This is a genomic window from Sphingomonas crusticola (assembly GCF_003391115.1).
Classification (GTDB): Bacteria; Pseudomonadota; Alphaproteobacteria; order Sphingomonadales; family Sphingomonadaceae; genus Sphingomonas_I; species Sphingomonas_I crusticola.
This window is the reverse complement of sequence record NZ_QTJP01000001.1, coordinates 1,188,772-1,304,114: the sequence shown is the minus strand read 5'-3', so window position 1 is coordinate 1,304,114 and position 115,343 is coordinate 1,188,772. Positions and strand designations below refer to the sequence as shown.

Sequence of the window (115,343 nt, the reverse complement as noted above, 5' to 3'; positions counted from 1 at the left end):
CTTATTATGATCGCGCCGCGATCGATGCCGGCGCGCTCGCCGGCAAGGGCCTGGAGATCGCGTGGGCCAAGGATCCGGTTGAATTCTTCTTCCTGCAGATCCAGGGCTCGGGCCGGCTGCTCCTGCCCGACGGCAGCGTCATGCGGATCGGCTATGATTCGCAAAATGGGCGCGAATATACCGGCATCGGCAAGATGATGCGCGACCAGGGGCTGATCGGCCCCGGGACCAGCTACGCCACGTCGATGCAGGGCATCATGCAATATATGGCGGACCATCCCGATCAGACCCAGTCTTTGCTCGAAGCGAATAAGAGCTTCGTCTTCTTCCGCGAACTGACCGGCGCGGGGCCACTGGGTGCGATGGGTGCACCGGTCGTCGGTCATGTCAGCGTCGCTGCCGACCCCGCTTTCATTCCCTTGGGCGCTCCGTTGTGGCTGTCCGCCGACCGCCCGGAAGTGACCGGCCTGTGGGTTGCGCAAGATACGGGCGGCGCGATCAAGGGCGCCAATCGCGTCGACACCTTCTGGGGTGCCGGCGTGGTCGCGCGCATCACTGCCGGCGGCATGTCGGCGCATGGGCAGATGCTGATCCTTGTGCCGCGCGGCACGCTCGCGCGTCTCCGGCACGAAATGCAGGAAGAGCAGCGCGATGCCGGCGGGACCGCGCCTCAGCGCTGAAGAACGCGCGCTGTGGGCGCGCGTCGCGGCGACCGTCACGCCGCTGGATGGGCGGGGGGCTGCGCCGGGCGACGCGTCGCCATCCTCTCCATTCGCCCCGAGTGAAGTCGAGGGATCCCGGGGAGCGCAGCCGAGGCCTCTCGCTCCGCTCGAGAATCCGTCTCGGCCGCGCTCGACCCGAACGGAGGTTAGGCCTCCCACCGACACGCTCGACGGCGGCTGGGACCGCCGCCTGCGCCAGGGCAGCGTCGCACCCGAGCGCACGATCGACCTCCACGGTCACACTCTCGTCAGTGCCCAATCCGCACTCGAACATGCCCTCGCCCGCGCGGTGGCCGACGATGTCCGCGTCCTGGTGGTCATCACGGGGAAGCCGCCTAAGCCGGAAGCGAAGGGCCGCGGCCTGATTCGCGCCAGTATCGGCGACTGGCTCGGCACCTCCGGCTATCGCGACCGCATCGCGGCGGTGCGCCACGCCCACCCCCGCCATGGCGGGTCGGGTGCGCTCTACCTCATCCTGCGGCGAAGACGCGGCGCATGATCGCGGCGTAGATTTCGGTCAGCGCGCGCAAATCGGGGATGGCGACGGCCTCGTCCAATTTATGCATGGTCGCGTTGATCAGCCCGAACTCGACCGTCGGCGCCAGCTTCGACAGAAAGCGCGCGTCGGACGTGCCCCCGGTGGTCGAGAGCTCCGGCACCACACCCGTAATCTCGGCTATCGCATCGCTGATCAGCGCTGAAAATTCGCCGGGTCGCGTCAGGAACGCCTCGCCCGATATACGGGCTTCGACTTTAGCCGCCGGCGCCTCGGCCGCGACGATCGCTCTGACGCGCTCGACCCGGTCCGCCCCGCGCTGGAGATCGTTGAAACGGATGTTGATACGCGCGCGCGCCGCGCCGGGGATGACGTTGGTCGCGCCATTGCCCGTATCGACGTCGGTAACCTCGAGGTTGGACGGCTGGAACCAGTCATTGCCCCGGTCCAGCTCCAGCTCCGACAATTTCGTCACGATGCGCGCGAGTGCCGGGATCGGATTGTCGGCGAGGTGAGGGTAGGCGACATGCCCCTGCGTGCCCGGCACCTCGATCCACATATTGACCGATCCACGCCGCCCGATCTTGATCGTATCGCCAAGCCGCGCCGACGATGTCGGTTCGCCGACCAGGATCATATCGGGCGTGTAGCCCTGCGCCTGCATCCAATCGATGATCGCGGCGGTGCCGTAGGTGGCCGGTCCCTCTTCGTCGCCGGTGACGATCAAGGCGAGCGTGCCGGAATGGTCGCGGAGCTGATCCGCCGCCGCGGCGAAGGCGGCGAGCGCACCCTTCATGTCGACCGCGCCGCGGCCGTAGAGCAGGTCGTTCTCGATACGGGGGGTAAAGGCGGATCCGGTCCAGCCGTCGCCGGGCGGAACCACGTCGCTATGGCCGGCGAAGGCCAGGAACGGGGCGCCGGCGCCGCGGATGGCGAACAGATTCTGGATCGGGCCGTCCGGTGCGCTGCCGCTCGTGAAGCGGTGTACGGCAAACCCGATAGATTGAAGCGCCTCCGCCAACACGCCTTGGGCGCCCGCATCGGCGGGGGTTACGCTTGGGCAAGCGATAAGGGCTTTGGTGAGTTCGAGTAGGTCGAGCGCCATGGAAGCCGGTTAGCCGCCCTGCCTCAATTCGTCATGCTGAACTTGTTTCAGCATCCATCGCGTCACAGCCACTCCGCTAGCGGAGGCACGATGGACCCTGAAACAAGTTCGGGGTGACGATGGTGGGGGAGAACACGTCTCCCCACGCAATCAGTCTTAGCGTGCAGTCGTCTTGCGCACCGCGCCACGATGGGCGCCGGGAGCACCCTTGCGCGGGCCGAAGTGGCGCTTGGGGGCACCGCCGGCCGGACGTTCACCGCCACGGCCGCCGTCGGAACGGCCGCCGCCGTCGCGACGCTGGCCTTGGCCATGACGCTGGCCGTGCGGGCGGTCGGGGCGGTCGTCGGACTTGGCCGGCTTGGGCAGCTTGGCCTGCTCGGCGAGGAAATTCTCCGGCAGCGGCACGATCGTCGGACGCACGCGGGTCAGCTTCTCGATGCCGCGCAGATAGGCCCGCTCGTCATCCGCCACATAGGAGATGGCGAGGCCGGTGGCGCCGGCGCGCGCGGTGCGGCCGATGCGGTGGACATATTGCTCGGGCACGTTGGGAATTTCGAAGTTGAAGACGTGAGACACGCCCGACACGTCGATGCCGCGCGCGGCGATATCGGTCGCGACCAGGATCGGGGCGAGGCCGGACTTGAATTCGGCCAGAGCGCGTTCGCGCTGCGGCTGGCTCTTATTGCCGTGGATCGCATTGGCCGGGATGCCCGCGGCGACGAGATGCTTCACCACGCGGTCGGCACCATGCTTGGTGCGGGTGAAGACGAGCGCACGCTCGACCGTCTCGCGCTTCAGCGTCAGCGTCAGCAATGCCTGCTTCTCGGCCTGATTGACGTAAGTGATGAACTGCTCGACCCGCTCGGCGGTGGTCGCCGGAGGGGCGACCGAGACCTTGACCGGGTTGGTCAGGAAGCTGTCGCCGAGATCGGAGATCGTCTTCGGCATGGTCGCCGAGAAGAACAGGGTCTGGCGCTTCTTGGGCACCAGCTGGTGGATGCGCTTCAACGCGTGGATGAAGCCGAGGTCGAGCATCTGATCGGCTTCATCGAGTACCAGGATCTCGACATCGCGCAGCGTCAGCGCGCGCTGGTCGATCAGGTCGAGCAGGCGGCCCGGCGTCGCCACCAGGATATCGACGCCCGCCTGCAGCTGGCGCATCTGGCGGTTGATCGGCACGCCGCCGAACACCGTCATCACCGACAGACGAAGATTCTTGCCGTAGGCGGTGAAGCTCTCGGCGATCTGGCTGGCGAGCTCGCGCGTCGGCGCCAGCACCAGCATGCGGCAGCCCTTGGGCGGACGCGGCTTGAATTCGGCGGCGAGGCGATGGAGCGACGGCAGCGCGAACGCGGCGGTCTTGCCGGTGCCGGTCTGGGCGATGCCGCACAGATCGCGGCCTTCCATGACGGCGGGAATGGCCTGCGCCTGGATCGGCGTCGGCTTGTCATAGCCCTTGGCGGCGAGCGCCTGCTGCAGCGGCGCTGCAAGGCCGAGGTCGGAAAATTTGGTCATTATGCACTTTCGGTGCGCGTGCCGATGCGTCGGGACACAGATGTCCGACGGCCGACAAGCGGGTTCATCGAGACGACCCGCGTGAAAGGGGAGCCCTTGGCTACAGCACCTCACGGCAAGCACGACCCGCATATGGCGGAAGTTCACGCTGCTCGCCCGAACACACGAATGCGTTGGTGCTGAGGGTCAGATAGTCTGTTGCACCTGCGAAATCAAGGCGGTTGGCTGAGGTGCCGCTGACTGTGGCGGTGTTGCGAAGGCGATCAATTGGCTGGTGCCAACCCGCGGCGCGAACGCTGCGGCAAATTGTCATTGCGAGCGTAGCGAAGCAATCCAGTCCCGAACCCCTCTTCTGTGTCCCGCAAGCGCGGGGCAGATCCCGCTTTGAGCCGGGACGATCCTGCGGCTACACCGCGTCATGAGCTTCTTCGAAAGCTTGCTGGCGTTGGTGCTGGCATCGATCCTGCTGCTGCAGGTGTCCCGACGCTTGTCCATTCCCTATCCGGCCATGCTCGCCACCGCGGGCGTGGTGCTGGCGCTGATCCCGGGGACGCCGTCGATCGCGCTCGATCCGCATATCGCGTTGGCGCTGTTCATCGCCCCGGCGCTGGTCGACGCCGCCTATGATTTTCCGGTGGGCGCGGTGTGGCGGCTATGGCGGCCGCTCTTCGCCTTGGCGGTGGTGGCGGTGCTGCTGACCGCGGGCGCCGTGACCTGGCTCGGCATGGCGTTTGCCGGATTGCCTTTCTACGCGGCGCTGGCATTGGGCGCGATCGTCGCACCACCTGATGCCGCGGCGGCGACCGCGGTGCTGGGAACCGTCAGCATGCCGCGCCGGTCGGTGGCCGTGCTCAAGGGCGAAAGCCTGTTGAACGATGCGCTCGCGCTGCTCCTTTTCAGCGCCGCTATCTCGATCCAGAGCCATGGCGGCATCGATGGCGGCATCGCACTGCGGCTCGGCCTGGCCGCACCGGGCGGGATCCTGCTCGGCATCGCGCTGGCATGGTGCTCCAAGCGCATCCAGCGCTACGTGAGCGGCACGCTCGGCGGCAATCTGCTGGAATTCCTGACCGCCTTCGGGGTGTGGATCATCGCAGAGCGGCTCGGCCTGTCGCCCGTCCTGTGCCTGGTGGCCTTCGCGATGACGGTCGCGCGTTCGGCCGGGCTGCAGACCTTGGCCCGGGTGCGGGTCCACAGTTTTGCGGTGTGGGAGACGGTCGTCTTCCTGCTCAACGTACTCGCTTTCCTGCTGATGGGAATGCAGGCTCGTAGGATCGTCGGGGGCATGCCGCTCGACCGGCTCTACGAGGCCGCCGGATTCGCCGGATTGGTGATCCTGTGCGTGATCCTGGTGCGGCTGATATGGGTGCTGATCTACAACCGCTTGTCCAATCGCTTCGTCTCCCTGCGCGGCGAGTTCAAGCCGGCAACCATCAGGCATGGCGTGCTCGTCGGCTGGTGCGGTATGCGCGGCCTGATCACGATGGCCACTGCCTTCGCCTTGCCGGCCGATTTTCCGCAGCGCGACCTGATCGTGCTGACCGCCTTCGCCGTCGTGCTCGCGACCCTGGTCCTGCAAGGGCTGACGCTCGCGCCCCTGGTGCGGCTGCTGCGGCTGGATGGCGAGGAAGGCGCGCAGCGCGAACTCGACAAGGCCCGGACCGAATTGGCCGAAGCGGGGCTGGCGACGCTGGCGGATCGTACCGGGCCTGCCGCCGATTACTGGCGCTATACGTTTGAGACGATGCGCGCGGCGGTCGCCAAGCCGCGCGACTCCGTGCCGTTCAAGGAACGGCGCAAGCTCGGGCTTCTCGCCGTGCGGCGCCAGCGCAAACGGCTGGAGGAGCTGCGCGGCGCGCATGAGGTGGATGCCGATGCGTTCATCGTGCTGCAGGAGGAACTGGATTTCCACGAATTGGCGCTAAGCACGGAGGACGAGCGCCATATCGAGGAAAGTTAGCGCGCGCCCGACGCGCACGCGGTGAATGTTTCCGAGGGTTGCACATGGTAGGACAGGCCGTTTAGCCTGTGATCATGTGGACGTTGCTCTTGCTCGCCGGACTTTCGTCCGCTTCGTCTGCGCCCGCCACGAAAGTCATCGCCCGAGCGCCCGCGCAGCTGGCAGCCGTTGAGCAGGCGGAGCGGATCGGGCGCGATCTTTACGATTTCGATCAGGCCGCCTGGGGGGCGACCGACGCCCTGGTGGCGGCAATGCCCGATCCCGCCAAGGCCGGCGTGCGCGGCTGGATTGTCGAGCGGGAAAATGCCGGTACCGTTGCCATCTTCTATGGTCTGAACGGCAACCAGCCTTACAAGGTGTTTGTGGCGCACATGCAGGGGCGCAAGGTGCTTTCGCAGCACATCGTCTCCGCCAACGACGATCGCGGGATGACCGCGATTGAACGTCGCATGGCTGACGCGCGCGCGGCGGTGATGACGCCCGAGACGTTGAATAAGGTCGGCGTCCGGCAGTGTGGCAAGGGGGCGCTCAACACGGTCGTGCTGCCTCCGGCGACAATCGACGGGATCGTGCCGGTCTATGTGCTGGCCCCGCAAGCGACCATCAGCAGCTTTCCGCTCGGCGGTCACTACCGCATCGATGTCGCCGCCAACGGATCGATCGCAGGGTCGCGCCCCTTTACAAATTCCTGCATCGCCATGGATCTGAAGAAAGCCGTTCCGAACCCGCTCATGTTCTTCGTTACCCATGTGCTCGATCCGCAGCCGACCGAAATCCATGTGTGGATTTCGCTCGCCAGCCGCGTGCCGCTGGGCGTCGCGATCGCTTCATCCGGCGATGTCTGGGCCGTGGCGGACGGCAAAATGAAATATCAATATACTTTACAGGTGGATGACCCCGCCAAGAAGTGACCTTTTGTCCCGTCGGTCGCGGCAAAGCCAGGAGACCCCATGAAGCTGATCGCCGCTGCGCTCCTCGCTATCATCGTTCCCGATGCGGCCAGTGCCGCGCTTGCTCCGCCCGAGGTGCGTATCGCCGCTGCTGTCGACGCTTCGCAGGAGCGCGACTTCGCGTTGCTGCAGCGGATGGTCGACCAGAATAGCGGCACCCGCAATTTCGAAGGGGTGTGCGCGGTGGCGGGAATGATGCAGGCAGAACTGGAGCCGCTCGGCTTCGCCGTACGCTGGGTGCCGATGGAAGAAACCGGCCGTGCCGGCCATCTTGTCGCCGAGCATAAGGGCAAGGGCAAGCACATCCTGCTGATCGGCCATATGGACACCGTGTTCGAGAAGGACAGTCCGTTCCAGAAGATGGAGCGGCGCGGCGACACGGTGGTGGGGCCTGGCGTGTCCGACATGAAGGGCGGGCTGGTGATCATGGTCTCGGCGCTACGCGCGATGAAGGCCGCCGGGACGCTCGCCCGGGCCGACATCCGGATCATATTGTCGGGTGACGAGGAAAGCGCGGGCCATCCGGTCGCGCTGGCGCGGCACGACATGATCGAGGCGGGCAAATGGGCCGATGCTGCGCTGGAGTTTGAAGGGCTGACGCGCGACGGCGGCCAGGACATGGGCTCGATCGCGCGGCGCGGCTCGATCACCTGGACGCTGACCACCACCGGACGCACCGGTCATTCGGCCGGAATTTTCAGCGACAATGACGGCTTCGGCGCCAATTATGAACTGGCGCGGATCATCGACAGCTTCCGCCGCGAGCTGCGCGAGCCCAATTTGACCTATAGCGTCGGCATCGTGCTCGGCGGGGTTACCGCCACCCCCTCCGCGACCACCGAGGAGGCAGTCGGTGGCACGGCGCAGGGCAAGGCCAATATCATCGCGGGCAAGGGATATGCCACCGGCGATATCCGGGCTTTGTCGAACGATCAGGCGATGCGGATCGAGGAAAAGATGCGCGCGATCGTCGCCGATCATCTGCCCGGCACCGGTGCCGAGATCAGCTTCAGCGAGGGCTATCCGGCCATGGCGCCGACCGCGGGCAGCCGGGCGCTGCTGGCGCAGCTCAACGGCGTCAACCGCGACTTGGGCCTTCCCGAAATGGCGGAGCTCGATCCGATGAAGCGTGGCGCCGGCGATATCGCCTTCGTCGCACCTTATACGGATGGCCTGGTCGGCACCGGCGCCGCCGGCAATGGCGCGCATGCCGCCGGCGAAACCGCCGATCTCACGAGCTTCCCGCGGCAGGCCAAACGCGCCGCCATCCTGATGACGCGGCTGAGCGGCATGAAGTCCGCCAAGCAGTAAGCAATTCGTTTCTGCATTCCTCGCAATGACCTGTCTTGAAGCTGCACGGCGCCGCTTGATCTGCCACGTCGCGCGGCCCACATGGCATCCATGCTGATCGAGACCGAAACCACGCCCAATCCGGCGACGCTCAAGTTCCTCCCCGGCCGTCCGGTGATCGAGGCCGGCCCGCCGCGTGATTTTGCCGACGCGGATGAGGCCGAGGCCTCGCCGTTGGCCGAAGCTTTGTTTTCGCTGGGCGACGTGGCGGGCGTGTTCTTCGGCCGCGATTTCGTGGCGGTGACGGCGGGCGAGGGCGCCGATTGGCGCGACCTCAAGCCGGAAGTGCTGACCGTGCTGCTGGATCACTTCTCCAGCCAGGCCCCCTTGTTCAGGGCGGGTAGTGCCGGCGACATTCATATCGCGGACGATTCAGCCTTTGCCGAGCATCCGGAGGATGCGGACATCGTCGCCCAGATCAAGGAGCTGATCGAGCTGCGCGTCCGCCCCGCAGTGGCCAATGACGGTGGCGATATCGTCTATCGCGGCTTCGACAAGGGTGTCGTCTATCTGGCGATGCACGGTGCCTGCGCCGGTTGCCCGTCGTCGACCGCGACGCTCAAGCAGGGCATCGAGCAACTGCTCAAACATTACGTGCCCGAGGTTACCGAAGTCCGCGCTGCGTAAAGGGAAATCATGGCTGCTCCGCTTTCCGACGAGGTTCTCGACCGCGTCTTCCGTACCGCCCGCACCTATAATGGCTTCACCGACGAGCCGGTCACCGAGGCCGAGCTGCGCGCCCTCTGGGACCTGTTGAAATGGGGTCCGACCTCGGCGAACCAGGAGCCGCTGCGGATCATATGGTGCGTCAGCCAGGAGGCCAAGGACAAGCTTGCCGGCTTCTGCTCGGCCCAGAATGCACCCAAGGTGCGCAAAGCGCCGGTGACCGCGATCCTGGCGATGGACATGGAATTTTATGAGCGGCTGCCCAAGCTGTTTCCCCATACCGATGCGCGTGCCTGGTTCCTCGGCAATGATGGCCTGATCAAGGAATCGGCCTTCCGCAATTCGACGCTGCAGGGCGCCTATTTCATCATCGCCGCACGCCTGCTCGGGCTCGATACGGGGCCGATGTCGGGTTTCGACACCCATAAGGTCAACGAGGCCTTCTTCGGCGGCACGGCCTACAAGACCAACTTCATCTCGACGCTCGGCCATGGCGATCCAGCGAGCATCTTCGAGCGCCTGCCGCGCCTCGACTTCGAGGAAGCGAACCAGCTACTCTAAGCACATGACGACGTTGGTGATCGAGACGGCGACCGCCGCATGCTCGGTGGCGCTGCTCGACGGTGCCGTCGTGCGCGCCTCCGCCCATGAAATCGTCGGGCGCGGTCACGCCGAGCGGCTGGTGCCGATGATCGGCGAGGTGCTGGCGGCGGCGGATACCTCGCGCGCCGACCTGATCCTGGTTGATTGCGGACCGGGCAGCTTCACCGGTATTCGTGTCGGCTTGGCCGCGGCGCGCGCGTTGGCGCTGGCGTGGCAGGTCGAGGTGGCCGGCTTCAGTGCGCTCGCGTTGATTGCCGCCACCGCACCGGGGGACGAGATCGGCGTGGCGATTACCGGGGGGCATGGCGAAGTGTTCGTGCAGCGCTTCGCGCTGGCGCCGCTGACGGCGATCACTGCGATGCGCTCGCTGCCGCCAGCCGAGGCGGGCGTGGAAATTTCCGACGATCTTGTCCTTGGATCGGGCGCGCTAGCCCTGGTGGAAGCGCGGGGCCATGGCCATGCCGAGGAGCGCTTCCCCAACGCCGCCGATGCGATCCTGCTGCCGGCCGGGCTGGCGGGATTGCCGCCGACGCCGCTCTACGGACGGCCTCCCGATGCGGCTCTCCCGCGATGAGCGCTATCCTGCGCGAGGGCAATGAAGGCGATATCGGCGCCATCATGGAAGTGATGGTGCGCGCGTTCGACCCCGCTTACGGCGAGGCCTGGAGCGCCGGCCAATGCCTCGGCATGCTGTCGCTGCCGGGCGTCTGGCTCAGCTTTGCCGAGGAAAGCGGGCATACCGCCGGATTCGCCCTCAGCCGGCTGCTGATCGACGAGGCGGAATTGCTGCTGCTGGCGGTCGATCCGGATGCGCGCGGGCATGGTGTCGGGCGCGCGCTGATCGAACGGACGGTCGCGATCGCGGCCGGCAAGGGCGCGCACCGGCTGTTGCTCGAAGTGCGTGACGATAATCCCGCGCTGGAATTGTATCGGGGCGCGGGCTTCGGAGAGATCGGAAGGCGCCGCGATTATTATCATGGAGCGGACGGCACGACCCGGGATGCGCTGACGCTGGCGCGGCCGATCGACATGGATCGGCCCGTCGCTCTTTCAACGGCGCGGTAAAGCCGTTAGCATGCACGTATGACGCGCAAGATCGATGTGGAAACTCTGTGCGCCGACAAGGGTCTGCGCATCACCGAACAGCGTAAGGTGATCGCGCGCGTCTTGTCCGAGGCGGAGGATCATCCCGATGTGGAGGCGCTGCATGCGCGTGCCGCGGCGATCGATCCGGGTATCTCGATCGCGACCGTCTATCGAACGGTACGGCTGTTCGAGGATGCGGGCATCCTTGAACGGCACGATTTCGGCGACGGCCGCGCGCGCTATGAAGCAGCGGCCGAGGAGCATCATGATCATTTGATCGACGTCGAAACCGGCAAGGTGATCGAATTCGTCGACGCTGAGCTTGAAGCGATGCAGAAGCGCATTGCCGAGAAGCTGGGCTTCCGGCTCGTCGATCACCGCATGGAGCTGTACGGCGTCTCCCTCGACCGACAGGACTGAGACAGCATAATGTCCGCGAGGGCGGTGGGGCGTGTGCTGAGTATGGCCGGGCTGTTGCTGGTATGCCTGCCGGCCTGGGCAATCCTGCAACTGTTCGGGCGGGGCGCTGTCATGGTGCGCTTCTTCCTGGGCTGTGTCGGGTGGCTGCTTGGCCTTAGGATTAAGGTCGTTGGTCGGCCGGTGACCGGTAATGTACTCTATGCCGGCAATCACATTTCCTGGCTCGATATTCCCGCGATCGGCGGAACGACGCCCGCCCGCTTCATCGCCAAGTCGGAAATCGCGGGCTGGTCGCTGATCGGATGGCTCGCCAAGGTTGGCGGCAGTGTGTTCGTAGCGCGTCAGAAGCGCAGCGAAGCGCGCAAGCAAGCCAATGCGGTAACGGTGGCCTTGACCGAGGGTCGTCCGGTCGTGCTGTTCGCGGAGGCCGGTACTGGCGACGGGCTTAGCTTGACCCCGTTTCGGGCATCGTTGTTCGCCGCGGCCAACGAGGCCGGGGTCACGGTGCAGCCGCTCGCGGTCGATTATGGTGCGCGGGCAGGCGAGATCGCCTGGCCGCACGGTGCGGGCTTCACCAGCGAGCTGAAGCGTATGCTCAACCGCCCGGCGCCGGTGCGGGTGACATTGCATTTTCTGGCGCCGCTGGACGGCGCGCGGATCGACCGGAAACGATTGGCCAGCGAAACCTATGCGGCGGTCGCCAAGGCCTTGGGCTTTCACCCGCTAACGGGCGAAGTAAGCGCGTGAATGCCCGGCCGAATATGGCCGGGCACCCACATTTCTGGTCTTAACGACAGCGAACGTCGTTATTCTGCTCGATCGACTTACCAAGCAGGGCGCCGAGTGCACCGCCGATCAGGGTGCCGGCGGTACGGTTATGTCCACCGTCGATCACGTTGCCGAGGATGCCGCCACCTGCCGCGCCGACGATCAGACCGGTCGTGCCGTCATTGCGTTTGCAATAATAACGACCGTCCGAGCCGCGATAGATTTCGTCCTGCGACGACAGGCGGCGCTCGGAATAATTGGGCCCGTCACGATAGTAACGCGAAGCGTCGTAATTGGTGCGGAAACGCGGATCGTTGCCGGCATAGTAACCGGCACCGCCACTCGCATAACCTGCCCCATTGCGGCCATAGGCGGAATCGCCATTGTGACGCTGCCAGCGTAGGCGCTGACTCAGCGTATCCAGCCGCTGCTGGATCGCCACGCTACGGCTTGAATTCCAGCCACGGCGCAAGGCATCGCGGCGGATGTTGTTCAGCTCCAGCTGGGCATTGCGTGCCTCGCGCCGGCTAAGGCTGCCATCGGCCACGCCGCGATCGATCCGCTGCTGCAGGAACTGAATACGCTGGCGAGGGTCTGCCGGGGCGCCGCGCCAGAAGGCGTCGCGATCCCAATTCCCTGACGAGGCGCTGTTCCACCCGCCCGATGGCTGCGCGGTGAGCGGCATCGCGCCCAGCATCGCCAACACGGCCGCGCTGGCAAGAATGTTCATTTTCATCGTGTCTCTCCTAAGCTCGGACATGGGTCCGACCCGGACACAACACTTGGCAACCGAAACGGTGCCGTGACGAACGGGGCGCCCGCTAGGCGCCGAACCTGATCCCCAGCCACAAGGTACGCGGCGTCGCGCGTTCGATGGTGCCGTCGGAGGCCACGGTGGCCTCGATCCGGGCGTTGGTGACGTTTTCGGCGCGCGCCTCGATCGACAGATTATGTCCGATGGGAATGCCCGCCGTCAGATCGAGCGTGGTTGCGCTCTTGTCGGTGCGGCTATTCTGATCATCCTCATATTGCCCAGCCACGTAGCGCAACGTGGCGGAAGCCGAGAGGCCCCACAATTCCTCGCGGCCCAGCGTCGCCGAAAGCTGATGGCGCGGCGTCTGGGCGGGGCGCAGGCCGTCGAGCGCTGCCGAAAGACCCTCGCCGCGCACCCTGGCATCGACATAAGCGTAGGAGGCGGACAACCGCCATTGGCCATCCGTCACATGCGCTTCGAATTCGGCACCGTTCGAGCGGATCGCGTCGAGGTTACCGCGCTGGCGATAGACGCCGCCCGCTGCGACGAAGCCGACGCCTGGGAAGGTACCAGGCCCCGCGCCCAGCGTGATATTGCCGATCGCCTGATCGAGAACGTTGTGGAAAATCGTGCCGCTTACTTTGGTGTTGGCGAAGGGCGTCCAGTCGATACCCGCATCGACCCCCTTGAGCCGCTCCGGTCGAAGCGCGGGATTGGCGGCGGTGGCATCAGCGCCGGCGCGGAATGGACGATAGAGTTCGTTGAGCGTCGGCAGGCGCCAGCCGAGGTACGCGGCCGCGCGTGCGTGCCAATGGCGCGCCGGCCTCCACGCGATGCCGCCGCGGGCCGTCGTTTCGGTGCCGCTGCGATCGGCGTAATCCGTGTTGGTCACGAAGCCGCCGGTGGCCAGCGTGCGTTCGCGCAGGCGCCCGTCGGTGATCCACCAGCGGTCGATGCGGCCGCCGCCGGTGAGGATCAGGCGGTCGTCGAGCGGCCAGCTCAGATCGGCGAAGGCGCCGGCGGTGGTGGTACGCCCACCCGCCTCACGCTGGCGCGTCGGGGCACCGGCGACATAGGTGAAATATTCCTCGGTTTCGCCCTCGGTATAGCGCGCATCCGCGCCGAGGCGCAGCTCGAGATTGCCGCCGAGCGGCGGACGCAGTTCGATCCGCCCGCCGGCGCCGGTCGCCGGCACGTTGAACTGGTCGAGGGTCTGGGTGGCGGCGGTCCGGCCCGCATTGGCGCTGGCGAAGCCGGAATTGAACTTGCGCAGCTGGAGATAGGTCAGCGCCTCAAAACCCCAGCGGCCGCGGCCGACCAGCCGCAAGCTGGCATCCGCGCCCGTGGTGGCGTTTTCGGTGCCGGGTACGCCGCGGTTACGCTCGTCCCGCATCAGCAGCATGTTAGCTTGGAGCTCGGTTTCGCCTGACACGGGAAAGATGGCGCGCGCGTTGACCGAGCCCTGGCGGTAGGCGGCCGGCTGGTCGATCGGGCCGCGCTGGCTGGCGACGATCGGGATGAAGCCATCGCCGCGCTGATAGTTTGCGGACACGGTGGCAAAGCCCGCCCCAGCGGTGCTCGACAGGGAGGCGTCGGCATCGATCGCGTTGCGGCTGCCATAAGCGAAGGAGGCGGTTGCCGGCCGCAATTGCTCCGGCCCGGCGCTGTCGATCTCGATCGTGCCGGCGAGAGCGCCCGGCCCGTAAATCCCGCTGCCGCCGCCGCGCGTAACGCGGATCTCGCCGAGGCGGGAGGGATCGAAAGCGGTAAAGGTCGCCCAACCGCCGAACGGATCGATCTGCGGCACGCCGTCGAGCACGATGAGTGCGCGCGACGACGCATTGCCGCCAAGTCCGCGCAGCGTCGCGCCTTGGCTGGTGGGATGCGCCGAACGGGCATCGGACCGCCGATATTGCTGGAAGCCGGCGACGTCGCGCAGCACATCCTCGAGCCTGCCGCTGGCGGTCGAGTTCAGCCGTGCCCGATCGATCGTGACAACGTCATAGGCGGCATCGCCTGCCACCTGCGCCAGGCCCCGCCCCGTGACGACAATTTCGGTATAAGATTCGGTGGCGGGAGCCACGATCTCGGTCGGGGCGGCGGGGGGCGGGACGGCTGCGGGCATCGGCGCCTCTTAGCGGCGAGCGCGCGCTTGTGCAGATTATTTCGGCGGCCCGTGCCGCGTGATGGAACGCCCCTAAGGCGCGGTCCGTTTCGCAGCTTCCTCAACGAGTTGCGTCGGGGGCGCCGGTGGCCGCCAGGGCGCGTCACAGCGAACGCGACAGTGCAAAGCAGGTAGCCCGCAACCCGGAGAATAGTCTCAATGCGTTATCATCTTCGTCCGCTGCACGAACAGGTCATGGTGATCACCGGCGCCAGTTCGGGGATTGGCCTCGACACCGCGAAAATGGCCGCGGCCGCGGGTGCCAAGGTGGTGTTGGTCGCGCGCGACGAGGCCGCGCTCGCCAATGCCGTCGCGGAGATCGAGCAGGCCGGGGGCGTTGCTGCCTTCGCGGTCGCCGACGTCGGCGTGCCGGAAGAGGTGGAGGCTGCCGCGGCCCTGGCGATCGCACGGTTCGGCCGGATCGACACCTGGGTCAACGATGCCGGCGTGGCGATCTACGCAATGCTGCGCGACACGCCGATCGCGGAACATGAGCAGCTTTTCCGCACCAATTATTTCGGCGTGGTCAACGGTGCGACCGCGGCGCTTCGACACATGCGCGCATCCGGTGGGGCGCTGATAACGGTGGGCTCGATCGCATCCGATCTGCCATCGCCCGTGATGGCTGCCTATGCGGCGTCGAAACATGCCGTGAAGGGCTATATCAATTCGCTGCGGATCGAGCTGGTGACGGAGCAGGTCCCGGTTTCGGTCACGCTGGTGAAGCCGGGCGGAATCGATACCCCGATCGGCCAGCATGCCGCCAATCATATGGGACATGAGGCGCTGATCCCGCCGCCGGTCTACGATCCCGATCTGGTCGCGCAGGCGATCCTGGAGGGGGCCGAGCATCCGCGGCGGGAGATCACGATCGGCGGGGTGCCGCGCTTGCAGGTCCTGATCGGGACCCATTTCCCCGGATTGCTCGACCATCTGGCGCGCTTCCTGATTCCGGCGCTGACCGATCCGAGCCGGCCGCCGACGCCCAGCGACAATATGTCGGCGCCTGCCAATGAAGGCCGCGTGCGATCGGGCATCAAATCCGGGCGCAGCTTCAGCCTCTACACGTGGGCGGCGCGACACCGGGTGGTGACAGGGCTTGGCCTGGCCGCCCTGGCCGGGACGGCAATGACGCTCGCGGCGAGGCGGTCTTCGCAATAACGCGCGGCTAGCGCCGCACGTCGAGCCCGCCCTCGAGGAAAGCGGCAATATCGCGCCGGGTGAACAGGCTCGCATCGCCGGGCAGGCTATGTTTGAGCGCGGTCAGCGCCAGCCCGGCGCGGGCCACGTCTTCCAGGCTCAGGCCTTCGATCAGCCCGTGCAGCACGCCCGCCGCGAAGCTGTCGCCGCCACCGATCCGATCGACAATGCCGGAAATGGCGAGCTCGTCGGTCTGGAAGCCACGTTCGGGCGTATCGATCCGCGCGGCAAGGCGATGGCGGTCGCTATCCTCGACATGGCGCGCCGTCGACGCAATCAGCCTGAGGCCGGGGAAAGCCATGAAAGCGGCTTCGGCGGCCTCGCGCCGGCGCTGTTCGCCGTCGCCGGAAAAATGGCGATCGAGCAGCAACGCGACATCCTGATGGTTGCCGAACATGATGTCCGCCTGCGCCACCAGTTGGGACAGTGTCTCGCGCGGGCGGCCATCCCAGGCCTCCCACAATTTGCCACGCCAATTGCCGTCGAACGAGATCGGTACGCCCAGGCGCGTCGCGGCAGCCGCCGCGGCCAGCGCCGCTTGGGTGCCGTTGGGCCCGAGCGCCGGCGTGATGCCGGACAGATGCAGCCGGGCGGCATCGCCCAGGACGGCATCCCAGTCCCAAATTTCGGGCGGGGCGTCGGCAAAAGCGGAATGCGCGCGATCGTAAATCACTTCCGTGGCGCGCAACCCGGCACCGGGCGTCACGAAATAGAGGCCCATGCGCCCGTCGCGGCGCTGGATGCCCGAAACGTCGATACCATGCGAGCGCAGCGCCTGCACGGCCGCGTCGCCCAACGGCGTCGCCGGCACCGCCGTCACCATCCGGGTGGGATGATCGAGCCGCGCGAGGCCGGTCGCGACATTGGCCTCGGCACCGGCGACCCACACGTCCAGCTTCGCCGATTGCAGCAGTAACTCGCGGTTGGGCGGCGAGAGGCGCAGCATGATCTCGCCAAAGAAGACGATCGGCTTGGCGGGAGACATAAAACGGGCGGCCCTTTCGATTCTGCCCGGCTTCTTAAGCACCGCCGGGGCGGCACGGCAAATCAGTGGCGCGGATCGAAATCGGGCCGTTGCGCACGGACATAGCGGGTCCAGGAATTACGATCATGAAAGTCGGGTCCGCCATCCCAGGCCGCGCCCGAATAATAGACGAACGGCACGCCGGGCCGTTGGCGCAGGAGGATCAGATAATTGTCGGCATCCTCGGTGATGCGGACCAGGCTTTTCGGATCGAACAGGATCGCCACCGCCATCGATCCCTTGCCTTCGGCGGGTAGGCTCCACACGCTCAAGAAGCCGTGGGCCGGGTCCCTGAGCACATCTTCCCTGCCCGGGCCGGTAGTGTGCTTGCCGATGCCGATGCCAACCACCAGCGGACCCGCCGTGCTCGACTGCAGCGTCGAGACGAGCCGGGTGAAGCTGGTGCCGAGCGGGAGCGTGAATCTGCGCGTCTCGCGGACGTTGCGCACGATATCGACCGGCCAGGGCGCATAACTTACCTCGAAGCTGGCGACTTTGGGCCCGGGATTGAGGATGCGGACGACGCGATAATTGCGCGAGGTCCATAATTTATTGTCGTACCAGATGCCCAGCCCTCCGGCACCGCGGCCGGTGCGCACGTCGTAAAAGTCCAGCCCTTCGCCATGTTCGGCATGCTGGTCGCCCGAACGCAGCTGACGGTCCATGAAGGGCCAGCGGACCGATTTGCCCCAGGCGTCGATCCCGGAGCCCGACGGCGGCTCCGCGGCCTCCAGCGCGTGGCCGTAAATGCGATGCGCGGTCCGGTCATTTTCCCACAGCACGTCGTCGTAGCGATAGGGTGCGATCTGGACCCGTGCCTGGGCTTCGCGGGTAGGCGGGGGTGAAAGGCGGTCGGCATGCGCCGATGACGCCAGCAGTACCGCAAGCAAGGCAAGACGACGGACCATATAGCCTCCCGCTCAGCTCTTTTTCGGGCATGACCCTGCCGCCCGGGGCTGATAGCCACAGGCCATAACGGAGAGGTGCGATGACAACCAGAGCAGCGATATACGGGCTCATGGCGGCGCTGACGCTGCTGCCGGTGCGCGTTGCGGCGCAAGCGGTGGATCCACGCATTGCGGCCGAGCGGCTTGCCGACTGGCAATTGGCCCGCCTGCATCAGACAGACGGCATGTCGCGCAACGTCGAGGAGACGGCCGATGCGCGATCCTGGATGCGCGCCGCCTTCTGGATCGGTCTGACCGCGCTGGCTGATCGCGATCCGCAGCCGCGCTTCCGCGACGCATTGCTGGCCATGGGCAAGTCCAACGGCTGGGCGAGCGACGCGCGGCCTTATCACGCGGATGCGCAGGCGATCCTCCAGCCTTACCTGTGGGCGGTCAAGAACGGGGCCGGGCCGGCGGCACGAGGGCCGGCGCGCGCCAAATTCGATTATATCCTGGCGCATCCGCCACGCACGACGCTGGCCTTCTATTCGCCACCCGGCAGTTACGACGCGACCGAATGCCTGACCCGCTGGTGCTGGTGCGACGCTTTGTTCATGGCGCCGGCCGGCTGGATCGAGATGAGCCGGCAGACCGGCGACCGGCGCTACGCGGCGTTCGCGCTGAAGGAATTCTGGGCGACCACCGACTTTCTTTACGATCCCAAAGAGCGGCTCTTCTATCGCGACAGCCGCTTCTTCGAACGGCGCGATGCCCAGGGCCGCAAATTGTTCTGGGCGCGTGGCAATGGCTGGGTGATTGCCGGCATGGCGCGCACCATCCCGCTGCTGCCCAAAAACAGTCCCGACCGCATCAGGATGGAAGGTCTGTTTCGTGAGATGGCGGCACGGCTGGTCCCGCTCCAGAAGCCCGACGGGACTTGGCCGCCATCTTTGCTCGCGCCGGAAAACTCGCCGCCCGAAAGCAGCGGCACCGGCTTCTTCACCTACGGTCTGGCGTGGGGGATCGAGGCGGGATTGCTCGATCGCGCAGGCTATGAGCCGGCGGTGCGCAAGGGCTGGGCGGCGCTCGTCCGCGCGATCCAGCCGGATGGCCGTCTCGGCTGGGTCCAGCAGGTGAGCGATCAGCCGGACAGGGTGGCGGCGTCGGACACGCAATTTTACGGCGTAGGCGCCTTCCTGCTCGCGGCGAGCGCGATCGATGCGCTCGATGGCAATAAGCGCGGACCCGCTTTACGTTAGGCGCGTTCCCACCCGAGCGGGAGCTGCCTTGATCGATTCCAACAACGTGATCCGGCGGAATTGTGACGGGAAGCGCGGCTGTCGCTGCCGCGCCGCTCTCGCCAGGCAACCCGCTATCTGAAAGACGCACGCCCGCATGACACCGACGATGCAGCTCAGCCTGACCGTGAACGGCAACCCCCGAACGCTCACGCTCGATCCGCGCGTGACCTTGCTCGACGCGTTGCGCGAGCATCTTCACCTGACCGGAAGCAAGAAGGGTTGCGATCACGGCCAGTGCGGGGCCTGCACGGTCATCGTCGAAGGGCGGCGGATCAATTCCTGCCTATCACTGGCGGTGATGCATGACGGCGAAGAGGTGACGACGATCGAAGGCCTGGGATCGCCCGACCAGCTCCACCCGATGCAGGCGGCGTTCGTGAAGCATGACGGCTTCCAGTGCGGCTATTGCACTCCCGGCCAGATCTGCTCGTCGGTGGCGATGCTGGGCGAGATCGCCGACGGCATTCCGAGCCACGTGACCGAAGACCTGATGCAGGTCGACTTTTCGGATGCGGAGGTGCGCGAGCGGATGAGCGGCAATATCTGCCGCTGCGCCGCTTATCCCAACATCATCGACGCCATTCGCGAGGTGCAGGAGGCATGAGGCCTTTCACCTATGAACGCGCCACCAGCCCGCAGGCCGCGGCTGCAGCCGCGGCGCAGCAGCCGGGCGCCAAGTTCATCGCCGGCGGCACCAACCTGCTCGACCTGATGAAGCTGCAGATCGAGACGCCGACCCATCTGATCGACGTCAATCATCTCGGCCTCGACCGGATCGAGGAAAGTGGCGACGGCGGGCTGCGCATCGGGGCGCATGTCCGCAACACCGATCTCGCCGCCGACCAAAGGGTGCGAAAGGATTATGCGGTGCTCAGCCGCGCCTTGCTCTCCGGCGCGAGCGGCCAGTTACGCAACAAGGCCACCACCGCCGGTAATTTGCTGCAGCGGACGCGTTGCCCCTATTTTTACGACACGTCCAAACCCTGCAACAAGCGCACGCCCGGATCGGGCTGCTCTGCGATCGGCGGCTTCAGCCGCAACCATGCGATCATGGGCGTGAGCGAGACCTGCATCGCCACCCAGCCGTCCGACATGGCGGTCGCGATGCGGGTGCTGGACGCGACGGTGGAGACGATCAGCCCGAGCGGTGCCGCGCGCACCATTCCGCTGGCCGAATTCCACCGCCTTCCCGGCGACACCCCGCATATCGAAACGGTGCTGCAGCCGGGCGAACTGATCACCGGCGTGGTGCTGCCCAGGCCCCTTGGCGGCAAGCATATCTACCGCAAGGTGCGCGACCGAGCCTCCTACGCTTTCGCTAACGTCTCGGTGGCGGCGGTGATCGGCGACGGCTTCCAGCGCTTCGCTTTCGGCGGTCTCGCACACAAGCCGTGGCGGGTCGAGGCAGCGGAACGCGAGCAGGGGGCGGAGCGGATCGCCGAGGTTGCGCTCGATGGTGCCCGGACTACCCCGCTCAACGCTTACAAGACCATTCTGACGCGACGGACGCTGAATGCGGTGCTGCGGGAGGAACGGGCATGAGCCAGCTTCGCTTCGACCAGCCCGCCGGACCCAATCCGATCGACCATGGCCGCGTGGTGGGCGTCGCCCACGATCGCGTTGACGGGCCGCGCAAGGTGACCGGTCATGCGCCTTACGCCTATGAATATCATGCCGAGGTGCCGAACGCGGCTTATGGCTACATCGTCACCTCGGGCATCGCCAAGGGGCGCATTTCCGCGATCGACACGAGCGAGGCTGAGGCGGCGCCGGGCGTGCTGTTGGTGATGACGCATCTCAACGCGCCAAAACAGGGCCCGAAGAAGGGGGATTTCGCCCCGCAACTGGTGAGCCCGGAAATCAGCTACTACCACCAGCCGGTCGCTCTGGTCGTGGCGGAGACGTTCGAGCAGGCGCGCGACGCCGCGCATCTGGTGCGCATCTCTTATGCGGTCGAAGATGGCCGGTTCGATCTGGAGCAGGAAAAACCGAACGCCTACCGGCCGAGCGACGAACAGGCGCAGGGTCCGCCGGACAGCCATGCAGGCGATTTCGACGCTGGCTATGCGGCCGCGCCGATCAAGCTCGACGTCACCTACACGACGCCCGACCAGAGCCACATGATGATGGAGCCGCACGCCACCATCGCGCGCTGGGACGATGACCGGCTGACGGTGTGGACGTCCAACCAGATGGTCAATTGGGCGGTGCGCGATCTGGCGGGCACGCTGCTGATTCCCAAGGACAGGGTTCGCGTCGTCTCCGCTTTCGTGGGCGGCGGGTTCGGTGCCAAATTGTGGATTCAGGCCGACGCGACGCTTGCCGCAATCGGTGCACGCAAGCTCGGCCGTCCCGTCAAGCTGGCGATCGCGCGTCCACAGATCATGAACAATACGACGCACCGCCCGGCGACGATCCAGCGGTTGCGTTTCGGAGCGGAGGCCAACGGGCGGCTACTGGCGATCGGGCATGAGAGCTTGAACGGCAACCAGCATGACGGCGCGGTCGAGACCGCGACCGGGCAGACCAAGCAGCTTTATGGCGGCAAGGATCGGATGACCGCGCTGCGTTTCGTCGATCTGGATTTGCCGGTCGGCAACGCCATGCGCGCGCCCGGCGAAGCCGTCGGCCTGCTCGCGCTGGAATGTGCGATGGACGAGCTGGCGGAAAAGGTTGGCGTCGATCCGGTCGAACTGCGCATCATGAACGACGTGCAATATGATCCGGAGAAGGGACCCGAGACGCCATTCTCGACCCGCAAGCTGGTCGAATGCCTGCGCACCGGCGCGGACAAGTTCGGCTGGTCGCGGCGCCAGGCCGAGCCGGGCCGGACGCGCGACGGGAAATGGCTGATCGGCTACGGCGTCGCCTCCGCCTTCCGCTCCAACCTGACGATGGATTCCAATGCGCGGGTGACCTTGCAATCCGACGGCACGGTGCTGGTGGAAACCGATATGACCGACATCGGCACCGGCAGCTACACAATCATCGCCCAGACTGCGGCCGAGATGATGGGCGTCCAGATCGGTCAGGTCGAAGTGAGGCTGGCGGATTCCACCTTCCCGACTTCCTCGGGCTCGGGCGGCTCGTGGGGCGGCAACAGCTCGACCGCCGGCGTCTATGCCGCGTGCGAGGCGCTGCGCCAGCAGGTCGCGCAGAAAGCAGGATTCAACGTTTCAGACGTGACCTTTGCTGATGGGACGGTGCGCTCGGGCGGCCGCTCCGTACCGCTGGCGCAGGTGGCCGGAACCGAAGGGATCGCGGTCGAAGGCGGGATAAAGTTCGGCGACCTCACCGACAAATATGCCCAGGCGAGTTTCGGCGCGCATTTCTGCGAGGTCGGCGTCGACAGCGATACCGGTGAGGTGCGCGTACGGCGCATGCTGACGGTGGCCGCCGCCGGCCGCATCCTCAACCCCAAGACTGCGCGCAGCCAATGCCTCGGCGGGATGACCATGGGTATAGGCGCGGCGCTGATGGAGGAATGCGTCGTCGACACACGCTTCGGCTATTTCGTGAACCACGATCTCGCCGAATATCATGTGCCGGTGCATGCCGACATTCCGGCACTCGAGGTGATCTTCCTGGAGGAGGTGGACGATAAATCGTCGCCGATGAAGGCCAAGGGTATCGGCGAACTCGGTATTTGCGGGGTAGGTGCGGCGGTCGCCAATGCAGTGTACAATGCAACTGGTGCTCGCATCCGCGATTATCCCCTGACGATGGACAAAATATTGCCCCACCTGACGTGATGCGCGGCTTTCCTCCTGCCCGATTGCCCGACCGTGGCCGAACATAGCGCGGGAATCCTGCTCTACCGGCGGGGAAGCAATGGCTTGGAGGTGCTGCTCGTCCATCCCGGCGGCCCGTTCTGGCGGCGCAAGGATGCCGGTGCCTGGCAGATCCCGAAGGGTAAGATCGACGAGGGCGAGGAATTGCTGGAAGCAGCATTGCGCGAGTTCGAGGAAGAGCTGGGCGTCTCCCCCACCGGCACGGCGCGTCCGCTTGGCCGCGTGCGGCAGGCGGCGGGCAAATTGGTCGACGCTTTTGCGCTGGAGGGCGATCTCGATGCGGATGCGATTGCCAGCACGAATTTCGAAATGGAATGGCCGCCCAAGTCGGGCGCGATGCGGAGCTTTCCCGAGGTGGATCGCGCCGCATGGTTTACGATGGCGGAAGCGCGCGAAAAAATGCTCGTCAGCCAGCGCCCCTTGCTCGACCAGCTCGAAGAGCAGCTGAACGGTTAAGGCAGCAAAGCGAAGGCGCGAACCGGGAAGGTCCCGAAGCCCGCCACCTTGGGCGGCACGGCACAGAAGCGCGCGCCGGTCGGCGGGAGCGCAGCGAGGTTCGTCATATGCTCGCAAATCGGGATGTTGCGGCCGAGCAGGATTGAATGGGCCGGTCGTGTCCGGCCGCGTGTGTCGTCGATATTGTGCGAATCGATGCCGACCAGGGCCGCGCCGGCGTCCGCCAATACCCCGGCGGCGGCTTCGGTGAGATAGGGGTGGTTCTCGAAATAAAGGTCGGTGCGCCAGTGGCGGTCCCAGCCGGTGTGGAGCAATACGGCTTTGCCCGCGAAATCGAGGCCGGTCAGCATCGCGGGTTCGATCGCGATCCCCTCGCTCAGGTCCGGCGACACGACCAAAGTATCGAGATGGGCAAGCTGGTCGAGGTGCAGACCCGCCAGATCCGCGCCGTCTGCGTAGCGATGGAACGGGCTGTCGAGATAGGTGCCGGTATTGCCGACCATCTCGATCCGCTGGATCGCGAATTCCGTGCCGGGCTCATAATGCGCGCGCGACGCCTCCCGCGACAGATAGTCGCACACCAGCGGCGCGGGCAGACCCTTGTAGGTCACCATGCCTGCTTCGATGCTGTGCGAAAGATCCACCAGGACGGGCTTGTCCAACGTTCGACCCTCCGTGCTCAGGATAATTCCACGACCATCACACCGAGCGGTGCGATATGGATCGTGGTGCCATCGATGCTGGCGCGGTTCTGGACGATGATTCGGCCTGTTTTGCCGCCGCCCGCGCGGGCGAGCGGCACGTCCGCCGCATTGGCCGAGAAATTAAGCAGGGTCAGCACGCGCTTGCCGCCGCCGCTGCGGACATAGGACAGGACGTCCGGATTGGCGCGGTCGACCATCGCCATGTCCCCCGCCAAAGCGGGATTGATGCGGCGCTCCGCGATCAGCGTTCGATAAAGCGACAGCACGGATGCGGGATCGTCCTTTTCGACAGCGACATTGCGGGTGGTAAAGTCAGGAGCCACCGGCAGCCACGGCCGGGCCCCCTTGTTGAAGCCGGCATTGGTGCTGGCATCCCATTGCATCGGGGTGCGCTCGCCGTCGCGGCCTTTCTCCTTCGGCCAGCCTTTCTTACCGATGATGTCCTGCACGTCTTCAACACGCTGGGGATCATTGTTCACCATCCCCAGCTCCTCGCCATAATAAAGGATCGGGGTTCCGCGCAGCGTCAGCAGCATCGCACCGGTGATCTTGGCCATGTCATCGCTGCTCGTGCCGGGGGGCAATGTGTAGCGGCTCGGCGCGCGGCGCTGATCGTGATTGTTGAGCGCAAAGGTCGGCCAGCCGCCGACGGGGTTGTTCTCGACCGCCTCGATCCGCGGCCTGAGTGCACCGGCCGTGATCGGCTGCACCCCGATCAGGCTCAGGAACATCGGCATCTGCAGCTCGTCATTATGGGCGCCGTAGAAGCGCGTGAGCTCGGGTGCGGTCGCGACATAGGTCTCGCCGATCAGCACGCGTCCGGGATAGCGATCGATCACCTGCTGGCGCAGGCGCTGCAGCGCGATGTGCATTTCCGGCTGCTCGGTATTGTTGATGCGGTTCTGTTCGGGCAGGCCGAAGGCGTCGGTGCCGGGTGCGGGCGGGTTATCCTTGAGATCCGCGCGCTCGAACATGGTGCCCACCGCATCGAGGCGATAGCCATAGACGCCCCGCTTCAGCCACCACTCGGCGGCGTCGAACATCGCCTTTTCGACCTTGGGGTTGCGCCAGTTAAGATCGGGCTGCTGCGGATAGAAGAAATGGTAATAATATTGACCGGTCTTGGGGTCCTTGTCCCAGGCCGAACCGCCGAACAGCGATGTCCAGTTATTGGGTGGGCTGCCGTCCGGCTTCGGATCGCGCCAGACGTAGAAATCGCGATAGGGATTGTCGCGGCTGGCGCGCGATTGCCGGAACCAGCTGTGCTGGTCCGAGGAATGATTGATCACGAAATCGAGGATGAGCTTGACGCCGCGGTCCTTGCCCTTGGCGATCAGCGCGTCGACGTCGGCGACCGTGCCGAATTGCGGGTCGACCCCATTATAATCCGCCACATCATAGCCGAAATCGGCCTGCGGGCTGGGGAACATCGGCGTCATCCAGATCGCGTCGATGCCGAGATCGGCGAGATAATCGAGCCGGCCCGTAATACCCTTTATGTCGCCGATGCCGTCATTGTTGCTGTCGGCAAAGCTGCGCGGATAGAGCTCGTAAATGACGGCTTTCTTCCACCAGTCGTTCGCGCCGGCCGCGGCATTGGCCGGCATCGCCACCGGCGCCGCGGCGAGGGGGACGGCACTGGCCGCCGAAAGCATCGCTGTGGCCATGAGCCGCGCCGCATTCACCATCCGCATCCACATTTCTCCTGCTCGGCCGCAACCTGCCACAGCTAGCTGCTGGCTCGTGCGCCTAGCATAGAATATCGCACGCAGATGGGAATGCGGGTTCAGGCAAAGTGAGCGGCGGCGGCACTTTCAGGCAGGTGGATTTTTGCCGGATCGCTGCAGAGGGCGACCGCTCCCTGATCGGGCGCTCGGTGGCGGTCGAACGGCCGATCGCGATCGAGTTCAACGGCATCGGCTATGCCGTGATGATGGCAAGTCCCGCCGACCTCGACGATTTCGCCGTTGGCTTCGCATTCAGCGAACGCCTCATCGGCGGGCTGGCGGACATTGTCGACATCCAGCACCACTCTACCCTCAACGGTGATGTCCTGCGCGTCACGCTGCAACCATCGTGCAGCGAAAGGCTGCTGGGGCGCGTGCGCCATCGGATTTCGGAATCCGCTTGCGGATTGTGCGGCATCGAGAATCTGGAACAAGCCTTGCGCCCATTGCCGGAAGTGACGGCAACCGCAAACGCAACAGACAGCGCCATCTTCCGCGCACTGGCAGACCTGCGCGAAAGGCAGCCGCTCAATCGCGAAACCGGCGCGGTTCATGCCGCGGCCCAGTGTGCGGACGACGGACGCATCCTGCGCGTGCGCGAAGATGTCGGCCGGCACAACGCGTTCGACAAGCTGATCGGCGCGATGCGGCGCGCCGACGCTGCTTGGGATGGCGGCTTCGCATTGCTTTCGTCGCGCTGCTCCTATGAACTGGTCGAGAAGGCCGCACTCGCCGATTGCCCGATGCTGGTGACGATTTCGGCGGCGACCGATCTGGCGATCCAGCGTGCCCAATCCTGTGGGCTTAGTCTGATCGTGCTGGCACGGTCCGATGCCGTATTGGCGCTTGCCCCGCTGGATCGCGGATGAGGCTGCTCGGCGCGATCCTCGCGGGCGGCAGGTCGTCGCGGTTCGGCAGCGACAAGGCGCTGGCCATGCTGGGCAGCCAGGCGCTGATCGCGCATGCTGGTGCCTCGCTTCAGGATTTCGTCGCGGAAACGATCGTCTGCGGACGCGCGCAGCCGATCGCGGGCAGGACTGCGATTGCCGATTGGCCGGCCACCGATCTCGGCCCGCTCGGCGGATTATGCGGCGCGCTGCGTCACGCCGCACTGCACGATTATCCTGCCGTCATTTCGATCGGATGCGACATGCCGATACTTCCGGCCGGCCTGATCGAACGGTTGGCCGGCGCGGGGGGCGCCGCCTACGTCGTCGAGGCGCCGATCCTTGGATATTGGCCAACGCGTTTAGCGATGTCGCTGGAGCGGCATCTGTCCCAGGGTGGAGACCGGTCGATCCGACGGTGGGCCGCCATGATCGGCGCTACGCCGCTCGAGGCCGGGGCCCCTATCCCGAACGTCAACCGGCCTGAGGACCTTGCGAACCTGCAAGCCTGATAGCCCGCACGAAATCCTGCGCCTGTGCGCTGACCTGCTCCGCCGTCTGCCCAGGCTTGTACAAGGCCGATCCGAGGCCGAAGCCGTTGGCGCCTGCTTCCAACCATCTGCTCACCGCTTCCGGTTTCACCCCGCCGACAATGATCAACGGGACGTCCTTCGGCAACACGGCGCGCTGCGCACGCACGACTGCGGGCGTCGCCGCTTCGGCCGGAAACAGCTTGAGGATGTGCGCGCCGGCTTTGAGCGCCGCGAAGGCCTCGCTTGGGGTAAAGTAGCCGGGCGCGGATACCATACCCGCGGCGGCGCTGGCGGCGATGACTTCGAGATCGCTGGATGGCGAGACGATGATGCGCCCGCCGGCCGCCGCAACCTGCCCGACTTGGGCGACGGTCAGCACCGTTCCCGCGCCGACGATGGCGCGCTCGCCAAGATGCTGGGCAAGCGTTTCGATGCTGCGCAACGGATCGGGCGAATTGAGCGGCACTTCGATGATGCCGATTCCGGCGTTTACCAGCGCATCGCCGATCGCGATGATCTCGTCGGGCCTGACCCCGCGCAGGATGGCGATGAGCGGGCATTCCGCCAGCTTGTCTCGGAAGAGTTCGAGCGCCGTCATGCAAGCTTCTCCGCTATAGCCCTAATACCGGCGAGGAACGCCTGTTCCCCGTCAATCTCGCGATAGTCCCGGCCGATATGGTCGAGCGCCGCACCGTAGAGGCGGGTCAAGGCCGGATCGCCGATCAGCGCGACCGGCCCGGCGGGCACAATTTCAAGTCCGATTGCCACATCCGCCCCGATCAGCAGGCCGCTGACATAGGAGGCCGCGTCTTGCGGCTGGAGCCGGCCTAACAGGATCTGCGCGCGCGTTCCGAACAGATCTGCCGTCAAGGCGCGCTCGAAAAAGCCATGCTGGACGCCGTCGCGAAAGGCCTCACCGTCGACCACCGGCCGGTCCATCTGCGCGGCCAGGATGGAATGCGTGCGCAGCAGCGCGAACAATTCGCCGGTCATGACGGTACGGAAGTCGACGAGCGCGCCGCCCTTGAGCTGTGCCCATTTGGCATGGGTACCGGGATGGCACAGGCCGGCATCCGGAGGCACAAGGCCCGCGGCCGCGGCGCCCAGCATCTGCACCTCTTCGCCCCGCATGACGTCGACCCTGCCGGTTCCCGACACGCATGCTCCGGGGACGATTGCCGTGCGGCCAGGTTCGACCCAGGCGAGCTGCTCGGCGAGATCGGCCAATGTCACCGGGCAGGGCAGATAAGGCACCTCTATCCAGCCTCGGTTCGAGCCGATCATGCCCGCTAGCAGAAACAGCCGATCGCCATGGGTCGCGCGCAATGCGTGCATCATTCCGGGAAAGCCGCCCGGCCGAACCGCCGTCACGCCCAGCGCGTCCGCCTCACGGCTAATGACCTCGCCAGCCCCGTCCAGGGCAAAGATGCGGCGATTGGTTGTGCCCCAATCGATCGTGACCAGTCCCGCGCCGCCCATTCCAGCCCCGCAACAATTATATTAGAATTGTCAGGGTAATTAGGGGGCGATGCGCAACAGCGCAATCGACCTGCTCGGACGCTTATGGGGATCGCGGTCGGGCAATGGCGGCGTGTATCACCTGCCGGTTGGTTTGCCCTATGAGCGTATCATTCCTCCGACCTCAACCTCGGCACGACGCCCAGGCAGCTGCGGGCATGGGTCATTTGATCCTGTGATATCGACAGAGCATGTTAAACAGTTGAGACGCTATTGTTTGGGCAGACTTATTATCATACAAATTTGCCGTCAAATTGAGCCGGATCGCCGGCCGAAAGGAAGAGAGATGTCGCGTTGGAGGTTGATTATGTCCCTACTGGCCACGGCCGGTGCCGCTTCCGCCGCATCGGCAGCGGACGTTTCCCGCGCGTCGTTCGGCAAGGCCAACGGGCGTGACGTCGAAGCGATCACGCTTTCCAACGCCGCCGGCATGAAAACGCGCATCATAACATATGGCGCTGCGGTGCAGTCGTTGATCATTCCCGACCGTGACGGCCATATGGACGATGTCGCGCTCGGCCATTCCACGATCGAACCTTATCTGGCGAAGCCGCAATTCTTCGGCGCCACCGTCGGGCGCGTCGCCAATCGCATCGCCAGGGGTCGGTTCGTACTCGACGGCAAGACGTACCAGACTCCCGTCAACGACGGCGTCAATTCGCTCCACGGCGGCAGCAAGGGTTTTGACAAGGTCATCTGGGAGGTTGTCTCGGTCAAAAGCGGCCCCTCGGCCAGCGTAACACTGCGCTACGTCAGCCCCGACGGCGATCAGGGCTATCCCGGCACTCTCACCACGATCGCGACCTATTCGCTCGACGAGAAGAACCAGCTGACGATCGATTATACCGCCACGACCGACAAGCCGACCGTCGTCAACTTGTCCAACCACACCTATTGGAATCTTGCGGGCGAAGGCTCGCCGCTTGGTGCCATGGGCCATTTGCTGACCATCCCGGCAGATTATTACACACCGACCGATGCGGGCGCGATTCCGACCGGCGAACTCCGCCCGGTGGCGGGCACCGTATTCGATTTCCGCAAGCCGACGCCGATCGGGGCGCGCGTGCGCGACGCATCCGAGGAGCAGATTCGGTTCGGTAAGGGCTATGACCATAATTGGGTCGTGGATCGTAAGATCGCCGCCCAGCCGCGCCTGATGTTGCGCGTCGAGGAGCCGGTCCATGGCCGCGTGATGGAAGTGCTGTCCAACCAGCCGGGCGTCCAATTCTATTCGGGCAATTTCCTCGACGCGACCTCGTCCGGCAAGGCCGGTCATTTGTACCGCCAGGGCGATGCGATCGTGATCGAGCCGCAGATGTTCCCGGACACGCCCAATCAGCCTGCGTTCGGCTCCGTGCGGCTCGACCCGGGCCAAACCTATCATAACATCATCGTGCTGCGCTTTTCGACCGCGCCGGCGCGCTGAGGGAGAGAGACATGAAGGCGACTTTCTGGATCGCGGTCAGCGCGGTAGCTCTCGCCGCATCGTCGGCGCAGGCAGCCGACACGCGCTGGTCCGCGGCGCAGGCGAACGTTTGGTACGCCAAACAATCCTGGCTGACCGGCGCCAATTACATTCCGGCCAGCGCGATCAACCAGCTTGAGATGTGGCAAGCCGCGACCTGGGATCCGGCGCAGATCGACAAGGAATTGGGCTGGGCCCAGACGCAGTTTGGCATGAACACGATGCGCGTCTTCCTCCACGATCTGGCGTGGCAGGAGGATCCCGCCGGCTTCAAGCAGCGCATGGATCAATTCCTCGCCATCGCCGCCAGGCATGGCATCAAGCCGGTCTTCGTGTTTTTCGACAGCTGCTGGGATCCCGATCCCAAGATCGGGCCCCAGCATCCGCCCATTCCCGGCGTCCACAATTCCGGCTGGGTGCAGGGGCCGAGCCGCACCGATCTGGTCGACCCCAAGCAGGACGGCCGCTTCAAGGCCTATGTCGAAGATGTCATCGGCACCTTCGCGCAGGACAATCGCGTGCTGGCCTGGGACATGTGGAACGAGCCCGACAATGGCGGTGGCGGCAGCTATAACGGCTTGCAGCTGGCGCAGGAGAGAGCGCGCATCACGGCATTGCTGCCGCGGATCTTCGGCTGGGCGCGGAGCAAGAACCCGATCCAACCGCTGACCAGCGGCGTCTGGGCAGGAGGCGACTGGTCTCCAGCCAATGCCGGCAAGCTCGATCCGATCCAGCGCATCCAGCTCGAGCAGTCGGACGTGATCACCTTCCACAATTACGATTGGCCCGAGCAGTTCGAGCAGCGTGTGAGCCAGCTCCGAGGCTATGGCCGGCCGATCATCTGCACCGAGTGGATGGCACGCAGCGCAGGATCGACGGTGGATGCGGTGCTGCCGATCGCACGGCGCCAGAATGTCGGCATGATCAACTGGGGCTTCGCAAAGGGCAGGATCCAGACGAACCTGCCGTGGGACAGCTGGGAGCGGCCCTATACGCTGCAACAGCCCGTCGTGTGGTTCCACGATCTGGTGCAGCCGGACGGCCAACCCTATCGAGCACGCGAAGCGGAGATATTCCGTAGCCTGCGAGCGCAGCCCGCGCGCTGAAACTGGCGTCGGGGCGCAGCCTAGGGCTTCGTTCCGGCGGTCGTTATGAAGTCCATCACTTCGCCGATGATCGCCGTCATCGCGGCCCGCGCGGCGACGGGATCGCTCGCCTGGATCGCGGTGAAGACGGCGCGGTGCGCCGGGACGTCCGCCGCGCGGCCCTTGAACCGGTTGGTGAAGCGGATGGATGTCCGCAGCGCGGTCGCCACCATGTCGCGGAATTGCAGGAAGAAGGGGTTGGCCGAGGCTTCGAGCACCGCGATGTGGAAGGCGATGTCGGCTTCCAGCGTATCGTCTTCGCCGCGCTCGGCGGCCTCCATCCGCTGCAAGCCGGCTTCGATCGCGTCGTAAGCCGGGCTCGGGCCCGCAACGGCCGCCAGCGCTGCCGCCTGCGGCTCGATCGCGCTGCGCAGCTCGTTGAAGTGGCGCAGCAGATCGAGCGAGAATTTGCGCTCCAGCAGCCAGCGCAGCACGTCGGGATCGAACACGCTCCACGCCGATGGTGGCTGCACCGTGGTGCCGGCCCGCGGCCGCGCTTTCAGCAGACCCTTGGCGGTCAGCATTTTCACCGCCTCGCGCGTGACGGTGCGACTGACGGCATAGCGCGCGGTCAGCTCGTCTTCGGTCGGGAAGCGTTCGCCCTCATAATGGCCGGTGACGATTGCGCGCCCCAAATCCTCGAGCATGCCAAACGTCAGGTTACGGCTGCCGTCCCTCGGACTTTTCAGCGCCTCGGCGTTTTTCCCTGCCACGCCGCGTCCTACCACCAGGTGGCGTAGAGCGCGATCAGGATCAGCACCACGGCGATGGCGCCGACATTGAAGCCGGTGCGCGTCGCATAGACCACGTCCCCGGTCTCGATCGTGTCGGTGTCCTCGCGCTGCCGCGTAACCAGCGAGATGACGATCGCCAATGCCGCCGCGATCAGGAATACGACCCCCATACGGTTCATGAAGGGCAGCGACGCCCATATCAGCTTGAACAGCCAGGACAGGGCTACCGACGACACTGCCGCGGCAATCGCGCCGGCTTCGTTGGCGCGCTTCCAGAACAGGCCCAGCAGGAAGATCACCGTGATGCCCGGCGTGAAGAAGCCGGTGAATTCCTGAATGAACTGGAAGGCCTGATCCGATTTGCCGAGCAACGGCCGCGCCATGAGGATGGCGATCACGATCGCGACCGAGGCGGCGATGCGGCCGACCAGCACGAGATGGCGTTCGCGCAATCCATGCGCCGCGCTGCCATCCTCCGCGTCGCTCCGCTGGCCCTTCATCTTGGCGTAAACGTCCAGGGTGAAAATGGTCGCGATCGAATTGATCTTGGACGCGGTCGACGCGATGATCGCCGCGATCAACGCCGCGAACACCAGCCCCAGCAGCCCGGTCGGCAGCAGGCGCATCATCGTCGGATAGGCTTCATCCGGCTTGGCGAGATTGGGCGCGATCAGCACCGCGGCGATGCCGGGCACGACGATGATCAGCGGCATCAGCAGCTTCAGGAAAGCGGCGAACAGCACGCCCTTCTGCGCCTCCGCGATATTCTTGGCCGCGAGCGCGCGCTGGATGATATATTGGTTGAACCCCCAATAGCTGAGGTTGGCGATCCACATGCCGCCGATCAGCACCGAGAGGCCGGGCAGATCCATATAATGCGGATCGCCCTTCTTCAGGATCATGTGGAAGTGATCGGGAATGGCCGCGGTGACCTTGTGCCAGCCGGCGAGGATACCCGCGCCGTCACCCAATTTGCCGAGCGTGAGCACGACGATGATCAGACCGCCGAGCACCAGCAGCGTCACCTGGACGATGTCGGTCAGCGCTACCGCCTTCAGCCCGCCGCGGATCTGGTAGAGCAAGGCGAAGGCGCCAAGCGCGATCAACGCGATATTCTGGTCGACGCCCGCCACCTTGTTGACCGCGATCGAACCCAGCCAGATGATCGAGGTCAGGTTGACGAAGACGTAGAGGGCGAGCCAGAAGATCGCCATCAGCGTCCGGATATTCTTCCCATATCGCCGCTCGAGGAACTGCGGCATCGTGTAAATCTCGTTGCGCAGGAAGATCGGCAGGAAGAATTTGCCGACGATCAGCAGCGTGGCCGCCGCCATCCATTCATAGGAGGCGATGGCGAGCCCGATCGCATAGCCCGAGCCGGCCATGCCGACGATCTGCTCGGCCGAGATATTGGCGGCGATCAGCGATGCGCCGATCGCCCACCACGGCAGGTTCTTCGATGCCAGGAAATAGTCGGTGGTGTTCTTGGGCCCTGCGCCCGGCTTATCCCGCGACACCCATTGCGCGAGGCCGAAAATGGCGATCGCGTAGAGAATTACCACGGAGATATCGATAGCGCTCATCTGCATCGGCCGGCCCCTCCCGAGAGCGCCGTCATCGTCCGCGGCGCGATTATCCCAGCAATTTATATGATAAATCAATCTTGTCGAGCGGTTTACGTGGCCGCGCTGCCGGCCCCATAGGGGAGGCGACGGCTCCGCCAAAGACAGCAGATTTCGCGGCCTTAGCCAAGGGATGTGGCGTGCGGGCGGCGCTGGCTCGCCTTCGCCATGCCCCGTCCGCTGCCGGGCAGATCGGCGAGCGGCATGGTCCGACCCGGGCCGCGAGGCGCACGCCGCCGGGTTCGTCGATCGGAAATTTCGAGAAAAGGATGGCTCCCCGGGCCGGATTCGAACCAGCGACCATTCGATTAACAGTCGAACGCTCTACCACTGAGCTACCGGGGAACAGGCCCAAGGGGCCGTTGAAGGCGCGGCCTATAGCAGCGGGGTTTCGCGGGTGGCAAGCGCTTCGCACGCCATAGTTCAGATGGCGAACTGTTCCATCGCGATCCGGTCGTCGAGCGCATGTTCCGGATCGAACAGCAAGGTCAGCGGGCTGGCCCGGTCGACGATGATCTCGACGCTCGCGACATCGCGGATTTCGCGCTGGTCGGCGACCGCGCTGACCGGGCGCTTGATCGGGTCGAGCACGCGGAACTTGATACGGTTGCTGTCGCGCAGGATCGCGCCCCGCCAGCGCCGCGGCCGGAACGGGCTGATCGGGGTCAGCGCCACCAGCGCGCTCTCCAGCGGCAGGATCGGTCCATGGGCGGAGAAATTATAGGCGGTCGAGCCCGCCGGCGTGGCGACCAGCACGCCATCCGCGACCAGTTCCGCCAGCACCACGCGATTGTCGACGCTCACCTCGATCCACGCGGTCTGGCGCGTCTCGCGCAGCAGGGAAACCTCGTTGATCGCCGATAGCGTCTCCCGCTTCCCGTCGATCGTGACGGCCTCCATCTTGAGCGGGGCGACCTTGATCTGCTTGGCCGCGATCAGCCGGTTTTCGAGCAGGTCCGGGCTCCACTCGTTCATCAGGAAGCCGACCGTGCCCAGGTTCATGCCGAACACCGGCAAAGCGCGATGGCGGTCCAGCATCGCGTGCAGCGTCTGCAGCAGGAAGCCATCGCCGCCGAGTGCGACCATAATCTCCGCCTCTGCAGCCGGCACCCACTCATAGCGGCGCTTCAATTCCTTCGCCGCCGCCTGGGCCGCTTCCCCGGTTGAGGCTGCAAGCGCGAGCTTACGTTCGCCGCTCATCCGCCGGTCACGCTCATATGGCGGGCTACGGCGGGGGTCGGCGCGTCGATGGTGAAACCATGCCTCTCCGGCTTGGCCGCCATTGCGCGGTCGAGCGCCGCGTTCAGCGCCGCTCGGCCGCCTTCCTGCAAGGCCGCGCGCAGATCGATCCGGTCCTCGCGACCGAGGCACAGATACAACTGGCCTTCGGCGGTCAGGCGGACGCGATTGCAACCGGCGCAGAAATTGCCGGTCAAGGGCGTGATGAAGCCGATCTTTGCGTCGAGCTCGGCAATGCGGAAATAGCGCGCCGGTCCGCCGGTCCGCTCGGGCGAGGCGACCAAGGTATAACGATTTTCGAGCGCCCGCTTGACGCCGTCGAGCGGCAGATAGCGATCCGTGCGGTCGCCCTCGACATCGCCCAGTGGCATGGTTTCGATCAGCGTCAGGTCGTGACCGCGCGCCGCGCACCAGCGCAGCATCGGCTCGATCTCGCCTTCGTTCAGCCCCTTGAGGGCGACCATGTTGATCTTGATGCGCAGGCCTGCCGCGGCGGCAGCCTCGATGCCGTGCAGGACCTTGGCCAGATCCCCGGTGCGCGTGATGTGACGGAAGCGGTCCGGGTCGAGGCTGTCCAGGCTGACGTTGATGCGTTTGACACCGGCTTCGGCCAGCGCCCGGGCTTCGCTAGCGAGCCGCGTACCGTTGGTCGTGAGCGTGAGCTCATCCAGGCCGTCGCCCAGGTGACGACCGATCGCGCGGGCCAGATCGGTCACGCCCCGTCGCACGAGCGGCTCACCCCCGGTCAGGCGAATGCGCCGAACGCCTCGCGCGATGAAGGCCTCGGCGATCGCCGTCATCTCGTCGATCGTCATCAGCCGCGCAGCGGGCAGGAATTGCATCGTCTCCGCCATGCAATAACGGCAGCGCAGGTCGCAGCGGTCGGTGACAGAAATACGCAGATAGCTGATTCGGCGGCCGAAACCGTCGATCAGCGGGATCGGGGAGGGGAAGGGGAGCGCCTCGGCCATGCCCTTAGCTAGGACCGCGCCGGCGCGGCGGCAAGGCCGCTCGGGCCGATTGCAAAGTCTCGCGGCGGGAACATGGGCCGGGCCTGCGCCAGACGAGCGGGTTTTTGGAGGATTGCACTCATACCGCGCAGAGGTCCAGGCGGACGGGCGGTATCCATGTCTGCTCGGTAAAGCGACGCCGCTTTGGGGTGACATCGCCGGGGGGGACCGAACACCGCCTGCTACTCCCGGGCGGCCGTCCTGTCTTTGCGCCAGGACAAGTAGGCGACACAAAATCGGATTGGCATTATGGCTGGTTGCGGAGTGGCTCGAGAAGCCACGGGCCAGCTGGACGTTATAATGAGCAGGAGCCCGCTCTTCGCCGGATTGGCGCCCGACGAAGCCGACGCCGTGCAGCGCCGCGCCTCCGTGCGCAAATTCGCGGCCGGGCAGTCGCTGTTCGAACAGGGTGCAGCCGCGCGCGAGCTGTTCGTGATCACCAAGGGCCGCATCAAGGTCTGGCGCGCATCCGAGGAAGGCATGTCGCTGACATTGACCTTGCTCGGCCGCGGCGCGCCGCTCGGAACCTTGGGTGCGGCATCGGACGCGCGCAATCACGCCACGGCCACGGCACTGACCCCGGTCGAGGCCTTGGCCTGGCCGATCGAAATCCTGCGCGAGCTCATGGACGCAAATCCCGTGCTGGCGGCGAACGTGCTGCGCACCGTCGCCAATTATGCCGAACAGCTGATCGAGCGGTTGGAGGAAGTGGCGAGCGTTCCGGTGGAACAGCGCCTCGCGCGCACCCTGTTGCGCATGGCGCAGCGCGCCTACGGGACGGAAGCCGACGGGTGTGAATTGCCTCTGTCGCGCCAGGATCTCGCCGAACTCACTTCAGCTACCCTGCCGACCGTGAGTCGCATCATGAGCCGATGGAGAGCCGAGGGGCTGATCGCTGGCGGGCGCGGAAGGGTGGTTTTGCGCGATTGCGGCCGGCTTGCCCGGCTATCCGAACGCGGAACTATGTGATCGCTTGGAGCGGCAACCGGAAGCGGGGGCTCACTCTTCGCCGAATTTGCTCTCGACCAGCTCGCACAGCGCGCCCACCGCGGCGTCGGCGCCTTCACCTTCGGCGCTGATGGTGACGCTGTCGCCCATGGCCGCGCCGAGCATCATCAGGCCCATGATTGAGGTGCCCGCGACCTTCGAGCCATCCTTCTCCACCTCCACGACGGTCGGCTGGGTAGAGGCAAGCGTGACGAACTTGGCGCTGGCGCGCGCATGCAGCCCCCGCCGATTGGTGATGGTGACGGTTCGCTCGACCGTCATGCGGCAGCAGCGCCCAGGACTTCCGACGCCACCGAGATATATTTGCGTCCCGCCTCGCGGGCGGCAGCAACCGCCGCCTGAACCTTCATCATCTTGCGCGCGCCCTCCAGCCGAATCAGCATCGGCAGATTGACGCCGGCAATGACCTCGATCCGGCCCGGTTCCATCAACGAGATGGCGAGGTTGGAGGGCGTGCCGCCGAACAGGTCGGTCAGCAATATGACGCCGCGGCCCTGATCGACCGCGGCCACCGCGCGCGAGATGTCGGCGCGACGCGCCTCCATATCGTCCTCGGGACCGATACAGATCGCCTCGATCCCCTGTTGGGGGCCGACCACATGCTCCATCGCACGCACGAATTCCGCCGCAAGCTGGCCATGCGTTACCAGCACCAATCCGATCATCTGTTCACCGCCACGACTGCCCCACTGCCATCGTCCGGCTTCCCCTCCCGCGCGCCCAATTGCTTCTGAATAAGGTCACGATGCGCGATGGTGGGCGAAAAACCGGCCGCGCGCAACCTCCCGGCGACGGCTTCGGCGACATGAACCGAGCGGTGGCGCCCGCCGGTACAGCCGAACGCGATCGTCACATAGCTTTTGCCTTCGCGCTGGTAGCGCGGCAGCAGCGTCAGCAGCAGCTGCTCGATCTGGTCGAGCGCGGGCGCATAGGCGGGATCCTGCGCGATATAGGCAGCGACGGCGGCATCGAGGCCGGTGCCGGGGCGTAGAGCCTCGTCCCAATGCGGGTTACGCAGAAACCGCATGTCGAGCACCAGATCGGCATCGCGCGGCAGACCTCGGGCATAGCTGAACGAGGTGACGGCGAGTGTCGGCGCGTTCTGGTCAGCCTCTCCGAAGCGGCGGCGGATGTCCTGCTGCAGCGTGTTTGTGTTGGTCTCGCTCGTATCGATCAGATGGTCGGCGGCGCCGCGGAGAGCTTCGAGCAGTTCGCGCTCGCTGGCGATCCCGTCCTCGGCTGGGCGATCGAGAGCCAGCGGGTGGCGGCGGCGGGTAGCGGAGAAGCGTTGGGCGAGCACGGCGTCGGCGGCATCGACGAAGACGATCTCGATATCCTGGCTTTGAGCCGCGCGCAGTGCCGCCACCCGCCGCAGGATGCCCTGCGCGTCGAAACCGCGCGTGCGGCTGTCGATGCCGAGCGCCAGCGGCCGTTCGATGTCGGGCGCTCCCTGCGCGGGCGGGCTCGACAGCAAGCGGTCGAGCAGGCTCAGCGGCAGATTATCGACCGTTTCCCAGCCGATATCCTCAAGCGTCTTGAGGATTGTGGTTCGTCCCGCGCCCGACAGGCCCGTCACCAATAATATGCGGCTCGGCCGACTCATGCGGGTAAGCCATAGAGAAACAAAGCTTTCTCAACCTTGACTGGCGCCGAACTTTCGAAAGGGGCAAGCGCGATCACGGGCAGGGTGAGGCCTTCTAAGACGCGCACGGGCAGGAACTCATCAGCCATGCGCGGCACCGGCTGGTCGAGCGCGACTGCCAAAGCGAGCGGGGCCTCGGGGGCTGAGGGCAGCGCCACTATGCCCAGCCCCCGTATTTCGAGCTGGCCGTCGATATGCGGCCCAGCGCGCGCATGAAGCCGGCCGTCACGCGCTTCGACCACGATGCCGTCGTCGCCGATCAATGTCGCTCCGCGGTCGATCAGGCGCAGTGCCAGGTCCGACTTGCCCGATCCGGATAGGCCGGTCAGCAATATGCCGCGTCCGTCGATCGCGACGCAGCTGGCATGCAGCGTCGTGGTCATTTTTCGGCCGCGGGCAGGCGGATCGAGAAGCGGGCGCCGCGATTGTCATCCTCGCGATCGGTCACGGAGATCGTTCCGGTGTGGCCCTCGACGATCGCCTTGGCGATAGCGAGGCCCAGGCCCGAATGGCGCCCGAACACTTCGCCCTCGGGCCTGATCGAATGGAAACGGTTGAAGATCGCCTGGCGCTCTCCGGGCGGCACGCCCGGCCCGTCATCCTCGACGCGGATCACCACCTGCTGACCGTCGCGCATGGCGGTGATCTGGACCAGGCCGCCGGGCGGCGAAAAGGAAATGGCGTTATCGATCAGATTCTCGATCGCGCGTGCCAGCCGCTGGCCGTCGCCGAACACGACGGCGCTGCCGCGATGCGGCCGCCCAAAGGCGAGCCGAATGCCGTTGGAAAGGCCGCGCGCCTCGCGCGCCTCGACCAATTGCTCGATCATATGGCCGATATCGACCGACTCGAACCGTGCCCGGGACAGCTCCGCATCCATGCGCGAGGCTTCGGAGACGTCGGTGATCAGCCGATCGAGCCGCCGCACATCGTCCCTGATCACGACCAGCAGGCGCTCGCGCAATTCGGGATCCTTGACCAGTTCCAGACTGTCGATTGCCGATCGAAGCGATGCGAGCGGGTTCTTCATCTCATGCGCGACATCGGCCGCGAAGGCCTCGGTCGCGTCGATCCGCTGGCGGAGTGCCTGGCTCATGTCCGATAGCGCCCGGGCGAGCGTCCCGATTTCGTCGCGGCGCGACGGCAACCGCGGCACCTGGACCTCGCGCGAACGGCCGAGACGCACGCGATGCGCAGCCAGCGCAAGCCGGCGCAGGGGACGGGCGATGGTGCGCGCCAGGAACAAGGACAGCGCCACCGACAGAGCGGTCGTGAGCAATAAAACGATGCCCAGCCAGAACCGCTCGGCCCGCACCGTGCGGATCACATCGCGCTGGTCGCTGGTAAGCAGCAGCACCCCCGCATTATCCCCGCGAACCGGCATAGCCGCGGATATGATCGGCGTCCGCGCCGGCGCGCGGCGGATTGCCGTCGCGACCGCACCCGTTTTCTGCGCCTGGACGGCTTCGGGCCAGGCGCCGAGCCGATCGACCGGAGGCTCGATGAAGCGCTCGGGGACTTCCGCACCGACGATATTGTCGATCACCCGGTCCATGAAGCGTGCCACGTGCCGCCGCCAGGGTTCTTCGGCCGGGTCGCGCAGCGTGTAGGTCGGGCCGCCCTGCGCCCAGCTGTCGGTCGGCGGACCGTCGCCGCGGTACAGGCGCAGCCGCGTCTGATTGGCGGCCCCCATCCGGGTCAACAATCCCTGCACGGCGGCCGGCGGCGTCACTGCCACCGCGGCGGCGGTAAGCTTGGCCTCGGTCCCGATCCGGTCGCTGCGTTCCTGGATCAGCTGGGTGCGATAGGAATCCAGATAGAAGAAGCCGCCGGCCAGCACGACGAGCGCGAAAATGTTGACTGCAAGGATACGTCCGGTGAGCGACAGCCGCCACCGCGCCTCGCCGTCGTCACTCCTCAGAAAAACGGTAGCCAACGCCATAGAGCGTCTCGATTGCCTTGAAATCGTTGTCCACCTGTCGAAATTTGCGCCGCAATCGCTTGATGTGGCTGTCGATCGTGCGGTCGTCGACATAGACATCGTCCTGATAGGCCGTGTCCATCAATTGGTCGCGCGATTTTACGAAGCCCGGGCGCTGCGCCAGCGCCTCGAGGATCAGGAACTCCGTGACGGTCAGCGTCACGTCCTTGCCATCCCATGTGACGCGATGACGCGCCGGGTCCATCTCCAGCCGTCCGCGCACGATTTTCTCGGCGATCGGCGCGCCGTCTTCGCCATCCTGCTTACCCCGCATCTCGACCCGGCGGAGGATCGCGCGGATGCGGGCGATCAGCAGGCGCTGGCTGAACGGCTTGGTGATATAATCGTCGGCGCCAAGCGCGAGCCCGAGCGCCTCGTCCAGCTCATCGTCCTTCGACGTCAGGAAAATCGCCGGCAGCGGGCTCTTCTCGCGCAGCCGCCGCAACAGCTCCATGCCGTCCATCCGCGGCATCTTGATATCCAGCACGGCCAGATCGGGCGGATTGTCGGTCAGCGCCTTCAGCGCGGTTTCGCCATCGGTATAGATGCGCACGGCGAAGCCCTCCGACTGGAGCGCAATCGACACCGAGGTCAGGATGTTGCGATCGTCGTCGACGAGCGCGATCGATGCCGTCATTCTCGCCTTTCGCACGGTTCAGCTGCGTGTACGGCGGGGCGATAGCCGCTTAGCCGACGCCGCTCAACCGCGGTCACGTTTGCGGCGGGATCGGTTCCACTACCAGTCGTCCGCCATCGGCGCCGATCACTTCGACCAGCGTACCGGCGGGCGCATCGGTCCCGATGGCAGACCACACGCCATCGCCCACGCGGACCCGGCCTTCGCCCCCGATCAGGGGCTCGACGACCATCACCCGCTTGCCGATCAGCCGCGCGGTCCGCTCGTTGAGCAAGGGATCGTCGGAAATGATCGGCGAGCGCCGCATGACGCTTCGTCCGCCAAGCACGGCGAGGCATGCCGAGATCGCGAACACGGCGAACTGGACCGGCGCGGCAAGCGGCAAAGCGAGCGTGACGGTGCCGGTAACGAGCGCCGCCGCGCCCAGCCAGATCAGGAAGACGCCCGGGACGATCAACTCCGCTATCGCCAGCGCGACGCCCGCGATCAGCCACAGCCATGCGTCGCCCATCGCTCAGCCTTTGGTGATCGGGATCTGCCCCGGGGCGCGCGTCGGAGCAGGCGTCGAAGGCGCATCCTGCTTGCCGAGCGCTTCCTTGGCGATCTCGCCGATGCCGCCGAGCGTCCCCATGAGCTGCGTCGCCTCGACCGGGAAAAGTATGGTCTTGGCGTTGGGCGAGGTCGCGAACTGGCTGATCGCCTCGACATATTTCTGCGCGATGAAATAATTGATCGCCTGCGCGTTGCCGCCCGCGATCGCCTCGCTCACCATCTGCGTCGCCTTGGCTTCGGCCTGCGCAGACCGCTCGCGGCCTTCGGCGTCGCGGAAGGCCGCCTCGCGGCGCCCTTCGGCCTCCAGGATCTGGCTTTGCTTCTGGCCCTCGGCGCGCAGGATTTCCGACGCGCGGCTGCCTTCGGCCTCGAGGATGACCGCGCGCTTTTCGCGCTCGGCCTTCATCTGGCGGCCCATCGCGTTGACGATGTCGGCGGGCGGGCGGATGTCCTTGACCTCGACCCGGGTGATCTTGACGCCCCACGCCTCGGTCGCGTGATCGACCACCGACAACAGCCGTGCATTGATCTCGTCGCGTTTGGACAGGGTCTCGTCGAGGTCCATCGAGCCCATCACGGTGCGCAGGTTGGTGGTAGTGAGCTGCATGATCGCGACGTAGATTTCGGACACTTCATAGGCGGCCTTGGCGGCATCCAGCACCTGGAAGAAGACGACCCCGTCGACCGCCACCATGGCATTGTCCTTGGTGATGATCTCCTGTCCCGGGATGTCGAGCACCTGCTCCATCATGTTCACGCGCCGGCCGACGCGATCGAAGAAGGGCACGAGGAAGTTGAAGCCCGGCCGGGCGACGAACGTGAAGCGGCCGAACCGCTCGATCGTATATTGATAGCCCTGACGGACGACTTTGATGCCGGAAAAGACGATCAGGATCGCCAACAATGCGATCGCAGCGAAGAAGTAGAGGATCACGTCGGCAGACTCCGCATTTATGCTTTGCTTATGCGCTCCTGACCGGCCTGTTCCAATCGCAATCGGCGGAGCGCAGATCGGCCATCGCTCCTTCTTTTTGATCGGCCGCTCCTCTAAGGGCCGCGCATGAGCGAAGGGCACGGCCACCACGATCACGACCATAGCCATGGGTCGGGCCACCATGATCACACGACCGGGGCGAGCGGTCGCGCGCTGACGGCGGCGCTGTTGCTTACAAGCTCGGTACTCGTGATCGAGCTCGTCGGCGCCTTCCTGTACAACAGTTTGGCGCTGCTCTCGGACGCGGCGCACATGCTGACCGACGTGGCGGCGCTGGCAATCGCGCTGATGGCAGTTCGGATCGGGGGAAGAGCGCCCGACGACAAGCGAACGTTCGGGTACAAAAGGCTCGAAATATTGGCGGCGACCTTCAACGCCTTCTTGCTGTTCGCGGCCGCGGCCTATGTGCTGGCCGAAGCTGTCGGTCGCTTCCGCGATCCAGAGCCTGTTGCCGCGAACGGTATGCTGGCAGTCGCGGTGCTCGGCCTGATCATCAACGTCATCTCGATGCGGGTGCTCGTCGCCGGCCGGGGCGAGAGTATGGCGGTCAAGGGCGCCTATCTCGAGGTTTGGTCCGACGCGATCGGCTCCGTCGGGGTGATCCTTGGCGCGATCCTGATCCGGTTCACAGGGAAGCTATGGATCGATCCGATCGTCGCGATCGGCATCGCCTTATGGGTATTGCCGCGCACATGGGCACTGCTGCGCGATACGACCAACGTGCTGCTGGAGGGCGTTCCCAAGGGCATCGATCTTGGTGATATCCGGACGGAAATTTCGGCCCTTGCCGGCGTGTGCGACGTCCACGACCTCCACGTCTGGTCGATGGCGATCAGCGACGTCAACGGAACCGTGCACATCGCCATTACCGACGATGCGGATGGTGAGGATGTAAGGCTCAGAGTGGCGGCGCTTCTCGAACAACGCTTCGGCATCGGCCACGCCACGATCCAGATCGAGCGCGATCCCTGCGGGGAAGGCGCGCGGCCTCACCGGTAGTAAACGGGACTGGCCATGCCGTAGCTCTGCACTGGGGCGGCGAACCTCGTGCATGCGCGCGGGGGCTAACCTTGACAGACGTACGCATTTAACGTACGAAGTTCGCTTCGTTCGGGCGCGTGCGCTTTCGGCTCTTTCTCATGTCTGCCAATTTCTCGGCGAGCGGATTGTGCGGGAGGTTAGAGCGGCCCGTACGTGCGTTCGCGACTGGCTATCGGGACGCCGTACATCGCGGTTCATCAAGTTCGTTTCTGGTGTTTTTTATTTTTTCGGTCCCGGCTAACCTTGCGTTGCGGTCACCCGGCCTGATCGTTCGAGCTTGCCCCAGCCGACCCACGGCCCGCGCACGGCGGCCGTGACCGCACGCACCACCACCGAATACATGATCTGGCGGTAGACGAAGCGCTGGGCCAGCAGCAGGAAAAGCGGGAAGCGTTTCTCGCGCGGCTCGAGCCGGTAGGCGATCCAGCCGCAGATCGCGTCGATGCCGGTGAAGGCGATCCAATAGACTGCCATGCGCAGCACGTCAGACTGGGTCTGGGCCCACCCATGCTGTTCGACCCGCAGGATGGTGGCGACGATGCTCACGCCGAGGGCGAGATCGATCAGCGGCGAGATCAGCGCGAAACCGATCTGGAACAGCCACGCCTGCGGAATGCCGACCAGAGCCAGCCCGGGGGGGTGCCGTTCGCGCAAGATGCGGCGATGCTTCCACAGGCATTGCAGCGTGCCGAACGCCCAGCGGAAACGCTGGCGCGCAAGCGCTCCGAACGTCTCGGGCGCCTCGGTCCACGCGACCGCATCGATGTCATATTCGACCAGCCAGCCCATGCGCTGGATCGCGATCGTGAGGTCCTGATCTTCGGCCAGCGTGTCGTGCGGATAGCCATCCACCATGTCGAGCGCGGTCCGCCGCCACGCACCGACCGCGCCCGGCACGACCGTGATCGCGTCGAACCGGTCAAGCGCACGGCGCTCCAGATTTTGCGCGGTGACATATTCGACCGCCTGCCAGCGCGTGACGAGATTGATGCGATTGCCCACCTTGGCGTTGCCGGCGACCGCGCCGATGTTGGGATGCGCGAACCAGCGCGCCAGCCGCGCGATCGTCAGCGGCTCGAATTGCGTGTCGGCATCCAGCGCGATGATCACCTCGCCGGTGGCGAGCTTCAATCCTTCGTTAAGCGCGCGCGCCTTGCCGCCATTTTCCAGGGTGAGGAGCCGGACCCGGGCATCGCCGCCGAAGGCCCGCTCCACGATCGCGCTGGTCTCGTCGCTCGATCCATCGTCGATCACGATCACCTCGATCCTGACCTGCTCGCTGGCCAGGACGCCGCGCACCGATTGCTCGATCACCCGCGCCTCGTTGTAGGCCGGGATCAGCACAGACACGAACCTATCCGGATCGATCGCTGGCGGTACCGGCCGATTGCGCGCGAGATTGGAGCGCACGGCCAGGGTGGCGAGCAGCACGGCCCGCGCGGTACCGATGAAGATCGCGGTGAAGAACAGATATTTGAGAAGATTATCGAGTCCTGCCAGCAGCAGGAAGATCGACACGTCGAACCGCACGGCCAAGAGGTCCGATCCGCTGATCCGCGGATTGACCTGCGCAGGGGTAAGGCCCGCCAATGCCGAGACCGGCACCAGCGAATAGCCCCGCGCGCGTAGCGTATCGATCAACAGCGGCAGCGCCGCCACCGTCTGGTCGCGGTCACCGCCGGAATCGTGGAGCAGGACGATGTTGCGCGACTTGTTATCGGCCAACGGGTCCATGTCCTCGCCGGCCTGGATCGATGCCAGCGCATTATCGATGATCGCCTGAACTCCGGGGCGCTGCCAATCCTCCGTATCCACGTGCAGGCCGATATTGAGATAGCCTGCATTCTGGGCCTCGAGCACGGGACGCAGCTCGTTGTCGGTGGTGGGCTCGGCATCGCCGAAATAAGGGATGCGCGCCAACCGCATCGCGCGGCCGGTATAGGCTTCGACCAGCCGTTGGGTCGTGTTGAGCTCGATCCGTGCTCCGCGCGGGGAGATGAGCGACATATCCGGATGGGTGTAACTGTGATTGCCGAGTTCCGACCCCTCGTTGAGGATCCGGTTGAGCAGGAACGGATGGGCGAGCGCATTCTCGCCGATGACGAAGAAAGTGGCGGGCGCGCGCTTCGCTTTGAGAACATCCAGGATCTGCGGGGTCCAGCGCGGATCGGGGCCATCATCGAAAGTCAGCGCGATCTGCTTGGGCTTGTAGCCGGTCCGCGCGACCACATAGGGGGTCGGATAGGCGGCGAAATGCTCGTCGCGTATCAACCCGCGCCGGTCCGCCGTGACGGTACGCATACCGATGCCGGGCACGTCGGTGACGCGGACGATCTCACCCTGGCCGACAACCTCCGGCGTGTTGCCGCGCGGCTCCAGCGCGCCAAAGGTGGGCGGCGCGATGCCTGCGCGGATCGCGCGGAAATCGTCCCAGACACCTGGATCCTCGCCGCCCATCTTCCATAAGGCAACGCCCCAGGCACCGGATACCTTGATCGCGCGCAGCTGGTTCCAGGCACTCGCCGCGTCGAGCGACCATACGTGGCGCAGCGTGCCGTCATCGTCCTTATAGTCGAACGTGGCATTGCCGCTCGCCGGATCGAAGCGGGTCTGCGATCCATTGTCATGCGCGATCAGCCACGCTTCCTGTACGGACATGCTGTCGGCGTCGGTTCTTCCATCCGGCCAATCCTGGGCATAATTGCCGATCGCGACGATCAATTTGCCGGGAGGCACCGCCTTGATCGCAGCGCGCAATTGCTGGACGAACCAGGGCTGGGCTGCGATCGGCCCGGCTTCGCTGCCGGGATAATGCTGGTCGTAATCCATCAGGAAAATCTTGTCCGCGACGCGGGCATAGGCCTTCAGGTCCCACTCCGCATCGTCGACCGGCACCTGCAGTGTCACCAGCATCTTCTTTGGCGCCAAGCGGGCACGGGCCTCGGCAATGAAACGTAGATAGAAGGGGTGTGCAGACGGCGGCAGCTGTTCGAAATCGAACGACACGCCGGCGGCATGTTGCTGCACCAGGATCGGTTCGATGCGGTCGAGCAAAGCCTTGCGTGCCGCAGGCGAGCGCAACAACAGCGCGGCATTGGGTCCGTCCCACACGCCACCACGCACATTCTGGATCATCGGCAGCAATGCCGGCCGGCGTTGCTGGCTCGCCAGAATGGACCGTAGCGCCCGGTCCTGGACATAAGCGAAATCGTGATTGGCGCCGGTGACGGTCCCCACGACAGGTACAAGCCAGTCCAGCTCGCTAATATGGGCGGCAAGGCTGGCGTGGCTGGCATCGTCCCATGGCGTGTAGAAGCCGACGATCGCCTGGCGTTGCGCCGGCTTCGCGCGCGAGCCCGGAAGCCAGGCCGTGACCGAGCCCGCCTTGCGGCGGAGATGCCCGACCTGCGCCTTGAGCGAACGCGGCTGTTCTCGCTCGAGCCCTACCTTGAGCGGATCGGGCGCGGGAACGTCGAGGATGGTGGCGCCGAACCCGAACGCGGCGGCGACCAGCACCAGGATAAGCCCGAGCAAGATGCGCATCGACCAGCGCCGCCGGCGGCCGCTGGGATCATAAAAGACCGGCGCTTCCATCGTCTCTGACCGCCAACCTTCCCGCCGCTGCCCTGCCGGGCTCGGCGAGGCGAATTGCCGGAGAAGGCTGTCGCGCGCAAGCGCTAGACCGGTGTTTGCTCCTCCAGCGAGAAGATACGCGCGGCTTCGGTCCACTTGGCGCCGGCAGCAGCCCACGGCAGTGGCCGTTGCACCTCGTCCATCCAGCGTTCCCACGCGACCACGGCGGGGTCGGCCGCATCAGTCGCTGCCTTGCGCGCAGCATCGAAGCCGGCCTCGGTCTCCATCACCATCACCAGCCGGTTGCCGCTACGGTAAATGTCCATCGCGACGATGCCGGCGGCGCGGATCGAGCCGGTAATCTTGGGCGGCACTACGCCTGCGGCGTGCCAGGCTTCGTAGCGCGCTATTGCAGCTGCGTCGTCGGCCAAATCGATCAGCAGAACGTGGCGCTGCGTGACCACGTTAATTGATCCAGCCGCCGTCGATCACGTGGACGGCACCGGTGGTGAAGGCGGATTCGTCGCCGGCAAGATACAGAGCGAGCGCCGCAATCTCCTCGGCGCGGCCCAGCCGCCCCATCGGCTGGCGTGCAATGAAGGCGGCGCGCGCAGCATCATAGTCGCCCGTGTCGCGCAGCCTTTGCTGAAGCGAGGGCGTATCGACCGTGCCGGGGCAGATCGCGTTGCAGCGCACCCCCTTGTCGACGAAATCGGCGGCAACCGCCTTGGTTAGGCCGATCACGCCGGCCTTGCTCGCGCCGTAGGCGAAGCGGTTGGGAATGCCCTTCACCGAACTGGCGATCGAGGACATGTTGACGATCGCGCCGCGCCCCTGCGCCACCATCCCGGGCAGGAAGGCACGGATCGTGCGGTACATGGCGGTCATGTTGAGCGCGAGCGCGCTGTGCCACGTCGCCTCGTCGCACTCGAGGATCGAGCCGGCATGAACCACGCCGGCGCAGTTGAACAGGATATCGATCTGGCCGAGATCGGCAGCCAGCGCTGTGATCGCGTCGCCGTTCGTGACGTCGAGACCCCGGCAGTCGCAGTTGGATAGGCCATCGAGCGCGCCCGGCTCGCGATCGGTGGCGATCACCCGCGCGCCTTCGGCCGCGAACAAGGCGGCGGAGGCGCGGCCGATGCCCTGGCCTGCAGCCGTGATGAGGGCGGTCTTTCCCGCCAGCCGTCCCCTCATAATATCGTCTCCATCGGTAGCTCGGCGAGTGCATCCCACAGCTCGGCCGGAACCGGGGTCTGCGCGCGCTCGATAAGATCCCGCACCTGATCGATCCCCGCCACGCCCGCAATCACTGTCGCAACACCGGGATGCTGCATCGGAAATTGCAGCGCCGCGGCGGACAGGTTCACTCCGAAGCTGGCGCAGGTTGCCGACAGGGTACGCGCCTGCGCGACTAGGCGATCGGGAGCCCAGGCATAATCAAAGCGGAGCGGGCTCGCGCCGCTCAAATCGTCCTGCGCCAAAATACCGCTATTATAAGGCCCGCCGATGATCAGGCGGATCCCGCGCTGCACGCATTCGGGGATCAGCACGTCTGCCGCGCTGCGGTCGAGTAGGCTGTAGCGGCCGGCAAGCAGGATGACGTCTAGATCGACTTCGGTCATCAGCTCGAGGCAGACCGCCACCTCGTTAACTCCGATGCCGACCGCGTCGATCGCGCCAGTGTCCTTGAGATCGCGCATCGCGCGATAACCGCTGTCGAGGAAGTCACGCAGCTGGCGTGCATGATCGGCACCATGCGTCAGCCGCCCGAGATCGTGCGCCAGCAGGATATTGACGCGGTCGCGGCGCAGCCGGGCAAGGCTGGTCTCGTAGGATCGTCGAATGCCATCGCCACTGTAATCGAAGCGCGGCTCGTAGGGGTCGGCATCGACGTAGCCATGGCGCGAACCCCTCGCCCTGGTCGGTTCGAGCAGGCGACCGACCTTGGTCGAAATCACCACCTGCGCATCGCCCAAGGCCGCACCCAGCCGTCGCTCGGCCAGCCCGAAGCCATAATAAGGCGCGGTATCGAAGTAGGTGATACCGACATCGAGAGCGGCCCGGATCGTGGCGTGCGCCACCTCGTCGGAGACGGCCGCATAGAGATTGCCGATCGCGGCGGTACCAACGCCCAGCCGCGGCAGGACCAGTCCGCTCATCGATCGAGCCGATAACAGAGGCTGGCAGTGCCCCCGAACACCTTTGCCCGGTCCGCCTCGGGAATGGCGCTGCGGGCGAAATCGAGCCAGGCGCGATAATCGCTCGCCAGGTTGAGCACAGGCCAGTCGCTCCCCCAGATCAGCCGCTCCGGCCCGAATAGGTCGAGCAGTGTCGCGACATAAGGTGCCAGCTCCGCCAACGGCCGGCCGGGCGGCGCCTCGGTGGCCAGCCCGGAAAGCTTGCAGAACAGGTTGGGACGATCCGCGGCCGGTGCCATCGCTTGGCGCCATGCCGCCAGGCCCTGCTCGGCGATGCGCGGCTTGGCGCCGTGGTCGATCACGATCCGCAGCGTCGGGAAGCGCGCGGCTAGTGCGATGCTGGCGGCAAGATGCTGCGGTCGGATCAGCAGATCGAGCGCGAGATTTCGGTCGGACAGGCAGGCGCACGGACCATGGAGCTGCGGCGCCGCGAGCCAATCAGGCACGCGATCCTGCGCCATCACCCGCAGCCCAACCAGCGGTCCCAACTCCGCCAGCTCTGCGACCCGCCTTGCCACGTCCTCCTCCGCCGGATCGATCCACCCAACCACGCCTGCCACGATCGGCGCGTCGGCGGCCTCAGCCAGCAGCCATTCCGTGTCGAGCCCGCTTTCCTGGCTTTGCACCAGCACGATTCCTTCGACGCCAGTGCCCGCGATCAGACGCTCCACCTCGCGCAGATCATGATCGCGATGAATCGCAGCCAGATCACGCGGTGGCCATGTGCAGCCGTTTCCGCCCAGCCGCCAGATATGGACGTGCGCGTCGATCAAGCGTGGCGGCCATCGCGCAGATGCAGCGCTGCGAACAAGGCGACCACGACGAAGCAACCGGCTGGCACCAGCATTGCGAATGCGATCGAATGGGTCCGGTCGGATACCAGGCCCATCAATGCCGTGAACACCGCCCCGCCGATGATCGCCATCACCACCATCGCCGCACCGCTCTTGGTCAGCGGGCCTAGGTCGCGCAGCGTCAGCACGAAGATGGTGGGATACATGATCGACATGAACAGGCTGGTCGCGACCAGCGCCGCCACGCCAACCGCACCGCCGGCGGATGCGGCTACCACGCAGAGAAGGACATCGGCGGCCGCGAACGCCAGCATCAGCGGTGCGCCGCGCACGCGCGTCAACAAGGCGGCACCCACGAAGCGGCCGAGCATGAACAGGGCGAGCGACAGCGTCAGCAGCCAGGCCGCCTGGCGTTGCCCGGTCCCCGGCACTGCCGCCTCGACATAACGGATGAGATAGCTCCACACGCCGACTTGCGCGCCGACATAGGCAAACTGGCCGAACACCCCCGCGAGATAACGGGGGCGCCGAAGCAATGCCGCATATTCGGATAAGGGATGCGGTCGCCGCTCCTCGGTTGCGACGGCGGGGAAGGGGGTGAAGGCCAGCAAGACCGCCCATAGCAGCACGACCACCACGATCAGGCTGTAGGGAAGCAGCACGTTGCGCAGGGGATCTCCTCCCCCGTCCGCGACAGCGGCCCCGGGCAGGATCAGCCATGCGCCCAAGGCGACGCCGGTGATCGACCCGAGCGGATTGAACGCCTGCGCGAAATTGAGCCTGCGTTCCGCGCTCGCGGGCGGGCCGAGGCTTGCCACCATCGGATTGGCCGCCGTTTCGAGGAAGGCGAGGCCGCTCGCGATCACGAACAATGCGAACAGGAAGAACGGGTAACTGGAGGCGAGCGCTGCTGGCCAGAACAAAGCTGCGCCGGCCGCGAACAGGCCAAGGCCGGCGATCACCGCCGTCTTATAGCCGAAGCGCGCCATCGTCAGCGCGGCGGGCACCGCGAAGCAAAAATAACCGAGATAGAAGGCCGACTGGACCAGGCCGGACTGAAAGTCGCTAAGGATGAAGACATGCCGGAAATGCGCGATCAGCACGTCGTTCAGATTGTTGGCGACCCCCCAGAGTAAGAATAAGCCGGTGACCAGCACGAGCGCACGTCGGCTCACGACACTGCCCGGTTCAGCCATCTTTATGGACGCCGGATCGTGTCACCCAACCCTCCTTACCCGCTCTTGATTGTTGGCGGTCCGCGGAAACGATAACCGTACCAACACCATTGTGAAATATAAAAGCTGTTTTCATGTGTGCATATCGCTTCATAATCGGCGGTGGAGAAGGGCAGAAGTGTGCCTAGTCTTAGTGAGGATGGACGATGGAGCTTTCGAGAAGAACATTGCTGGGGGCGGGCTCGGCGCTGATGCTCGGAGGGGTGCAAGCACACCGCGCGAACGCGACGATGGCTGAGGAAAGGATCGCACTTTGGCCGGGCAAGCCGCCGGGCGACATCGGCACGGCGATCACCCGCCGGATCGAAGATCAATCGCACGATCCCGCGCATCCAGATCGCTGGATCTACGGCATTTCGCGGCCCGAGCTAGCGGTCTATCGTCCTGCGCAACCGAACGGTTCGGCGGCCCTCGTCATTCCCGGCGGGAGCTACCAATTCCTCGCTTACGACAACGAAGGCACGGCCCAGGCGCGCTGGCTCAACGCGCTCGGCGTGACCGCCTTCATCCTGTCCTATCGGCTTCCGGCGGAAGGCTGGGCGGGCCGGGCGGACGTGCCTTTGCAGGATGCGCAACGCGCGATGCGCGTCATCCGGCGCGATGCGGCCCGGTTCGCAATCGATCCGGCTCGCGTGGCTGTGCTCGGCTTCTCGGCCGGCGGCCATCTCGCGGGATCGCTGGCTACGCGTCATACCGAGCAGGTTTATTCCGCCGTCGACGATGCGGATCACCTGCCGGCGCGGCCCGATGTGGCGGGGCTGATCTATCCGGTGGTCAGCCTGTCCGCGCCGTTCACCCATGGCGGGTCGCGCGACAATCTGCTGGGGGCGAATGCGGCCGAACAGGCCCGGCTCCATCGCTCCGTCGAGCGGAGGGTCGATGCCACGACCCCGCCCGTCTTCCTGGTGCACGCCTCGGATGACGGGTTGGTGCCGGTAGCGAACAGCATTGCACTCTACCAGGCCCTGCTCGAACAACATCGCTCCGCCGAAATGCACCTGTTTGACGAAGCCGGCCACGGCTTCGGCGCGCACCTGCCCGCCGCCGCGACGCCGGCCATATGGCCGCAATTGTTCACCCGCTTCGCCGCGCGCAAAAAGGTGTTTGCCGAGGCGGCTATATGATTGCCCTGCTGCTCGCCGCCGCGGCGGTTCCGGCTTATTATCAAAGCTCGCCCGAGCGGCAGAGCTTCGCCGAGGATCGCCCCACCAACCATTGGGAAGCCGATTATCTCACCAAGCTTTGGTCAGCCATGCACCGCGATTTCGGCGAGACCTATCTCTATGCCGCCGCCGATCGGGCGCTGCCGCCGCCCCGCATGGGCGAGAAGCGAGTCGTCTTCCTCGGCGACTCGATCACCGATCTGTGGGACCTGTCCCGCTATTTTCCGGGCAAGCCTTATATCAACCGCGGCATCGGCGGCCAGGTAACCGCTCAATTGGTACTGCGCTTTCACCAGGACGTGATCGCGCTCCAGCCGAATGCTGTCGTCATCCTTGCGGGAATCAACGATATTTACGGTGCGCTCCAGCGCGAGAGCGATGCCGGCATCGAAGCCAATTGGGAAGCCATGGCCGACATGGCCGATGCCCATGGCATCAAGGTCGTGTTCGGGGCGATCCTGCCCGTCAATAATTATAGCGGTAACGCCAGCGATATGCTGGCTAAGCGCGACCCGAAGCGCATCCGCGAACTCAATGCCTGGCTCTCTGCCTTCTGTCGCCGCCGCGGTTATGTTCTGGCGGATTATTATCGCGTCACGGTCGACCGTGATGGGCTGTTGCAGCGCGATCTTACCCGGGATGGGCTGCACCCGCTGGCCAATGGCTATGCGCGCATGGCTTCGGTTGTGGAGGCGGCGCTACAGCGCGCGATCGACTGACCCGGGGGCGGCGACCGCCACGCGATAATCCGAAATCAACAAGCGTCGTTTGCCGGCGGCTCTACCCCCCTACTTCACGCTTGCTGTTTGCACAGTTGAATACCATTTTCATCAGTGCTAAACGCTCCATTCTGGAATGATCGTCTGGAAGACGGCGTACGGGAGGGTGAATGATGGGTGATACCGACTGCTGGATTAGCGCTCGTCGGCGCGCGAGAGCCAAGGCGCGTCTGTTCGGCGTGTCCACCGCGACGCTCGCGATGATGCTGGCGGCACCGGCCGCAGCGCAAACCGCGGCCGACAGCACACCCACCAGCGCAACCACCGGGGGAGCAGGGCTGGTCGCGACCGCGCCTACCGAAGGCAAGTCGCTATCCACGGACACCGCAGGCGAGGTCGTCGTCACCGGCATCCGCGCCTCGGTACAGAGCGCGACCGCGCGCAAACGCAACGCCGAGCAGGTGATCGACTCGATCACCGCGCAGGACATCGGCGCCTTGCCCGACCGTTCCGTCGCCGAAGCCTTGCAGCGCATTGCGGGCGTCACGCTCCAGCGCACCAACGACAATCGCGATCCCGCGCGCTTGTCGTCCGAAGGCGGCGGCGTATTCATCCGCGGCCTGTCGTTCGTGCGGTCGGAATTGAACGGCCGCGACGTATTCTCAGCCAATAACGGCCGCGCGCTCAGTTTCAGCGATGTGTCGTCGGACCTGCTCGCGGGCGTCGACGTCTACAAGAACCCTTCGGCCGAACTGATCGAGGGCGGGATTGGCGGCATCGTCAATCTGCGCACCCGCAAGCCGTTCGATGCGCCCGGCCATGTTCTCGCTTTCTCAGGCGACTATAACTACGCCGATCTCCGTAAGAAGGGATTCTGGTCGGGAAGCGTGCTCGGCAGCAACCGCTGGTCGACCGGCCTTGGCGAGATCGGCATTCTGCTATCCTACAGCATCAGCAATACCGGCAACCGCACCGATCAGATTTCGGACGGGCGTTTCGATCGTGCGACGCTCGGGCGGCCGCAGGATGGCCTCGCCACTGGCACCAACGTCTATATTCCCAACAGCCTGGGCTTCCGCCAGATCGACTGGCAGCAGCGCCGCACGGCCTTCGACGGCTCGATCCAGTGGAAGCCGGCCGACAATCTGGTGATCACCGGCGAAGCGTTGCTCAGCAAGGCGACGCCGCACGACCTCGAACATGCGATGGGCGATTATGCATCGCCCGAGCCGGACAATTCCACTTACGTCTTTGGCGACAATAACGAGCTCGTCTCGGGCGTGATCAACAATCGCCAGCTCAATCCCGACACGCGCTCGGGTCAGCAGACCAACAAGACCCGCGATTTCTCCGGCAATGTACGTTGGACGCCGACCGATCACTGGGCATTCGGCGCCGACGTGCAGTATATCAAGTCGAGCGCGCAGGTCGTCAGCATGACCGCCTACGATCAGACCCCGACGACGGCCACGATTGACTTCGATCTGTCCGGCAACAAGCCCAAACTGGTAATCACGCCCACCGGCGGCTCGACCGCCTGGTCGCAGCAGAGCAATTATTATTGGTCCTCAGCGATGGACCATATCGAAGACAACGATGCGCACGAATGGGCCTATCGCGGCGATGCCGAATATTCGTTTGACGACGACAGCTTCCTGAAGTCGTTCCGCCTGGGTGTGCGGGGTACCGATCGCAACGCGACCACGCGCCAGACCGGCTACAATTGGGCGTTGCTGTCGGAACAATATTGGGGTGCGACCGGAGCGCCGGTCTATCTCAACCAGACCGGCTTCGACGCCGCGCATCAGAATGCCGGCCTGCCGGCGCAGTCCGATCTATTCAAGTATAAGAATTTCTTCCGCGGCAAGGTGCAATCCGGCGGATCCTGGTGGTTCCCGAGCGCCTCACTCGTCAGCCATGGCACCGCGAACGCCTATAATTATCTCAAGAATACCGAGTCCGGCGGCTGGGGTTGGGTCCCGCTCAGCGACGATTATTCGCTGGCCGCGCCTGCCGCCGATAATGTCAGCGGCGGCATCAACAACCAGACCGAAAAGACCAAGGCAGCCTATGCCTTGCTGCGCTTCGGCGAAGAAGATGGCCCGATCGGCCACTTCGACGGCAATATCGGTGTTCGGGTCGTCGGCACCAAGACGACCGCCGATGGCTCCGCCATCCGTCTGGGCACGCTCACTGCACCGAACTGCGCCGTCGGCACCGTAATCGGCAGCGGACCTCGCACCGGGCAGTTGGTGACGGCGCAGGACTGCGCCTTGTTGGCTTCGGCCATTGCCTTCTCGGGAGGCAATATCGGCGGCCTTACGCAGACTGCGAAGGGCTCCTACACGGACGTCCTGCCCAGCCTGAACGTGCGCTTCTTCCTGCAGGACAATCTTTACCTGCGCCTGGCGGCGGCCAAGGCGATCGTGCGGCCGACCTTCTCGCAGCTCAATGCCTTTACCAACTTGTCCTTCTCGTTCGATGCGACGACCGGCATCGCCAACGGGACGGGGGTCAACGGCGCGACGACGGCCTTTACCGGCACCGCGGGCAATCCCTATTTGAAGCCGACCCGATCGAATCAGTTCGATGCTAGCCTCGAATGGTATTTCGGCGCGACCCGATCGAACAGCCTGACACTGGCCGTCTTCTATAAGGCGATCAGCGATTACATTTTCGCCGGGACATCGCAGCAGACCTACACCAGCAACGGCCAAACGCTGACGTTCGACGTGACCCAGCAGACCAATGGCTCGCACGGCAAGATCAAGGGCTTCGAACTGGCCTATACCCAGTTCTTCGACATGCTGCCGGGGCCGCTCTCAGGCCTCGGCTTCCAAGGCAATTTCACGTTCGTCGACAGCAGCGGCGGCAAGAATACCGCCGTCAACGTGTTTGACGCCAATCAGGTTACGAATGCCGGCGTAAGCCTGCCGCTAGAGGGGCTGTCCAGGACATCCTATAACGTCGCCGCGATTTACGAGAAATACGGCATCTCGGCGCGGCTTGCCTATAATTGGCGTTCGCACTTCCTGCTGACGACCTCGGCGGCGAACATCAACTTCCCGGTCTGGTCGGAAAAATACGGCCAGCTCGATGCCTCAATTCTTTACTCGCTCAACCAGCATCTCAAGGTGGGCGTGCAGGCAACCAACCTGTTGAATGCGCGCACCTTCCTTGATGTCGGCGATCCCAAGTTGAAGCCGCGTTACAGCTGGACCGACACCGATCGGAAGGTGGCGTTCCTTATCCGTGGCGTCTTCTAGGTTCTTTCCTCCCCTGGGCGTCCCGAAGCATCCGGCGACGCCTGTTTTTTGAAGGGGTTGGCCGCTATGAAGGAAGGCAGGGCGGAGGCCCTGGGGGGATGAATGGCCGCAGCGCCGATCCGTAAGGTGGTCATTGCCGGCGGCGGCACTGCGGGGTGGATGGCGGCCGCTTTGCTGGCACGCTTCCTGCCCCCTCCCGTCGCCCAAATCGTGCTGGTGGAATCCGACGAGATCGGGACCATCGGCGTCGGCGAGGCAACGGTACCGCTGATGGCCCAGTTCAATGGCGTGCTCGGTATCGACGAGAAGGATTTCGTCACGGCGACGCAGGGGACGTTCAAGCTCGGCATCCAGTTTTGCGACTGGGGCGAGATCGGCAACGTTCATTTCAACGGCTTCGGTGACTATGGCGAGGCCATTCAGGGCGTGTCGCCCCACCATCATTGGCTCAAGCTCCATCAGCTGGGCGATCCCGCGCCGATCGAGGATTGGTCGATGCCCTATGCGGCCGCGCGCCGCGACCGTTTCGCGCCCCCCGAGGCGGTCCAGCAGCAGAGCGGCGAGGCCGCCTTCTTCAAATATGCCTATCATTTTGATGCGGGCCTCTATGCGCGCTACCTGCGTACTTATGCCGAAGCCAGGGGCGTCACCCGCCAGGAAGGCCGCATCGCGGATGTCGAGCTCGATCCCGAAACCGGCCGCGTTGCCGCGCTCCGGCTGGAGGGCGAAAGGCGGATTGCGGGTGACTTGTTCATCGACTGCACCGGCTTTGTCGCCCTGTTGATCGGCCAGGCGCTGGGCGTTGGCTATGCGGATTGGTCTGCCTTGCTGCCGTGCGACCGTGCCATCGCTGTGCCGAGCGCACGCCGCGATCCGCTCACGCCCTACACGCGCTCGATCGCGCGCCCCGCGGGCTGGCAATGGCGCATCCCGCTCCAGCACCGCACGGGCAATGGCCATGTTTACGCCAGCGCCTTCACCTCGGATGAGGAGGCGACGGCGCTGCTGCTCGCCAACCTTGATGGGGCACAGCTCGGCGAACCGCGCCTGCTGCGCTTCACCACCGGCCACCGTGAGAAATTCTGGTACAAGAATGTGGTGGCGCTCGGCCTCGCGGCCGGCTTCATGGAGCCGCTGGAATCGACCAGTATCCAGCTGATCCAGACCGGCCTTGCGCGGCTCGTGGAATATCTGCCGGACATGGATTTCGATCCGGTGATCGCGAGCGAATATAACCGTGTTACCGCGAACGAATATGCGCGCATCCGCGACTTCCTGATCCTCCATTATTGCCGCAGCCGTCGGCCCGAACCGATGTGGCAGCACTGCCGGACGATGGCGATCCCCGACACACTCTCCCACAAGATTTCGATCTGGCAGGCCTGCGGCCGCGTGCCGCTCTATTCGGAGGAATCCTATCAGGAGCCGAGTTGGGTCTCGATCTTCCTCGGCAACAAGGTTCTGCCGCGCCGCTACGATCCGATCGTCGATCAGCTCACGCTCCAACATCTGCGCGGTGGCATGGCGCAACGTCGCGAGGCGATCGCGCGCGTCGCGGAGCGGATCCCGCCCCATACCGTCTTTGTCGATCGGGCCTGCCCGGCGCCGGTGGCGGCATGAGCAACCCCAGGGCGCTGCGATCGATCGTTGTCGCCGGTGGCGGCAGCGCGGGATGGATGGCCGCGGCGGCTCTCTCGACAGCGCTGCAAGGCACGAGGTGCCGCATCACGCTCATTGAGTCGGAGGAGATCGGCACCGTCGGGGTAGGGGAGGCGACGATCCCGCCGATCCAGGCCTTCAATCAGGTGCTCGGCATCGACGAGACCGCATTCGTCAAGGCTACGCAGGGCACGTTCAAGCTCGGTATCGAATTCGTCGACTGGTATCGCCGGGGCCACCGCTATTTCCATCCGTTCGGCCGCTATGGCGACGATTTCGGCATGACGCCGTTTCATCAGCAATGGTTGCGCGCCCGCGCTCACGGCGACCCCGCACCGCTGTCGGCTTATTCGCTGACCGAGGCTGCCGCCTACAAGAACAAGTTCGATCGGCCGCCGGCCGATCCGCACTCAGTCTTCTCGACTTTTTCCTATGCCTATCATTTCGATGCGGGTCTCTATGCGGCGTTCCTGCGTGCCCATTCCGAAGCGCGCGGCGTGACGCGCGTCGAGGGCAAGATCGCCGACGTTGCGCTCAACGCCGCGACCGGCTTCGTTGAGGCACTCACGCTGGAAAGCGGGCAGCGGATCGAGGGTGAGTTGTTCCTCGATTGCACCGGCTTTCGCGCATTGCTGATCGGCGACAAACTGCGGGTGGGCTATCAGGATTGGACGCGTTGGCTCCCATGCGATCGCGCCATCGCCGTCCCCAGCGCCAGGCTGGCGGATTTGCCGCCTTATACTCGCGCCACCGCGCGCAGTGCAGGCTGGCAATGGCGCATCCCGCTCCAGCATCGCACCGGCAATGGCCACGTCTATGCCAGCGCCTTCATGGCGGATGACGAAGCGGAACGCATTCTGCTGGCGGGGCTGGAAGGCGCCCCCACCGGCGCGCCGCGCAAGCTGCGCTTCACCACCGGCATGCGCGCGCAGGGCTGGGCTCGCAACGTCATCGCGCTCGGCCTGTCGTCGGGCTTTCTCGAGCCACTGGAGTCGACCAGCCTCCATCTCGTCCAGAGCGGCATCACCAAGCTGCTTGCCTGGTTCCCCGATCGGGATTTCGATCCTGCCGTGACCGCCGAATATAATCGCCAGATAGCGCGCGAATTCGAAAGCATACGCGACTTCCTGGTGCTCCATTATCGGGCGACCGAGCGCGACGATTCGGATTTCTGGCGCCATTGCATGACGATCCAGCCGCCCCCGACGCTCGCGGCTAAGATGGAGATGTTCCGGCTCAACGGCCGCCTGATTGAGCGCGAGAAGGACCTGTTCCACGAGGCGAGCTGGCTTGCCGTGATGCTCGGGCAGGGCATCAGCCCCGACACCTATGATCCGCTCGCGGATATCGTGAATCCCCGCGAAACGCAGGCGGTCCTGTCGGGCATGCGCAACGTCATCGCGCGCACTGCCGATGGTATGCCCGGCCACGCCGCCTTCATCGAACGCCATTGCCGCGCCGCCCAGGCGCGGGCTGCCTGAGGAGGAGCGAACCATGATCCGAACCTTAGTGTTGGCCACCGCGGTCGCGCTTGCTGCGCCATCGATGCCCGCACAGGAGATTGTTAGCGGCGACGCGGCTGCCGGCCTCGTCTCGCGTACCGCAAGGAGCGAGGTCCATCTGGTGGCCGACCCCATGCTCAACGATCGGCGGCTGGTGCTGAAGATCGTAATCCTCAACCTCAGCGGGGCACCCCAGCCCTTCGGTCCCGATGCCGTGACGGTCACGGCGGGCGAGACGCCCATCGCACTGATGACGCGCGATGCCCTGGTCACGGAACGGACCGGTACCGCGATCGCCAGCGATGAAACCGCCCAGGCGCACACGACTGCCGCCCTGCCGATCACCAGCACTGGTCAAACCGACGTTTCGGGCTTCACCGGAAGCTCGGTCGGCGTGACGGGCGGCGTGCCGGCGTCCTCGATCGATCGGGCGCAGCGCCGGCCGAGCAACGCCGCGGCACTCGACGCCGTGCTGTTGAAGCCAATCACAATTCGGCCCAACGCCGCGGATGGCGGACAGGTCATCACCGAGAAACTACGACGTGCCAAGACGCCCGAAGTCCTCGTCACGATCAACTTTGCGGGCGATGTTCACCGTTTCAACGTCAAGGTGCCACGGTGATCGTCCGGTTGCCCTGAGTACCTGCGCAAGCCTATCTACGTTGCAACGACGTGCGCCGTAGGGGACGCGAATGAATGACATGGCCAGCCTCGACGACGATCGCCGCTACAAGGCACCGGCGCTTGAAAAGGGGCTCGATATTCTTGAGCTGCTCGCGACATCGTCCGCGCCGATGACGCTGACAGCGATCGTGAATCAACTCGGCCGCTCCCATGGAGAACTGTTCCGGATGGTGCAGGTGCTCGAATTCCGCGGCTATATTGAACAGGATCCCTCCGCCGATGGCTATCTGCTCACCGATCGGCTGTTTTCCCTCGGCATGCAGCGCCCGAAGACGCACAGCTTGGTCGAAGTCGCGCTGCCCGTGATGCGCCAGCTTGCGCTCGATGTTGGGCAATCCTGCCACCTCGCGCTGCATACGCTCGGCGAGATGGTGGTGGTCGCGCGGATGGAATCGAGCGAGCAGCTCGGTTTTTCGGTGCGGGTGGGATATCGTCGGCCTTTGGTGAAGGCGGCATCGGGCGCCGTGCTCTATGCTTTCCAGCCGGAGGATGTTCGCCGGCGATGGGAGCAGATGCTGTCGCCGCCGCTCAGCGATAAGGAACTCGCCGACTGGCGCGTACATGCGGACGAGATTCGCCAACGTCATGTCGAGCTGACGCCCAGCCGGTTCGTCGCGGGAGTCACCGACATCTCGGCGCCGGTTATGCGCGGCGGCGTTGCTGCGGCCGCGTTGACGGTGCCCTTTTTGGAGAAGCTTGGGCCGCAGGTCAGTCAAGAGGAAGCGGCGATCAAGGTGCAGACCTCAGCAGCCGCCATTTCCGATCAGTTGATCGACAGCGATAGCCGAATCTGATGCGGTAGCGCTTGCTATCGCTACCATTTACACATATGAAAACCGTGCTCACCCACGAACAGAGTTTTGTGGCGCGGGTCGAAAAACGGCGGATTAAGTCCGCGACCCCGGGGAGAGGACAGTGAAATATCATCCCGGCATCGCAGCGCTTCCCCATGTCGGTGACCATGGTGAGGCCGCAACGGCGCTTCGATGACCAGAATAACGGGCATTCGGATATTCGATTTGCGCTTCCCAACCGCGCTGGCGCGCGACGGATCGGACGCGATGAACGCCGATCCGGATTATTCGGCGGCTTATTGCATCCTCGACACCGATCAGCCCGATCTGACCGGCCATGGCCTTACGTTCACCATCGGGCGCGGCAACGATATCTGCTGCGCGGCTATTCGGGCGCTGGCGCCCCTGGTGGAGGGGCTCGAGCTGGAGTGGATCCGGGCTGACGGTGCGCGCTTCTGGCGGCACCTTACCGGAGATAGTCAGTTGCGTTGGATCGGTCCGGAAAAGGGCGTGATTCACCTAGCCACCGGGGCGGTCGTGAACGCCGTTTGGGACCTGCTTGCCAAGCAGGCGGGCAAGCCGCTGTGGCAATATATCGGTGAGATGAGTCCTGGCGAGATCGTCTCCCAGATCGACTTTCGGTACATGACCGATTTCATCACGCGTGACGAGGCTGTGGCGCTGCTGGAGGTGCGCGCTGCCGGCAAGGAGGCACGGATCGCGACGCTCAAGGCGCGCGGCTATCCCTGCTATACGACGTCGGCCGGTTGGCTGGGCTATTCCGATGACAAGGTGCGCGATCTCTGCGCGCAGGCAATCGCGCAGGGTTTTCGCCATGTGAAGATCAAGGTTGGCGCGGATGCCGAGGATGATCGACGCCGGCTCCAGATCGTGCGCGAGGCGGTCGGTCCCGACGTCAAGGTCATGATCGATGCCAATCAGGTGTGGGAGACGGGGGAGGCCATTGCGCGCGTCCAGGCTCTGGCGTTCGCTGACCCGTGGTTCATCGAGGAACCGACCAGTCCTGATGACGTCGAAGGCCATCGCGCGGTGCGCGAGGCGGTGGCGCCGATCCAGGTGGCAAGCGGCGAGATGTGCCAGAATCGCATCCTGTTCAAACAATTCATCAGTCGCGGCGCGATTGATATCGTCCAGCTCGATGCCTGTCGTTTGGGGGGGGTCAACGAGGTGCTGACGGTGCTGCTGATGGCCGCCAAGGCCGAGCTGGCGGTGTGCCCGCATGCCGGCGGCGTCGGCCTGTGCGAATATGTCCAGCACCTCTCGATGATCGATTATCTCTGCTTCTCCGGCACGACGGACGGTCGCGTTGCCGAATATGTGGATCATCTCCACGAACATTTTGTCGACCCGTGCGAGGTCGTTGACGCCGCTTACCGGCCGCCGACCGCGCCCGGCTTCTCGATCGAGATGAAGCAGGCGACGCTCGCCGGCTACGTCCATCGCCCCGAGCGCGCGGCCTCCGCGGCATGAAGGTCGGCCGCCGCGGCCTCATGGCAGCCGCTGCTGCCGCGATGGCGACGCGAGCCGCCGCTGCAATCGCACCCGACTGGGCGTCGCTGACACGTGCCTACACGCCGCCCGACTGGTTTCGCGACGCCAAGTTCGGCATCTGGGCGCATTGGAGCGCGCAATGCGTTCCCGAGGCCGGCGATTGGTACGGGCGGCTGATGTACGTCCAGGGCAATCCTTTTTACGACCATCACCTCAAACATTACGGCCATCCGGCCGACCGCGGCTTCCTAGAGATCGAGGGAGCGTGGAAGGCCGAGGCATGGGATCCGGAAGCGCTGATCGCGCTGTATAAAAAAGCCGGCGCCAAATATTTCATGGCCATCGCCAGCCACCACGACAATCTCGACACCTGGAACAGCAGCCACCATTCCTGGAATACGCTGCGTGTAGGGCCGAAGCGCGACATTATCGGCACCTGGGAAAAGGCGGTGCGCAGGGCTGGGCTGCGCTTCGGTGTCAGCAATCATAGCTCGCACGCCTGGCATTGGTGGCAGGTGGCCTATGGCTATGACGCCGAGGGGCCGCGCCGTGGCGAGCGCTACGACGCGTTCAAGCTGACCAAGGCGGACGGCAAGGGCACATGGTGGGAAGGCCTCGACCCGCAGGAACTCTACACCGGTCCCTGGTATGCGGCTCCCGACGGCATCACGTCGATCAAGGCGATGGATGCCTGGCATGACGCGCATGACGGCCAGTGGATCGAAACCGCGCCGCCCGCGCCGGCACGCTTCGTCGCCAACTGGCTCGCGCGCCAGCAGGAGTTGGTCGAGAAATACAGGCCCGACATGGTTTATCTCGACGATACCGGCGTGCCGTTCGGCGCTGCCGGGCTGGAGGCGCTCGCCCATTATTATGCCAAGTCGACCGAATGGCATGGCAAGGTCGACGTTGTCGTCACCGCCAAGAAGCTGACCCAGGATCAGCGTGGCGCGCTGATGGAGGATATCGAGCGCGGCTATAGCGATCATCTGCGCGCGGAGCCGTGGCAGACCTGCACCTGCATCGGCGACTGGCATTATAACCGCCAGCGCTTCGTCGACAAAAGCTACGTGCCGGCACTCCAGGTCATCCAGCGGCTGTGCGACGTCGTCTCCAAGAACGGCAATTTGCTGCTGTCGATCCCCGTCCGCGGGAACGGAACGATCGACAGCGAAGAAGAGAAGATCGTCGCCGGCATTACCGCCTGGATGGCGATCAACGGGGCGGCGATCCACGGATCGCGGCCGTGGCGCATCTACGGCGAAGGGCCGACCAGGCTCGAAGGCGGCGCGTTCGGCGAGGGCAAGGTCACCGGCTTCCAGCCCGAAGATGTCCGCTTCACAGTCAAGCACGGCGTGCTGCACATGGCACTGCTGGCCTGGCCGGAGCGGCCGGTGCGCGTGCCGTCACTCGGTCGGCGCGCACTCAACGGCGCCAGAATCGCCCGCGCCTCATTGCTCGGGGGCGATATCGTCCAGATCCGGCAAGAGCCGGATGCGACCACCCTGACTTTGCCGCCGGCCCTTCCCGGGCAGTTCGTGCCGGTTGTCCGGCTTGAAGGGGACGGCCTGGTCTAGCATCCACCGCACGCGGCCTGCTTACCGGCAGGCTGGCGTGCGTGGCGTTATCCGGCGGTGATCTTGGCCCGCTCCAGCCGTGGCGAGAGCAGATGGATGCACAGCAAGGCGACGAAATAGGAGCCGCCCGCTACCGCGAAGATGGCGGAATAGGTCCCCAGACCATCCAATATCTTGCCGATATAAAGCGAGAACAGCATCCCCCCGATCGCGCCGACCGTGCCGCCAATTCCGATCACCGATCCCACCGCATAGCGCGGGAAGGTATCGGACGGCACGGTATAGAGGTTGGCTGAGAAGGCCTGATGGCCTGCCGCCGCGATGCCGATGATCAGCACGTTGATCCACACGCTGTCGATATATTGCGTCGTCACCACCGGCAGGATGCAGAAAGCGCAAATCAGCATGGTGAGCTTGCGCGCCTTGTTGGCCGTCATCCCCGCCTTCATCAGGCGTCCGGACAGCCAGCCGCCGGCGACGCTGCCGACATCCGATAATAAGTAGATCGCGGCGATCGGCAGGCCGAAGCCGACCAGGTTGAGGTGATAGGTGTCGTGCAGATAGGGCGGCAGCCAGAACAGATAGAACCACCAGATCGGGTCGATGAAGAATTTGCCGAGCGCATAGGCCCAGGTTTCGCGCGTCGTCAGCAGCTTTGGCCACAGGCCCTTGACCCTCACGACCGGATCGGCCGGATCCTGGCGGATGTGGGCGAGCTCGGCCGCGCCGACGCGCTTGTGGCTCTGCGGATCGCGATACAGCAGCAACCAGGCGATCACCCACAGCACGCCCAATATGCCGGTGACGATGAACGCCATCCGCCAGCCGTAAGCGAGCGTGATCGCGGGCACGATCAGTGGCGTCAGGATCGCGCCGACATTGGATCCGGCGTTGAACACCCCGATGGCGAGCGCGCGCTCCTTTTGCGGGAACCAGTCGGTAACCGCCTTCACGCCCGCCGGAAAATTGCCCGACTCGCCAATGCCGAGCCCGAACCGCACCATTGCGAACTGCGTGATCGAGCCGACGCCGCCATGCAGGACGTGGAACAAGGTCCACACGCCGACCGCGACCGCATAGCCCATCCGCGCGCCAATCCAGTCGACGATCCGGCCAAAGCCGAGATAGCCGATCGCGTAGGCCAGCTGGAAGGTGAAGACGAGCTGCGCATAATCGCCCGGCGTCCAATGGAATTCGTGGCGGAGATAATCGGGCTCGAGCACGCCGATCATCTGGCGGTCGATATAATTGATGGCGGTCGCTGCGAACAGCAGCGCGCAGATCACCCAGCGGTAACGTCCAACCCGCTCCACCGCAGCCGCAACTTCGGGGTGCTCGGTGCCGTTCGTCGCCATCCTGGTTCTCTCCGCCTGATTATGCGGTCTTTGCCGCCTCGATAGTGCAGGTGATAGCCAGATTATCGCCAAAGCGCGCTACCACATTTTGCCCCGGGCGAACTTCGTGGACGCCGGTCACCGCCCCGGTCGAAACCCAGGTCCCGGCCGGAATCGCGATGCCGCGCCGCGCCAGCAGCTCGAGCAGGAAGCGCACAGCCCCGACTGCCCCGTCCAGCATCGTCTCGGTCGTCGCTCGCCCGGCCTCCGCGCCGTCGATCAGCAGGCTCACGGGCCAGCGTTCGAAGCCGCTGGTGCGCCAGTCGGGAATTTCTGCGCCGACGATCAGCCCATTGTTGTTGCCAAAGTCGGACACCGTTACCGCCGGACCATGCACATTAATGCCAGGGAAGGGCGAGCTCGCTATCTCGATGCCGACATGCACGGCGTCGACCAAAGCGGCCGCCTCATCCATCGTATAGCTCACTTTGTCCTGTGAGACATCGGCACCGATGCGGAGCAGGAATTCGGCCTCGGCCGCGCCGAAGCCGCCGGCGAAGATCGTCATCTGCAGGGGGGTGCCCTGATCCTGAAAGACATGGCGCGCGAAGATCGGCCCGGCGAGGCGGTTGACGTCGTAATGGGGCAGATCGGCCTCCCCAATGCGCCCAACCTTCCAGCCGACGATGCGATCGCCATCCTCGGCCAGCGCGAAATCCTGGATGGCATAAGCCTCGTCCAGCGCGCGCGGCATCGATCCCGGATAGTCGATCGGTGATTCCCCCGCCCGGCGCGCCGCCACGAACCTCCGGGCAATGCTGCGCAAATCGCTGCTTACAGCCGTCGTCACCCGCCCCTCACTCCCCAAATCATTTGCGATTCGATTAAGGGAAACCGGTGTCAACCGCAAGCCGGCCGATAACGATTGGCCGCAAAGATCGATGGGACACGGGCCCAGCGCATGGTTATGCTGTGCACCAAGGGAGCGGAACAAGCCATATGGCGAAACCCACGATCAACGACATTGCGCGCCTGTCGGGCGTGTCCAAAAAGACCGTGAGCCGGGTCATCAACCGCTCGCCCCTGCTCAACGACGACACGCGCGACCGGGTCGAGGCGGTGATCAAGGAGACCGGCTATGTGCCCAATCCGCAGGCGCGCGCGCTGGCGCTGCGCCGCAACTTCCTGATCGGTCTCGTCCACGACAATCCCAGCGCGCAGACCGTGCTTAACGTCCAGCAGGGTATCTTGCGCGCATTGCGCGACACGGAATTCGAGATGATCGTCCGCCCGGTTGATCGCGGTTCCGCGACGATGCTCGTCGACGTGCGCGATTTCCTCGCGCGCCAGCGGCTGTTCGGCGTCGTGCTGCTGCCGCCCATTTCCGAAAATGATCAGCTGGCCGAGGTCTGCAAGGATCTCGGCTGCCGCTATGTGCGGATGGGCTCGGCCGAGCTCGACGATCCCCAGCATATGGTCGCCTCCAACGATCGCCAGGCGGTCGCCGACGCCACCCGCTATTTGATCAAGCAGGGCCATCGCCGCATCGGCCTGATCACCGGCCCGCACGGCTTCCGCTCGGCGCGCGAGCGGCGCCAGGGGTTCGAAGACGCGCTCGTCGAGGCGGGCATCAAGCTTCCGCGCAGCCTGGTCGCCGACGGCAATTACACGTTCGAGAGCGGCATCGCCGCCACCCAGAGCCTGCTCGACGTCAGCCCGCGCCCGACCGCGATCTTCGCATCCAATGACGATATGGCGGCGGGCGTGTTGCTGGCGGCGCGCCAGCGCGGCCTGTCGGTGCCTGAACAGCTGTCGATCATCGGCTTCGACGATTCGCCGCTGGCGGCCCGCCTGTGGCCGCCGCTCACCACGGTGCACTGGCCAACGGAATCGATGGCCCGATCGGCGGCGCTGAAGCTGATCGGGGACATGATCGGCGAGGATCATGACGTCGAAGAGCCCTCGATGTTCATCTCGACGCTGGTTAAGCGCGGCTCGGTTGCGCCGCCGGAGAACTAAATCCGGCGCTTGCACTCGAATTTGACACCGGTTACCAACGGGGTTGGGAGAGATAAAGATGTTCGAAAAGACCTATTATGCCACCCACCCCGACATGATGGAGTGCGTCGCCAATGAGGAATTGCGCGATCGTTACCTGATCGGCGGCCTGTTTCGCGAGGGCGAATGCGTCCTCAATTACACCCATGCCGACCGCTTCGTGATCGGCGGCGTCGCGGTTGGCGCCGGCAGCGTCAAACTGCCCGACCAGACCGAGCCGCCGTCCGCGGCAGACCATCCCTTCCTGGAACGCCGCGAGCTTGCGATCGTCAATGTCGGTAAGGTCGACGGGATCGTGACGGTCGACGGGGAGGCGTTCACGCTTGGCAACAAGGACTGCCTCTACGTCACCATGGGTGCCCGCGACGTCCAGTTTTCGGGGGCCGGCGCGCGTTTCTATCTTGCCTCCTGCCCGGCGCATAAGGCGTTTCAGACCCGCAAATTGTCCATCGCCGACGCCAATGCGCTCGAGCGCGGCAGCCTCGCCGAATCGAACGAGCGTACCATCTTCCAGCTCGTCATTCCCGGCGTGTGCGATAGCGCCCAGCTCGTGATGGGCCTGACCGTACTCAAGGAAGGCAGCGTCTGGAACACGATGCCGCCGCACATCCATGAGCGGCGCAGCGAGATTTATTTCTACTTCGAACTCGACGGCCCCAACGACCGCGTGTTCCATTATATGGGTGAGGGCGAGGCGATGCGGCACATCGTCATGGCGAACGAAGAAGCGGTGATCTCGCCACCTTGGTCGATCCACATGGGCTCCGGAACTCGCGCTTACGCCTTCATCTGGGCGATGGCGGGCGAGAACCAGGATTATACCGACATGAACGTGCTCGATATCTGCCAGCTCGCGTGAGTGTTCTCCTTCCGCTTGCGGGAGGAAGCTAGGGGAGGGAGTGAGGTTGCTACCATAGCAGCCCCTCCCCCGACCCCTCCCGCAAGCGGGAGGGAGAAGGAGACGGAATGACCAACCCCTTCGATCTGACCGGCAAGGTAGCGGTAATCACCGGCGCCAATACCGGCATCGGCCAGGCGATCGCGCTGGCGCTGGCGCAAGCCGGTGCCGACATTGCGGCGGTCGGACGCACGCCCGCCGAAGATACCGTCGCGCAGGCCCGCGCGCTCGGCCGCACGGCGGAGGTGATCAGCGCCGACCTTTCCACGATCGAGCCGGTCCAGCGCGTGATCGACGAGACGCTGGAAAAGCTCGGCCGGCTCGATATTCTCGTCAACAATGCCGGCATCATCCGTCGCGCCGACGCGGTGGATTTCACCGAAGCCGACTGGGATGCGGTGATCGACACCAACCTCAAGTCGGTTTTCTTCCTGTGCCAGGCCGCGGGGCGGCACATGATCGCGCAGGGCGGCGGCAAGATCATCAACATCGCCTCGCTGCTGAGCTTCCAGGGCGGGATTCGCGTGCCGAGCTATACCGCGTCCAAGTCGGGCGTCGCCGGCATGACCAAGTTGCTGGCCAACGAATGGGCGGGCAAAAGCGTGCAGGTCAACGGCATCGCGCCCGGCTATATCGCCACCAACAACACCACTGCGCTGCAGTCGGATCCGGTGCGCAACCGCGCAATCCTCGATCGGATCCCGGCCGGCCGCTGGGGCGACCCCGCCGATCTTGGCGGGGCGGCGGTGTTCCTCGCCTCGTCGGCATCCGATTACGTGACCGGACATATTCTCGCCGTGGACGGCGGCTGGCTCGCGCGATGATGGGCGGGTTCGATCGCCGCGCCTTGCTCGCGGGTGCCGCCGCCCTGGCGATCCCGGTCCGCCTCCGCGCCGCCGCCGCATCGTCCGTGGTGCGGACCCGTGCCGGTCCCGTGCGCGGTACGATCGAGGACGGCCTCCATGTCTTTCGCGGCTTGCGTTACGGCCAGGATACGCGCCCGCGCCGCTTCCTCGCGCCGCTCGCGCCGACGCCATGGGCCGAGCCGGCCGACGCCACCGATTTTGCACCCTCCTGCCCGCAAAAGGGTGGCCGCATCGGTCCGACCAGCGAGGATTGCCTGTTCCTCAACGTGTGGACGCCCGGTCCCAACCCCGCCGCGCGCCGCCCGGTCATGGTCTACATCCATGGCGGAGCCTATTCGACCGGGAGCGTGGTGACGCCGCTCAACGACGGCCGCCATCTCGCGGCGCAGGGTGATGTCGTGGTGGTGACGATCAACCACCGCCTCAACGCGCTCGGCTATCTCTATCTTGCCCGGCTCGACCCGCGCTTTCCCGACAGCGGCAATGCCGGGCAGCTCGACCTGATCCTCGCGCTCCGATGGGTGCGCGACAATATCGCGGCGTTCGGCGGCGATCCCGGCAAGGTGATGGTGTTTGGCCAATCCGGTGGAGGTGCCAAGATCGCCACGCTGATGGGTACGCCCGCCGCCAAAGGTCTGTTTCACCGTGCGGTGACGATGAGCGGGCAACAGGTGACGGCCTCCGGCCCGCTCAACGCCACCGCCCGTGCGCGCGCCTATCTCAAGAAGCTCGGGCTCGAGCCCTCGACCATCGACCGGCTGCGCGAGCTTCCGACCGAGCGGCTGATCGAGGGATTGGACGCCGACGATCCGATCCTGGCGTCCGGCGGCGTCTATTTCGGCCCCGTGCTCGATCAGCGCATCCTGCTGCGCCACCCTTTCTATCCCGACGCCCACCCGCAGGGGCTGAGCATTCCAATGATGCTCGGCAACATGCATGACGAGACCCGCGCCTTCATTCCCGAGAACGGCCCGACGGTGCGGGGCCTTAGCTGGGACAATCTCGCTGAGCGGATCGCGCCCGAATTGCGGATCGACATCTTGCCCGAATATGTCGTCAGCCGGTATCGTCAGCTCTTCCCCAATTATACGCCGCTCCAGGTCTTCTACTCCGCCACCACCGCCGGGCGGAGCTGGCGCGGGCAGGTCATCGAGGCGGAAGAGCGCGCCAAGGCGGGCGCACCGGCCTTCGTCTATCAGGTCGACTTTGTCTCGCAGCAGAACCCGGCGCATGGCACGCCGCACGGCATGGATATCCCGCTGTCGTTCGGCACGATCGACGCGCCCGGATCGCCATCCGGCACCGGCCCCGCAGCGCGCGCGGCCAGCGGCCATGTCATGGGAGCCTATCTCGCTTTCACGCGGAGCGGCGATCCCAATCACCCGGGCCTGCCGCATTGGCCGAAATATGATCTCAAGACGCGATCGACGATGATCTTCGACGTGGCGGCGCGGACCGTCGATGACCCTCGCCGCGAGGAGCGGCTGCTCTTTGCCGCGGTGCCCTACATCCAGCCCGGCACCTGACATGATCGACCGCCGGACCGTGATCGCAGGGGGAGCCCTGCTCGCGATCGGGGCGGCGCCGGGGGCTGACAGGCGGGCGCGCATCCTCCTCGATGAAGCGGCCTCCTTGCTACCCGCCGAACGGCTTCGCCTGCTGCGGGCGATCGAGACGGCCGGCCTGTCGGAAGGTGTGCAACTCGATGCCGCCGCCGCGTTGCGCGGAGCGGATCTCGAACGGCGTCTCGCCACGGCCGCCCCCGGCCAACGTTACGCATTCCAGCTTCGCCTCCAGTCCGGCATCGATATCTCACCTGATCTGGCGCATCGCCGCGCGCTTGATGCCAGCACGGCATTTACCCGGCGGGCGGATCGGCTGTTGCGCCAGCAGGGGCTGGTGAACGGTACGGTCGCCGAACGACTGCGTACCTTGGCGCGCGACCCCCGCTTTCTGTATTCCGATGACGATGCCGGCCGCGCCCGGGCGGTCGCGGACATGAATGTCTGGCTGGCTGCCGCGCGCGCGCGTCTGCCCAGCCAGTTCGGGCGGGTTTTGCCCGCGTCGCTTGGGGTCTCGATCGTGCGCATGACACCTGCGGAGGAGGGCGCGGGCAAGGCCGGCTATCGCTCGCTGCCCGCGCCGGACGGGGCGGTGGCGGGCGCCTATCATGTCGATCTGCACGCCATCCGCCAGCGGCCCAGCTGGTCCTTGCCTAGCGTCGTCCACCACGAAACCTTGCCTGGTCATATGGTGCAATCGCCGCTGCAAGCGGCGGTTGATCCGCATCCGCTGCGGCTTAAGGCTGCCGCCGGGTTCGTCGAGGGCTGGGCGATCTATGCCGAACAGCTCGCCGCCGAGGCCGGCGCCTATGCCGCCGAGCCGCGTGCCGCCATCGGCTATTGCCAATGGATGCTGTTCCGGCTCGGGCGCCTACTGGTCGATACCGGTGTCAACTATCTTGGGTGGTCGACAGACAAGGCGCTGGACACACTGCGCGGCCTGCAAGGCGATCCCGTGATCTTTGCGCCGTTCGCGAAGGATGTGGCGCGCATGGCTGCCGAGCCCGCGTCCTTTGCCGGGCAGGCGCTCACCTGGCTGGAGATCGTGCAACGGCGCAACGCGAGTATAAGCAGGGGCGACGGGGCCGGCCTACGCCGCTTCCATGATCGTGTTCTCGCGCACGGCGCCATCCCACTCGCCCTGTTTTAGGCGGAGGCTGGAAGCGGTTTTCACCAATGGATTGACACCGGTTACCGGATGCGTTTAATTCGCCACAAGTCAAATGACGGATCGCGCCCAAAAAGGGTGCGGCAGAGGAGGGAGTGGGCATGTCTGAAGGGGGTTACAAATCCATCTCGCGCGCAGGCGCGTCGATTGCCGCGCTCGCGGCAGCGATTGTTGCGGGTCCCGTGCTCGCTCAGGCGCCCACAGCTCCGGCTACCGCCGATATTGCTCAGTCGGCGCCAGGCGCCTCGGCTAATCCCGAAGCGACGCAGACTCCTCCCGGCGCTCCGGGTGAGACCGGCACCGACGAGATCGTGGTTACCGGCTTCCGCGCCTCGCTCGGCGCCGCCATCAACGTTAAGCGGACTTCGGTGTCCTCCGTCGATGCAATCGTCGCCGAGGATATCGCCAAATTCCCGGATCAGAACTTGGCGGAATCGCTCCAGCGCATCCCCGGCATCTCGATCCAGCGCGATGCCGGCGAAGGTCGTGCCATCACGGTGCGCGGCCTTGGCGCGCAGTTCACGCGCGTGCGCGTCAACGGGCTCGAGACGATCGCCACGGCCACCGACGGCGCCAGTTCCAATCGCGACCGCGCGTTCGATTTCAACGTGTTCGCGTCCGAGCTGTTCAACTCGATAGTCGTCCACAAGACCGCCGAGGCCTCGCTCGACGAAGGCTCGCTCGGGGCCGTGGTCGACCTCAACACCGGCAACCCGCTCGCGGGCAAACGCGGCTTCACCGCCGTCGGCTCGGCCCAGGCCAGCTATAACGATCTCAGCAAGAATTTCGGCCCGCGCGTCGCCGGCCTGCTGTCGTGGAAGTCTGAGGATGGAACGCTCGGGGCGTCGGTCTCGGCGGCTTATTCCAAGACCAACAATCTCGAGCTCGGCAACAATTCGGTCCGCTGGGCGCAGGCGCGGTTCGACAGTGTCGACGGCACGCCCTGCTTTTACACCACCGCAACCAGCACCACGCCGGCCAACAATACCGGTGGCACCTATCGCCCCAGTGCGGCGTGCGACAAGGCGGCCCTGTCCTTCCACCCGCGTATCCCGCGTTACGGCGTCGTGCGCCACGATCGCGAGCGGCTTGGCGTTACTGGCAGCGTGCAGTGGGCGCCGACCGACGCGACCAAGGTGTCGATCGACGGCCTCTATTCCAAGTTCAAGGAAACGCGCGAGGAGAAGTGGCTTGAAGTGCTGCTCCGTTCCAACGAGCGGTCGATCAACGTCCTTACGCCGACCTATGATGCCGACAACAATATGATCTCAGCGACGCTCAACGATGCGTGGGTCCGCACCGAACATTATTTGCGCAAATCCTCGACCGAATTCTACCAGATCGGCGGTAGCTGGGATCAGGATATCACCGATCGCTTCCGGTTCACCGTGCTGGGCGGTATCTCCAAATCGAATGCCGACATCCCCGTCGAGACCACGATCGTCTATGACGACCGCGACGCCCAAGGCTACAAATATGATTACACGGACAGCCGCAGCCCGGTGCTGACCTACGGGACCAGCGTCACCGATCCTGCCGTGTTTCAGCTGGCGGAAATTCGCGACCGGCCATCGAACGTCACCAACAAATTCCGTACCGCGCAGCTGCGTGCCGAATGGGAAGCGGTCGACGGCTTCACGGTCAAGGCCGGCGGCGTCTATCGCCGCTTCGATTACGACATCACCGCCTTCACCCGTGATACCGCCGTGTGCGGCAATGGCGGGCGCGATCTCGTGCTCGGCACGATCACCTGCTCGCCCACGACGCTCTTCGGCCCGACGGCGATTTACGGCTTCCAGGCGACGTCGGCATTGTCGGAGCTGGCGAAGCTCGGCAAGGCCGGCCAGCCTTCCGGTACGACCTCGGAATTCCTGATCCCGAACATCGATGCGGCTTCCCAGTTTACTGGACTCTATAATCGGACACCTGCACTCGACGTCGGTAATAATCGCGGCGTTACCGAAGAGGTGAAGGGCGGCTATCTTCAGATCGATGCCAAGAGCAATATCTTCGGCCTCGACTACGCCCTGAACGCGGGTGTGCGCTACGTTCATACCCATCAGGCTTCGTACGGGCTGAACAGCGGTACCGTCGTCAACGTCTCGCGCAATTACGAGAATTGGCTGCCCGCAATCAACGTGGCACTGTTCCCGATCCACGATGTCGTGGTGCGCGGCTCGATCGCCAAAGTGCTGACCCGTCCGGCGCTGGGCAACGTCACGCCGGGCGGTTCGGCGGACGGCTTCAACTACCGGGTGACCTTCGGCAATCCGCGGCTGAAGCCGTTCCTCGCGACTGCCTTCGATGCGGCGGTCGAATGGTATTTCGCGCCGCAATCGGTGGCTTCCGTCGCCGTGTTCAAGAAGGACGTGTCGAGCTTCCCGGTGGCGGTGACGCAGACCGGCGCGACCTTCACCTCGACCGGCCTGCCGGTTTCGGTGCTCGTGCCGTCTTCACCCGCTGCGCTCAATCCGGCGCAGCTGTCCCAGCCGATCTGGACGATCTCGACCACCGGCAATGGCGCGGGCGCCACGCTCAAGGGCATCGAGCTTTCAGTGCAGGCACCGTTCAAATTCCTGCCCGGCTTCCTGTCCAATTTCGGCGGCATCGCCAACGCGACCTTCGTGTCGTCCCATGCTAGCTACACCCAGCAGGGCCCGGCGATCGTACCGGGTGGCGGGTTGATCAACGTGACCCGGGACGAAACGCTCTATGGTCTGTCCAAGCGCGCTTATAATGCCACCCTGTATTACGAGGATGGCAAATTCTCGGCGCGCGCGTCGATTAGCTATCGCAGCGGCTATGTCGATGCTGGCTCGGGTACCGGCAACGTGTTCGAAGGTTATAATTCGATCACCAACGTCGACGCGTCGATCCGCTACCGCCTGACCGAGCAGCTCGAACTGTCGCTGGAGGGCACCAACCTCACCGACGCCTATCGCGACCGCTACGTCGACGTCGATGCCAACCGCAATTACGAATATAATCACTTCGGCCGCACCTTCCTGATGGGTGCGCGCTTCAAGATGTAACCTCCCCCTCGGCGCTCTCCGTCCGACGGGCGGAGGGCGCATTCTTTTCCAGGGGATTACCACATCAGAGGGAAACGCCGTGAACAACCCGTTGCGGAAGATGCTCGCAATGGCTGGAGGGCTGGCCTTATCGGTCGCGGCCCATGCGCAAGCCGCCCCCGCTACAGCGGCACCTTCTGCCAACGCGCCCATCAAGGCCTCGAAGATCATCCTGGTCGGCGACAGCACCATGGCGGTGTCGAGCGGATGGGGGGCGAGCTTCTGCGCGCTTCATGTCAGTTCGTTCCTCGCCTGCATCAACCTCGCGCGCGGCGGGCGAAGTTCCGGCAGCTATCGTGCCGAAGGATCCTGGGCCCTGGCGCTCAACGAGATGCGGGTGCCCGGTTACCAGAACCGGTGGGTGCTGATCCAGTTCGGGCATAACGATCAGCCCGGCAAGCCCGGCCGATCGACCGACCTGCGCACCGAATTCCCGGTCAACATCCGCCATTATGTCGAGGAAGCCCGTGCCGCCGGCGCGAAGCCGGTGCTCGTCACCCCGCTGACCCGGCGCATGTTCAAGGACGGCAAGCTCGACAATGATCTCGCGCCGTGGGCGGACGCGATCCGCAAGGTCGCGGCCGACCTGCGCGTGCCGCTGCTGGACCTGAATGCGGAGAGCTCGACGGCGGTGCAGGGGATGGGACCGGCCAATGCTGACAGACTGGCGCAGGTGCCTGAAAGCGGCGCCGCCCCGGCGACGGCCGCGGTCAACGAGGTCGACGATCAACCGATCGCGCGCGCCAAGCGCGCGTTCGACCACACGCATTTAGGCACGGCGGGGGCCGACTACTTCTCGGCGATGGTGACGCGGGAGCTTTGGCGTGCCGTGCCCGAGATCCGCGGCTTGCTGGTGCGCTGATGGATACGACGCGCCGGGACGCCTTCCGCCTCGCTCTCGCCGGGGGCGCAATTGCCATCGCCGGGCCGGAAGCGGCGAAGGCGGAGGGCCGCGGCGCCTCTTGCGGTTCCGCAAGCGAGGGCTGGCGCCGCGGCTTCGACAATCAGCGGATCGCCGACCTCGGCGACGGACGGTTCCTCAACCCGCTGATCGGCGGGGACCACCCCGATCCAGCCATCCTGAAGGACGGCGCCGATTATTACATGACCTTCTCCAGCTTCGATTCCTATCCGGGGCTGACGATCTGGCATTCGCGCGATCTGGTGAACTGGCAGCCGCGCAAGGCGGCGCTGACGCGCAATATCGGTTCCGTCTGGGCAGTCAGCCTTGCCAAGCACGATGGCCGCTACTTCCTCTATGTCCCTACCAAGGCCGATCCCAATTCGATTTGGGTGATCTGGGCGGATCATATCGACGGGCCGTGGAGCGATCCGATCGATCTCCACATGCCGCGCCATATCGATCCCTGCCATGCGGTCGGCGAGGACGGATCGCGCTGGCTGTTCCTGTCGGGCGGCGACCGCATCCGCCTTGCCGCTGACGGCCTCTCGACCGTCGGGCCGGTCGAGCATGTCTACGATCCCTGGCGTTATCCGGCCGAATGGGACGTCGAGAGCTTCTCCCCCGAAGGGCCGAAGATCGAGCGGCACGGCGACTATTTCTATCTGATCACCGCCGTCGGCGGCACCGCCGGCCCGCCCACCGGCCATATGGTCATCGCCGCACGTTCGCGCTCGATCCACGGGCCTTGGGAGCAATGCCCCGCCAATCCGCTCGTCCGCACGGTCAGCGACGATGAGAAATGGTGGTCGCGCGGCCACGCCTCCCTGGTCGAGGCACCCGATGGCAGCTGGTGGTCGGTCTATCACGGCTTTGAGAACGGCTTCTGGACGCTCGGCCGCCAGGCCTTGCTCGATCCGATTGAATGGACGTCCGACGGCTGGTTCCGGATGAAGGGGGGCGATCTGTCGCACCCCATTGCCAAGCCGCGCGGGGGCACGTCGCTGCCGCACGGTCAGCGCTTGTCCGACGATTTTGCGACACTGGCGCTCGGCGGCAAATGGAATTTCTTCAAGCCTGGGCCTGCCGAGCGCGAGCGTGCCCGGATTGAGCGCAACAGCCTCCTCCTCAGGGCCAGCGGCACTGCGCCCAAGGATAGCTCGCCGTTGCTGCTGATCGCCGGCGATCCTGCCTACCAGTTCGAATGCGATATCGAGATCGCGCCGGGCGGTACGGCGGGTCTGCTGCTCTTCTATGACGAGGTGCTCTATTGTGGCCTCGGCTTCGACGAGACCCGCTTCGTCACCCACCAATATGGCATGGAGCGCGGCCGGCCCGCCAATCCGCATGGGCGGCGCATGAAACTACGCATTGCCAATAAGCGCCACATTGTCGCGATCCACACCAGCGGCGACGACGGCCGCACTTGGCAGCGCTTCGACCGCGGGATGGAAGTGTCCGGCTACCACCACAATGTCCGTGGCGGCTTTCTGATGCTGCGTCCGGGCCTTTATTCCGCCGGCGCGGGCGAGGCACGCTTCCGCGAGTTCCGCTACCGCGCTTTGTAACGATCTTTTCCTGTTGTCACGGCAAGCTGGTCAGGCAGTGACACCTGATTGTTGTGCTGCGTCACCTCGGGGCTGCCGTCGGCGAGGCGTATCCGCACTATTCCGCCGCCGCCTTCCGCGGGCAGCTTGAGCGCCACATTGATGGTCTGTGGCATCAGATCGCGCGGTGCCGCCATCGCGGGGATCGGCGCACTGGCCAGAACCCGGCCGCGCGCATCCTCGATTGTCGCCACGCCCGCGGGCGCGTCCGCGCCGCCCAGGCTATGTATGGTCAACCGCGCCGTCCGCCGGGATACAGCAAGGTCATCGGTGCCGATGCCAATGTCGGGCCGCTGCTCGGTCGGTGTACCGGCCTGAGTGAGGCTGAACTCGTAGATCGTGGTAGCGTGGGGCGGGAAGCTGACCCGCGCTCCGCCGCTGCGTTCGAGGTCCAAGTCACCGCTCTCGGCCGCTGCCCCATCGACACTGCGCGTCATGCGCCAGCGCCCGGCCGTGACATTCCACGTCGACATGGTCGCTGCTTGCGGCACGTCGCTCATATTATAGGCGACCACCTTGAAGCGGGCGGGGGTGGCGCCCGGCAGCAGAATCGCGACCTGCTCGGCCGCGCCGTCATTGTCGAAGCGCCAGGAAACAGTGTTGCCGGGATAGGTCTGGTTACGCTTGAGCGCGATTCCGCCGAGCCGCTCGCGCTGCAGCAGGTCGTTGGGCTGCTCCACGCGGTCCGACCACCAATGGCCTTCGGTCAGCATATATTGGTGGCGGAGTTTGTCCTGGATCGCGTCGCCATGCAGCTTCTCGAGCGGCTTGATGTCGCCGCTCGCATTCCACGCCGCATAGGCGCCGAAATCTCCCTTGGGCGGCTTCGCCGCGACCAGTCTGCCCAATTCGCCGGATGCCACCGCCGCCGGATTCTCGTTGATCTCGCTGGTGATGCTGGCGCCGCCTGACGCGACCCTGCCCTCAAGCGGGCGCAGATATTTGGCATCGCCGGTGAAGCGCCAGCTCGCCCATGCCGCCTGCAACGGCGTGGTCGCGCCGCCGCCGTCGCCGACGCGCTCGGCATCGGTCCGCCAATTGATCTCGTTGGGATAGGTCCAGCGGCCGTCGGCACCCTGCTTGCCATGCGCCATCCAGCCGTCGATCACACCCGTCACCAGATTCCGCGCGGTCGGGTTGCCGTTATAGACGCCTATCAAGATCGGCGCGTGCATGACTGTGAAGCTGTAGGGCTTCTGCCATTCCCATGGCCCCTCGCGATAGACAATGCGCCCGCCATACCAGTTGGAGGCGAAGTGCATGTGGCCGGCGGGGTTGACGGTGATGATGCCGGTCAGCGCCTTGACCGTCGCCATCAGCCGCTCGACCGCCTTGGGCTCGCCCCAGTTGAGATAGAGCCGCTGCGCATCGCTGTTGAGGCCTTCCTCATAAGCGTGAAGCTCGTCGGTGGTGATCGTGCCAAGCCCGTTGGTGCGCATGCCGTTCTTGTAGACCGCGTCGGACAAGGCACGGAGCGAAGCGTTGATCTTCTCCGGCTCGACACCCATCAGCGCGAGGCCGGGCCACTGCTGAGTCAGGTCGACGTCGTCGGAAATACCGCCGCCGAAATCGCCATAGGGTACCTGGCGATTGTCGATCCACCAGTCAACGAACTGGCGAACGAGCTTGAGATCCTCGAGTTGACGGAACGCCCATAGCGGTACGCCCGGCGTCGGCTGCGGCATCGGCATGTCGGGTGCGGATTGCGCGTTGTAGCTGATGTCTTGCCAGTAAAGCCGGCCCTGGACATGGTCGGGATCGACCCGCAGCAGATCGCTGATATCGGCGTAGAGCCGGCGGTAGAGGCCCTCACGTTTCGACGCGGTATGCTCCTCGACCAGGAAGCCCCAATTGTCTTTCACCTGGTTGAAGCGGTCGGCGACGTGCTCGGCCTTGGCGGCTTCGCGTGCCTTGAACACCAACCGGATGTTCATCCCGTCGACCGCCTTGGCGCCGAAATCGGCCGAAGCAGACGCGATGCTAAGATAGAGCGGATCATCGGTCAGAATCCGGTCGCGCAGGTCGAGCCACACGGTGCGCGCCTCGCGCGGGCGTACCGACACCTGCACGTCAATCATGTCGCGCTGCGGCCAGAGCGGGTCCTTCACGCGAATGTCGAGCGGGATCAGCCCGTCCTTGCCGGGCGTGACGTCCATCGCGGGGATGTCGATCGCGACCCCGTCGAGCCCGTCATGGACATTCTCCCAGCCATAATTCCACGCCCGCGCCGGCGCCTCCCCCGGCAGCGCGTCGCCGAAGCCGGACGGGATCAGGATGTGAACCAGCGGCGCAGCGCTCGCCTGCTCGACCCGCTTCCTGGTGCCGGCGGCATCGCCCGCACCGGCCGCAGCCCGGCTGCCGCTGGTCGGCAGCGCCAGCAAGGTCGTGCGCTCTTCGGGCGGGAAGCGGCCGTCGATAAAGCCGGTGAGCGGCGCTAGCTGCGCGCGTGCGGGGGCGGCGTCGGCACGAACCGTGTAGCTTAGCTTGAAGGTGCCATCCGGCTCCTTGCCGGGCGCGACATCATAGGCCCACACTTCCTGGATCGGGGTTTCCTGCGCGACATTGCTGAAGCGGACCATGCCGCCGATGCGTTCGGGGAAGCTGGTGACCGAGCGCATGATGCCCCGGGGGCGCTTGTCGATCACCTTGCCGTCATAGCTCAGCGTGCCGTAGGCGGCCCCGCGCAGCTCGATACGATTGACCTTCTCGCCGGGCGGGACGCTCAGGTCATAATTCTTGCCGCCTTCCACATAGGTGTTCCAGTCGGGCAGCTCGAAATAGTCGTCGCGCCCGGGCAGCCGCGAGCGATTGTAGACGCCGGGCCAGGTCGTTTCCTCAATCCCGTCTATGCCCTTCAGCATTTCCTGCTTGAGGTCGCGTGCGGTTGAGAATTCGACTCTGCGGATGCGCGTAACCGCCGCATCGAGGACAGGGGGTGACACGCGGTCCCAACCGTAACGGTGCAGCCAGGCAGCACGCTCAGCCGGCTCAGCCGGCTCAGCGGCGGGCGGGGCGGTTGCGGGTTCGGTCAGGCTCGACAGCGCGGCGATGTCCGTCCCGGACAGCATGTGATCGTAAATGCGCAGCTCGTCGAAATCGCCGCCGCGCATGAAGTTATAGCGGCTCTGAACCTGGTGCGGCGAGACAACGCGACCGGCCAGGCCTAACTGGTCGAGTCCGGAATCGAGATCTGCCGTCCGGTCGGTCCGCGCCACCTCCCTGCCGTCGACGTACAGCCGCACGCCGACCGTCTCGTCCCACGCAAAGGCGATATGGCGCCACGCATCGGGGGCAGGCGGCGTGTCCATCTTGAACGAGACGCGGACGCGGGCGAGATTGGTATCGGTGACGAAGGCGTCGAAGCCGTGGCCGTTCCAGTCGATCCGCAGGAACGTCATGTCCCAGCTCGAATGGTCAGCGAACCCAACCCGGAACAGCACGAATGGCGCGACCCCGACCGGGGTGCGCGAACGCCAGAAGAAGGAAAGCGTGCCGCGACGCCCGTAGATATTGCCTGGCGCGTTCCACGTCAGAACCCCGTCATCCTGCCAGCGGATCGCGCTGCCGCTCTTGCCGTCGGGGACGAGAGCGACGCGACTGAGGAAGTTGGGCTGGGCGTCGCCCCCCGCCTGATCGGCGGCGAGCGCGCGGTCCGCCGAGACATGGAACAGCAGGCCTGCGGGGGCCGCCATGGCGGGCGCCTGATAAAGCAGGGCCGTCGCCAGCGCGATCATCCCAGATCCCGACATGTTGTGGGCCATGTGCCGCTTCCTCTCGCATCCTCAGTGCCGTCGTTGCGGCTATGACACCGGTAGCAACGAACATTGTGGTTCGGCAACCGTGCTGGCCCGCATCGCGGCAATTTTGGTCAGCCAGCGGCCGCCAATGTCCCTTTCGCCTCGATACTCTCGACCAGCCCGTCCTTGAAATGGACGATCGTGCGCGCATAGGCCGCCATCTCGGCTTCGTGTGTCACCATCAGGATGGTAATGCCGGCCCGCCGATTGAGATCGGTCAGCAATTCCATGATCTCGACCGAGCGTTCCGAATCGAGATTGCCGGTCGGTTCGTCCGCCAGCAGCACATCGGGCTCGGTGACCAGGGCGCGCGCGATCGCGACGCGCTGCTGCTGGCCGCCCGACAATTCCGCCGGATTGTGATGCCACCAATCCGCCAGGCCCACCTTGTCCAGAGCGGCCATGCCGCGTTCACGCCGCAGGCGGCGGTCTTCCCCGCGATAGACCAAGGGCAGCTCGACATTTTCCAGCGCGGTGGTGCGTGCCAGCAGATTGAAGCCCTGGAAAACAAAGCCAAGATATCGCCGCCGCAGCAAGGAGCGCTGGTCGCGGTCGAGATTTTCGACATGCACGCCATGGAACAGATAGGCGCCGGACGTCGGTACATCGAGGCAGCCGAGGATATTCATGGTCGTCGACTTGCCGGATCCGGACGAGCCCATGATGGCGACAAAATCGCCCGCGATTACATCGAGATCGATGCCGCGCAGGGCCTGGAAGGCGGCGGGGCCTTGCCCGAACCGCTTGGTCACTCCCCTCAGCGAGATCAGCGGCTCCGCCACCTTATTTGGTCGCGCCTGCCAACTGCCCGGTGATCACCTGCAGCCCCGGGCGCAGACCGGCGCCGCGCACCTCCGTCAGGCTGCCATTGCTGTGGCCGATCGTGACGGCGATTGGCTTGGGCGCCCCGTCGGCCCCGACCGTCCAGACCTGTTGGCGCCCGCCGCGCGATACGCTGGCATTTTTCGGATCCTGGGGTGGCCCGCCGAAGATGCCTTTCTTGGTAGTGGTGGGCGGGGTGAAGCGCAGGGCGGCGTTCGGCACGAGCAGGACGTTGGTCAGCTTGTCGGTGACGATGCTCGCCGTGGCCGTCATGCCCGGTTTCAGCAGCAGGTTGGGATTGGCGACGGTCAGCTCGGCGGTATAGGCGACGACGGTCGTCGTGGCCGTAGCGGTGGTACCCGCGCTATTGATCGTCGGCGTGGCGTTGGCGCCAAGGTCCACCCGTGTCACCGTCGCGGGAAACGTCTGGTTCGGGTAGGCATCGACCGTGAACGTGGCCGGCGCGCCGGCGTGCAACTCACCGACGTCGGCCTCGTCGACCTTAACCTGCAGGCGCATCTTCGACAGGTCCTCGGCGATCGTGAACAGGGTGGCGACGTTGAACGAGGCCGCAACCGTCTGCCCAGGCTCGACCTGACGCGACAGGACGACGCCGGTTACCGGCGCATAGATCGTGCCCTTGGCGAGGCTGGTCTGGTTGGTGGAGACGTTGGCGCGCGCCTGCGCCACCTGCGCTTCGGCCTGGGCGACGTTGGCGACGGCACGGGCATAATCCGCGCGCGCAGTGTCGAGTTCGGTTTGCGACGGCACCTTACCGCCCGACAATTTATAGACCTGCTGCTGGCGCGCGAGATTGGCCCGGGTCTGGGAAACTGTGGCGCGCGCCTGGGCGACGCTCGCCTGGGCGGCCTGCAAGCTTGCCTGGCTCTGCACCAGTGCATCGCGCAGCCGCGACAGATCGAGGGAGGCCAGCGGCTGCCCCTTCACCACCCGGTCATTGTTCCGGACATAGACCTTTTCGACCAGGCCGGATTCCTCCGACCCGACATTGACCTGCACGGTCGGCGCCAGATTGCCGGTGGCGGTGACCGTGACGGTGAGATCGTGCCGCTCGATCGGCGCGGTCGCATAGTGAACCGGGGGCGTCGACCTGAAGCAGCGCGACAATAGCAGGAGCAGGAGGAGCACGCCGATGCCGATGCCGATCCACTTGCGCCAGCGGCGCCAGCGCGAGCGCGGCGGCTGGCCAAGGAATTCGTCGATATCCGGTTCGGTCATGCGGGGTTCCCCGTCTGGGCAAGGGTCATGTCGGGCTGCCAGCCGCCGCCAAGCGCGAGATAGAGCTGGACCAGCGCCAGCGCCTGATCGGCCTGCGCCGCCGCCAGCTGATCGCGAGCCGAGAGCAAGGTCTGCTCGCTCTGCAACAGGGTTACGAAATCGGTGAGTCCCGCGCGGTACTGGCTACGCGCATAGAGTGCGGCATTGTTCGATGCATCGAGCGCGATGGCGAGTTCCGCCTGCCGCGCCTTCGCTGCTTCGAGTGCCTGAATGGCGTTCTCGACATCCTCCAGGCCATTCAGCACCGTCTGGCGGTAGGTGGCGAAGGCGAGGTCCGCACCCGCGCGTGCCGACCGCACCTGGGAACTGAGGCGGCCGCCATCGAAGATGACCTGGGTCAGGCCGGCGAACAGGCCGCCAGTGAGCAGGTCACCCAGCTTGCCGACGCTAGCCGCGGCGGTGTTGATGTTGCCGCTGATCGACAGGGCCGGAAACAAGGATGCCTTGGCGACACCGATGCGCGCCGTGGCGGCGGCGAGCGCGCGTTCCGCACCACGCACGTCCGGTCGGCGGCGTAGCGTGTCGGCGGGTATCCCCGTCTCGATCGCCTCCGGCCCGCGCGGGATCGGCTGGGCAGTCGCCATCTCGGCACGCAGTGCACCCGGTGCCTGGCCGGTCAATACACCCAACCGGCTGACCGCCTGCACATAGGACGTTTCGAGCGAAGGTATCGAAGCCGCCGTCTGCGCACGTTGCGCCCTTGCCTGTTCGGAATCGAGCGATGACACGAGCCCCGCTTGCACGCGCCAACCGGCGATCTGCAGATTGTCGTCTTGCGTCCGCAGCGTGTTGAGCGCGATGTTGAGCCGCGCCTGCGCCAGCCGCGCATCAATATAATTGGTCGCGACCTCACCGGCGATCGAGGTGCGCACTGCTTCGAGATCGAAGCGCGATGCCGCCTCGTCCGCCCGCGCGGCTTCGAGCCCGCGCCGCAGTCCGCCGAAGATGTCGGCCTGCCACGATGCGTCGAGCCCGAGTGAGAGCTGCGTACTACCCGATGAGCCGCCGGTTGTGATGACAGTCCCGCCATTGCCGGAGCCGCCGCCGACAACGATGCTGGACGAGCCGCCATGCGTGAAATTCCGCGTCGCGCCCGCCGAGCCGCTGGCGGATGGCAGCAAGCTGCCGCGCGCCTGGACGAGAGACTCGCGGGCTTGCGCGAGGCGCGCCACCGATTGCGCGATCTGGAGATTGCCGGCGGTCGCGCGCGCGATCAGATCGGTCAGCAGCGGATCGTCGAATTGCCTCCACCATGTTGTGAGATCAGCGGACGACACGGCCAGCGTACCTGTAGAGCGGGCTGTGGCCGGTGGAGAAAAGGCCGACGGGATACCCAAAGCGGGTGCATCGGGAACCTGGTAGTTCGGTCCGGCTGCACAGCCGGCGAGCAGGCCGAAGCTGCCGATGACCGTCAGGCGCTTATTCATGGCGCAACGCATCGATCGGGTTAAGCGCCGCCGCGCGCTGAGCGGGGACATAGCCGAATACGATTCCCAGGAAGGAGGAGAAGAGCAGGCTGCCGAGATTGATGAGCGGATCGAATACGAAGTCGACCGCCATGATTTTGGTCAACAGCATGGAAAGCCCAAAGGAAAGCGCGATGCCGATCGCGCCGCCGAGCGAGCATAACACCACCGCCTCGGTCAGGAATTGCAACCGCACCTCGCGGGCAAGCGCGCCGATGGCGAGGCGAATACCGATCTCACGCGTGCGCTCGGTCACCGAGACCAGCATGATGTTGACGATGCCGATGCCCCCGACGATCAGCGAGATGGACGCGATCGCGGCAACCAGCCCCGTCATCACCTTGAGTGTGCCAGACACCGTGTCTGAAATCTGTTTCATGTCGATCAGGCGGAAGTCGGCATTCTGGTCCGGCGCAAGATGCCGCCGCTCACGCAGCAACTTATCGAGATCGGCGCTAACCGTCTTATTGTCGTAAGCCGGATCGACGCCGATCACGATCCAGTAGATGTCGGTATTGCCGATGATCTGCCGCTGGACGGTCCTGAGCGGCATCAGCACGACATCGTCCTGGTCATTGCCCATCCCACCCTGGCCGCGCTCCTTGAGCACGCCGATAATCGGACAGGCGAGCTTGCCGACCCGAAGCTCCTGGCCGACCGGCTCGTTGGTCGGGAACAGGTTCTTGCGGACGGTTGTGCCGATGATGCAGACGCTCTTGCCGGCGCTTTCCTCTTCGGGCGTGAACATGCGTCCCGACGTTATCGACATCGCCTGGATGCCGATCCCGGCATTGGTCGTGCCGGTGATGCTGGTCTGCCAATTGACGCCCTCGGCGGTGGCGGTGACGTTCGAGCTGGCCTGACCCGAGACGGCCTGAATGCCGGCAATCTGGGCTCCGATCGCCTGAATGTCGTCGGTCTCGAACGGACGAGGCGCCGCGCTTCCGGCCTGGCGGCCGGACTGGTTCGGCACGACCATCAGCGTATTGGCGCCGAGCGAGGCGATCTGGGTACGGACCGATGCGGTGACGCCGTTGCCGACCGTCACCATCGTGATAACGGCGGCAACGCCGATGACGATGCCGAGCACGGTCAGCACCGATCGCAGCAGGTGACGGCGAATCTCGCGGAAAGCCAGAAGAAGCGAGGCGCCGAGCATGTCTTCGGAACCTAGCGCATCTTTTCGCCAGCGAAACGGTGAAAATTGATGCGTGACCGCGGACCGGAAGGTTTAGCCGCCACAGGATTCGCGCACGATCAGATCCGTCGGCAGCAAGACGGGCAAATGATCGGCAGGATCGTCGAGGATGTGCGAGACGAGCAGGCGGCCGGCCTCATGCGTGTCCTGGCGGATCGTGCTCAATGCCGGCGTGCTCAAGCGGCTGAGCAGCATATCGTCATAACCCACCACCGACACGTCTTCCGGCACCGACAGGCCGGCGCGGCGCAAAGCGCGGATCGCGCCAAGCGCGATCAGGTCGGAGGAGGCGACGATGCCGTCGAACGCGACGTGGCGCCGCAGCAGGCGGTTGACGGCGGCTTCAGCGGACTCGAATTCGAAATCGACCGGCACGATCAGCTTGGGGTCCGCTTCGATCCCGCTCTCCGCCAGCGCTTCGTTATAGCCCTGGCGGCGCTGCATCGCCTCGGGATCGGTGCCGCCAAGAAACAGGATATGTTTGCGGCCGAGACGGGCGAGATGAAGCGTTGCGCGTCGCCCGCCGAGGAGATTGTCCGAGCCGATCGAGCTGTAGCGCTGGCCGGGCATTTGCGCGCCCCACACGACGAAGCGCGCGTTGGTCGTCGCAAGCTGGTTGAGCGCCTCATGCAGCATGCTTTGGCCGAGGAAGATGACGCCGCTCGCTCGGCTGGTCGTGGTCGCGTGGACCAGGTCATCATAGTTTGCCGGCGCAGTATGGCTGACGGTGAAGTCGCAGTCGCGCGCGCGCGCCGCCTCGCCGATGCTCGCGAGCAATTCGAGGAAGAAGGGGTGCGACAGCGGCAGCGGACGGCCGCGCATATGCGGTGTCACGATCGCGATCGATCCCTCCGCCCCGATCGGGCCGGCCGGCATGTAATGACGGAACGGATAATTGTGATCGCGCGCCAGCGCCCAGATACGCTGTTTGGTCCGCGTGCTGATCAGCGGCTGATCGTTGAGCGCGCGCGATACGGTCGACACGGACACACCCGCCAGCTTCGCCAGGTCCTCCAGCGTGGTATTGTTGTTGCTACCGCTGCCCATGCCGCCCTAGCTTGCCGTTAATAAGAGGGGTACGCATCGGAGGGGATGCTTTGCAAGCGAGCGACGCTCCCGGGGCGACGGATAAAGCGCGTTTGCGCTCGCGCGGCCGGCCGCACCTCACGCCGCTGCAGATCTGGAACATGTGCTGCGGCCTGTTCGGCGTGCAGATCGTGTGGGGCCTGCAGAACGTCAATACGAGCCGCATTTTCCAGACGCTGGGTGCGAACGTCGACGAGCTTGCGATATTGTGGATCGCGGCGCCGATCACCGGCCTGCTGGTGCAGCCGGTAATAGGACATCTGAGCGATCGCACCTGGGGCCCGCTCGGCCGCCGCCGGCCCTACCTGCTGGGCGGTTCGATGCTCACCGCACTGGCGCTGTTCCTGATGCCCAATGCCGCAACCTTGTGGGCGGCCAGCCTCGCCTTGTGGCTGCTGACTGCGGCAATCAATATCGCGATGGAGCCATTCAGAGCGCTGGTGGCGGACAGCCTGCCCGACGATCAGCGCACCGCCGGCTTTGCGATGCAGGTCTTCTTCATTGGCATCGGCGCCGTCTTCTCTTCCGCCTTGCCATGGGTGCTGACCAACTGGTTCGGTGTTAGCGGGAAGGCGACCGCGGGTATGCTCCCGGAATCCGTGCGCATGGCTTTTTACATCGGCGCCGTGAGTTTGCTCGTCGCAGTTACATGGACGGTGGTGACCACGCCTGAACGTCCGCCCGAAAGCCTCGCTGCGGACGCGCCAGAGCTGGCGGAACATGCAGTGCCGACCAGCCGGGGCGCGGCCGTGCTGGTGCGTAGCGGTTTGCTGTGGGTTCTCGGCGGGATTGCGATCGGCGGGATCGCGAGGGTGGGACATTACGAGCGAGAAATCTATGTGCTCGCCGCAATCGCCGTGATGTTCGGGCTTGCGCAACTGGGGGCGGTGTGGCTGCGGCGTGGGGGACGTACCTCGCTCGGCCTGCTCGAGATCGTCGAGGACATTCTGCACATGCCCGCCGTGCTGGGCCGATTGGCGATCGTGCAATTTTTCACATGGTTTGGCCTTTTCGCCATGTGGATCTATTCGATACCGGCGGTGGCGGCGCGAGACTTCGGGACCACCGATCCAGGCTCGGTAGCGTATAACGCCGCTGCCGACTGGGTCGGGCTGCTGTTTGCGGGGTATAATGGCGTGGCTGCGCTGGTGGCCTTGGTCCTTCCGGAAGTAGCGGCACGCATCGGCCGCCGTGCCAGTCACGCCTGTTGCCTGCTGATGGGCGCATTCGGCTTGGGCGGTTTCCTGATCGTGTCCCAACCGGCAATGTTGTGGCTGCCGACGATTGGCATCGGCTGCGCATGGGCGTCGGTCCTGTCCATGCCTTACGCCATGCTGTCTGCCGCCGTGCCCCCGCGCAAAATGGGGGTCTATATGGGGATCCATAACATGTTCCTGGTGCTGCCCCAGCTGGTCGCAGCAACCATACTCGGCCCGCTCGTGCGCCATGCATCCGGTGGTCAGGCGATCTTCGCTCTGGGGCTGGCTGCCGTGTCGCTCGCGCTCGCCGCCGGCTGCGTATTGCTTATCCCCAATCCCCATCGGGCCGGTATAGTCGACAGCTGAATAGCGGTCGGAGCCGGATCCGATCCATCGGGGCGTCTGGATTGATGCCATAGACGCACGCTAATCCCCAGCCTCGCAAATCTCAATGCAAATTTTGCATAAATGCCGCAACTCAGTCGTTCGGTATATGCGTGATTCTCTCGACGGGTGTGGCGGCTGGCTCGGCCAAGCCTTCGCATAAAGCGGAGTATCCGGACGATAGCGGTACCATTTGGCGGTTTCCGAGACATTACGCAAAACCTGCAACAAGCCTCTTGCGCCGTCTGCAAATTTACGCAAAGTTACGCAAACGGGAGATTGGGGGGGCTAATCCCGTTTGGCACCAGAATGGCACGGACGGCGCCAAGTAGCGCCGACGGCTTGGGGAAGGGGAATGCGGCTGCGCTTCGCGTGCGTCCTGGCTGAAACGGCGGCTTCAACAGGGCTGCCTTTTCGTGCGCATCGCAACGCCATCGCCCAACTGAATTGGAAAACGTCGCCCGCCTCGGCGGTGTGACGAGAGGAACTGAAACTCGATCAGCTCCACAAGGGGCGACGGAACAGGGGAGAAAATGATGAACAGCGAAATTCAGCGTCATGGCCGCGACGCACTATCCTTACGCGGTGGCGCCTCGGTGATGGCGCTTGCGCTGGCGGGCCTTGCGGGGCCAGCCCTGGCGCAGGCGGCAGACGCGCCGGCCCAAACGCAGCAATCCTCCAGCTCGGCGCCCGCAGCCGGTGTGGCCGCGACAGAGGATGCGACGCAAGACGTGGTCATCGTCGGTGTACGTGGCGCGCTCGCGACTTCGCAGAACATCAAGAAAAATGCCGAGACGTTCGTAGATTCGATCACCGCAACCGACATCGGCGCCTTCCCCGACAAATCGGCGGCCGAGGCGCTGCAGCGCGTCCCCGGAATCACCGTCAACCGCCTGCAATCGGCCGACGACAGTACTCATCCATCGGGTGAACCGACCGGCGTGCTGATCCGCGGACTCACGCAGGTGCGGACCGAATTCAACGGGCGCGACAGCTTCTCCGCGGATTCGGCGCGCGGCCTGCAGTTCAACGATGTCTCGCCCGAATTGCTGGCCGGTGTCGACGCCTACAAGAACCAGACGGCGGAAATGATCGAGGGCGGTATCGCCGGCACGGTCAATTTGCGCACGCGGCTGCCGTTCGACCAGAAGGGACTGCTGCTGACCGGCAACTTCAAGGAGAATTACGGGGATAATTCGCACCGCTGGACGCCCGAATTCTCCGGCCTGATCAGCAACACTTGGGACACGCCGATCGGCCGTTTCGGCTTGCTCGGCGATTACGCCCAGTCCCATGTCGTCACGCGCACCGAAAGCGTGATCATGGACAAGATCGACACCTATTGCAGCGCAGGCTTCGGCAGCGCGACCGCAGCCGCCGTCGGTTCGGATGGGACGATCGGCTGCACCGCCAATCCGTTCGGCGGCACGGGCTTCGTCTACATCCCGGACGGCATCCGCTATTCCCAGGTCGATTATGATCGCAAGCGGCGCGGTATCGCGCTGGCCGCGCAATATGAGAGCCCGGACGGCAGCGTGCGGGCGACCTTCCAATATCTGAACTCGCGCTATCGCAACGGCTGGTTCGAGCGCGCCAGCCACGTCGTGCTGGACGGCAATTATTTCGGCACGCCGGCATTCAATCCGCGCACCGGCACCGTCCTTGGGCCGGCAAGGGGATCCCCGGCCTTTACGTTCGGTGCCGATGGCATGCTCGAATCCGGGCTGCTGACGCAGGGTCATGGCAGCTTTAGCGGCACTTATGAGAGCGTGCAGGCGGCGATCAATGCCGGTTCGGCCGTGCCAGGCGTGCCGTTCGTCAATTATTGCGGCAACGGCGTCTGCGGCGACAATCCGCGCGACGGCCTCTATTTCCAGAACGAGGCCCGCAACTTCGCTCACCGTGAAGGCACGCGCGATTATTCGGGCAATCTGAAATGGGATGTGACCGACCGGTTGCACACCAGCTTCGACTTCCAGCACATCGATGCCTCGACCTATAATAACGACATCATCGTCACCGCCGGATCGATGGCGAACGTCCAGTACAATGTGAACAAGGACGGCACGCCGGAGGTGCAGCTGCTGCCCGGATCGAACGTCAATTATGCGGCTGGCGGTCTTGCCAACCCGCACAATTATTGGATCCCGTTCATACAGGGCCATGTCGAGGACAATGATGCCAAGGAAACCGCGCTACGCGGCGACGCCGAATATGAATTCGACAATGGCGGGTGGCTGAACTCGCTCAAGGTGGGCGTGCGTTATGCCGATCGCGAGCAGACGGTGCGCTATTCGACCTTCAACTGGACGCCGATCGCGGCGCCGTGGAACTGCAACGGGCCGGGCTTCAACGCCGACAACACGACCGGCGGTGCCTATCCCACCAACACCGGCAATTGCGGCGGCAATGCCGGCCATCCGGCCTTCTCCGGCTATGGCGCGGGCATCTGGGAATCCAAGAGCCTGGGCAATTTTTATAACGGCAACGTCTATGACAACGGCCCACTGGTCTATCTGAACCGCGATACGCTGCGTGACTTTGGCGGATTGATCAATTCGCTGAGCGGGGCGAAAACCAATTCGCCGCTGCTGCCGGGCTATACGGCGATCTGCGATCGGGCCGAGGCAACGGTGGACGATTGCTTCACCCCGGGCGAGGTGCTGCGGGTACGCGAGCGGACCAAGGCCGCCTATGCGATGCTGCGTTTCGGCGGCGACGATAAAACGCTGTTCGGCATGAGCGTGGTCGGCAATATCGGCGTGCGCGCGGTGAATACCAAGGAAAAGAGCGACGGCAGCGTTGCCTTCCCGGCGGCCACCACGTTTAGCAATTTGCCTGCTTGTACCGCACCGTTATCGGGCGGGAATGTCGTTAACGTGAGCTGCTACGTGACGTCGGCCGTACGCGCTTTCGCCAATGGCGCGACCATCGCCAACACCTACAAGTCGTCGCACACGGATTGGCTGCCCAGCTTCAACATACGCTTCGGCCTCGACGAGAAAGATTTCGTGCGCTTCGCTTATTCGCGGGCATTGTCACGGCCGGAAATCGGCCTGTTGCGCAACTCGCTCGCGATCAACGCGCCGATCATCAACACCACCGCAGACTCACCCTACGTCGTCTACAACTCGCCGACAGCGGCGCACACCGCCGCAAACGTCACCGGCTATAATTTCGTCTTCCAGGCGAATTCGGGCAATGCCGCCTTGCTGCCGGTAAGGGCAGACCAGTTCGACCTGTCGTTCGAGCGGTACATGGGTCGCAACAGCTCGTTCACGCTGACCGGCTTCTATAAAAAGCTCGACCGCAGCATCAGCTACGGCCAGTTCACCCGCGACATCCCCAACGGCAGTTCCACCCAGACGGTGCAATTGCTGGGGCCGCAAAACGACAAAGGCGGCGGCAAGCTGATGGGGCTCGAAGCGAGCTACCAGACCTTCTTCGATTTCCTGCCGGGCCTGCTAAGCGGCGTCGGCACCCAACTCAACTACACCTATGTCCACCAGTCAGGCATCAACAATTCGAACCTGTTCACCGCATCGTCCAGCGGTGACGTGGGGGCCTTCGGGGCCGGCCAGCAGTCGCTTGGCGGCACCGGTAACGTGCTCGACTCGCATCGCCTGGCGGGCATTTCGACCCACACGTTCAATGCGGTGGTGCTGTACGAGCATGGGCCATTCGGCGCCCGTGTCGCCTATAATTGGCGGTCGCGTTACCTCACGCAGAATCTCGATTGCTGCATCGGCCTGCCAGTGTTCCAGAAGGCGGCCGGCTTCCTCGACGGGTCACTGCGCTTCGCGCTCAACCGATATATCGAGCTGTCGGTCGAGGCATCGAACCTGCTCAACACCAAGACGACGTATCAGCAGCAGATCTTCGGCGACTCTCCCGCGACCCGCGGGGCCAAGGCTGTCTATCGCGATTCCGCCTGGAGCCGGGTGGATCGCCGTTACCAGTTCGGCGTCCGCGCCAAATTCTGATCCTCCCAAGGAGACTAGCGCCGCCATGGCCTAGCTATGGCGGCGCAGATTTTGGGGAAACGGCGATGGAAGCGAACGGCAGGCCCTTGCGGATCGTGATTGTCGGAGGCGGCACTGCCGGCTGGATGGCAGCCGCGGGGCTCGCACGCCTGCTCCTCCAGGCCGATTACGACATCACCCTGATCGAATCCGATGAGATTGGGACGGTCGGCGTCGGCGAAGCCACCCTGCCGCACATCAAGACCTTCAACGATATGCTCGGCATCAACGAAGCGCAGTTCATGCGCGACACCCAGGCGACCTTCAAGCTCGGCATCGAATTCGTCGGTTGGGACCGGCCGGCCGAGCGCTATATCCATCCCTTCGGCCAATTCGGCGAACCATGGGCGGGCGTCGATTTTCAGCATCATTGGGCGCGCGCGGTGCTGGCGGGCGAGGATGTCGGGCCGCTGCAGGATTATTCGTTCGCCGTCGCCGCAGCCAAGGTCAACGCGTTCGAATTTCCGAACGAGAATCTGAAGTCGATCCGTTCAACCTATGCTTATGCCTATCATTTCGATGCGGGCCTCTACGCCAATTTCCTGCGTAGCTGGGCGACCGCCCGCGGCATCAGGCGGATCGAGGGCCAGGTCACAGAGATTGGCCGCAATGCCGCCAGCGGTTTTATCGAGACGTTGACGATGAAAACGGGTGCCGTCGTTACGGGTGACGTGTTCATCGATTGCTCGGGCTTCCGCTCGCTGCTGCTGGATCGGACGATGGGCGTGCCCTGGCAGGATTGGAGCGAGTGGCTGCCGTGCGATCGCGCGCTGGCGATGCCGTGCGCGCGTACCGAACCGCTATTGCCCTACACGCGTGCGACCGCATGTAGCGGCGGCTGGACGTGGCGCATCCCGCTCCAGCACCGCACCGGTAACGGTTATGTCTTCTCCAGCAGCTTTCTAAGCGAGGACCAGGCATATGCGGCGCTGGTCGGAGCGCTCGACGGGACGCCGCAAGCTGAGCCCCGCCTGCTGCGCTTCGCGGCCGGGCGGCGCGAGCGGGCATGGGAGGCCAATGTCATCGGCATCGGCCTGGCTGGGGGCTTCCTCGAGCCGCTGGAATCGACCAGCATTTTTCTCATCCAGGCGGCTGTCCTCGATCTGGCGAACCTGATGCCGACGCGGGCAACCGGGATCGATCCGCGTCTTGCGGCGGAATTCAATCGCCTGTTCGAAGTTCACTACGATCGCACCCGCGATTTCCTCGTCCTTCATTATTACGCCAACCGGCGCGAAGGCGAGCCGTTGTGGGATCATCTTCGCGCTATGCGAGTGCCGGACAGCCTCGCGCAGAAAATCGCCTTGTTCGAGGCAAGCGCGGCAGCGCCCGACTACAAATATGGCCTGTTCTCGCGCGACAGCTGGCTTGCGGTGCTGGCGGGGCAGGGGATGATGCCGCGCGGCTATAATTGTCTGGCCGATCGGCTGCCGCTGAATGAACTGGGCAGCAAGCTGCGCGATCTGCGGCGGCGCGTCCGCATCAATGCCGATGCGATGACCGGACATTCCGATTTCATCGCGAACTATTGTGCCGGGCCAGGGCCGAGCGCAGCGCTGGAGAGCGCGGCATGACGCGCCGCATTGTCGTCGTCGGGCGGGATGCGGCCCTGTGGTTGTCAGCCAGCGTGCTGCACAATGCGCTGGCGCCAGCGGGGGTCAGCGTCACGGCGGTCGAGTTGCCGAGCCTGCTCGCTCCGGCGGACGCCTATGCGGCTCTGCCGCCGCTGGAGGCGCTGCATGGCCAGCTGCGGATCGACGAGGGCGCCTTGCTGCGCGCGATCGGCGGCGTCTTCACGCTCGGCCAGAATTTCGTCGATGGGCAGGGCGACAATCCCGCCTTCCTGCATGCCTATGGAGCCTATGGCACCGCGATCGATGGGCAGGATTTCTTCGCTTATTGGCTGAAGGCGCGCGGCCTCGGCCTCCCGGTCGCTTTCGAGGATTTCTCGATGACTGCCGCGGCCGCGCGCCAGGGCCGGCTGCTGATTCCCGACGACGAGAGCGAGCGCTACGGGCGCAGCGATTATGGTTATCACCTGCCCGCGCGCGCTTACGTCCGCAGCCTAAAAACGCTCGCGGTCAAGGATGGCGTAACCTTTTATGAGGTTGCATCCGCGGAGGTCATTCGCAGGCCTAACGGAGATATCGTCGCTGTTCGCTTCGACGGGCAGAGGGTGGAGGGCGACCTGTTTGTCGATGCGACTGGCCAGGCGGGGGAGCTGATCGGCGGTGCATGGGAAAGTTGGCGTGCTTACTTCGCGGCTGACCGTGTGCTTACGGCCAGCGGGCCGGCCTTCCCGTCGGTCCCGGCGTATGCGGAGATACGAACGTGGAGGCAGGGTTGGGCCGGCATCTATCCGTGCCTGGCGCAAACCCAAGTCGTGCAAGTTTATGCGAGTGCGGATTGCAGTGACGCGGCCGCTTTCAGCGGCGCTGCCGCAATCACATCCCTTCCTCTTGCCGACGGCATCGTGCGGGCGTCCGAGCCTGCGCGACGCGAGCAGGCGTGGGTAGGGAGTTGTGTGGCGATCGGCGGAGCGGCCTGTGTGTTCGATCCGGTCCACAATCTCGATCTACATGCGATCCACCTCGGCCTAATCCGCTTATTGTCATTCTTTCCCGCAGGCATCGATTTTGCAGCGGAGCGCACCGAATATAACCGTCTCACCCGATCGGCGTTCGAGCGCATGCGCGATTTCCAGTCGGCTTATTATACGCTCAATCGCTTCGGCGGCGCCTTCTGGCGACGCGCAAGGGCGGCAAAGCGGTCACTGGAACTCAGCCACAGTGTAGCCCTGTTCCAGGCGCGCGGCGAGATTGCGCCCTATGAGGATGAGAGCTTCACTCCCGATAGTTGGCGCGCTCTGTTCGTCGGGCTTGGCGTCATGCCAGCATCTTATCTGCCGACAATCGACCGCACCTCGCCGGAGATGGTGAAGTCGCAATTCCGCAATATGCTGGGCTTCATCAAGGAACAGGTGCTGCGCCAGCCGACGCACGACGAATATCTGCAGAAGATCGCGCGGCGCGCAAATGGGTGAGCTCGTGCACATCGATCGCACCGTCCGCGCTGGTGACATCGAAGCCTTGCCGCGCGTCATGTCGCGGGGCGCGCAGAGCCCGGCGGAATTCGCGGCGCTCGTCGAAACCGAGCAGCCAGTCGTGCTCAAAGGCCTGTTCGATCGCTGGCCTGCGCTCACCGCCGGCCGCCAATCGCCCGCTGCCCTGACGCGTTACCTCAAAGCGATGGATCGGGGTGCGCCCGCGCCGGTGATGGAGGCGCCGGTCAAAAGCGGTGGCCGGTTCGACTACGGGCCCGACATGCGCGAATTCAGCTTTACCAAGCGACGCGCCAGGATCAGCGAGACGCTCGACCGGATCCTGCGCAACCTGGCGTTACCCAATGCACCATTCGTGGCAATGCAGATGCTGCCGCTGGTGGAAAGCCTGCCCGATTTCGTCGCCCAAAATCCAATGCCGTTATTGCCGCGCGAAGTTGAGCCGCGGCTCTGGATCGGGGGCGCGGTACGCACTCAGACGCATAACGACCGTGATCATAATCTCGCCTGTGTGATCGCGGGCCGGCGGCGGTTCCTGCTGTTTCCGCCTGAGCAGGTAACCAACCTTTACGTCGGCCCGCTCGACAATCCGCCGCCGCTATCGCTGGTCGACCCCGATAGGCCCGACCTGGAGCGCTTTCCCGATTATACGAGCGCGATCGCGGCCGCGCAGGTGGCGTGGCTGGAGCCGGGCGACGCATTGTTCATCCCGAAATATTGGTGGCACCACGTCAGTTCCCTCGATCCCTTCAACGCTATGGTCAATTATTGGTGGGGCGACGACGCCACCGGGCTCGAGCGGCCAAACGATGCATTCCTAGCGGCCTTGCTTGCCTTCAAACATTTGCCGCAGGGCGAGCGCGCTTATTGGCGCGCCATGTTCGACGCGCATGTGTTCGGAGGCCATGGCGATGCCGTCGCGCACATTCCCGAAGAACTGCGTGGCGCGCTCGGGCGGATGACACCGCGTGCACGGGCGGCACTCAAGCAGCAATTGCTGATGGCCTTCCTGAAAACGCCATGAGCCGTCATTTCACCAGCGACATGCGCGCCTCCAGAAAGCGATCGACCTCGATGAGGCTTCGTATCCTTGCCCTGTTTGTCATGTTCGGGATCGCCGCCACGGCGGATGCCGCCCCCCGCGAATGCGCCCAATCGCCCGGCAAGGTGATCGAGCTCTGCGTCTGGGTCGAAAATGGTCAGGCACTCTATCAGGTCAGTCGCAATGGCATGACAGTGCTGGCGCCGTCCGCCCTGGGCTTGAGCTTCCGGGGGGAACCCGACGCTCGATACACCGCGCTTTCCAATCCGCGTCGCGCGCGTGCGGACGTGACGTGGGAACAGCCATGGGGCGAGCAACGCTTGATCCGGGATAATCACGAAGAGCTGACGGTTACATTGGCTGGCGATACGCGCTTTAATAAAGAGGTCGACGTCACCTTTCGCCTGTTCGATGATGGCATCGGCTTTCGCTACACTTATGGCGCGATCCCGGCGGGACAGGATGTCGCGGTTTCCGCCGACCGTAGCCAGTTTCGCGTGGTCGGGCCTTATCAGGCTTGGTGGTATGAAGGGCTCGGTCAGGAGCGCGACGAATATCTCTACGCGCAGACCGACGCGCGCCGGGTCACGCTTGCTGAGACCCCGTTGACGTTACGCGGCGACAAGAACGGGCTTTACCTGTCCTTCCACGAAGCAGCTCTCGTCGACTTCCCGAGCATGCTGCTGCGCGGCGACGGCGCCGGCACGCTCACCGCCTGGCTGATGCCCTGGCCGGACGGGGTACTCGCCCACAAGACCGGGCCCTTCACCACGCCGTGGCGGACGATGCTGGTCGGCGAAAGCGCAGGCGCGCTTGCCGACAGCCGGATCGAACTCAACCTCAATGAGCCCAGCAAGCTGGCGGACATCCAGAGCTGGTTCAAACCCGGTAAATATGTCGGCGTATGGTGGGAAATGCATCTCAACCGCACCACTTGGGGCAGCGGGCCGAAGCATGGTGCCAACACCGCCAACGTCAAAAGCTACATCGATTTCGCCGCGAAATATGGCTTCAGCGGCGTCCTCGTCGAAGGCTGGAACGAGGGTTGGGACGGATCCTGGATCGATAATGGCGACAAGTTCAGTTTCACCAAGCCTTACCCCGATTTCGACCTGCCTGGCATCACCGCCTATGGCAAGAAATTGAGGGTCGCACTGATCGGGCATAACGAAACGGCGGGCGCGATCCCTAATTACGAACGCCAGCTCGATGCCGCGATGACGTTGTATGAGCAGGTCGGCATCCCGATCGTGAAGACCGGTTATGTCCATCACAGCGGCGACATCGTCGACGAGCAGGGCGGCCTGCAATGGTTCGCCGGCCAATATGTCGTGCGGCACAATCTGCACGTAGCCCAGGTCGCTGCCGCGCATCGCATTGCGATCGATGCCCATGAGCCGGTCAAGGATACCGGCCTTCGCCGCACCTGGCCCAACATGGTCGCCCGAGAAGGGGCGCGAGGTCAGGAATATAATGCCTGGGGTATCCCGACCAATCCGCCGGAACATGTTGTGATCCTGCCCTTCACGCGCATGTTGAGCGGGCCAATGGATTTCACGCCGGGCATATTCGACATCGAGCATGGCCAGACGGAGCTTACGCGGCGCGTGCAGTCGACATTGGCGGTCCAGCTCGCCGAATATGTCGTGCTGTACAGCCCGATCCAGATGGCAGCCGACCTGCCCGAAAACTACCTGAAACACATGGGCGCGTTCCAGTTCATCCGCGACGTACCGACCGATTGGGAGACATCGCGAACATTGCAGGGCGAAGTCGGCGACTATGTCGTCGTGGCCCGGCTGGCGCGCGGCGGTAAGGACTGGTTTCTGGGTGCGTTGAGCGACGAGACCGCGCGCACGCTGACGCAGCCATTGTCCTTCCTGACGCCGGGCCGGCGCTATGAAGCGCAGATCTACCGCGACGGGCCGGGCGCGGATTACCGCACGAACCCGCTTGCTTTGGAAATTGCGAAGCAGGTTGTCACCAGCAAGGATAGTTTGACGCTGGCTCTGGCGCCTGGCGGGGGCCAGGCGATCCGGTTCAAATTGCTGAACTGAGAAGCGGCCGCGGCCGGCCGTTAGCGGGCTGCGGTTATTCCGCGAACACCACCGTCGTGCCGCCATTCAGGAGCACGCGATCCTCGAGGTACGCGCGCACCGCGCGTGCCAGCACGCGCCGCTCGATTTCCCGGCCTTTGCGCACCAGATCGTTCGGCGTGTCACGGTGGCTGACATGCTCCACGTCCTGCTCGATGATCGGCCCTTCGTCGAGCTCGGCCGTTACGAAATGGGCGGTGGCGCCGATCAGCTTCACCCCGCGGCGGTGCGCCTGATGATAGGGTTTGGCACCCTTGAAGCCGGGCAGGAAGCTGTGGTGGATATTGATGCAGCGGCCGGCAAACGCTTCCGCCAGATCGTCGGACAAAATTTGCATGAACCGCGCCAGCACGATCAGCTCGGCGCCGGTTTCCTCGGCGATGGCCCGTATTTGCGCCTCCTGCGTCGTTTTTCCCGGCTCGCTAAAGGCGAGATGGTGGAAGGGCACTCCGGCGAAATCGAGGTGGGCAAAAGTCTCGCGCGGGTGATTGGAGATGATGCCGACCGGCTCCATCGCCAGCTCACCGATCTTCCAGCGGTACATCAGGTCGGCGAGGCAATGGTCGAACTTGCTGACCAGCAGCAATACGCGCTTGCGATGGCTGGCGGCGCGCATGCTGAAGGTCAGATCGTGGTCGGCGGCCACCTCGTCAAACGCATCGCGTAGCGCCTGATATGGCGCGCCTTCGATCAAGACGAATTCGACACGCATGAAGAAGCGTCCCGACAGCAGGTCATCGAATTGCTGCGCCTCAAGGATGTTGGCGCCGTGGCGGGCGAGCACAGTCGAAACCGCCGCCACGATGCCGGGATGATCGAGGCAGGACAAAGTAAGGATGTAGCTGTCGTTCATGGATGCAGGTCCCGCGTCGGTTCACAGGAAGCGCGGTCGTCTTACCAATATTTCGCGCTCGCCAGCCGGGCGCCCTCGGCCAGTGCGGCGAGCTTGGCCCAGACGATGTCGCGATCGACCCCGCCCGATCCGACGTGGACCGAGAAGCCGCAATCGACCCCCGCCATCACATTGTCGCGCCCGACCAGATCGGCGTAGCGGCCGATGCGCTGGGCGATCAGTTCGGGATGTTCGATATAGTTTGACTGGCATTCGACAACGCCGGGGATCAGCACCTTGCCCTCCGGCACGCCATTGCCCTCGAACATCTCGAATTCATGCGCATGGCGTGGATTGGCCGCTTCGAACTGGATGGCGTGCGGCCGGGCGCGCCACACCAGATCGATGATGTCCTTGAATGGCACGTCGCAATGGTGCGGCCCGGGATAATTGCCCCAGCACATGTGCATGCGCAGCTGACTTTCCGGAATGTTGATCGTGGCGCGATTGAGTGCTTCGATATTGAGCATCATCCGGTCGCGGAACTGGGCGAGCGTCAGATCGCGGAACTGGGTGTGGCGCCCCATGGCGAGATCGGGGCAGTCGATCTGCAGCGTGATGCCCGCGGCGGCGATCGCCTCATATTCGTGCCGCAATCCCTCTGCGAGTGCGAACAGATAGTCTTCGTCGCTGTCATAATATTCGTTGGCGAAGAACAAGGCGGTCACGCCCGGCGAGGCCGCGCTCATGAAGGCTTGATGCCCCTCGTGCCGCGCAACCGAGGCGTTGAGCGTCTGCGTGTCGCGCTCCACCGCCGTCATGTCCTTGACCGTGATGGGTGCGTTGCAGGCGGGGGTCTTGCGATGCTTGCGGCCGGCATCGCCAGTGATCCGCGCCTTGACGCCAGGGAAGTCCTCAACGTCGGCAAACACATAGCTGTTGCCGGTTCCGCCGAAGCCGTTCAGCCGATCCTTGATATAGGTCGCGTAGCTTGGCTTCGATTGTTCACCATCATTGACGATGTCGACCCCGGCCTCGGCCTGTTTGGTAACGACATGGTCGACCGCCTCTTCGATCCGTGCTGCGACGGCAGCGGGATCGAGCGGCAACCCTTCTTCCTTGGCGAACATCAAAGCGATCAGATCGTCCTGACGCGGCAGGCTGCCGACGTGGGTGGTGAGGAAACGCCCTGCGCTCATGCGATTTCTGCCCGCACGATCGCGGCACCGTCCGCCATCGCCTTCATCTTGCCGAAGGCGACGTCGCGCGGCAGGTATTTGAGCCCGCAATCCGGCGCGATCACCAGCCGTTCGGCAGCGACGTGGGGCAACGCGCGACGGATGCGGCTTGCCACCGTCTCGGGGCTCTCGATCTCGTGCGTCGAAAGATCGAGCACGCCGAGAATGATCGTCTTGCCGGTGAGCTTGTCGAGGATGCGGCAGTCCAGGTTCGACTGGGCGGTCTCGATGGAGATGTCGTTGAGGTCGGTGTCGGCAAGTTCGGGCAGGAAATTATAGCCCTCGGGCCGCTCATGGATCAGCGCGGCATAGCCGAAGCAGATATGCAAAGCGGTGCGCCCCGTGACGCCCTCCAGCGCGGTCTTCAAGGCCGCCAGGCCGAACGCGCGCGCCTTTTCGGGACGTGCCTGCATATAGGGCTCGTCGATCTGGACGATGTCGGCGCCGGCGTCGAACAAGTCCTTGATCTCGGCATTGACGGCGACGGCATAATCGTGGGCCATTTCGGCTTCGTCGGCGTAGAAATCATTCTGCGCCTGTTGTGCCATCGTGAAGGGCCCGGGCACGGTGATCTTGATCATGCGATCGGTATTGGCACGCAGGAAAGCGACGTCGCGCGTTTCCACCGCATGCTTACGGCGGATCTTGCCGGTCACGCGAGGAACCGGGTTAGGCTCCCCGCTGCGATCGAGCGCCACTCCGGGATTGTCCAGATCAACCCCTTCCAGCGCGGTTGCGAACCGGTTCGAATAGCTTTCGCGGCGCATCTCGCCATCGGTGATAATGTCGAGGCCGGCCCGCTCCTGATCGCGGATTGCCAGGATGGTTGCATCGTCGAATGCCTGCTCGCGCCATTCCGGAGCGACGCGCCACAATTCGGTCGCGCGCACGCGCGGCGGGAAGCGGCCGGCGAGCTTGACCTTGTCGATCAGCCAATCGGGCTGGGTGTAAGAGCCGACGAGCGAAGTAGGGAGGAGCATGGCGGATCGGGCCCTTTAATGGAGGATCGAGGAAAGAAATTCGGCCAGGATCAGGTTGAACCGGCCAGGATTGTCGAGATTGCAGAGGTGCCCGGCACCGTCGATCACGGCAGCCTGTCCACGGGGCGCGGTGACGCCAATGAACTGAGCAATACGTCGCCGCCATTCGGTGTCCTTCGTGCCGGCAATCGCCAGCACGGGCATTGGCAGCGCGGCAATGTCGGCCAGGCGGATCGCAATCGGGCCGGAGCGCTCCAGGAGGTCGCGTCCGTCATAGTCGTTCAACATGGCGGCGAGCAGCGGCGCGGCGGCGGGGCTGGCGCGGACCAACGGATGGGCGGCCCAGTCGGACTTCATCGCCGCCAGCTGTCCCGTCCGCACCAGCTCGGCATAGTGATCGCGCGGTATAAGCCGCTCCGCGTCCTGATGCGCTACAGCGCCATGAAGCGGAGCCCCGACGAGGACCAGCGCCGCCAGCCGGCTCGGCCTGTGGCGGGCATAATCGAGCGCCACGCTGGCGCCTTGCGAAAGACCGACCAGGACGAACGGGTCGCTGTCGACCAGGCAATCGACATCGCGCCATTCGGCCGCCAGGCCAGCTGGTGCCGTCGAGCGCCCGAAGCCACGGCGATCGGGAAGCACGAGACGGAACTCATCGGCCAGCGGCAGCTGCGGCAACCAACTGCGGTGATCGAGCGTCCAACCATGCAGCATGACGACCTCCGGCCCCGCACCCGCGACAAGCGTGCGGAGCGCGCCGTCACCGACATCGACATCGACATGCCGCATGATCGGTACCACACGGCGGACGGGGGCCGGCTCAGCCCCCTGCATTGCGGTGGCTAAGGGTTCGGGGCGTGTCGGGCCTCACCGCGCGCCTTCAAGGATGTGCCGCACGTCATTGTTCGGACGATGATCGCCCGCCAGCCACCGCTTCAGTTCCGAATGGGCATCCTTCAGGCGTGCGGCGTTGATCTCGTCCGCGCGTACCGAATCGCATGTGAATTCCACGATCATGCCGTCGGGATCGACCACGTAGATCGACCGGCAATAGCCATGTTCGAGGACATAACGTCCCGGCGGCTCGATACCCGCTTCGATGATCCGCCGCTCCAGATCGGCCTGCAACGCCGCATCGACGTTGAGCGCGATGTGGCGAAACGGGCTGGGCGGGAGCTCGGGCCCGAATTCGGCCTGATCGTCGGCGTCGGCAAAGGTGAAGAAGGCGAGCGCGCTGCCATCGGCTAGGCCAAAGAAGCAGTGGCAATAGGTGCGCTCCTTGCCGAACAATTCCTCCTGCTCGCACCAGGTGGCGACCAGCGGGAAGCCGAGGATATCCTCGTAGAAATGCCGGGTCGCTTCCAGATCCTTGCAGACATAGGCGGTGTGGTGAAGGCGGCTGGGGAGGGAGGCGTTCATGGTCGGGCTCCTATCGGGTCGGTCAATCGGCAGGGGATGTGGCCGCAAGTTTGCGCGCTATTCTGGCGACATGATCACCCTGGAAGCGTGCGCCAGCAAGCTCGTTGCCGCTTGGCAATCGGCTGCCGTCCCCGCCCGCGATCGTGGTCGCGCCATAGGGTGTGCCACCGCTGATTTCGGTCATGATGGTGTTGCCGGCAAAGCTGTAGGGCAGCCCGACCACGACCATGCCATGGTGGAATAGCGTCGTGTGAAACGACGTAATCGTGGTTTCTTGCCCGCCATGCTGGCTGGCCGTGCTGGCAAACACGCTGCCGACCTTCCCGACCAGCGCGCCGGTCATCCACAGCGGCCCGGTCTGGTCGAGGAAGGTGCGCATCTGCGCCGCCATATTGCCGAAGCGGGTCGGCGTGCCGAAGATGATGGCATCATAATCGCCAAGTTCTTCCGGGATCGCGATCGGCGCGTCCTGTTCGACCTTCATGCCTGCCGCGCGCGCCTGCGCCTCAGCCATTGTTTCCGGAATGCGCTTCAACACCACTTCGCATCCCGGCACGCCGCGTGCCCCCTCGGCAACCGCGTGCGCCATCGTCTCGATGTGGCCGTAGGACGAATAATAGAGGATCAGGATACGGGTCACTTATCGTCCTTGGTTAGGGCGCGTTAAAACTTGATCGTGCCTTCCAGCCCGTAGACACGCGGCCGCGCCTTGAAGACGAAGCCCCCGGGCGAGAATTCCGCGTTATATTTCTTGTTGAACAGATTTTCGGCAAAGGCGGTGAGCGTCCACTTTCCCTGCTCGACCGAGGCACGGGCGTCGACCAGATCGACGGGGTCGCGCGAAGTCGAATTGGGTACGTCGAACCAGGTGCGCCCGATCCGGCGATAGTCGATCCGCAGCCGGCCCTTCATATCGCTGTCGCCCAACCGTGATTCATATTGGCCGCCAAGGTTGAACGTATAGCGCGAGATGAACGGGGCTTCGTTGCCGATCACCGTGGGATCGGGGAAGCTCTTGATCTTCGAATAGGTGAGGCCGAGCGCCGCGTTCAGGTCCAGGCCGCGCGCGGGATGAAGCGTGCTCTCCAGCTCGAAACCGCGCAGCCGGGTCTTCGCCACATTCCCCAGATTCTGGGTCGAGTTGGCCGCCAGGAAGACGAAGAAATAGCCGTTCTTGGACTGCGTGGTGTAGGCGCTGGCGTTGAAGGTCATCAGATTGTGGAGCAGCGTGCTCTTGAAGCCGAGCTCGAACGTATCGGCCGTCTCGGCCTTGTAGACGTCGCCAACGCCGACCACGCCGGTCCCCGCCGCGACCGCACCGACACCCGTCTGGTTGAAGCCGCCCGAACGGAAGCCGCGGCTATAGCCGCCGTAAACAGTCAAATTCTTCTCGGGCTTCCAGGTGACGGTGACCTTGGGCTGCCAGGCCGAGAAGGATTCGCCGCGCACTTCGCCGGAGGTGCCGGCCGGGAAACCCGTCACCACCGGGATGAAGGCGGGTGGCGTCAGCGTGGTGTTACGGCGATGGTCGTGATCGTAGCGAAGCGAGCTGTCGATCCGCAGTGCGTCGGAGAATTCATAGCCAAGCCCGCCATAGACTGCCCACGCGAAATTCTTCTGGCTGTCGGCGAGGAAGGTCGCCTGCGGGTTGAGCGGGTTGGTGCTCGGCGTGCGATAGACGGGGAAGACGCCGGCACCGGTGTCGACCAGATTGCCGGTCGAGATATAACGGTCGGTATGGATAAGGTAGGTACCGATTGACCATTGCAACTTCTGCTTGTCGGGCGAGGAGATGCGCAGATCCTCGCTCACCGCTTTGACGTTGAGATATTGGCTTTGATTGAGATCGGTCCCCAGCAGGAAGTAGAATAGCGATTCCTTGATCGGCAGGAAGTCGAACGCGTCGCCGGTGAGGATTTCGGTGACCTTGTCATAGGACGTGACGGATCGGATCGAACCCCAATCGGCCTGGTAATCGATCTTCGCCGATGCGTTGTAGATGGTGCGATTATCGATGCCGGCATTGTTGACGCGCACCGGCAGGTGCGTGTCGTTAACGTCGCTGACGATGTTGTAATAAAAAGCCTGGGTCTTTAGCTTCGAATAGAAGCCACGCAGGTCGACGCTCAGCGCATCGGTCGGCTGCCACAGCAATTTTGCGCGTAGGGACAGGTCCTTAACTGGATCGGCGTCCTCGCCGAGGTAGGTATTGCGTATATAGCCGTTAGTGTCGCGCCACGAGCCCGACACGCGGAATTTGAGCGTGTCGCTTAGCGGCCCGCTCAGCCCGGCGCGCACGGTATAGCCGAAACCATTGTCGATACCGGCCATGATCCGGCCCTCGAGCGTATCGGTCGGCGCCTTCGTGGTAATGACGATCGCGCCGCCGATCGCGTTGCGGCCGTAGAGGCCGCCCTGTGGGCCTTTAAGGATTTCGATCTGCTCGATGTCGAACAATTCCTGATTGAATTCGGCGGCATTGACCTGCTGCACCCCGTCGACGACGACCGCGACCGAGGGCTCCGAATTGCGATTCTGGGTGATGCCGCGGATGATCACGAAGGCGTTGCCGACGTTCTGCGTTTCCACCAGCTGGACGTTGGACGTCAGCGCGACGAAGTCGGCGGGCCGCTGGATGCCGGCGGATTCGATAGCCTTAGCATCGAAGGCGGTGATGGCGGCGGGTGTATCCTGAAGGCGCGTGTTGCGGCGGAGCGCAGTCACGACGATCTCGTTGCTGTCCGCCTCGCTGCTCGGCGACGTCTGAACATCCTGCGCGGCGGCCGGGGCGGAGGCTGCCAAGGCGGCCAGGGACAGCGATCCCGCTAAAATGGCTCGCGCCGAGAATACCCGTTTCATCATCAGTCGCCCCTCTCTCGACCCGGGGGCGCGCTTCTTTGGGCAAAGCATCACCGTACCGAAGACCTGCGCATAATTCCCCGCTTCGTCATGCGAAGTCAAGTTCGATATACGAAGTTTACTGCGGATAAACGAAAGGGTGATTTTGCGCCACGCGGCTTCGCGCCGAGTGCCCGTGGCCGACGCTGAGGCAAGGTTTGCTCGGAAAACTGTCAATGTCGTCTCTCCTGGTAACAGGCGACGACCAAGACAGAGCGCATGCGCGGTCGAGATCCACGCTAAGAAGGGTGGAGCCGCGCAGGCGATCCACCGAGGCACCCCGCCCGAGGAACGTTATCGCGACGAGGCAGGTCTCCTGGCTTACGGGTCAGCGCGTCGGTCCCGGCCTTCCCGACGATTGCCGCCAGTGACCCTGAATGGACCGCCGCTCGCCGCTTACAGTTGCGGGGGCAGCGCCGGACTCCACCCTCGCGGGTGCCACCGGCTTCCCGTCTTGGCTCCTCGCCGTTACTGGCGCGGAGAACCTCGACGCACCGCCTAAACACGCTCCTGACCGGCCGTGTCAATCGACATATAAAGATATCTTTATATGTTCTCCGTACTCGGGCCGGCAGTGGCCGCCTCGCCATCATAGTCGATAGCCGCCGCCGCTGCGCCCGACATGATGAACCCAATCGGCCGATCGCTTTCCTCCTTCAGATGCGCGATCAGGCTGGCGGTGCGTGCAAGTAGCGAGATGCCCTTGAGCGCGCCCACCGGGAAGCCGACATCGAGCATCACGGCGGGAATGGCGCCGTTGACGTTGATCGGCAAAGGCCGGCCGAGCGTCTCGGGCAATGCGTCGCGGATCGCATAGAGCATACGGATGTGAGCGCCCACGATCCCATGCCGTTCGGCGAGGTCCAGCAGCAACAGCGCGCGCGGGTCGCCGGCGGCGTGCTGGGGATGCCCGAAGCCGGGGATCGCACGTTTCTCGCGGCGCAAGTCCTTGATGCCGCCCCGCGCGACGGCTTCAATGGTCTCGCCTTGCTGAGCTTTCGCGACGAGTTCGGCGTAAAATCTTCCGGCGATCTCTGCACTGCCAAGCACGACCGAACCGCAGCCGAGCAAACCCGCCGCGACCGCGCCATGAAAGGCTTCGGGGGCGGCGGCATAGGTCATCCGGGCGGCGACGACGCTCGGTACCAAGCCGTGTTCCGCGATGGCAGCGAGCACGGCATTAGCGAAGAAGCGTTGGACCTCGCTCGGCGCCTCCCCAGTGACCAGCAGCCAGAAATAGCTGGTGAAATCCATCTGGCCGATAATCTCACCGCACAGATCGTGGCCGCGCACGGTGATGCTGGTCGCATCCGATGTGCAGATCGCCGTATAAGGCGCATCCTGCTTGCCAATCCGCATTAAATGCTACCTTTCAGCCGGCCGCCGTGGCGTTGCTAAAGACAAATTCGATTTACGAAGTTGATTTCGTATATCGAATTTTCTACTCGCAGGGCGAGGGAGTCGTCAATATGGCCAAGCCGCTCGCGGACGTCACCGTACTGGAAATGGGTACTTTTATCACCGGTCCGGCGGCGGGGATGCTGCTCGGGGATATGGGCGCTGACGTGATCAAGATCGAGCGGCCGGATGGCGGGGACCCGTTTCGTGCATTCAACGGGGGCTTCTACAGCCCGCATTTCCAGACCTATAACCGCAACAAAAGGTCGGTCACCCTCGATACGCGCGCGGCAGACGATCTTGCCATCTTCGACCGGATGATCGCCACTGCGGATATCTTCATCCAGAATTTCCGGCCGGGCGTCACCGCCAAATTGAATGTGGATGCCGCGCGTCTGCAGGCGATCAACCCGCGGCTGATCTATCTGTCGATTTCAGGTTTCGGCGCCGGCGGCCCGGATCAGGATCGTCCCGCTTTCGACACGGTCGCGCAGGCCGCAAGCGGCTTTTTGAGGTTGTTGGTAAATCCCGAAAATCCACGCGTGGTGGGGCCGGCGCTGGCCGATGCGATCACTGGCTTTTACGGCGCCTATGGCGTGCTCGCCGCGCTGCACGAGCGCGAGAAGACCGGCCGGGGCCGGCTGGTCGAAGTGTCGATGTTCGAGGCGATGGCGCACTTCAACCTCGACGATTTTACCCACTATTTCTCCGAAGGCCAGGTGATGGGGCCTTATAGCCGCCCTAACGTCTCGCAATCCTATGTCTTCCAATGCGCAGATGGCGGCTGGATAGCGCTGCACATGTCTTCGCCGCCCAAATTCTGGGAGAATCTTGCCGAGGCGGTAGGCCGGCCTGACATGCTTGGGCGCGACGAATTTGCCAGCCGAACGGCGCGCATCGCCAATTACGACAAGATCGTCGAGTTTCTTGCACCGATCTTCGCCGCCCGCAAACGCGCCGAATGGTGTGCTGTGCTGGAGCGGCTCGAAGTGCCGCATTCACCGGTCTATTCCGCGCCTGAGGTGATCGAGACCGAGCAGGCAAAACATCTGCAGCTGTGCATCGAGGATCCAGCGGGACCGCATGGTGTCTTCCGCACGATCCGATCGCCGGTGTCTTTCGACGGCGAAGCGATGCTGGACGTGACCGCACCGCCGACGCTTGGCCAGCATAATGTTGCACTAGCCGATCCAGGATCGGTCAAAGCCGCGGCCGAATGACGGCCGCATGGCGAGAGTGGCAGCGACTTGCCCTGTGTCGCCAGCGTCAGTAACCCGGGCCATGGCCGTTACCGAGAAGCCGCCCAAGGACAGCGAGTATCTTTCGACGCTTGAGCGTGGCCTGCGCGTGCTGCGCTCCTTCGACGCGCAACATCCGGAAATGCAACTTAGCGAAGTCGCGCAGCTTACCAAGCTCAGTCCGGCGGTGGCACGGCGCTGCCTGAACACGCTCGTACAGCTAGGCTATGTGGCGCAATATGGCCGCAAGTTCCTGCTCCGGGCCGAAGTCCTGAGCTTCGGCACGAGCTATTTGTCGTCCATGAACGTCGAGCAAATTGTCCTGCCGCCGCTGCAAGGGCTACGCGACGAGACCGGTGACAGTAGTTCGATGGCCGTGCTTTCGGGCGACGACATCCTCTATGTCGCGCATGTATCGACCAATCGGCGGATCAGGCTAAGCGCCACCGTCGGCACGCGCTTCCCGCTCCATGCAACTTCGCTCGGCAAGGTGCTGCTCGCCTTTCAGGATAAGCCGGTCATCGCCGCTTATCTAGATCGTGCGGTGATGGCGCGGTTTACCGAGAGAACAGTGACCACGCGCAGCGCGCTGGAGACGAGGCTTCGCGCGGTGCGCGAGACCGGCTACGATTCCGCGCTCGACGAGCTCGATTATGGTCTCGTCTCCGTGGCGGTTCCAGTCCTCGACGCGCAGCGGCGCGTGGTGGCCGCGATCAATTGTTCGACCTCCACCTCGCGCATCTCCCAGGACGAGCTGGTGCGGACCCGCCTGCCGCTGTTGAGAGATGCAGCAGCGGAGATCGGCAATGCCCTGCAGCGCTGGCCAGCACTGATCCACTCGCTGCACTCGGTCGACGCCTCCGGGAGCCGCGATCAGATTGTCTGAGGCACCGCAGGCTTCATTCCTCAGCTGATGACCGCGACCTCGTGGCTCGAGATGGAGGGGATGACGAACTCCGCCCAGCTGCCCGTGATCGTTGCCGGCACCGATTGATCCGACACGAGCAGCCTCACGGTACGGCCGGAGATGCCGCCGTCCAGTTTTACCCGCACCTTGTAGGGTCCGACCGGAATGAATTCCTCCAGCGGAGCGCGCCAAGTGGCGGAGCTCACGAGATTACACATGTGGAGCACCATGCCTCGGCTCTGCCGATACAGATTGCAGTCGAGCAGACCCTTGCCCTGCACCTCCAACGGAACCCGGTCCCTTGCCGCCCAGCGAATGGCATTGGCGATCAGGTCGCCCTGATCGGGGAGGTTGTCGGCGGCATATTGGCGATCCATGTCCGCCGGCATGAACACGATGCGCGAGCCGTTCGGGGTGGTGTTCACGATTAACGCCTGAATGTCGGTCTTCGGCGTTCGCCACCATGCATTCTCAGCCTGGAGGACAGGCGATTCCGGAATGAAGGTCGCAAGCACCTGCGCGCCGGGGGCGATCCGCAACCTTGGTACCACGCCACCGAAGAAGATGACGTCGGTCTCGTCAAACCCCTTCAGGATTGGATGGCGGACGGCGCCTGGCGGCACGAGCGGTTCGTCGCCGGGATGCGGGCTGTAGGCGACGTTGTGCCGCAGTTCGGGGGTGAAGCGCACGTAGGTGTTGACGTTGACCGGGCGTTCATTTGCGGCGGCACCGCGCGTTCCGGCCGGGCCCGACACCTCCGCTACCGCGCGGCCGCCGCGACGTTCGGCCGGAGGCGTGGCATAGCCCGTATTGGGCTTCGTTCCTGCGATCCAATGCGCCCCGAACAAGTCGGCCAGCGCATAATCGGGCCGAGCATCGCCGAACCGGTCGTGAAGGCTGGTGTCGCCTGATGCGAACAGGCCGCCGCCATTGCTGACGAAACGCCTGACGGCGCCGACCTGCGCGTCGGTCATCGCCGCGAGGTTCGCGAGGACCAACGCGGAGAGGCCGGCCGCATCTTTATCGATGCGGTCGGCGTGGATCACCGTGAAGGGGATCCGCGCGCGGACGAGCGCATTGACGACTCCGCGCCACGGCGCCTCTACGTTGCCGTTGACGTCGTCGCGGCCATAAAAGACATTATTCTCCTCCGACCAGACGAGCCCGACGGACGCGACCGGCGTACGGTCGTGCAGATATACCTCGTTCGCCTTGGCCCAATGCAGGACCGGCGGGACCGTTGCGTAACGGCGCTTGTCGTGATGGTGTGCGCTGATCGTATGCCACCAGGGCGAAAGGCCGCCCGCCATGCCCTCGTACATCCACATCTGCGCTTCGGGTGCGGCCTTGGTCGTCAGGCGCGGACCGTAGATCGCCTGTGCCTCGATCGCGATCCTGTCCCAGCCCAGGATGGAGTGGGTGAGCTTGCCGGCTTCGGGATTCTGCTGAAAGCCGCTCGCGTCCGAACGCGCCTGATGGTCGTGCATCGCGATCGGCGTCGCCGAGAGGATGCCGACCATGCTGCGCGCCGTCAGCGAGCCGCCATTCTGGCCGACCCAGATGCAATCCGGTCCGCCGGCGGAACGCGCGTCGGCACGATAGCGGTTCATCATCGCCATCGCTTGGCCTTCGTTCCAGATCACCCACTCGCGATAGACCGGATCGTCCCAATTCTTGGCGCGTGGCAGGTCCTTACCGGTCATTTGCCTGAAGAGCGGAGTGCACACCTGGCAGTAACAAAGATCGTAATTGAGCCCGCCGCCACCATTCACCGAGAAGCCCGCCGGTTTGTAGGTCGCGGCAATCTCCTTGATGATCGAGGAAATGAACTCCCGGCTGAAGCCGCCATTCATGCACCCCTGATGTGTGCGATTGCCGTTAACATCCTGCACCATCCACTCGGGATGTGCCTTTTCAAGCTCCGGAGTTGGAAGGTTGGTCATCCGCGCGACACAGACGATATTGTCGTCCCGGCACGCCTTCACCAATTCGCCGAACAGATCGCGGTCGCCCAATGTCAGCGCCCTGCGGTGATAGGGAATCTTGGTGGGATAATAAGCGACGACGCCGCCAGCATTCAGGATCATCGCCTGGGTGTCGGTATCCCGCCAATATTGGCGCCAGAAGCCGATATCCATATTGCCGTCGTCTTCGGTGATGTTGACCTGACCCCAGCGTTTCGCCGTGCGATACCAGGGTAGGCCGGCCGCCGTCGTCGCAGCTGCGGTGCTCGCGCCGGCAGCGAGCGTAGCTATTGCCGCCGCGCCGATGATGGTTTCACGCCGGGTGGTTTCCATGCATCTTCTCCTGGCTGGGTGCCATTGCGATGCGCGACGAGGCTCACGCTTATGTTCGCGCCGCGATGGCGATATGACTTGGCTCGCGGGCGGGCGAGCGCGGGTGGCCACCTTTCTCACCTGACGGGACGCCAGCAACTCGGTCGCGGCGTCGCTGCCTTGCCCTCCGGGCCATGAGATTGCAGTCGGAGCTTTGACTGGTGCTGCCGATAATCAGTGCCCCGATCATAAATGGTCCGAGGAATCCCACCACGCGGGAAACTCTGCACACTTGCTCTGGAGGAGCGCCGCCTTATTCGCGACTACGTTGCGGAATCTGCGTGGCCATGACAGAGTCGCCGCTCGGCTGGAATTGAGAATAACGGTGTCCGAACCATTAATCCTGCCCATTCCTTCTCGTGAAGAGATCTCCCAGCGCGATCTCTTGATTGAGCTGTTTGACGTGGCGGTGAAGTCCGTTTCGGCCGATCTGTGTATACCTGCGCGCCTGCCCGAGCCGGTGCCCGGTCGCACCCTGATCCTCGCCATCGGCAAAGCCGGCGCTGCGATGGCGCGGGCCGCCTATCGTCACATGGGAGGCACCGTCGACGGTATCGTGCTCACGCGTTATGGCCATAGCTACCCCGCGAGCCAGATGCCGCCGGGCTTCACCGTATTTGAAGCCGGTCACCCGTTGCCGGACGAGCATGGCATTGCCGCGACGCGGCATATCCTGGAGGCGGTGCGCGCCTTGGGCCCCGACGATCAGCTGTTGGCATTGGTGTCGGGCGGTGCGTCGGCGCTACTGACGATGCCGGCTCCCGGCATCACACTCGCCGACAAGCAGGACATTACCCGGCAGCTCCTTCAATGCGGCGCATCAATCTCCGAAATAAATTGCGTGCGGACGCACTTGTCAGGCGTGAAAGGCGGACGGCTGGCGCTGGCCGCCGCGCCCGCTCGCGTGGTCACGCTGGTGCTTTCGGATATTCCGGGGGACGAGCCGGCGATGGTCGGTTCGGGCCCTACGCTGCCTGACCGGACCAGACTGGCGGATGCCAACAAGATTCTTGACCTCTACGGCATAGCAGTACCGGATCATGTTCGCCGGGCGCTCGCCGATCCCGCCAACGAAACGCCCAACGCCTCGGCCAGCGGCTTCGATGCGGCGGAAACGACCGTAGTCGCTCGTTCCACCAACGCGCTCGAGGCCGCGGGTCAGATCGCGCTCGCGGCCGGCTACACGCCGGTCTATCTCGGTGGCGATATCGAGGGCGACAGCAGCGAACTCGGCACGATCCACGCGGCTCTGGCCCTGCATCACGCGCAGAAAGGTGGGCGCTGGGCCCTGCTGTCGGGCGGCGAGACGACCGTGATCGTACGAAATCGCGAAGGCCGCGGCGGGCGAAATGCCGAATATCTGTTGAGTCTCGCATTGGCGCTCGACGGGGCTCCCGGCATCTCGGCCTTGTCATGCGATACCGACGGTATCGACGGGACCGAGGACAATGCGGGTGCGCTCATCACCCCCACCACGCTCGGGCGCGCCCGGCGTCTGGGAAAATCGCCGTCGCAGGCGTTACGTGCAAACCTGACCTACGACTTTTTCCAGGCGCTCGGCGATCTCGTCGTAACGGGGCCGACCCGAACCAACGTCAACGATTTCCGCGTGATCCTGATCGATCGTTAATCGCCTGCCGGCCCAAACCGGGGCGCGCTTCGTCCACGATGCGGGAAAGCATCGGCCGGCTGCGGGGCGGTGCTTGTCAGTTCCCGCGCGTTTAGCCACGCAGGGCCTACGCATCGATTAGTGCCGGCCTCGGCCGGGCGGATCGAGTATTGAAGCGGTGGTCGACGGCATTTGCCTATGATCGCCGGAAAAGACGCGGCGGCGATCAGGAGGCGGGGAGGGCGGCCATGTTCCACCAGATTATTGCACCGGTCGGTGGCAACCTGCTGTTATCGTTCATCATCGCGGCGATACCGATCGCGGCGGTTCTGATCATTCTCGGCCTGCTGCGGCGCCCCGCCTGGCAAGCATCCATCATCGGTCTCGCCATCGCCTTCGTCCTGGCCATCTTCGTCTGGCGGCTGCCGCCGACGATCGCGCTCAACAGCGCCCTGGCGGGCGCGACGTTCGCGCTGTGGCCGGTCATGTGGATCGTGTTCAACGCGCTGATCCTTTACAATATCGCGGTCATCTCCGGGCGCTTCGAGGCATTTCGCGACTGGCTCGTCGCCAATCTTCCCAATGACCGGCGCGTCGTACTCGTCGTAATCGGCTTTTCGTTCGGCTGTCTGCTGGAGGGCATTTCGGGTTTCGGAACCCCGATCGCGATCACGAGCGCGCTGCTGATCGCGCTTGGCTTCCCTGCGATCGATGCCCTGGTGTTCACGTTGATGTTCAATACCGCGCCGGTGGCGTTCGGTGCGCTCGGTGCGCCGATCACCACGCTCGCCGCCGTGACCCAATTGCCCGATCATACGCTCGGCGCGATGATCGGGCGGCAGTTGCCTTTTATCGCAGTGCTGCTCCCCTTCTACGTCACTGCCGTCTATGCCGGTGCACGCGGGCTGCGCGGTGTCTGGCCGGTTCTCCTCGTTGCCGGTGGCTCGTTCGGCATCACCCAGTTCATCTGCTCGAACTATCTCGGCTATGCGCTGACCGACGTGCTGTCGTCGCTGACGTCGCTGGCGCTGACGCTCGGCTTCCTCCGGGTCTGGCATATGCCGCACGATCCCGCTTTCGCGCTCGCGGCGATGCCCGAAAGCGTGACGCATCATTCCCGCAAGGTTGGCGGCTGGCAGGGCTGGGCGCCATGGCTGATCCTTTCGGTCGTGGTGATCGCGTGGATCCACCTCAAGATAAACCTGTTGGGCCAGA

95 protein-coding genes, 1 tRNA gene and 1 riboswitch (2 of these 97 only partly in view) are annotated in these 115,343 nt (G+C 64.7%); of the genes, 50 read left to right on the top strand and 46 right to left on the bottom strand.

What is annotated here, in order from left to right; genetic code table 11:
- Positions 1 to 680: the 3' portion of a murein transglycosylase A gene (gene mltA, locus DX905_RS06110; protein ID WP_116090555.1), read on the top strand. 595 nt of this gene lie to the left of the window's left edge; 680 of the gene's 1,275 nt are visible here — the last part of the coding sequence; the start codon falls outside the window, past its left edge; the stop codon is at positions 678 to 680.
- On the top strand, positions 652 to 1,221 hold the full coding sequence (locus tag DX905_RS06105; protein WP_116090554.1) for a Smr/MutS family protein: 570 nt from the start codon (positions 652 to 654) through the stop codon (positions 1,219 to 1,221). Before mltA ends, DX905_RS06105 begins: the two co-directional genes overlap by 29 nt.
- On the opposite strand, the gene dapE is transcribed toward DX905_RS06105, so the two are convergent.
- Positions 1,193 to 2,323 (bottom strand): succinyl-diaminopimelate desuccinylase, encoded by a 1,131-nt coding sequence (dapE, locus tag DX905_RS06100; RefSeq protein WP_116090553.1) that lies wholly within the window; start codon positions 2,321 to 2,323, stop codon positions 1,193 to 1,195. The genes DX905_RS06105 and dapE overlap by 29 nt on opposite strands.
- Before the next feature lie 156 nt (positions 2,324 to 2,479).
- Positions 2,480 to 3,838 (bottom strand): DEAD/DEAH box helicase, encoded by a 1,359-nt coding sequence (locus DX905_RS06095; RefSeq protein ID WP_116090552.1) that lies wholly within the window; start codon positions 3,836 to 3,838, stop codon positions 2,480 to 2,482.
- A 418-nt stretch (positions 3,839 to 4,256) separates the two neighbouring features.
- On the opposite strand from DX905_RS06095, the gene DX905_RS06090 reads away from it, so the two are divergent.
- The 9 genes from DX905_RS06090 to DX905_RS06050 all read left to right on the top strand — a co-directional run bounded on the left by DX905_RS06090 (position 4,257) and on the right by DX905_RS06050 (position 11,620).
- Positions 4,257 to 5,798 carry a cation:proton antiporter gene (locus tag DX905_RS06090; RefSeq protein ID WP_116090551.1) on the top strand — a complete coding sequence of 514 codons (1,542 nt, stop codon included), beginning with the start codon at positions 4,257 to 4,259 and terminating at the stop codon, positions 5,796 to 5,798.
- Between the two features lie 74 nt (positions 5,799 to 5,872).
- Positions 5,873 to 6,709 (top strand): hypothetical protein, encoded by an 837-nt coding sequence (locus DX905_RS06085; RefSeq protein ID WP_116090550.1) that lies wholly within the window; start codon positions 5,873 to 5,875, stop codon positions 6,707 to 6,709.
- A 39-nt stretch (positions 6,710 to 6,748) separates the two neighbouring features.
- On the top strand, positions 6,749 to 8,059 hold the full coding sequence (locus tag DX905_RS06080; RefSeq protein WP_116090549.1) for a M20/M25/M40 family metallo-hydrolase: 1,311 nt from the start codon (positions 6,749 to 6,751) through the stop codon (positions 8,057 to 8,059).
- A 90-nt stretch (positions 8,060 to 8,149) separates the two neighbouring features.
- Positions 8,150 to 8,725 (top strand): NifU family protein, encoded by a 576-nt coding sequence (locus tag DX905_RS06075; RefSeq protein ID WP_116090548.1) that lies wholly within the window; start codon positions 8,150 to 8,152, stop codon positions 8,723 to 8,725.
- A gap of 9 nt (positions 8,726 to 8,734) precedes the next feature.
- Positions 8,735 to 9,325, top strand: a complete 591-nt coding sequence (locus tag DX905_RS06070; RefSeq protein WP_116090547.1) for a malonic semialdehyde reductase — start codon at positions 8,735 to 8,737, stop codon at positions 9,323 to 9,325.
- Positions 9,326 to 9,329: 4 nt separating this feature from the next.
- Complete coding sequence (tsaB, locus tag DX905_RS06065; RefSeq protein WP_116090546.1) at positions 9,330 to 9,941, top strand: tRNA (adenosine(37)-N6)-threonylcarbamoyltransferase complex dimerization subunit type 1 TsaB; 612 nt, start codon at positions 9,330 to 9,332, stop codon at positions 9,939 to 9,941.
- Positions 9,938 to 10,432 (top strand): GNAT family N-acetyltransferase, encoded by a 495-nt coding sequence (locus tag DX905_RS06060; protein WP_116090545.1) that lies wholly within the window; start codon positions 9,938 to 9,940, stop codon positions 10,430 to 10,432. Before tsaB ends, DX905_RS06060 begins: the two co-directional genes overlap by 4 nt.
- Before the next feature lie 18 nt (positions 10,433 to 10,450).
- Positions 10,451 to 10,873: a Fur family transcriptional regulator gene (locus tag DX905_RS06055; RefSeq protein ID WP_116090544.1), complete on the top strand. Its 423-nt coding sequence runs from the start codon at positions 10,451 to 10,453 to the stop codon at positions 10,871 to 10,873.
- Between the two features lie 9 nt (positions 10,874 to 10,882).
- Positions 10,883 to 11,620 carry a lysophospholipid acyltransferase family protein gene (locus tag DX905_RS06050; protein ID WP_116090543.1) on the top strand — a complete coding sequence of 246 codons (738 nt, stop codon included), beginning with the start codon at positions 10,883 to 10,885 and terminating at the stop codon, positions 11,618 to 11,620.
- 40 nt (positions 11,621 to 11,660) lie between these two features.
- Here the strand turns inward: DX905_RS06050 and DX905_RS06045 are convergent, their stop codons facing one another.
- Both DX905_RS06045 and DX905_RS06040 read right to left on the bottom strand, forming a co-directional pair.
- Positions 11,661 to 12,377, bottom strand: coding sequence for a glycine zipper 2TM domain-containing protein (locus tag DX905_RS06045; protein ID WP_240320742.1), 717 nt, complete (start codon positions 12,375 to 12,377; stop codon positions 11,661 to 11,663).
- A gap of 85 nt (positions 12,378 to 12,462) precedes the next feature.
- Positions 12,463 to 14,520: a TonB-dependent receptor gene (locus DX905_RS06040; RefSeq protein ID WP_116090542.1), complete on the bottom strand. Its 2,058-nt coding sequence runs from the start codon at positions 14,518 to 14,520 to the stop codon at positions 12,463 to 12,465.
- Positions 14,521 to 14,718: 198 nt separating this feature from the next.
- On the opposite strand from DX905_RS06040, the gene DX905_RS06035 reads away from it, so the two are divergent.
- On the top strand, positions 14,719 to 15,720 hold the full coding sequence (locus DX905_RS06035) for an SDR family oxidoreductase (protein WP_116090541.1): 1,002 nt from the start codon (positions 14,719 to 14,721) through the stop codon (positions 15,718 to 15,720).
- A gap of 7 nt (positions 15,721 to 15,727) precedes the next feature.
- Here DX905_RS06035 and DX905_RS06030 read toward each other — a convergent pair whose 3' ends face one another.
- Positions 15,728 to 16,744: a sugar kinase gene (locus DX905_RS06030; RefSeq protein WP_116090540.1), complete on the bottom strand. Its 1,017-nt coding sequence runs from the start codon at positions 16,742 to 16,744 to the stop codon at positions 15,728 to 15,730.
- Positions 16,745 to 16,806: 62 nt separating this feature from the next.
- On the bottom strand, positions 16,807 to 17,691 hold the full coding sequence (locus tag DX905_RS06025; RefSeq protein WP_116090539.1) for a DUF4861 family protein: 885 nt from the start codon (positions 17,689 to 17,691) through the stop codon (positions 16,807 to 16,809).
- Positions 17,692 to 17,771: 80 nt separating this feature from the next.
- Between DX905_RS06025 and DX905_RS06020 the strand changes: the two genes are divergently transcribed.
- From DX905_RS06020 to DX905_RS06000, 5 genes are all read left to right on the top strand, one after another.
- Entirely contained in the window at positions 17,772 to 18,929 is a 1,158-nt protein-coding gene (locus DX905_RS06020) for a glycoside hydrolase family 88/105 protein (protein ID WP_116090538.1), read from the top strand.
- Between the two features lie 136 nt (positions 18,930 to 19,065).
- A complete protein-coding gene (gene paoA, locus DX905_RS06015) occupies positions 19,066 to 19,575 on the top strand; it encodes an aldehyde dehydrogenase iron-sulfur subunit PaoA (protein ID WP_116090537.1) in 510 nt (169 codons plus the stop codon).
- Complete coding sequence (locus DX905_RS06010; RefSeq protein ID WP_116090536.1) at positions 19,572 to 20,513, top strand: FAD binding domain-containing protein; 942 nt, start codon at positions 19,572 to 19,574, stop codon at positions 20,511 to 20,513. Before paoA ends, DX905_RS06010 begins: the two co-directional genes overlap by 4 nt.
- Positions 20,510 to 22,723, top strand: coding sequence for an aldehyde oxidoreductase molybdenum-binding subunit PaoC (paoC, locus tag DX905_RS06005; protein WP_116090535.1), 2,214 nt, complete (start codon positions 20,510 to 20,512; stop codon positions 22,721 to 22,723). The genes DX905_RS06010 and paoC overlap by 4 nt, the downstream gene beginning before the upstream one ends.
- 33 nt (positions 22,724 to 22,756) lie before the next feature.
- Positions 22,757 to 23,218, top strand: a complete 462-nt coding sequence (locus DX905_RS06000) for an NUDIX hydrolase (RefSeq protein ID WP_116090534.1) — start codon at positions 22,757 to 22,759, stop codon at positions 23,216 to 23,218.
- Here DX905_RS06000 and DX905_RS05995 read toward each other — a convergent pair.
- On the bottom strand, positions 23,215 to 23,880 hold the full coding sequence (locus DX905_RS05995) for a cyclase family protein (protein ID WP_116090533.1): 666 nt from the start codon (positions 23,878 to 23,880) through the stop codon (positions 23,215 to 23,217). The two genes, DX905_RS06000 and DX905_RS05995, sit on opposite strands and share 4 nt — an antisense overlap.
- Before the next feature lie 17 nt (positions 23,881 to 23,897).
- Positions 23,898 to 25,616, bottom strand: coding sequence for a glycoside hydrolase family 13 protein (locus tag DX905_RS05990; protein ID WP_240320741.1), 1,719 nt, complete (start codon positions 25,614 to 25,616; stop codon positions 23,898 to 23,900).
- Between the two features lie 101 nt (positions 25,617 to 25,717).
- Between DX905_RS05990 and fdhD the strand changes: the two genes are divergently transcribed.
- Both fdhD and DX905_RS05980 read left to right on the top strand, forming a co-directional pair.
- On the top strand, positions 25,718 to 26,518 hold the full coding sequence (gene fdhD / locus DX905_RS05985; protein ID WP_116090532.1) for a formate dehydrogenase accessory sulfurtransferase FdhD: 801 nt from the start codon (positions 25,718 to 25,720) through the stop codon (positions 26,516 to 26,518).
- The gene (locus DX905_RS05980; protein WP_116090531.1) at positions 26,515 to 27,048 is read left to right on the top strand and encodes a molybdenum cofactor guanylyltransferase; all 534 of its coding nucleotides are present in this window, start codon (positions 26,515 to 26,517) and stop codon (positions 27,046 to 27,048) included. The genes fdhD and DX905_RS05980 overlap by 4 nt, the downstream gene beginning before the upstream one ends.
- Here DX905_RS05980 and DX905_RS05975 read toward each other — a convergent pair.
- Together DX905_RS05975 and DX905_RS05970 are read right to left on the bottom strand one after the other, a co-directional pair.
- Positions 27,011 to 27,667 (bottom strand): 2-dehydro-3-deoxy-6-phosphogalactonate aldolase, encoded by a 657-nt coding sequence (locus DX905_RS05975; protein ID WP_116090530.1) that lies wholly within the window; start codon positions 27,665 to 27,667, stop codon positions 27,011 to 27,013. The two genes, DX905_RS05980 and DX905_RS05975, sit on opposite strands and share 38 nt — an antisense overlap.
- On the bottom strand, positions 27,664 to 28,548 hold the full coding sequence (locus tag DX905_RS05970) for a 2-dehydro-3-deoxygalactonokinase (RefSeq protein WP_116090529.1): 885 nt from the start codon (positions 28,546 to 28,548) through the stop codon (positions 27,664 to 27,666). The genes DX905_RS05975 and DX905_RS05970 overlap by 4 nt, the downstream gene beginning before the upstream one ends.
- 346 nt (positions 28,549 to 28,894) lie before the next feature.
- Here DX905_RS05970 and DX905_RS05965 point away from each other — a divergent pair, with 346 nt between their 5' ends.
- Positions 28,895 to 30,013, top strand: a complete 1,119-nt coding sequence (locus tag DX905_RS05965; RefSeq protein ID WP_240320740.1) for an aldose epimerase family protein — start codon at positions 28,895 to 28,897, stop codon at positions 30,011 to 30,013.
- An 11-nt stretch (positions 30,014 to 30,024) separates the two neighbouring features.
- Positions 30,025 to 31,158, top strand: a complete 1,134-nt coding sequence (locus tag DX905_RS05960) for a glycoside hydrolase 5 family protein (protein ID WP_116090527.1) — start codon at positions 30,025 to 30,027, stop codon at positions 31,156 to 31,158.
- A gap of 20 nt (positions 31,159 to 31,178) precedes the next feature.
- Here the strand turns inward: DX905_RS05960 and DX905_RS05955 are convergent, their stop codons facing one another.
- The 5 genes from DX905_RS05955 to moaA all read right to left on the bottom strand — a co-directional run bounded on the left by DX905_RS05955 (position 31,179) and on the right by moaA (position 35,763).
- Entirely contained in the window at positions 31,179 to 31,844 is a 666-nt protein-coding gene (locus DX905_RS05955) for a FadR/GntR family transcriptional regulator (RefSeq protein ID WP_116090526.1), read from the bottom strand.
- 74 nt (positions 31,845 to 31,918) lie between these two features.
- Complete coding sequence (locus tag DX905_RS05950) at positions 31,919 to 33,520, bottom strand: sodium/sugar symporter (protein ID WP_116090525.1); 1,602 nt, start codon at positions 33,518 to 33,520, stop codon at positions 31,919 to 31,921.
- A 303-nt stretch (positions 33,521 to 33,823) separates the two neighbouring features.
- A tRNA-Asn gene (locus DX905_RS05945) sits at positions 33,824 to 33,898 on the bottom strand.
- Between the two features lie 78 nt (positions 33,899 to 33,976).
- Entirely contained in the window at positions 33,977 to 34,753 is a 777-nt protein-coding gene (locus tag DX905_RS05940; RefSeq protein ID WP_116090524.1) for an NAD kinase, read from the bottom strand.
- Positions 34,750 to 35,763 carry a GTP 3',8-cyclase MoaA gene (moaA, locus tag DX905_RS05935; RefSeq protein ID WP_116090523.1) on the bottom strand — a complete coding sequence of 338 codons (1,014 nt, stop codon included), beginning with the start codon at positions 35,761 to 35,763 and terminating at the stop codon, positions 34,750 to 34,752. Before moaA ends, DX905_RS05940 begins: the two co-directional genes overlap by 4 nt.
- A 339-nt stretch (positions 35,764 to 36,102) precedes the next feature.
- Here moaA and DX905_RS05930 point away from each other — a divergent pair, with 339 nt between their 5' ends.
- Positions 36,103 to 36,771 carry a Crp/Fnr family transcriptional regulator gene (locus tag DX905_RS05930; protein ID WP_162875487.1) on the top strand — a complete coding sequence of 223 codons (669 nt, stop codon included), beginning with the start codon at positions 36,103 to 36,105 and terminating at the stop codon, positions 36,769 to 36,771.
- Positions 36,772 to 36,801: 30 nt separating this feature from the next.
- On the opposite strand, the gene DX905_RS05925 is transcribed toward DX905_RS05930, so the two are convergent.
- The 8 genes from DX905_RS05925 to DX905_RS05890 all read right to left on the bottom strand — a co-directional run bounded on the left by DX905_RS05925 (position 36,802) and on the right by DX905_RS05890 (position 42,556).
- Positions 36,802 to 37,071 (bottom strand): HPr family phosphocarrier protein, encoded by a 270-nt coding sequence (locus DX905_RS05925; protein ID WP_116090521.1) that lies wholly within the window; start codon positions 37,069 to 37,071, stop codon positions 36,802 to 36,804.
- Positions 37,068 to 37,475 (bottom strand): PTS sugar transporter subunit IIA, encoded by a 408-nt coding sequence (locus DX905_RS05920; protein ID WP_116090520.1) that lies wholly within the window; start codon positions 37,473 to 37,475, stop codon positions 37,068 to 37,070. The genes DX905_RS05925 and DX905_RS05920 overlap by 4 nt, the downstream gene beginning before the upstream one ends.
- Entirely contained in the window at positions 37,472 to 38,413 is a 942-nt protein-coding gene (gene rapZ / locus DX905_RS05915; RefSeq protein ID WP_116090519.1) for an RNase adapter RapZ, read from the bottom strand. The genes DX905_RS05920 and rapZ overlap by 4 nt, the downstream gene beginning before the upstream one ends.
- A complete protein-coding gene (locus DX905_RS05910; RefSeq protein WP_116090518.1) occupies positions 38,410 to 38,835 on the bottom strand; it encodes an HPr kinase/phosphorylase in 426 nt (141 codons plus the stop codon). The genes rapZ and DX905_RS05910 overlap by 4 nt, the downstream gene beginning before the upstream one ends.
- Entirely contained in the window at positions 38,832 to 40,394 is a 1,563-nt protein-coding gene (locus DX905_RS05905; RefSeq protein WP_116090517.1) for a sensor histidine kinase, read from the bottom strand. The genes DX905_RS05910 and DX905_RS05905 overlap by 4 nt, the downstream gene beginning before the upstream one ends.
- Positions 40,363 to 41,070, bottom strand: coding sequence for a response regulator transcription factor (locus tag DX905_RS05900; protein WP_116092371.1), 708 nt, complete (start codon positions 41,068 to 41,070; stop codon positions 40,363 to 40,365). The genes DX905_RS05905 and DX905_RS05900 overlap by 32 nt, the downstream gene beginning before the upstream one ends.
- A gap of 73 nt (positions 41,071 to 41,143) precedes the next feature.
- The gene (locus tag DX905_RS05895) at positions 41,144 to 41,581 is read right to left on the bottom strand and encodes an NfeD family protein (RefSeq protein ID WP_116090516.1); all 438 of its coding nucleotides are present in this window, start codon (positions 41,579 to 41,581) and stop codon (positions 41,144 to 41,146) included.
- A gap of 3 nt (positions 41,582 to 41,584) precedes the next feature.
- On the bottom strand, positions 41,585 to 42,556 hold the full coding sequence (locus DX905_RS05890) for an SPFH domain-containing protein (RefSeq protein ID WP_116092370.1): 972 nt from the start codon (positions 42,554 to 42,556) through the stop codon (positions 41,585 to 41,587).
- Positions 42,557 to 42,682: 126 nt separating this feature from the next.
- On the opposite strand from DX905_RS05890, the gene DX905_RS05885 reads away from it, so the two are divergent.
- The gene (locus DX905_RS05885; RefSeq protein ID WP_116090515.1) at positions 42,683 to 43,615 is read left to right on the top strand and encodes a cation diffusion facilitator family transporter; all 933 of its coding nucleotides are present in this window, start codon (positions 42,683 to 42,685) and stop codon (positions 43,613 to 43,615) included.
- A 279-nt stretch (positions 43,616 to 43,894) separates the two neighbouring features.
- On the opposite strand, the gene DX905_RS05880 is transcribed toward DX905_RS05885, so the two are convergent.
- The 6 genes from DX905_RS05880 to fucP form a co-directional block, all read right to left on the bottom strand.
- Positions 43,895 to 47,251 carry a trifunctional glycoside hydrolase family 18/polysaccharide deacetylase/glycosyltransferase family 2 protein gene (locus DX905_RS05880; RefSeq protein WP_116090514.1) on the bottom strand — a complete coding sequence of 1,119 codons (3,357 nt, stop codon included), beginning with the start codon at positions 47,249 to 47,251 and terminating at the stop codon, positions 43,895 to 43,897.
- Positions 47,252 to 47,334: 83 nt separating this feature from the next.
- Positions 47,335 to 47,694 carry an L-rhamnose mutarotase gene (locus DX905_RS05875; RefSeq protein ID WP_116090513.1) on the bottom strand — a complete coding sequence of 120 codons (360 nt, stop codon included), beginning with the start codon at positions 47,692 to 47,694 and terminating at the stop codon, positions 47,335 to 47,337.
- Position 47,695: 1 nt separating this feature from the next.
- Positions 47,696 to 48,427 (bottom strand): SDR family oxidoreductase, encoded by a 732-nt coding sequence (locus DX905_RS05870; RefSeq protein WP_116090512.1) that lies wholly within the window; start codon positions 48,425 to 48,427, stop codon positions 47,696 to 47,698.
- A complete protein-coding gene (locus DX905_RS05865) occupies positions 48,424 to 49,392 on the bottom strand; it encodes an aldo/keto reductase (protein ID WP_116090511.1) in 969 nt (322 codons plus the stop codon). Before DX905_RS05865 ends, DX905_RS05870 begins: the two co-directional genes overlap by 4 nt.
- Positions 49,389 to 50,204, bottom strand: a complete 816-nt coding sequence (locus DX905_RS05860) for an amidohydrolase family protein (protein ID WP_162875486.1) — start codon at positions 50,202 to 50,204, stop codon at positions 49,389 to 49,391. Before DX905_RS05860 ends, DX905_RS05865 begins: the two co-directional genes overlap by 4 nt.
- A complete protein-coding gene (gene fucP, locus DX905_RS05855; protein ID WP_116090510.1) occupies positions 50,201 to 51,421 on the bottom strand; it encodes an L-fucose:H+ symporter permease in 1,221 nt (406 codons plus the stop codon). Before fucP ends, DX905_RS05860 begins: the two co-directional genes overlap by 4 nt.
- Positions 51,422 to 51,606: 185 nt before the next feature.
- Here fucP and DX905_RS05850 point away from each other — a divergent pair, with 185 nt between their 5' ends.
- The 9 genes from DX905_RS05850 to DX905_RS05810 all read left to right on the top strand — a co-directional run bounded on the left by DX905_RS05850 (position 51,607) and on the right by DX905_RS05810 (position 64,336).
- Positions 51,607 to 52,584: an alpha/beta hydrolase gene (locus DX905_RS05850; protein WP_116090509.1), complete on the top strand. Its 978-nt coding sequence runs from the start codon at positions 51,607 to 51,609 to the stop codon at positions 52,582 to 52,584.
- Positions 52,581 to 53,342, top strand: a complete 762-nt coding sequence (locus DX905_RS05845; RefSeq protein ID WP_116090508.1) for a GDSL-type esterase/lipase family protein — start codon at positions 52,581 to 52,583, stop codon at positions 53,340 to 53,342. Before DX905_RS05850 ends, DX905_RS05845 begins: the two co-directional genes overlap by 4 nt.
- A 170-nt stretch (positions 53,343 to 53,512) precedes the next feature.
- Entirely contained in the window at positions 53,513 to 56,608 is a 3,096-nt protein-coding gene (locus DX905_RS05840; protein WP_240320739.1) for a TonB-dependent receptor, read from the top strand.
- Between the two features lie 102 nt (positions 56,609 to 56,710).
- The gene (locus DX905_RS05835) at positions 56,711 to 58,228 is read left to right on the top strand and encodes a tryptophan halogenase family protein (protein ID WP_116090507.1); all 1,518 of its coding nucleotides are present in this window, start codon (positions 56,711 to 56,713) and stop codon (positions 58,226 to 58,228) included.
- Complete coding sequence (locus DX905_RS05830) at positions 58,225 to 59,748, top strand: tryptophan halogenase family protein (protein ID WP_116090506.1); 1,524 nt, start codon at positions 58,225 to 58,227, stop codon at positions 59,746 to 59,748. Before DX905_RS05835 ends, DX905_RS05830 begins: the two co-directional genes overlap by 4 nt.
- A gap of 13 nt (positions 59,749 to 59,761) precedes the next feature.
- The gene (locus DX905_RS05825) at positions 59,762 to 60,391 is read left to right on the top strand and encodes a hypothetical protein (RefSeq protein ID WP_162875485.1); all 630 of its coding nucleotides are present in this window, start codon (positions 59,762 to 59,764) and stop codon (positions 60,389 to 60,391) included.
- A gap of 70 nt (positions 60,392 to 60,461) precedes the next feature.
- Positions 60,462 to 61,247 (top strand): IclR family transcriptional regulator, encoded by a 786-nt coding sequence (locus DX905_RS05820; protein WP_116090504.1) that lies wholly within the window; start codon positions 60,462 to 60,464, stop codon positions 61,245 to 61,247.
- Positions 61,248 to 61,439: 192 nt separating this feature from the next.
- Complete coding sequence (locus DX905_RS05815) at positions 61,440 to 62,738, top strand: L-fuconate dehydratase (RefSeq protein WP_116090503.1); 1,299 nt, start codon at positions 61,440 to 61,442, stop codon at positions 62,736 to 62,738.
- Positions 62,735 to 64,336, top strand: coding sequence for an alpha-L-fucosidase (locus tag DX905_RS05810; RefSeq protein WP_116090502.1), 1,602 nt, complete (start codon positions 62,735 to 62,737; stop codon positions 64,334 to 64,336). Before DX905_RS05815 ends, DX905_RS05810 begins: the two co-directional genes overlap by 4 nt.
- Positions 64,337 to 64,383: 47 nt before the next feature.
- On the opposite strand, the gene DX905_RS05805 is transcribed toward DX905_RS05810, so the two are convergent.
- The gene (locus DX905_RS05805; protein WP_116090501.1) at positions 64,384 to 65,691 is read right to left on the bottom strand and encodes an MFS transporter; all 1,308 of its coding nucleotides are present in this window, start codon (positions 65,689 to 65,691) and stop codon (positions 64,384 to 64,386) included.
- Between the two features lie 19 nt (positions 65,692 to 65,710).
- Entirely contained in the window at positions 65,711 to 66,520 is an 810-nt protein-coding gene (locus tag DX905_RS05800) for a 2-keto-4-pentenoate hydratase (protein WP_162875484.1), read from the bottom strand.
- Positions 66,521 to 66,669: 149 nt separating this feature from the next.
- On the opposite strand from DX905_RS05800, the gene DX905_RS05795 reads away from it, so the two are divergent.
- From DX905_RS05795 to DX905_RS05760, 8 genes are all read left to right on the top strand, one after another.
- On the top strand, positions 66,670 to 67,689 hold the full coding sequence (locus tag DX905_RS05795; protein ID WP_116090500.1) for a LacI family DNA-binding transcriptional regulator: 1,020 nt from the start codon (positions 66,670 to 66,672) through the stop codon (positions 67,687 to 67,689).
- A 58-nt stretch (positions 67,690 to 67,747) separates the two neighbouring features.
- Positions 67,748 to 68,587 carry a 5-dehydro-4-deoxy-D-glucuronate isomerase gene (kduI, locus tag DX905_RS05790; protein ID WP_116090499.1) on the top strand — a complete coding sequence of 280 codons (840 nt, stop codon included), beginning with the start codon at positions 67,748 to 67,750 and terminating at the stop codon, positions 68,585 to 68,587.
- Between the two features lie 107 nt (positions 68,588 to 68,694).
- Positions 68,695 to 69,450, top strand: coding sequence for a 2-dehydro-3-deoxy-D-gluconate 5-dehydrogenase KduD (kduD, locus tag DX905_RS05785; RefSeq protein ID WP_116090498.1), 756 nt, complete (start codon positions 68,695 to 68,697; stop codon positions 69,448 to 69,450).
- Positions 69,450 to 71,018 carry a carboxylesterase/lipase family protein gene (locus DX905_RS05780; protein WP_116090497.1) on the top strand — a complete coding sequence of 523 codons (1,569 nt, stop codon included), beginning with the start codon at positions 69,450 to 69,452 and terminating at the stop codon, positions 71,016 to 71,018. Before kduD ends, DX905_RS05780 begins: the two co-directional genes overlap by 1 nt.
- A 1-nt stretch (position 71,019) precedes the next feature.
- The gene (locus tag DX905_RS05775; protein WP_162875483.1) at positions 71,020 to 72,204 is read left to right on the top strand and encodes a DUF885 family protein; all 1,185 of its coding nucleotides are present in this window, start codon (positions 71,020 to 71,022) and stop codon (positions 72,202 to 72,204) included.
- 119 nt (positions 72,205 to 72,323) lie between these two features.
- Positions 72,324 to 75,254 (top strand): TonB-dependent receptor, encoded by a 2,931-nt coding sequence (locus DX905_RS05770; RefSeq protein WP_116092366.1) that lies wholly within the window; start codon positions 72,324 to 72,326, stop codon positions 75,252 to 75,254.
- A gap of 109 nt (positions 75,255 to 75,363) precedes the next feature.
- On the top strand, positions 75,364 to 76,155 hold the full coding sequence (locus DX905_RS05765) for a rhamnogalacturonan acetylesterase (protein WP_240320738.1): 792 nt from the start codon (positions 75,364 to 75,366) through the stop codon (positions 76,153 to 76,155).
- The gene (locus tag DX905_RS05760) at positions 76,155 to 77,762 is read left to right on the top strand and encodes a family 43 glycosylhydrolase (RefSeq protein WP_116090495.1); all 1,608 of its coding nucleotides are present in this window, start codon (positions 76,155 to 76,157) and stop codon (positions 77,760 to 77,762) included. Before DX905_RS05765 ends, DX905_RS05760 begins: the two co-directional genes overlap by 1 nt.
- Here the strand turns inward: DX905_RS05760 and DX905_RS05755 are convergent.
- The 6 genes from DX905_RS05755 to DX905_RS05730 form a co-directional block, all read right to left on the bottom strand.
- A complete protein-coding gene (locus tag DX905_RS05755) occupies positions 77,747 to 81,562 on the bottom strand; it encodes a LamG-like jellyroll fold domain-containing protein (RefSeq protein ID WP_116090494.1) in 3,816 nt (1,271 codons plus the stop codon). The two genes, DX905_RS05760 and DX905_RS05755, sit on opposite strands and share 16 nt — an antisense overlap.
- Before the next feature lie 107 nt (positions 81,563 to 81,669).
- A complete protein-coding gene (locus DX905_RS05750) occupies positions 81,670 to 82,380 on the bottom strand; it encodes an ABC transporter ATP-binding protein (protein WP_116090493.1) in 711 nt (236 codons plus the stop codon).
- Between the two features lies 1 nt (position 82,381).
- Complete coding sequence (locus tag DX905_RS05745; protein ID WP_116090492.1) at positions 82,382 to 83,659, bottom strand: efflux RND transporter periplasmic adaptor subunit; 1,278 nt, start codon at positions 83,657 to 83,659, stop codon at positions 82,382 to 82,384.
- Positions 83,656 to 85,146 carry an efflux transporter outer membrane subunit gene (locus DX905_RS05740; RefSeq protein ID WP_116090491.1) on the bottom strand — a complete coding sequence of 497 codons (1,491 nt, stop codon included), beginning with the start codon at positions 85,144 to 85,146 and terminating at the stop codon, positions 83,656 to 83,658. The genes DX905_RS05745 and DX905_RS05740 overlap by 4 nt, the downstream gene beginning before the upstream one ends.
- A complete protein-coding gene (locus tag DX905_RS05735; protein WP_116090490.1) occupies positions 85,139 to 86,344 on the bottom strand; it encodes an ABC transporter permease in 1,206 nt (401 codons plus the stop codon). The genes DX905_RS05740 and DX905_RS05735 overlap by 8 nt, the downstream gene beginning before the upstream one ends.
- Before the next feature lie 72 nt (positions 86,345 to 86,416).
- Complete coding sequence (locus DX905_RS05730; RefSeq protein WP_116090489.1) at positions 86,417 to 87,430, bottom strand: LacI family DNA-binding transcriptional regulator; 1,014 nt, start codon at positions 87,428 to 87,430, stop codon at positions 86,417 to 86,419.
- A gap of 92 nt (positions 87,431 to 87,522) precedes the next feature.
- Between DX905_RS05730 and DX905_RS05725 the strand changes: the two genes are divergently transcribed.
- The 6 genes from DX905_RS05725 to DX905_RS05700 all read left to right on the top strand — a co-directional run bounded on the left by DX905_RS05725 (position 87,523) and on the right by DX905_RS05700 (position 99,234).
- Positions 87,523 to 89,034: an MFS transporter gene (locus DX905_RS05725; protein ID WP_240320737.1), complete on the top strand. Its 1,512-nt coding sequence runs from the start codon at positions 87,523 to 87,525 to the stop codon at positions 89,032 to 89,034.
- Positions 89,035 to 89,588: 554 nt separating this feature from the next.
- A complete protein-coding gene (locus tag DX905_RS05720; RefSeq protein ID WP_116092363.1) occupies positions 89,589 to 93,035 on the top strand; it encodes a TonB-dependent receptor in 3,447 nt (1,148 codons plus the stop codon).
- A 65-nt stretch (positions 93,036 to 93,100) separates the two neighbouring features.
- Positions 93,101 to 94,648, top strand: coding sequence for a tryptophan halogenase family protein (locus DX905_RS05715; protein WP_116090488.1), 1,548 nt, complete (start codon positions 93,101 to 93,103; stop codon positions 94,646 to 94,648).
- A complete protein-coding gene (locus tag DX905_RS05710) occupies positions 94,645 to 96,117 on the top strand; it encodes a tryptophan 7-halogenase (protein WP_116092362.1) in 1,473 nt (490 codons plus the stop codon). Before DX905_RS05715 ends, DX905_RS05710 begins: the two co-directional genes overlap by 4 nt.
- The gene (locus DX905_RS05705) at positions 96,110 to 97,159 is read left to right on the top strand and encodes a cupin-like domain-containing protein (protein WP_116090487.1); all 1,050 of its coding nucleotides are present in this window, start codon (positions 96,110 to 96,112) and stop codon (positions 97,157 to 97,159) included. Before DX905_RS05710 ends, DX905_RS05705 begins: the two co-directional genes overlap by 8 nt.
- 50 nt (positions 97,160 to 97,209) lie before the next feature.
- A complete protein-coding gene (locus DX905_RS05700) occupies positions 97,210 to 99,234 on the top strand; it encodes a glycoside hydrolase family 97 protein (protein WP_116092361.1) in 2,025 nt (674 codons plus the stop codon).
- Between the two features lie 34 nt (positions 99,235 to 99,268).
- On the opposite strand, the gene purU is transcribed toward DX905_RS05700, so the two are convergent.
- The 8 genes from purU to DX905_RS05660 all read right to left on the bottom strand — a co-directional run bounded on the left by purU (position 99,269) and on the right by DX905_RS05660 (position 107,999).
- Positions 99,269 to 100,126, bottom strand: a complete 858-nt coding sequence (purU, locus tag DX905_RS05695) for a formyltetrahydrofolate deformylase (RefSeq protein ID WP_116090486.1) — start codon at positions 100,124 to 100,126, stop codon at positions 99,269 to 99,271.
- A 41-nt stretch (positions 100,127 to 100,167) separates the two neighbouring features.
- Positions 100,168 to 101,304 (bottom strand): cobalamin-independent methionine synthase II family protein, encoded by a 1,137-nt coding sequence (locus tag DX905_RS05690; RefSeq protein WP_116090485.1) that lies wholly within the window; start codon positions 101,302 to 101,304, stop codon positions 100,168 to 100,170.
- Complete coding sequence (locus DX905_RS05685) at positions 101,301 to 102,323, bottom strand: uroporphyrinogen decarboxylase family protein (protein WP_116090484.1); 1,023 nt, start codon at positions 102,321 to 102,323, stop codon at positions 101,301 to 101,303. Before DX905_RS05685 ends, DX905_RS05690 begins: the two co-directional genes overlap by 4 nt.
- 15 nt (positions 102,324 to 102,338) lie before the next feature.
- Positions 102,339 to 103,112, bottom strand: a complete 774-nt coding sequence (locus tag DX905_RS05680) for an alpha/beta fold hydrolase (protein WP_162875482.1) — start codon at positions 103,110 to 103,112, stop codon at positions 102,339 to 102,341.
- A gap of 78 nt (positions 103,113 to 103,190) precedes the next feature.
- Positions 103,191 to 103,742, bottom strand: coding sequence for a VOC family protein (locus DX905_RS05675; RefSeq protein ID WP_116090482.1), 552 nt, complete (start codon positions 103,740 to 103,742; stop codon positions 103,191 to 103,193).
- 22 nt (positions 103,743 to 103,764) lie between these two features.
- Positions 103,765 to 104,382: an NAD(P)H:quinone oxidoreductase gene (gene wrbA, locus DX905_RS05670; protein ID WP_116090481.1), complete on the bottom strand. Its 618-nt coding sequence runs from the start codon at positions 104,380 to 104,382 to the stop codon at positions 103,765 to 103,767.
- 23 nt (positions 104,383 to 104,405) lie between these two features.
- A complete protein-coding gene (locus tag DX905_RS05665; RefSeq protein ID WP_240320736.1) occupies positions 104,406 to 106,604 on the bottom strand; it encodes a TonB-dependent receptor in 2,199 nt (732 codons plus the stop codon).
- Positions 106,605 to 106,929: 325 nt separating this feature from the next.
- Positions 106,930 to 107,144, bottom strand: a riboswitch (cobalamin riboswitch).
- A 42-nt stretch (positions 107,145 to 107,186) separates the two neighbouring features.
- Positions 107,187 to 107,999, bottom strand: coding sequence for a citryl-CoA lyase (locus DX905_RS05660; RefSeq protein WP_116090480.1), 813 nt, complete (start codon positions 107,997 to 107,999; stop codon positions 107,187 to 107,189).
- Positions 108,000 to 108,109: 110 nt separating this feature from the next.
- Between DX905_RS05660 and DX905_RS05655 the strand changes: the two genes are divergently transcribed.
- Positions 108,110 to 109,258, top strand: a complete 1,149-nt coding sequence (locus DX905_RS05655; protein WP_116092359.1) for a CaiB/BaiF CoA transferase family protein — start codon at positions 108,110 to 108,112, stop codon at positions 109,256 to 109,258.
- Positions 109,259 to 109,319: 61 nt separating this feature from the next.
- Positions 109,320 to 110,162 carry an IclR family transcriptional regulator domain-containing protein gene (locus tag DX905_RS05650; protein ID WP_116090479.1) on the top strand — a complete coding sequence of 281 codons (843 nt, stop codon included), beginning with the start codon at positions 109,320 to 109,322 and terminating at the stop codon, positions 110,160 to 110,162.
- Positions 110,163 to 110,182: 20 nt separating this feature from the next.
- Here the strand turns inward: DX905_RS05650 and DX905_RS05645 are convergent, their stop codons facing one another.
- Positions 110,183 to 112,480 carry an alpha-amylase family protein gene (locus DX905_RS05645; protein WP_116090478.1) on the bottom strand — a complete coding sequence of 766 codons (2,298 nt, stop codon included), beginning with the start codon at positions 112,478 to 112,480 and terminating at the stop codon, positions 110,183 to 110,185.
- Positions 112,481 to 112,904: 424 nt separating this feature from the next.
- Between DX905_RS05645 and DX905_RS05640 the strand changes: the two genes are divergently transcribed.
- Complete coding sequence (locus DX905_RS05640; protein ID WP_240320735.1) at positions 112,905 to 114,149, top strand: glycerate kinase type-2 family protein; 1,245 nt, start codon at positions 112,905 to 112,907, stop codon at positions 114,147 to 114,149.
- Positions 114,150 to 114,376: 227 nt separating this feature from the next.
- Positions 114,377 to 115,343, top strand: partial view of an L-lactate permease gene (locus tag DX905_RS05635; protein WP_116092357.1) — the 5' portion only. 638 nt of this gene lie beyond the right edge of the window; the window shows 967 of its 1,605 coding nt (coding positions 1-967); it begins with the start codon at positions 114,377 to 114,379; its stop codon lies beyond the right edge, outside the window.

Coding starts and splice junctions, on each gene's coding strand:
- DX905_RS06075 (WP_116090548.1), top strand. CDS start 8,150: ATGCTGATCGAGACCGAAACCACGCCCAATCCGGCGACGCTCAAGTTC.
- rapZ (WP_116090519.1), bottom strand. CDS start 38,413: ATGAGTCGGCCGAGCCGCATATTATTGGTGACGGGCCTGTCGGGCGCG.
- kduI (WP_116090499.1), top strand. CDS start 67,748: ATGTTCGAAAAGACCTATTATGCCACCCACCCCGACATGATGGAGTGC.
- DX905_RS05660 (WP_116090480.1), bottom strand. CDS start 107,999: ATGCGGATTGGCAAGCAGGATGCGCCTTATACGGCGATCTGCACATCG.
- DX905_RS05760 (WP_116090495.1), top strand. CDS start 76,155: ATGGATACGACGCGCCGGGACGCCTTCCGCCTCGCTCTCGCCGGGGGC.
- DX905_RS05965 (WP_240320740.1), top strand. CDS start 28,895: ATGTCCCTACTGGCCACGGCCGGTGCCGCTTCCGCCGCATCGGCAGCG.
- DX905_RS05740 (WP_116090491.1), bottom strand. CDS start 85,146: ATGAATAAGCGCCTGACGGTCATCGGCAGCTTCGGCCTGCTCGCCGGC.
- fucP (WP_116090510.1), bottom strand. CDS start 51,421: ATGGCTGAACCGGGCAGTGTCGTGAGCCGACGTGCGCTCGTGCTGGTC.
- DX905_RS05885 (WP_116090515.1), top strand. CDS start 42,683: ATGAGCGAAGGGCACGGCCACCACGATCACGACCATAGCCATGGGTCG.
- DX905_RS05775 (WP_162875483.1), top strand. CDS start 71,020: ATGATCGACCGCCGGACCGTGATCGCAGGGGGAGCCCTGCTCGCGATC.
- DX905_RS05845 (WP_116090508.1), top strand. CDS start 52,581: ATGATTGCCCTGCTGCTCGCCGCCGCGGCGGTTCCGGCTTATTATCAA.
- DX905_RS06095 (WP_116090552.1), bottom strand. CDS start 3,838: ATGACCAAATTTTCCGACCTCGGCCTTGCAGCGCCGCTGCAGCAGGCG.
- DX905_RS05645 (WP_116090478.1), bottom strand. CDS start 112,480: ATGGAAACCACCCGGCGTGAAACCATCATCGGCGCGGCGGCAATAGCT.
- DX905_RS06030 (WP_116090540.1), bottom strand. CDS start 16,744: ATGTCTCCCGCCAAGCCGATCGTCTTCTTTGGCGAGATCATGCTGCGC.
- DX905_RS05835 (WP_116090507.1), top strand. CDS start 56,711: ATGGCCGCAGCGCCGATCCGTAAGGTGGTCATTGCCGGCGGCGGCACT.
- DX905_RS05955 (WP_116090526.1), bottom strand. CDS start 31,844: ATGCTCGAGGATTTGGGGCGCGCAATCGTCACCGGCCATTATGAGGGC.
- DX905_RS05910 (WP_116090518.1), bottom strand. CDS start 38,835: ATGACCACGACGCTGCATGCCAGCTGCGTCGCGATCGACGGACGCGGC.
- DX905_RS06020 (WP_116090538.1), top strand. CDS start 17,772: ATGACAACCAGAGCAGCGATATACGGGCTCATGGCGGCGCTGACGCTG.
- DX905_RS05755 (WP_116090494.1), bottom strand. CDS start 81,562: ATGGCCCACAACATGTCGGGATCTGGGATGATCGCGCTGGCGACGGCC.
- DX905_RS05675 (WP_116090482.1), bottom strand. CDS start 103,742: ATGAACGCCTCCCTCCCCAGCCGCCTTCACCACACCGCCTATGTCTGC.
- DX905_RS05830 (WP_116090506.1), top strand. CDS start 58,225: ATGAGCAACCCCAGGGCGCTGCGATCGATCGTTGTCGCCGGTGGCGGC.
- DX905_RS06040 (WP_116090542.1), bottom strand. CDS start 14,520: ATGCCCGCAGCCGTCCCGCCCCCCGCCGCCCCGACCGAGATCGTGGCT.
- DX905_RS05900 (WP_116092371.1), bottom strand. CDS start 41,070: ATGACGGCATCGATCGCGCTCGTCGACGACGATCGCAACATCCTGACC.
- DX905_RS05960 (WP_116090527.1), top strand. CDS start 30,025: ATGAAGGCGACTTTCTGGATCGCGGTCAGCGCGGTAGCTCTCGCCGCA.
- DX905_RS06025 (WP_116090539.1), bottom strand. CDS start 17,691: ATGGTCCGTCGTCTTGCCTTGCTTGCGGTACTGCTGGCGTCATCGGCG.
- DX905_RS05990 (WP_240320741.1), bottom strand. CDS start 25,616: ATGCGGATGGTGAATGCGGCGCGGCTCATGGCCACAGCGATGCTTTCG.
- DX905_RS05735 (WP_116090490.1), bottom strand. CDS start 86,344: ATGCTCGGCGCCTCGCTTCTTCTGGCTTTCCGCGAGATTCGCCGTCAC.
- DX905_RS05925 (WP_116090521.1), bottom strand. CDS start 37,071: ATGACGGTCGAGCGAACCGTCACCATCACCAATCGGCGGGGGCTGCAT.
- DX905_RS05745 (WP_116090492.1), bottom strand. CDS start 83,659: ATGACCGAACCGGATATCGACGAATTCCTTGGCCAGCCGCCGCGCTCG.
- DX905_RS05780 (WP_116090497.1), top strand. CDS start 69,450: ATGGGCGGGTTCGATCGCCGCGCCTTGCTCGCGGGTGCCGCCGCCCTG.
- DX905_RS05865 (WP_116090511.1), bottom strand. CDS start 49,392: ATGAGCGGACTGGTCCTGCCGCGGCTGGGCGTTGGTACCGCCGCGATC.
- paoC (WP_116090535.1), top strand. CDS start 20,510: ATGAGCCAGCTTCGCTTCGACCAGCCCGCCGGACCCAATCCGATCGAC.
- moaA (WP_116090523.1), bottom strand. CDS start 35,763: ATGGCCGAGGCGCTCCCCTTCCCCTCCCCGATCCCGCTGATCGACGGT.
- DX905_RS05770 (WP_116092366.1), top strand. CDS start 72,324: ATGTCTGAAGGGGGTTACAAATCCATCTCGCGCGCAGGCGCGTCGATT.
- DX905_RS06090 (WP_116090551.1), top strand. CDS start 4,257: ATGAGCTTCTTCGAAAGCTTGCTGGCGTTGGTGCTGGCATCGATCCTG.
- DX905_RS05850 (WP_116090509.1), top strand. CDS start 51,607: ATGGAGCTTTCGAGAAGAACATTGCTGGGGGCGGGCTCGGCGCTGATG.
- DX905_RS06080 (WP_116090549.1), top strand. CDS start 6,749: ATGAAGCTGATCGCCGCTGCGCTCCTCGCTATCATCGTTCCCGATGCG.
- DX905_RS06060 (WP_116090545.1), top strand. CDS start 9,938: ATGAGCGCTATCCTGCGCGAGGGCAATGAAGGCGATATCGGCGCCATC.
- DX905_RS05820 (WP_116090504.1), top strand. CDS start 60,462: ATGAATGACATGGCCAGCCTCGACGACGATCGCCGCTACAAGGCACCG.
- DX905_RS06050 (WP_116090543.1), top strand. CDS start 10,883: ATGTCCGCGAGGGCGGTGGGGCGTGTGCTGAGTATGGCCGGGCTGTTG.
- DX905_RS05950 (WP_116090525.1), bottom strand. CDS start 33,520: ATGCAGATGAGCGCTATCGATATCTCCGTGGTAATTCTCTACGCGATC.
- DX905_RS05690 (WP_116090485.1), bottom strand. CDS start 101,304: ATGAGCGCAGGGCGTTTCCTCACCACCCACGTCGGCAGCCTGCCGCGT.
- dapE (WP_116090553.1), bottom strand. CDS start 2,323: ATGGCGCTCGACCTACTCGAACTCACCAAAGCCCTTATCGCTTGCCCA.
- DX905_RS05650 (WP_116090479.1), top strand. CDS start 109,320: ATGGCCGTTACCGAGAAGCCGCCCAAGGACAGCGAGTATCTTTCGACG.
- DX905_RS05720 (WP_116092363.1), top strand. CDS start 89,589: ATGAACAGCGAAATTCAGCGTCATGGCCGCGACGCACTATCCTTACGC.
- DX905_RS05940 (WP_116090524.1), bottom strand. CDS start 34,753: ATGAGCGGCGAACGTAAGCTCGCGCTTGCAGCCTCAACCGGGGAAGCG.
- DX905_RS05765 (WP_240320738.1), top strand. CDS start 75,364: ATGGCTGGAGGGCTGGCCTTATCGGTCGCGGCCCATGCGCAAGCCGCC.
- DX905_RS06035 (WP_116090541.1), top strand. CDS start 14,719: ATGCGTTATCATCTTCGTCCGCTGCACGAACAGGTCATGGTGATCACC.
- DX905_RS05805 (WP_116090501.1), bottom strand. CDS start 65,691: ATGGCGACGAACGGCACCGAGCACCCCGAAGTTGCGGCTGCGGTGGAG.
- DX905_RS05895 (WP_116090516.1), bottom strand. CDS start 41,581: ATGGGCGACGCATGGCTGTGGCTGATCGCGGGCGTCGCGCTGGCGATA.
- DX905_RS05705 (WP_116090487.1), top strand. CDS start 96,110: ATGGGTGAGCTCGTGCACATCGATCGCACCGTCCGCGCTGGTGACATC.
- tsaB (WP_116090546.1), top strand. CDS start 9,330: ATGACGACGTTGGTGATCGAGACGGCGACCGCCGCATGCTCGGTGGCG.
- DX905_RS05930 (WP_162875487.1), top strand. CDS start 36,103: ATGAGCAGGAGCCCGCTCTTCGCCGGATTGGCGCCCGACGAAGCCGAC.
- DX905_RS05700 (WP_116092361.1), top strand. CDS start 97,210: ATGAGGCTTCGTATCCTTGCCCTGTTTGTCATGTTCGGGATCGCCGCC.
- DX905_RS05870 (WP_116090512.1), bottom strand. CDS start 48,427: ATGAGGGGACGGCTGGCGGGAAAGACCGCCCTCATCACGGCTGCAGGC.
- DX905_RS05815 (WP_116090503.1), top strand. CDS start 61,440: ATGACCAGAATAACGGGCATTCGGATATTCGATTTGCGCTTCCCAACC.
- DX905_RS05970 (WP_116090529.1), bottom strand. CDS start 28,548: ATGGGCGGCGCGGGACTGGTCACGATCGATTGGGGCACAACCAATCGC.
- DX905_RS06055 (WP_116090544.1), top strand. CDS start 10,451: ATGACGCGCAAGATCGATGTGGAAACTCTGTGCGCCGACAAGGGTCTG.
- DX905_RS05810 (WP_116090502.1), top strand. CDS start 62,735: ATGAAGGTCGGCCGCCGCGGCCTCATGGCAGCCGCTGCTGCCGCGATG.
- DX905_RS05980 (WP_116090531.1), top strand. CDS start 26,515: ATGAGGCTGCTCGGCGCGATCCTCGCGGGCGGCAGGTCGTCGCGGTTC.
- DX905_RS06085 (WP_116090550.1), top strand. CDS start 5,873: ATGTGGACGTTGCTCTTGCTCGCCGGACTTTCGTCCGCTTCGTCTGCG.
- DX905_RS05840 (WP_240320739.1), top strand. CDS start 53,513: ATGATGGGTGATACCGACTGCTGGATTAGCGCTCGTCGGCGCGCGAGA.
- DX905_RS05680 (WP_162875482.1), bottom strand. CDS start 103,112: ATGCGGCATGTCGATGTCGATGTCGGTGACGGCGCGCTCCGCACGCTT.
- DX905_RS05665 (WP_240320736.1), bottom strand. CDS start 106,604: ATGATGAAACGGGTATTCTCGGCGCGAGCCATTTTAGCGGGATCGCTG.
- DX905_RS05880 (WP_116090514.1), bottom strand. CDS start 47,251: ATGGAAGCGCCGGTCTTTTATGATCCCAGCGGCCGCCGGCGGCGCTGG.
- DX905_RS06045 (WP_240320742.1), bottom strand. CDS start 12,377: ATGAAAATGAACATTCTTGCCAGCGCGGCCGTGTTGGCGATGCTGGGC.
- DX905_RS05730 (WP_116090489.1), bottom strand. CDS start 87,430: ATGGGCAGCGGTAGCAACAACAATACCACGCTGGAGGACCTGGCGAAG.
- DX905_RS06010 (WP_116090536.1), top strand. CDS start 19,572: ATGAGGCCTTTCACCTATGAACGCGCCACCAGCCCGCAGGCCGCGGCT.
- DX905_RS05655 (WP_116092359.1), top strand. CDS start 108,110: ATGGCCAAGCCGCTCGCGGACGTCACCGTACTGGAAATGGGTACTTTT.
- DX905_RS05685 (WP_116090484.1), bottom strand. CDS start 102,323: ATGCTCCTCCCTACTTCGCTCGTCGGCTCTTACACCCAGCCCGATTGG.
- DX905_RS05795 (WP_116090500.1), top strand. CDS start 66,670: ATGGCGAAACCCACGATCAACGACATTGCGCGCCTGTCGGGCGTGTCC.
- kduD (WP_116090498.1), top strand. CDS start 68,695: ATGACCAACCCCTTCGATCTGACCGGCAAGGTAGCGGTAATCACCGGC.
- DX905_RS05920 (WP_116090520.1), bottom strand. CDS start 37,475: ATGATCGGATTGGTGCTGGTAACGCATGGCCAGCTTGCGGCGGAATTC.
- DX905_RS06070 (WP_116090547.1), top strand. CDS start 8,735: ATGGCTGCTCCGCTTTCCGACGAGGTTCTCGACCGCGTCTTCCGTACC.
- DX905_RS05975 (WP_116090530.1), bottom strand. CDS start 27,667: ATGACGGCGCTCGAACTCTTCCGAGACAAGCTGGCGGAATGCCCGCTC.
- paoA (WP_116090537.1), top strand. CDS start 19,066: ATGACACCGACGATGCAGCTCAGCCTGACCGTGAACGGCAACCCCCGA.
- DX905_RS06105 (WP_116090554.1), top strand. CDS start 652: ATGCCGGCGGGACCGCGCCTCAGCGCTGAAGAACGCGCGCTGTGGGCG.
- DX905_RS05825 (WP_162875485.1), top strand. CDS start 59,762: ATGATCCGAACCTTAGTGTTGGCCACCGCGGTCGCGCTTGCTGCGCCA.
- DX905_RS05905 (WP_116090517.1), bottom strand. CDS start 40,394: ATGGCGTTGGCTACCGTTTTTCTGAGGAGTGACGACGGCGAGGCGCGG.
- purU (WP_116090486.1), bottom strand. CDS start 100,126: ATGAACGACAGCTACATCCTTACTTTGTCCTGCCTCGATCATCCCGGC.
- DX905_RS05715 (WP_116090488.1), top strand. CDS start 93,101: ATGGAAGCGAACGGCAGGCCCTTGCGGATCGTGATTGTCGGAGGCGGC.
- DX905_RS05710 (WP_116092362.1), top strand. CDS start 94,645: ATGACGCGCCGCATTGTCGTCGTCGGGCGGGATGCGGCCCTGTGGTTG.